Source organism: Flavobacterium sp. LS1P28 (genome assembly GCF_003970335.1).
Lineage (GTDB): Bacteria > Bacteroidota > Bacteroidia > Flavobacteriales > Flavobacteriaceae > Flavobacterium.
This window is the reverse complement of the sequence record NZ_RYDI01000004.1, coordinates 115,344-204,870: the sequence shown is the minus strand read 5'-3', so window position 1 is coordinate 204,870 and position 89,527 is coordinate 115,344. Positions and strand designations below refer to the sequence as shown.

General features: G+C 34.3%; 72 protein-coding genes, 3 tRNA genes and 4 pseudogenes (1 of these 79 running past the window's edge). 39 read left to right on the top strand and 40 right to left on the bottom strand.

What is annotated here, in order from left to right:
* Positions 1 to 139: 139 nt before the first annotated feature.
* The 6 genes from EKL97_RS05715 to EKL97_RS05690 all read right to left on the bottom strand — a co-directional run bounded on the left by EKL97_RS05715 (position 140) and on the right by EKL97_RS05690 (position 6,887).
* Positions 140 to 544: a hypothetical protein gene (locus EKL97_RS05715; protein ID WP_126568426.1), complete on the bottom strand. Its 405-nt coding sequence runs from the start codon at positions 542 to 544 to the stop codon at positions 140 to 142.
* Positions 534 to 905, bottom strand: a complete 372-nt coding sequence (locus EKL97_RS05710; RefSeq protein WP_126568424.1) for a hypothetical protein — start codon at positions 903 to 905, stop codon at positions 534 to 536. Before EKL97_RS05710 ends, EKL97_RS05715 begins: the two co-directional genes overlap by 11 nt.
* The gene (locus EKL97_RS15800) at positions 890 to 1,750 is read right to left on the bottom strand and encodes an RHS repeat-associated core domain-containing protein (protein ID WP_233588553.1); all 861 of its coding nucleotides are present in this window, start codon (positions 1,748 to 1,750) and stop codon (positions 890 to 892) included. The genes EKL97_RS05710 and EKL97_RS15800 overlap by 16 nt, the downstream gene beginning before the upstream one ends.
* A gap of 952 nt (positions 1,751 to 2,702) precedes the next feature.
* Positions 2,703 to 3,530 (bottom strand): tyrosine-type recombinase/integrase, encoded by an 828-nt coding sequence (locus EKL97_RS05700; RefSeq protein ID WP_158614919.1) that lies wholly within the window; start codon positions 3,528 to 3,530, stop codon positions 2,703 to 2,705.
* A 29-nt stretch (positions 3,531 to 3,559) separates the two neighbouring features.
* Positions 3,560 to 4,417 carry a tyrosine-type recombinase/integrase gene (locus EKL97_RS05695; RefSeq protein ID WP_126568419.1) on the bottom strand — a complete coding sequence of 286 codons (858 nt, stop codon included), beginning with the start codon at positions 4,415 to 4,417 and terminating at the stop codon, positions 3,560 to 3,562.
* 88 nt (positions 4,418 to 4,505) lie between these two features.
* Positions 4,506 to 6,887: a CHC2 zinc finger domain-containing protein gene (locus EKL97_RS05690; protein ID WP_158614918.1), complete on the bottom strand. Its 2,382-nt coding sequence runs from the start codon at positions 6,885 to 6,887 to the stop codon at positions 4,506 to 4,508.
* 141 nt (positions 6,888 to 7,028) lie between these two features.
* On the opposite strand from EKL97_RS05690, the gene EKL97_RS05685 reads away from it, so the two are divergent.
* Complete coding sequence (locus tag EKL97_RS05685; RefSeq protein ID WP_199742817.1) at positions 7,029 to 7,391, top strand: helix-turn-helix domain-containing protein; 363 nt, start codon at positions 7,029 to 7,031, stop codon at positions 7,389 to 7,391.
* A gap of 56 nt (positions 7,392 to 7,447) precedes the next feature.
* Here EKL97_RS05685 and EKL97_RS05680 read toward each other — a convergent pair whose 3' ends face one another.
* From EKL97_RS05680 to EKL97_RS05660, 5 genes and pseudogenes are all read right to left on the bottom strand, one after another.
* The gene (locus EKL97_RS05680; RefSeq protein ID WP_126568416.1) at positions 7,448 to 7,828 is read right to left on the bottom strand and encodes a hypothetical protein; all 381 of its coding nucleotides are present in this window, start codon (positions 7,826 to 7,828) and stop codon (positions 7,448 to 7,450) included.
* Positions 7,829 to 7,834: 6 nt separating this feature from the next.
* Positions 7,835 to 8,740 (bottom strand): annotated as a pseudogene (locus tag EKL97_RS05675) (hypothetical protein); the annotation flags it as partial.
* Between the two features lie 916 nt (positions 8,741 to 9,656).
* Positions 9,657 to 10,484, bottom strand: a complete 828-nt coding sequence (locus EKL97_RS05670) for a tyrosine-type recombinase/integrase (protein ID WP_158614919.1) — start codon at positions 10,482 to 10,484, stop codon at positions 9,657 to 9,659.
* Positions 10,485 to 10,513: 29 nt separating this feature from the next.
* Positions 10,514 to 11,371 (bottom strand): tyrosine-type recombinase/integrase, encoded by an 858-nt coding sequence (locus EKL97_RS05665; protein ID WP_126568419.1) that lies wholly within the window; start codon positions 11,369 to 11,371, stop codon positions 10,514 to 10,516.
* 88 nt (positions 11,372 to 11,459) lie between these two features.
* On the bottom strand, positions 11,460 to 13,841 hold the full coding sequence (locus tag EKL97_RS05660; protein ID WP_158614918.1) for a CHC2 zinc finger domain-containing protein: 2,382 nt from the start codon (positions 13,839 to 13,841) through the stop codon (positions 11,460 to 11,462).
* Positions 13,842 to 13,982: 141 nt separating this feature from the next.
* Between EKL97_RS05660 and EKL97_RS05655 the strand changes: the two genes are divergently transcribed.
* Positions 13,983 to 14,345 (top strand): helix-turn-helix domain-containing protein, encoded by a 363-nt coding sequence (locus EKL97_RS05655; RefSeq protein WP_199742817.1) that lies wholly within the window; start codon positions 13,983 to 13,985, stop codon positions 14,343 to 14,345.
* Positions 14,346 to 14,401: 56 nt separating this feature from the next.
* On the opposite strand, the gene EKL97_RS05650 is transcribed toward EKL97_RS05655, so the two are convergent.
* The 3 genes from EKL97_RS05650 to EKL97_RS05640 are packed head-to-tail and all read right to left on the bottom strand — an operon-like array spanning position 14,402 to position 22,749.
* Complete coding sequence (locus tag EKL97_RS05650; RefSeq protein WP_126568416.1) at positions 14,402 to 14,782, bottom strand: hypothetical protein; 381 nt, start codon at positions 14,780 to 14,782, stop codon at positions 14,402 to 14,404.
* Between the two features lie 6 nt (positions 14,783 to 14,788).
* Positions 14,789 to 18,688, bottom strand: a complete 3,900-nt coding sequence (locus EKL97_RS05645) for a DUF6443 domain-containing protein (RefSeq protein ID WP_126568414.1) — start codon at positions 18,686 to 18,688, stop codon at positions 14,789 to 14,791.
* A complete protein-coding gene (locus tag EKL97_RS05640; protein ID WP_126568413.1) occupies positions 18,688 to 22,749 on the bottom strand; it encodes a hypothetical protein in 4,062 nt (1,353 codons plus the stop codon). Before EKL97_RS05640 ends, EKL97_RS05645 begins: the two co-directional genes overlap by 1 nt.
* 277 nt (positions 22,750 to 23,026) lie before the next feature.
* Here EKL97_RS05640 and EKL97_RS05635 point away from each other — a divergent pair, with 277 nt between their 5' ends.
* The 5 genes from EKL97_RS05635 (at position 23,027) to EKL97_RS05610 (ending at position 29,239) form a co-directional block, all read left to right on the top strand.
* Complete coding sequence (locus EKL97_RS05635) at positions 23,027 to 23,437, top strand: type IV pilin protein (RefSeq protein WP_410503677.1); 411 nt, start codon at positions 23,027 to 23,029, stop codon at positions 23,435 to 23,437.
* Positions 23,438 to 23,920: 483 nt separating this feature from the next.
* Positions 23,921 to 25,324: a GspE/PulE family protein gene (locus EKL97_RS05625; protein ID WP_126568410.1), complete on the top strand. Its 1,404-nt coding sequence runs from the start codon at positions 23,921 to 23,923 to the stop codon at positions 25,322 to 25,324.
* A 39-nt stretch (positions 25,325 to 25,363) separates the two neighbouring features.
* On the top strand, positions 25,364 to 27,517 hold the full coding sequence (locus tag EKL97_RS05620) for a type II secretion system protein GspD (RefSeq protein ID WP_126568408.1): 2,154 nt from the start codon (positions 25,364 to 25,366) through the stop codon (positions 27,515 to 27,517).
* Positions 27,517 to 28,713 (top strand): general secretion pathway protein, encoded by a 1,197-nt coding sequence (locus EKL97_RS05615; RefSeq protein WP_126568407.1) that lies wholly within the window; start codon positions 27,517 to 27,519, stop codon positions 28,711 to 28,713. The genes EKL97_RS05620 and EKL97_RS05615 overlap by 1 nt, the downstream gene beginning before the upstream one ends.
* Position 28,714: 1 nt before the next feature.
* A complete protein-coding gene (locus EKL97_RS05610; protein WP_126568405.1) occupies positions 28,715 to 29,239 on the top strand; it encodes a general secretion pathway protein in 525 nt (174 codons plus the stop codon).
* Positions 29,240 to 29,590: 351 nt separating this feature from the next.
* Here EKL97_RS05610 and EKL97_RS16075 read toward each other — a convergent pair.
* Positions 29,591 to 30,091: pseudogene (locus tag EKL97_RS16075) on the bottom strand (hypothetical protein); the annotation flags it as partial.
* Positions 30,092 to 30,102: 11 nt separating this feature from the next.
* Positions 30,103 to 31,506 carry a hypothetical protein gene (locus tag EKL97_RS05605; RefSeq protein ID WP_126568403.1) on the bottom strand — a complete coding sequence of 468 codons (1,404 nt, stop codon included), beginning with the start codon at positions 31,504 to 31,506 and terminating at the stop codon, positions 30,103 to 30,105.
* A gap of 560 nt (positions 31,507 to 32,066) precedes the next feature.
* Between EKL97_RS05605 and EKL97_RS05600 the strand changes: the two genes are divergently transcribed.
* From EKL97_RS05600 to ftsY, 12 genes are all read left to right on the top strand, one after another.
* Positions 32,067 to 32,309, top strand: coding sequence for a hypothetical protein (locus tag EKL97_RS05600; RefSeq protein WP_126455093.1), 243 nt, complete (start codon positions 32,067 to 32,069; stop codon positions 32,307 to 32,309).
* Positions 32,309 to 32,599: a type II toxin-antitoxin system RelE/ParE family toxin gene (locus EKL97_RS05595; RefSeq protein WP_126455091.1), complete on the top strand. Its 291-nt coding sequence runs from the start codon at positions 32,309 to 32,311 to the stop codon at positions 32,597 to 32,599. The genes EKL97_RS05600 and EKL97_RS05595 overlap by 1 nt, the downstream gene beginning before the upstream one ends.
* 3 nt (positions 32,600 to 32,602) lie before the next feature.
* Positions 32,603 to 33,760, top strand: a complete 1,158-nt coding sequence (locus tag EKL97_RS05590; protein WP_126568402.1) for a glycosyltransferase family 2 protein — start codon at positions 32,603 to 32,605, stop codon at positions 33,758 to 33,760.
* A gap of 84 nt (positions 33,761 to 33,844) precedes the next feature.
* On the top strand, positions 33,845 to 35,170 hold the full coding sequence (locus EKL97_RS05585) for a dihydrolipoamide acetyltransferase family protein (protein WP_126568400.1): 1,326 nt from the start codon (positions 33,845 to 33,847) through the stop codon (positions 35,168 to 35,170).
* 145 nt (positions 35,171 to 35,315) lie between these two features.
* Entirely contained in the window at positions 35,316 to 36,092 is a 777-nt protein-coding gene (locus tag EKL97_RS05580; protein WP_126568398.1) for a 3'-5' exonuclease, read from the top strand.
* 42 nt (positions 36,093 to 36,134) lie between these two features.
* The gene (locus tag EKL97_RS05575) at positions 36,135 to 36,746 is read left to right on the top strand and encodes a fumarylacetoacetate hydrolase family protein (RefSeq protein ID WP_126561922.1); all 612 of its coding nucleotides are present in this window, start codon (positions 36,135 to 36,137) and stop codon (positions 36,744 to 36,746) included.
* Positions 36,746 to 37,090 carry an Hpt domain-containing protein gene (locus EKL97_RS05570; protein WP_126455081.1) on the top strand — a complete coding sequence of 115 codons (345 nt, stop codon included), beginning with the start codon at positions 36,746 to 36,748 and terminating at the stop codon, positions 37,088 to 37,090. The genes EKL97_RS05575 and EKL97_RS05570 overlap by 1 nt, the downstream gene beginning before the upstream one ends.
* 222 nt (positions 37,091 to 37,312) lie before the next feature.
* Positions 37,313 to 38,566 (top strand): CinA family nicotinamide mononucleotide deamidase-related protein, encoded by a 1,254-nt coding sequence (locus tag EKL97_RS05565; RefSeq protein WP_126561921.1) that lies wholly within the window; start codon positions 37,313 to 37,315, stop codon positions 38,564 to 38,566.
* Between the two features lie 72 nt (positions 38,567 to 38,638).
* Positions 38,639 to 38,875 carry a 50S ribosomal protein L28 gene (gene rpmB, locus EKL97_RS05560; RefSeq protein ID WP_126455077.1) on the top strand — a complete coding sequence of 79 codons (237 nt, stop codon included), beginning with the start codon at positions 38,639 to 38,641 and terminating at the stop codon, positions 38,873 to 38,875.
* A gap of 27 nt (positions 38,876 to 38,902) precedes the next feature.
* Positions 38,903 to 39,085 carry a 50S ribosomal protein L33 gene (gene rpmG, locus EKL97_RS05555; protein ID WP_017495179.1) on the top strand — a complete coding sequence of 61 codons (183 nt, stop codon included), beginning with the start codon at positions 38,903 to 38,905 and terminating at the stop codon, positions 39,083 to 39,085.
* A 76-nt stretch (positions 39,086 to 39,161) separates the two neighbouring features.
* Positions 39,162 to 39,314 carry a DUF4295 domain-containing protein gene (locus EKL97_RS05550; RefSeq protein WP_091205215.1) on the top strand — a complete coding sequence of 51 codons (153 nt, stop codon included), beginning with the start codon at positions 39,162 to 39,164 and terminating at the stop codon, positions 39,312 to 39,314.
* A 127-nt stretch (positions 39,315 to 39,441) separates the two neighbouring features.
* Complete coding sequence (ftsY, locus tag EKL97_RS05545; protein WP_126568396.1) at positions 39,442 to 40,422, top strand: signal recognition particle-docking protein FtsY; 981 nt, start codon at positions 39,442 to 39,444, stop codon at positions 40,420 to 40,422.
* 188 nt (positions 40,423 to 40,610) lie between these two features.
* On the opposite strand, the gene EKL97_RS05540 is transcribed toward ftsY, so the two are convergent.
* Complete coding sequence (locus tag EKL97_RS05540) at positions 40,611 to 40,817, bottom strand: hypothetical protein (protein ID WP_394343474.1); 207 nt, start codon at positions 40,815 to 40,817, stop codon at positions 40,611 to 40,613.
* Between the two features lie 439 nt (positions 40,818 to 41,256).
* Between EKL97_RS05540 and EKL97_RS05535 the strand changes: the two genes are divergently transcribed.
* Together EKL97_RS05535 and EKL97_RS05530 are read left to right on the top strand one after the other, a co-directional pair.
* The gene (locus tag EKL97_RS05535) at positions 41,257 to 41,700 is read left to right on the top strand and encodes a hypothetical protein (protein WP_126455073.1); all 444 of its coding nucleotides are present in this window, start codon (positions 41,257 to 41,259) and stop codon (positions 41,698 to 41,700) included.
* A complete protein-coding gene (locus tag EKL97_RS05530) occupies positions 41,681 to 41,977 on the top strand; it encodes a DUF721 domain-containing protein (protein WP_126460325.1) in 297 nt (98 codons plus the stop codon). The genes EKL97_RS05535 and EKL97_RS05530 overlap by 20 nt, the downstream gene beginning before the upstream one ends.
* 129 nt (positions 41,978 to 42,106) lie before the next feature.
* Here EKL97_RS05530 and EKL97_RS05525 read toward each other — a convergent pair whose 3' ends face one another.
* Both EKL97_RS05525 and bshC read right to left on the bottom strand, forming a co-directional pair.
* Entirely contained in the window at positions 42,107 to 42,526 is a 420-nt protein-coding gene (locus tag EKL97_RS05525) for a nucleoside-diphosphate kinase (RefSeq protein WP_126460327.1), read from the bottom strand.
* A gap of 85 nt (positions 42,527 to 42,611) precedes the next feature.
* Complete coding sequence (bshC, locus tag EKL97_RS05520; RefSeq protein WP_126568395.1) at positions 42,612 to 44,255, bottom strand: bacillithiol biosynthesis cysteine-adding enzyme BshC; 1,644 nt, start codon at positions 44,253 to 44,255, stop codon at positions 42,612 to 42,614.
* Positions 44,256 to 44,358: 103 nt separating this feature from the next.
* Between bshC and EKL97_RS05515 the strand changes: the two genes are divergently transcribed.
* Positions 44,359 to 45,642 (top strand): MFS transporter, encoded by a 1,284-nt coding sequence (locus tag EKL97_RS05515; RefSeq protein WP_126568393.1) that lies wholly within the window; start codon positions 44,359 to 44,361, stop codon positions 45,640 to 45,642.
* A 7-nt stretch (positions 45,643 to 45,649) separates the two neighbouring features.
* Here the strand turns inward: EKL97_RS05515 and EKL97_RS16070 are convergent, their stop codons facing one another.
* A complete protein-coding gene (locus EKL97_RS16070) occupies positions 45,650 to 45,784 on the bottom strand; it encodes a T9SS type B sorting domain-containing protein (RefSeq protein ID WP_126568430.1) in 135 nt (44 codons plus the stop codon).
* Positions 45,785 to 46,084: 300 nt separating this feature from the next.
* On the opposite strand from EKL97_RS16070, the gene EKL97_RS05505 reads away from it, so the two are divergent.
* The 7 genes and pseudogenes from EKL97_RS05505 (at position 46,085) to EKL97_RS05475 (ending at position 56,620) form a co-directional block, all read left to right on the top strand.
* Positions 46,085 to 48,289: a B12-binding domain-containing radical SAM protein gene (locus EKL97_RS05505; protein ID WP_126568392.1), complete on the top strand. Its 2,205-nt coding sequence runs from the start codon at positions 46,085 to 46,087 to the stop codon at positions 48,287 to 48,289.
* A 101-nt stretch (positions 48,290 to 48,390) separates the two neighbouring features.
* Positions 48,391 to 48,876, top strand: a complete 486-nt coding sequence (locus EKL97_RS05500; protein WP_126455060.1) for an acetyl-CoA carboxylase biotin carboxyl carrier protein subunit — start codon at positions 48,391 to 48,393, stop codon at positions 48,874 to 48,876.
* A gap of 93 nt (positions 48,877 to 48,969) precedes the next feature.
* The gene (gene accC, locus EKL97_RS05495; protein ID WP_126563900.1) at positions 48,970 to 50,412 is read left to right on the top strand and encodes an acetyl-CoA carboxylase biotin carboxylase subunit; all 1,443 of its coding nucleotides are present in this window, start codon (positions 48,970 to 48,972) and stop codon (positions 50,410 to 50,412) included.
* 177 nt (positions 50,413 to 50,589) lie between these two features.
* Positions 50,590 to 52,131, top strand: coding sequence for an acyl-CoA carboxylase subunit beta (locus tag EKL97_RS05490; protein WP_126568390.1), 1,542 nt, complete (start codon positions 50,590 to 50,592; stop codon positions 52,129 to 52,131).
* Positions 52,132 to 52,346: 215 nt separating this feature from the next.
* Positions 52,347 to 52,766 (top strand): annotated as a pseudogene (locus EKL97_RS05485) (aldo/keto reductase); the annotation flags it as partial.
* Positions 52,767 to 52,924: 158 nt separating this feature from the next.
* Entirely contained in the window at positions 52,925 to 55,036 is a 2,112-nt protein-coding gene (locus EKL97_RS05480; RefSeq protein ID WP_126568387.1) for an ATP-binding protein, read from the top strand.
* 231 nt (positions 55,037 to 55,267) lie between these two features.
* Positions 55,268 to 56,620, top strand: coding sequence for an NAD-dependent succinate-semialdehyde dehydrogenase (locus EKL97_RS05475; RefSeq protein ID WP_126568385.1), 1,353 nt, complete (start codon positions 55,268 to 55,270; stop codon positions 56,618 to 56,620).
* A gap of 139 nt (positions 56,621 to 56,759) precedes the next feature.
* Here the strand turns inward: EKL97_RS05475 and EKL97_RS05470 are convergent, their stop codons facing one another.
* Complete coding sequence (locus EKL97_RS05470) at positions 56,760 to 57,239, bottom strand: hypothetical protein (RefSeq protein WP_126561914.1); 480 nt, start codon at positions 57,237 to 57,239, stop codon at positions 56,760 to 56,762.
* Positions 57,240 to 57,435: 196 nt separating this feature from the next.
* Positions 57,436 to 57,744 carry a hypothetical protein gene (locus EKL97_RS05465; RefSeq protein ID WP_126568384.1) on the bottom strand — a complete coding sequence of 103 codons (309 nt, stop codon included), beginning with the start codon at positions 57,742 to 57,744 and terminating at the stop codon, positions 57,436 to 57,438.
* A 605-nt stretch (positions 57,745 to 58,349) separates the two neighbouring features.
* Between EKL97_RS05465 and EKL97_RS05460 the strand changes: the two genes are divergently transcribed.
* The gene (locus EKL97_RS05460; RefSeq protein ID WP_126568382.1) at positions 58,350 to 59,399 is read left to right on the top strand and encodes an outer membrane beta-barrel protein; all 1,050 of its coding nucleotides are present in this window, start codon (positions 58,350 to 58,352) and stop codon (positions 59,397 to 59,399) included.
* Between the two features lie 455 nt (positions 59,400 to 59,854).
* Here the strand turns inward: EKL97_RS05460 and EKL97_RS05455 are convergent, their stop codons facing one another.
* The 5 genes from EKL97_RS05455 to EKL97_RS05435 all read right to left on the bottom strand — a co-directional run bounded on the left by EKL97_RS05455 (position 59,855) and on the right by EKL97_RS05435 (position 65,587).
* Positions 59,855 to 60,757 (bottom strand): N-acetylmuramoyl-L-alanine amidase, encoded by a 903-nt coding sequence (locus tag EKL97_RS05455; protein WP_126554391.1) that lies wholly within the window; start codon positions 60,755 to 60,757, stop codon positions 59,855 to 59,857.
* A gap of 35 nt (positions 60,758 to 60,792) precedes the next feature.
* A complete protein-coding gene (locus tag EKL97_RS05450; protein ID WP_126460371.1) occupies positions 60,793 to 61,272 on the bottom strand; it encodes a hypothetical protein in 480 nt (159 codons plus the stop codon).
* A gap of 38 nt (positions 61,273 to 61,310) precedes the next feature.
* Positions 61,311 to 62,624 carry a 30S ribosomal protein S12 methylthiotransferase RimO gene (gene rimO / locus EKL97_RS05445; RefSeq protein ID WP_126460374.1) on the bottom strand — a complete coding sequence of 438 codons (1,314 nt, stop codon included), beginning with the start codon at positions 62,622 to 62,624 and terminating at the stop codon, positions 61,311 to 61,313.
* 262 nt (positions 62,625 to 62,886) lie between these two features.
* Positions 62,887 to 64,467 carry an OmpP1/FadL family transporter gene (locus tag EKL97_RS05440; RefSeq protein WP_126561912.1) on the bottom strand — a complete coding sequence of 527 codons (1,581 nt, stop codon included), beginning with the start codon at positions 64,465 to 64,467 and terminating at the stop codon, positions 62,887 to 62,889.
* Positions 64,468 to 64,519: 52 nt separating this feature from the next.
* On the bottom strand, positions 64,520 to 65,587 hold the full coding sequence (locus EKL97_RS05435) for a hypothetical protein (protein ID WP_126568381.1): 1,068 nt from the start codon (positions 65,585 to 65,587) through the stop codon (positions 64,520 to 64,522).
* 100 nt (positions 65,588 to 65,687) lie between these two features.
* Between EKL97_RS05435 and proS the strand changes: the two genes are divergently transcribed.
* The 5 genes from proS (at position 65,688) to rpsT (ending at position 67,832) form a co-directional block, all read left to right on the top strand.
* Positions 65,688 to 67,166 (top strand): proline--tRNA ligase, encoded by a 1,479-nt coding sequence (gene proS, locus EKL97_RS05430; RefSeq protein WP_126554393.1) that lies wholly within the window; start codon positions 65,688 to 65,690, stop codon positions 67,164 to 67,166.
* A gap of 78 nt (positions 67,167 to 67,244) precedes the next feature.
* A tRNA-Glu gene (locus EKL97_RS05425) sits at positions 67,245 to 67,316 on the top strand.
* Between the two features lie 46 nt (positions 67,317 to 67,362).
* Positions 67,363 to 67,434, top strand: a tRNA-Glu gene (locus EKL97_RS05420).
* A 41-nt stretch (positions 67,435 to 67,475) separates the two neighbouring features.
* Positions 67,476 to 67,547 (top strand) — tRNA-Glu (locus EKL97_RS05415).
* Between the two features lie 33 nt (positions 67,548 to 67,580).
* On the top strand, positions 67,581 to 67,832 hold the full coding sequence (gene rpsT / locus EKL97_RS05410) for a 30S ribosomal protein S20 (RefSeq protein ID WP_091166799.1): 252 nt from the start codon (positions 67,581 to 67,583) through the stop codon (positions 67,830 to 67,832).
* Between the two features lie 70 nt (positions 67,833 to 67,902).
* Here the strand turns inward: rpsT and EKL97_RS05405 are convergent, their stop codons facing one another.
* Positions 67,903 to 68,307: a response regulator gene (locus EKL97_RS05405; RefSeq protein WP_126460385.1), complete on the bottom strand. Its 405-nt coding sequence runs from the start codon at positions 68,305 to 68,307 to the stop codon at positions 67,903 to 67,905.
* Between the two features lies 1 nt (position 68,308).
* On the bottom strand, positions 68,309 to 70,021 hold the full coding sequence (locus EKL97_RS05400; protein ID WP_126460388.1) for a PAS domain S-box protein: 1,713 nt from the start codon (positions 70,019 to 70,021) through the stop codon (positions 68,309 to 68,311).
* 172 nt (positions 70,022 to 70,193) lie between these two features.
* Between EKL97_RS05400 and typA the strand changes: the two genes are divergently transcribed.
* Positions 70,194 to 71,990, top strand: coding sequence for a translational GTPase TypA (gene typA, locus EKL97_RS05395; RefSeq protein WP_126456299.1), 1,797 nt, complete (start codon positions 70,194 to 70,196; stop codon positions 71,988 to 71,990).
* A 351-nt stretch (positions 71,991 to 72,341) separates the two neighbouring features.
* On the opposite strand, the gene EKL97_RS05390 is transcribed toward typA, so the two are convergent.
* From EKL97_RS05390 to EKL97_RS05375, 4 genes and pseudogenes are all read right to left on the bottom strand, one after another.
* Complete coding sequence (locus tag EKL97_RS05390; protein ID WP_126568379.1) at positions 72,342 to 77,288, bottom strand: T9SS type B sorting domain-containing protein; 4,947 nt, start codon at positions 77,286 to 77,288, stop codon at positions 72,342 to 72,344.
* Positions 77,289 to 77,360: 72 nt separating this feature from the next.
* Positions 77,361 to 77,703: pseudogene (locus EKL97_RS05385) on the bottom strand (ATP-binding cassette domain-containing protein); the annotation flags it as partial.
* A 65-nt stretch (positions 77,704 to 77,768) separates the two neighbouring features.
* The gene (locus EKL97_RS05380; RefSeq protein ID WP_126460394.1) at positions 77,769 to 78,170 is read right to left on the bottom strand and encodes a response regulator; all 402 of its coding nucleotides are present in this window, start codon (positions 78,168 to 78,170) and stop codon (positions 77,769 to 77,771) included.
* Entirely contained in the window at positions 78,160 to 79,989 is a 1,830-nt protein-coding gene (locus EKL97_RS05375; RefSeq protein ID WP_126554397.1) for a PAS domain-containing sensor histidine kinase, read from the bottom strand. Before EKL97_RS05375 ends, EKL97_RS05380 begins: the two co-directional genes overlap by 11 nt.
* Positions 79,990 to 80,217: 228 nt before the next feature.
* On the opposite strand from EKL97_RS05375, the gene EKL97_RS05370 reads away from it, so the two are divergent.
* Positions 80,218 to 81,282 carry a hypothetical protein gene (locus EKL97_RS05370; protein ID WP_126568377.1) on the top strand — a complete coding sequence of 355 codons (1,065 nt, stop codon included), beginning with the start codon at positions 80,218 to 80,220 and terminating at the stop codon, positions 81,280 to 81,282.
* Between the two features lie 58 nt (positions 81,283 to 81,340).
* Here EKL97_RS05370 and EKL97_RS15555 read toward each other — a convergent pair whose 3' ends face one another.
* From EKL97_RS15555 to EKL97_RS05340, 7 genes are all read right to left on the bottom strand, one after another.
* Positions 81,341 to 81,496, bottom strand: coding sequence for a hypothetical protein (locus EKL97_RS15555; protein WP_158614916.1), 156 nt, complete (start codon positions 81,494 to 81,496; stop codon positions 81,341 to 81,343).
* 143 nt (positions 81,497 to 81,639) lie between these two features.
* Positions 81,640 to 82,698 (bottom strand): nucleoid-associated protein, encoded by a 1,059-nt coding sequence (locus EKL97_RS05365; protein ID WP_126568376.1) that lies wholly within the window; start codon positions 82,696 to 82,698, stop codon positions 81,640 to 81,642.
* A 212-nt stretch (positions 82,699 to 82,910) separates the two neighbouring features.
* Positions 82,911 to 83,450, bottom strand: a complete 540-nt coding sequence (locus tag EKL97_RS05360; protein WP_126554398.1) for an IS1096 element passenger TnpR family protein — start codon at positions 83,448 to 83,450, stop codon at positions 82,911 to 82,913.
* A 181-nt stretch (positions 83,451 to 83,631) separates the two neighbouring features.
* A complete protein-coding gene (locus EKL97_RS05355) occupies positions 83,632 to 84,237 on the bottom strand; it encodes an HPP family protein (protein WP_126460409.1) in 606 nt (201 codons plus the stop codon).
* Between the two features lie 6 nt (positions 84,238 to 84,243).
* Positions 84,244 to 85,524 (bottom strand): chloride channel protein, encoded by a 1,281-nt coding sequence (locus EKL97_RS05350; RefSeq protein WP_126568374.1) that lies wholly within the window; start codon positions 85,522 to 85,524, stop codon positions 84,244 to 84,246.
* A 158-nt stretch (positions 85,525 to 85,682) separates the two neighbouring features.
* Complete coding sequence (locus tag EKL97_RS05345; RefSeq protein ID WP_126568372.1) at positions 85,683 to 86,072, bottom strand: VOC family protein; 390 nt, start codon at positions 86,070 to 86,072, stop codon at positions 85,683 to 85,685.
* 1 nt (position 86,073) lies between these two features.
* Positions 86,074 to 86,634, bottom strand: coding sequence for a sugar O-acetyltransferase (locus EKL97_RS05340; protein ID WP_126568428.1), 561 nt, complete (start codon positions 86,632 to 86,634; stop codon positions 86,074 to 86,076).
* Positions 86,635 to 86,915: 281 nt separating this feature from the next.
* Here EKL97_RS05340 and EKL97_RS05335 point away from each other — a divergent pair, with 281 nt between their 5' ends.
* Together EKL97_RS05335 and EKL97_RS05330 are read left to right on the top strand one after the other, a co-directional pair.
* Positions 86,916 to 89,120: a TonB-dependent receptor gene (locus EKL97_RS05335; protein WP_126568371.1), complete on the top strand. Its 2,205-nt coding sequence runs from the start codon at positions 86,916 to 86,918 to the stop codon at positions 89,118 to 89,120.
* Positions 89,121 to 89,340: 220 nt separating this feature from the next.
* Positions 89,341 to 89,527, top strand: the beginning of a protein-coding gene (locus tag EKL97_RS05330) for a hypothetical protein (RefSeq protein WP_126568369.1). It continues 434 nt past the right edge of the window; only the first 187 of its 621 coding nucleotides appear in the window; its start codon is at positions 89,341 to 89,343; its stop codon lies beyond the right edge, outside the window.

Here is an 89,527-nt window from a genome sequence, read left to right as displayed (position 1 = left end):
AATTTTGCGGACTTGTTTCATAGGCTAAAATTAAGATTATTTCTTAACTTAATGTGATGGCTAAGTTAGCATGTCCAAAACACTACCAACTTCGCATAGCACCTATACAGTTAAGAAACAGTTCAGGAATTGGCATACTCTATTTTAAAACATAATTTATTATTTTAAAATCACCATCATTATTTTCCATTATGAATTGTTCAGTCATTTTCTTTTTTTGGTATTCAACTTCATAATTTAATACAATTCTATTATTTGAGCCAGAAATGATAACCACATTATAACTTTCTAGTTTTTTATGTTTAAAACCACCTGTAACCTCCCTTTTAACTTTTAAAAAGTTTACAAATTTTTCATATGGCGTGACCTGATAAAATTGATAACTCATTAATAGGTCAATTGATTTATAATCTTTTGTTTTCTCTAAAACATAAAAATCATCAGCAATCTTTTCAGCTAACTTTACATTATTAGAATTTGCTTCACAAGAAATAACAAGTAAAGAAAAACATATAAAAATAAAACTATAAAATTTATTTTTCATTTTGAATCTTATTATGTACTAAATCATAAGTAATCAGCTCCCCATCTTTTTTATATACTGTTACAAATGAATCTCCCTCTTTTTTTAAAACTGAATCTCCAACTTCCAAAAAAACTGAAAATTTCCAATGTATAGGTTGTTTATTCCCATTTTTAAGAATGATTTTATTTCCAAAATGGTCAGGTTTATCAATAAATTTTTCTACTATGTAACCTTTATACGATTGTTTTTTTATATTATCTGATTCTAAATTTTCAGACTTGCCAAAAGACAAACTAACAATAAAATATATAATTAACAGCACTATGAATGTTGTTAATATAATTCTCATTTTTCTATTAACTTTTAATTCAGACTCCATACATGAACGTTTGATTTTCTATACATTGCTCCAGCTGAAACTTTTGCTGAAGGACTGGTTGCAAAAGAACGACTACCTTCAGTATTACCTCTTCCAGTATCGCTTGTACCATAATTTCCTAAATTAAGCCTTTGGGCAGGAGACAAACTTGAAGAAAAAGTTCCTCCATAATTCAAACCAAGTCCCCCTATTGGAGATTCAATTCCAACACTTGCAGATAGTGATTGTCCTCCAGTATCCTCTAATAAAAATGGACCAGTATGTTGTGATTTTACAGTACCAAAACTAAAACCTGTGTCTGCTCCAAATCCAACATTTGAATTACTACTTAAAAAGAAACCAACATTTCCTCCTGAATCTTTTACAATACCAGCATCAAAGCCCCATCCTCCACCAAGTGCTCCATTTAGCCCATACGAAACTTTAAAACCGCTTTTCCTGTCAGAACCAATAATAGTTGTTCCTGCCTCAGTTTTAGTGTTTTCTTTAGTACTCATTGTTTCTCCATTTTCATTTGAAACTGTACCATTATCATGAAAAGTGTATTGATATTCCGTTTTCCCATCTTTAGTACCCGTTAGAGTTGATCCTTCGTTTAAATGTGTAGCATTTTCACCATATTTTGCAGTTGCCTCAGCTTGGGAAGTTACAGCCGAATCATAAAAAATATCTTTACCTTTTTTAATCCAATCAGTAGCTTCCATCCCATCGGGGTCTACAAAGAAAACGGGATTATTAAGAGCATACGTGTAAGGGCTGAACCTACGTGATTTCTCCGCTAATGGGTCAATGTTCATCCAACGACCAAGTGCAGGGTCGTAATTTCTTGCACCATAGTCGTACATGTTAAGCCCCAGCTCGTCTTGACGCTCTTTGCCGTTGTATTTATACTTGTATGCACCTGCTCAATATTTATCCTCGCGCGACTGCTTCCTTTTTGGTAAGAACATTCATCTTCATTGCCTCCTGCGAGGTAAAAGTAATCGTTTTCAGTTGAAAAAAAAAGCTCGTCTGGATTTGCTGATTTTTTATTTCAATTGAAAAAAAAGTTCCATTATTTTATCGATTATCCATTCCAAAAAAGCGCGAACATTCCGAGTTTGCCAAAATTTCGCTGATTGTCTTCAATCGTGCGCTCTATTTTTTTGGAAGAATGCCAAAACGAAAACGTTGTTTTTTAGATAAACTTCCCTGGCATTCTTCTAAAAAAATGAGCATAGCCTTACGGCGATTGAGTTATTCGGTTCAACTTAACACCCCGAAGCACCGCAGAAAAAAATGGAGTTTTTACGGAATTTTTTTTCGAGGAGCGCCACGCGGTGTTGCGGCAATCGAACAGCCACCGCAGGACGGGAACGAAGCGGAGTTTACGGAGTGAAGAGAAGTCCTGCGAGCGTGTAACGGCGGGGAAAAAATATAAGTCAGCCTTTGGCGTTCCTTATTCAAATGCAAAGTGATAACGGAGCAAACCCCGATGGCTGTGCGAAAGAGCAACCGCTGAAAAAATAAGGGGCGGTGGACGCAAACACTGACCCGCATTTTTCTTGCGGGTTTGTGTTGCGGACGCAGTAGCCCCGACGAACGCAGGAAGCGACCGTGTGGAGACTGGGAACGCAGACAACAAAAAAAGAGCTGCTTTTTTTCAAAGCTGCTCTTTTTTTTGGTGGCAAGTGGTCTGTGGAATGGAAGGAGGAACGACTGACTGGAACAGCCCAGCGGAACAAAGGAAGCGACCGAAGGGAGACCGCTTTATTCCTCTGCTGTTTATTTGCAGATTGTTTCTTTTTAAACCTAAATTTATTTGATTGGATGTAATTTTTCGATAGCCGTTTTTAAAGCATTTAATCCTGTTTGACGATACTTTTCTGTTGTGTCCGGGCTTTTGTGTCCTGCAAAATGTTGTGCTATTCTGAGGTCATTATTTTTGATAAATAAGTTTGCTATTACACTTTGTCTGATGGTTGTTGTAGTTAATTTCTTTTTGGATTGTTTTTGATACGTGCTAATTAAATAATCAACATCTTCTTTTGTAATTGGTGTTCCTAGTTTTCCTAACAATAAAGCATTTTTATCATTTCTAAAGGTTTTAAGCTTGTTTCTGTCCTGATTGATAAATTCATATAACAAAAGGATTTGTTCAGCTTTTAAAGGTAAATTTCTGGCGTTGGTTATTCCTGTTTTATTTATTTGTATCGTTGCTTTTTCTAAATCTATATCAGCTACTTTTAGGTGTTCTATTTCTCCAAGTCTTAAACCTTGATTGACCAATAAACTCATTATGATTTTGTTTCTTTTGGTTAAAAATGGATAGCGTTCTATTCTTGGAACTAACAATATTTGCAGTTCTTTTTCAGTAAATAAATCCTGTAATTGGATTGGGTTTTCTTTGCCGTCTCGTATTCTTATGGCTCTTGCTGGATTGTCTTTTCGTTTGCCTGTTTCAATTAAATAATCATAATACTTTTTGATGGAAGCGATTACTCTTTTTACATTGCTTACACTGTGCTGATTTCGCAAAATTTCTATATGCTGCATTACTTTTTGATAGTCGTATTTGTCTGCATTTTTATTGTTCTTTTTGTATTTATTGATGTCATAAATATAGCTTTTAACAGAACTTTGCATTAAACTTTGTTTTAAAAAATCCTCTATACTCATTGCTGTAATTTGGTTTTTAAAAAATTAATTCGTGTATAAATCTGTGTGGTTCCGAGTTGGTTGTGTCCTAAAAAATCCCGAACCATTTCGATTGACATTTCATTTTCTAAAAGATGTGTTGCAATACTATGACGAAGCGAGTGTAAACAATAGTTTTCGGGTTTTAAGCTTTGGGTTCTTTGAAGTACTTTTTTAAAAGTTTTATAAATAGTATTTCCTTTTATGGGGTTTGATTGGATATTGATTAAAAAGCTTTCTTGGGTTTCTTTTCTAATAGTTTCAATATTAATACAATATTCTTTTAAGTCTTTTACAATAGCTTCTGTGAGTGGGATTACCCTGCGTTTTTTGCCTTTTCCTTTTCTAATAAATAATAGTTTTTGTTCAAAATTTACATCTTTCAAGTTCAATAATTCCACTTCATTTCTTCGTAATCCACAGCCATAACACAAGTGTAATATTGTTTTTTCTTCTAAATTTTGAGTGTTTTTGTAGAGTAGTTGGATTTCTTCTTGAGTAAATATGATTCGTTCTTTTTTGGTGGCTTGTTTTATTCGTAAAGTGTATGGATTTTGTTTGATGTATTTGGTTCTTTCTAAATAGTCAAAGTATAATTTAATGGCTAATAGTTGGCTGTAGATATGGCTTTCGCTTATGGTTTTCTTTGTTGTTCTGCTTGGTTTTGTTTTTAGATATTGGTAGTGGTTTTTTATATGTTGGTCGGTTATTTTTAGAGCAGTTTCTTTGGTATATTCTAATAGTTTTTGAGCATATTTTGGATAATTATCTACTACCGTTTTACTATATCCCAGGTTTAATAATTCTCTTCTAAAGTCATTTATTGTATCATCCATTATTACTTATGATGTTTTTGAGGTTATACTTTTTATTTCGACCGAACGCCAAGATAGTCCAAAGTTTAAAAGTCTAAAGTCCAAAGTCTTATGATAATTCTAGTGTTCGTTTGGTGTTCGTTTGGTGTTCGGTAGTGTTCGGTTTCAGATTTTGGATCTGTTTTATAAAATGATCTTTGAGTTTCTTTCTAACGCTTTGTATATCGTCAAAGTGGAAGATTTTATATTTATAGCCTTTGTTGCCGTGTCCAAATTGTTTGATGTATTCCAGTTGTACTAATTGATTGATGTAATGTTGTAATTGTGTCTTTTTAAATCCTGTGGTTTCCATTGCTTCAAAACGTGTAAAATCATCGGTTTTAAACTTCTTTTTTAGTTTCTCAAAAAACTGTCTTAAACTTCCATCTAGTTCATCTATTTTTAAAATGATACTCTCAAAAAGTATTTCTACTGCGTTTTCTATATCTTCAATCTCGGTTACTAATCTGTTATTTTGAGTTCTTCTTTGGTATTGGTTGATGATGGTAATTTGCTTGATAATGCTTTGGAACATTTCGTTTAATCTTCGTTTTTTGTGTACATTCTCGGGCAGTTGTATTTGTGTAGCATACGGATTTTGTACTTCTTCTGTTTTTAAAGCTCGGAGTATTTTTTGTAATTGTTCTTTGGCTTTCTCTTGCTGGGTTTCGTTGATTTCCCCTGCTATTCGCTTGTTTTGATAGCTTATGATTTTGTCAGTTTGGTCCTGGCTTTCGTCAACGGCTAACAAAAAACTTCGGCTCATATTGTCTTCGTATAAATCGCCTTTGGTTGTGGCACTTAACGAACTAAAAACGCCTTTTACTTCTTTCTTAACACTCTTGATATTTCCCTTTTTATCTTTAATAGATACCGAACTTGATAGCCTTTGATTGCTGATTAATTCCCGCATTGCAAAAAGGGCTTCTTCTTTTAAGCCGTCTAAATCTTCAATGATTAATAGCTTGTTTACCAAGTCATATTCCCCCCAATTGTACAAACTGCTTTCTGTTATTCGTGTAAATCGTAAAACGTCTTCTTGTGGGGTTAAATCGGCAATTTTACTGATTAAATGCGTTTTTCCGCTTCCGCTGCTTCCTTGTACTATGGCGTGTAATGGCTGTTTTGTTTTGTATGAACTTGCAATTATAAATAGTAATAATCGGCTGTTTGCTTCTCCAACTATTCCGCTTTGTTCGATTAGTTTATTGATTTCTTGTAGTAGATTATCTTGTTTTAAAATGTCAATAGTAGTAGGAAGTTGGGAGTTAGAAGTTGGAAGTTTTGGCTCTCTTTTTTCTATTTCAATTTCTTTCTTAACTGTAATTTGCTTCGCCTGTTCGCCTTTTGCAAGGCTCGGGTGTTCTTCAATTGAAAATAAAAAAGGTAGTTCTTTTCTTTGGTCGATTAAATGGATTAAAATGTCTGTTTCGTGTCCAATAATTAAACTATTAATGTCTTCGTCTTTTGGCACTTCGACTGCGCTCAGTGTGACAGTTGGGTGTAACTCTCGTAAAATTTCAGCGTATTTTGTAACGGCTTCGTTTCCTGCTTTATCGCCATCAAAAAAGAAAATGATTTCCTCTAACTGTTTTAAAGGTTTGATTGCGTTTAGGATTTCTTCATTTAGTCCGTTGGTTCCGTAACTTGTAAGTAGTGTATAATTTTCTTTTATTTCGTCTATTTGTAGTAAACTAGCGGTGTCGATTATAGCTTCAGTAAGGATTAGTTTTTTGGTGTCAGGATTTGGATAATTTGGATATAGTCCTTGTCTGTTCTTCAGATAAAAATGTTTTGCATTCTCATTGTTTATCGTACTTCTAAAGTAAAATGATACAATTTGATTTTCTTTGTTTTTGAGTGGGAACAAAATTGATTTATTGCCAAAAGGTTTATACGCTTGTCCGCCTGTTCTTGAGTTGGTTCCTGCCATTGTCAGTAGTCCGCATTGTATTGCATCATTGATTAACTTTTCATCTTTTCTTGCGCCGTGATGGAACTGGCCACTATTAAAACCTACTTCCAGTTTATCAAAATCTAAATTTCTACTCGTGCAATATTCTTTGGCTGGTTCACTACATAACAAGCCTTTTCTAAAACTTAAAAACATTTTTTCAAGGAAGTAAGTGTTTACTATTGTCGTTGATTTTGGTTCTACTATTTGCTTTGGACTTTGGACATTTGACTTTGGACTTATTTCTATCATTGTAGTACACTTTTTTAGTGCTTCGTGTTTGGTTAGCTTTTCATAATCTTGCACAAATTGTATTACGTCGCCTTTTTTATCGCAAGCGTGGCATTTGTATTTATTCTGGCTAAAACTTACTTGTAAACTCGCTGTACTATCTTCGTGGAATGGGCAACGGAGCATATTGTTTTTATCGGGTTTTAGGTTGTAGAATTGTAGAACACTTTCTAATGATAGTTGTTGTTTTATATCAGTTATCTCCATAATAAAAACTTTTGTACTTATTTGTCTATTGTGCAAATATATAAAAATGTACATATAAATACATTTATATTTTTAATAAAATTCTATATAAGTACAATTAGACTGTTTTTCATTACTTTTGTGTAGTTATAAATACTTTTAATGATGAATATAGGAGACAGAATAAAAAAAATAAGAGAAGCTAAAGGATTATCTCAAAAAGAAGTAGCTCTTAATTTGAGTATGAACCCAAGCCAATATTCTAAAATTGAAAACGGAAAAGTAGACCCGCAATGTTCTTCTATTGAAAAAATAGCCAATGCCCTCGGCATAAGTCTTGCCGATATTTTTACTCAAGAAAATAGTTTAGAGAATATAAATTCTATTGATAAATCTATTATCGAAAAAGTACAGCTAATTGAACAGCTTGACGAAAAACAAAAACAATCAATTTTTAGTATTATTGATATGGCTATTTATAATGTAAAACTTAAACAAACGCTTTCTAATGCGTTAGATTTATAACAAAAAACCACTCCGTAAGGAAGTGGTTTTTATGCTTTTTTCTGTTGTTACACTGTTTATTCCAGTAATGTATAGAATGATTTTTTATTCCTATTTAAGTCTTCATAATAATAAATAACATTATTTTCAATTTTATCAAAGAAGATAATGTCCTTAATTTTGCCAAAAGTAATAGTCTCTAAAGTCTGCAAATTTATTCTGCATATCTTAAAACCACGTTTAAAAAAAGCTTTTTCGAATATAGGAATATACAAAAAATCATCCTCACTAATTGCTGGTCCACCAAAAAAAGCAGATGGTATAACTTTATTATCAATAGTTATATTTCCGATTTCTGGTCCTCCTTGGCATATCTCGGTTAAATTAATATATTTCAATTTATGATTTCCAAAATCTTTTTCTACTTGGAAGTCCATTGGGGTATCAAAATTAGTCATATTAGCTTATCTGTTAATTGTTTTAGTTGTTTGCTCGATAACTTCTTTTGATTTTGTGATAAATTGTAATGACCCTCCAGGATAAAATCCTCCGCTTTGTGGACCGATTATTCCAGCTTTAATAGGTGTCCCTTTAGGAATTACACCTTCAGTATATGTCGTTAGAGGATTCCATTCTGTTTTAATAGCACCAAAAGTCCTATTGACAAAAGAATTAGTTCCTATCTTAGCACCCCAAAAATTAGTGCCAGAACTTGACATTTGTCCGCCAAACCTTTGAACTGATATATCAATAGGAGCTTTTATGTTTATTCCTCCTATCAAAAATCCATCTGAAGTTGTAATTGCTGCTGCTCCTGCTTTTAATCCTGCACCAATACCTTTAGCACCGATAACAGCTCCAGCAACTTCTCCAATAACTTCTCCTCTTTCAAGTCCATTTCCATTAACTAACTTATTACCACCATTAACTACCGAATTTAATAGATTGTTACCTGCTCCTGTTGAATTTGTTCCAAGAAAATTATCTACTGCTCCAGAAGCTTGTGATCCAACAGCAAGCCATAAAGCAGTATTACCAACACCTTTTGCTGTTTCTATTGGATGTGTAACTGAATTCCACAAACCTTTGGCTGTATTTCCTAATCCTTCACCTATTCCAATAGTATGAGCACCTACACCATTTGGGTTTACCGCAGCATCAATCGCTAGCCAACTATGAAGCTGTAATTCTTTACCTTCAAGTTCAGTACCCATTCCCATTTTATTCTCTTGGAATGCATAAGTTGAGTTATAGGCGTAGTCCTCACTGACGGGATCAATAGACATAAACCGCCCAATCGCAAAATCGTAATTTCTATATTTAAAGCTATCCCAGTTCAGTCCCAGCTCGTCTTGACGCTCTTTGCCGTTGTATTTATACTTGTATGCACCTGCTCAATATTTATCCTCGCGCGACTGCTTCCTTTTTGGTAAGAACATTCATCTTCATTGCCTCCTGCGAGGTAAAAGTAATCGTTTTCAGTTGAAAAAAAAAGCTCGTCTGGATTTGCTGATTTTTTATTTCAATTGAAAAAAAAGTTCCATTATTTTATCGATTATCCATTCCAAAAAAGCGCGAACATTCCGAGTTTGCCAAAATTTCGCTGATTGTCTTCAATCGTGCGCTCTATTTTTTTGGAAGAATGCCAAAACGAAAACGTTGTTTTTTAGATAAACTTCCCTGGCATTCTTCTAAAAAAATGAGCATAGCCTTACGGCGATTGAGTTATTCGGTTCAACTTAACACCCCGAAGCACCGCAGAAAAAAATGGAGTTTTTACGGAATTTTTTTTCGAGGAGCGCCACGCGGTGTTGCGGCAATCGAACAGCCACCGCAGGACGGGAACGAAGCGGAGTTTACGGAGTGAAGAGAAGTCCTGCGAGCGTGTAACGGCGGGGAAAAAATATAAGTCAGCCTTTGGCGTTCCTTATTCAAATGCAAAGTGATAACGGAGCAAACCCCGATGGCTGTGCGAAAGAGCAACCGCTGAAAAAATAAGGGGCGGTGGACGCAAACACTGACCCGCATTTTTCTTGCGGGTTTGTGTTGCGGACGCAGTAGCCCCGACGAACGCAGGAAGCGACCGTGTGGAGACTGGGAACGCAGACAACAAAAAAAGAGCTGCTTTTTTTCAAAGCTGCTCTTTTTTTTGGTGGCAAGTGGTCTGTGGAATGGAAGGAGGAACGACTGACTGGAACAGCCCAGCGGAACAAAGGAAGCGACCGAAGGGAGACCGCTTTATTCCTCTGCTGTTTATTTGCAGATTGTTTCTTTTTAAACCTAAATTTATTTGATTGGATGTAATTTTTCGATAGCCGTTTTTAAAGCATTTAATCCTGTTTGACGATACTTTTCTGTTGTGTCCGGGCTTTTGTGTCCTGCAAAATGTTGTGCTATTCTGAGGTCATTATTTTTGATAAATAAGTTTGCTATTACACTTTGTCTGATGGTTGTTGTAGTTAATTTCTTTTTGGATTGTTTTTGATACGTGCTAATTAAATAATCAACATCTTCTTTTGTAATTGGTGTTCCTAGTTTTCCTAACAATAAAGCATTTTTATCATTTCTAAAGGTTTTAAGCTTGTTTCTGTCCTGATTGATAAATTCATATAACAAAAGGATTTGTTCAGCTTTTAAAGGTAAATTTCTGGCGTTGGTTATTCCTGTTTTATTTATTTGTATCGTTGCTTTTTCTAAATCTATATCAGCTACTTTTAGGTGTTCTATTTCTCCAAGTCTTAAACCTTGATTGACCAATAAACTCATTATGATTTTGTTTCTTTTGGTTAAAAATGGATAGCGTTCTATTCTTGGAACTAACAATATTTGCAGTTCTTTTTCAGTAAATAAATCCTGTAATTGGATTGGGTTTTCTTTGCCGTCTCGTATTCTTATGGCTCTTGCTGGATTGTCTTTTCGTTTGCCTGTTTCAATTAAATAATCATAATACTTTTTGATGGAAGCGATTACTCTTTTTACATTGCTTACACTGTGCTGATTTCGCAAAATTTCTATATGCTGCATTACTTTTTGATAGTCGTATTTGTCTGCATTTTTATTGTTCTTTTTGTATTTATTGATGTCATAAATATAGCTTTTAACAGAACTTTGCATTAAACTTTGTTTTAAAAAATCCTCTATACTCATTGCTGTAATTTGGTTTTTAAAAAATTAATTCGTGTATAAATCTGTGTGGTTCCGAGTTGGTTGTGTCCTAAAAAATCCCGAACCATTTCGATTGACATTTCATTTTCTAAAAGATGTGTTGCAATACTATGACGAAGCGAGTGTAAACAATAGTTTTCGGGTTTTAAGCTTTGGGTTCTTTGAAGTACTTTTTTAAAAGTTTTATAAATAGTATTTCCTTTTATGGGGTTTGATTGGATATTGATTAAAAAGCTTTCTTGGGTTTCTTTTCTAATAGTTTCAATATTAATACAATATTCTTTTAAGTCTTTTACAATAGCTTCTGTGAGTGGGATTACCCTGCGTTTTTTGCCTTTTCCTTTTCTAATAAATAATAGTTTTTGTTCAAAATTTACATCTTTCAAGTTCAATAATTCCACTTCATTTCTTCGTAATCCACAGCCATAACACAAGTGTAATATTGTTTTTTCTTCTAAATTTTGAGTGTTTTTGTAGAGTAGTTGGATTTCTTCTTGAGTAAATATGATTCGTTCTTTTTTGGTGGCTTGTTTTATTCGTAAAGTGTATGGATTTTGTTTGATGTATTTGGTTCTTTCTAAATAGTCAAAGTATAATTTAATGGCTAATAGTTGGCTGTAGATATGGCTTTCGCTTATGGTTTTCTTTGTTGTTCTGCTTGGTTTTGTTTTTAGATATTGGTAGTGGTTTTTTATATGTTGGTCGGTTATTTTTAGAGCAGTTTCTTTGGTATATTCTAATAGTTTTTGAGCATATTTTGGATAATTATCTACTACCGTTTTACTATATCCCAGGTTTAATAATTCTCTTCTAAAGTCATTTATTGTATCATCCATTATTACTTATGATGTTTTTGAGGTTATACTTTTTATTTCGACCGAACGCCAAGATAGTCCAAAGTTTAAAAGTCTAAAGTCCAAAGTCTTATGATAATTCTAGTGTTCGTTTGGTGTTCGTTTGGTGTTCGGTAGTGTTCGGTTTCAGATTTTGGATCTGTTTTATAAAATGATCTTTGAGTTTCTTTCTAACGCTTTGTATATCGTCAAAGTGGAAGATTTTATATTTATAGCCTTTGTTGCCGTGTCCAAATTGTTTGATGTATTCCAGTTGTACTAATTGATTGATGTAATGTTGTAATTGTGTCTTTTTAAATCCTGTGGTTTCCATTGCTTCAAAACGTGTAAAATCATCGGTTTTAAACTTCTTTTTTAGTTTCTCAAAAAACTGTCTTAAACTTCCATCTAGTTCATCTATTTTTAAAATGATACTCTCAAAAAGTATTTCTACTGCGTTTTCTATATCTTCAATCTCGGTTACTAATCTGTTATTTTGAGTTCTTCTTTGGTATTGGTTGATGATGGTAATTTGCTTGATAATGCTTTGGAACATTTCGTTTAATCTTCGTTTTTTGTGTACATTCTCGGGCAGTTGTATTTGTGTAGCATACGGATTTTGTACTTCTTCTGTTTTTAAAGCTCGGAGTATTTTTTGTAATTGTTCTTTGGCTTTCTCTTGCTGGGTTTCGTTGATTTCCCCTGCTATTCGCTTGTTTTGATAGCTTATGATTTTGTCAGTTTGGTCCTGGCTTTCGTCAACGGCTAACAAAAAACTTCGGCTCATATTGTCTTCGTATAAATCGCCTTTGGTTGTGGCACTTAACGAACTAAAAACGCCTTTTACTTCTTTCTTAACACTCTTGATATTTCCCTTTTTATCTTTAATAGATACCGAACTTGATAGCCTTTGATTGCTGATTAATTCCCGCATTGCAAAAAGGGCTTCTTCTTTTAAGCCGTCTAAATCTTCAATGATTAATAGCTTGTTTACCAAGTCATATTCCCCCCAATTGTACAAACTGCTTTCTGTTATTCGTGTAAATCGTAAAACGTCTTCTTGTGGGGTTAAATCGGCAATTTTACTGATTAAATGCGTTTTTCCGCTTCCGCTGCTTCCTTGTACTATGGCGTGTAATGGCTGTTTTGTTTTGTATGAACTTGCAATTATAAATAGTAATAATCGGCTGTTTGCTTCTCCAACTATTCCGCTTTGTTCGATTAGTTTATTGATTTCTTGTAGTAGATTATCTTGTTTTAAAATGTCAATAGTAGTAGGAAGTTGGGAGTTAGAAGTTGGAAGTTTTGGCTCTCTTTTTTCTATTTCAATTTCTTTCTTAACTGTAATTTGCTTCGCCTGTTCGCCTTTTGCAAGGCTCGGGTGTTCTTCAATTGAAAATAAAAAAGGTAGTTCTTTTCTTTGGTCGATTAAATGGATTAAAATGTCTGTTTCGTGTCCAATAATTAAACTATTAATGTCTTCGTCTTTTGGCACTTCGACTGCGCTCAGTGTGACAGTTGGGTGTAACTCTCGTAAAATTTCAGCGTATTTTGTAACGGCTTCGTTTCCTGCTTTATCGCCATCAAAAAAGAAAATGATTTCCTCTAACTGTTTTAAAGGTTTGATTGCGTTTAGGATTTCTTCATTTAGTCCGTTGGTTCCGTAACTTGTAAGTAGTGTATAATTTTCTTTTATTTCGTCTATTTGTAGTAAACTAGCGGTGTCGATTATAGCTTCAGTAAGGATTAGTTTTTTGGTGTCAGGATTTGGATAATTTGGATATAGTCCTTGTCTGTTCTTCAGATAAAAATGTTTTGCATTCTCATTGTTTATCGTACTTCTAAAGTAAAATGATACAATTTGATTTTCTTTGTTTTTGAGTGGGAACAAAATTGATTTATTGCCAAAAGGTTTATACGCTTGTCCGCCTGTTCTTGAGTTGGTTCCTGCCATTGTCAGTAGTCCGCATTGTATTGCATCATTGATTAACTTTTCATCTTTTCTTGCGCCGTGATGGAACTGGCCACTATTAAAACCTACTTCCAGTTTATCAAAATCTAAATTTCTACTCGTGCAATATTCTTTGGCTGGTTCACTACATAACAAGCCTTTTCTAAAACTTAAAAACATTTTTTCAAGGAAGTAAGTGTTTACTATTGTCGTTGATTTTGGTTCTACTATTTGCTTTGGACTTTGGACATTTGACTTTGGACTTATTTCTATCATTGTAGTACACTTTTTTAGTGCTTCGTGTTTGGTTAGCTTTTCATAATCTTGCACAAATTGTATTACGTCGCCTTTTTTATCGCAAGCGTGGCATTTGTATTTATTCTGGCTAAAACTTACTTGTAAACTCGCTGTACTATCTTCGTGGAATGGGCAACGGAGCATATTGTTTTTATCGGGTTTTAGGTTGTAGAATTGTAGAACACTTTCTAATGATAGTTGTTGTTTTATATCAGTTATCTCCATAATAAAAACTTTTGTACTTATTTGTCTATTGTGCAAATATATAAAAATGTACATATAAATACATTTATATTTTTAATAAAATTCTATATAAGTACAATTAGACTGTTTTTCATTACTTTTGTGTAGTTATAAATACTTTTAATGATGAATATAGGAGACAGAATAAAAAAAATAAGAGAAGCTAAAGGATTATCTCAAAAAGAAGTAGCTCTTAATTTGAGTATGAACCCAAGCCAATATTCTAAAATTGAAAACGGAAAAGTAGACCCGCAATGTTCTTCTATTGAAAAAATAGCCAATGCCCTCGGCATAAGTCTTGCCGATATTTTTACTCAAGAAAATAGTTTAGAGAATATAAATTCTATTGATAAATCTATTATCGAAAAAGTACAGCTAATTGAACAGCTTGACGAAAAACAAAAACAATCAATTTTTAGTATTATTGATATGGCTATTTATAATGTAAAACTTAAACAAACGCTTTCTAATGCGTTAGATTTATAACAAAAAACCACTCCGTAAGGAAGTGGTTTTTATGCTTTTTTCTGTTGTTACACTGTTTATTCCAGTAATGTATAGAATGATTTTTTATTCCTATTTAAGTCTTCATAATAATAAATAACATTATTTTCAATTTTATCAAAGAAGATAATGTCCTTAATTTTGCCAAAAGTAATAGTCTCTAAAGTCTGCAAATTTATTCTGCATATCTTAAAACCACGTTTAAAAAAAGCTTTTTCGAATATAGGAATATACAAAAAATCATCCTCACTAATTGCTGGTCCACCAAAAAAAGCAGATGGTATAACTTTATTATCAATAGTTATATTTCCGATTTCTGGTCCTCCTTGGCATATCTCGGTTAAATTAATATATTTCAATTTATGATTTCCAAAATCTTTTTCTACTTGGAAGTCCATTGGGGTATCAAAATTAGTCATATTAGCTTATCTGTTAATTGTTTTAGTTGTTTGCTCGATAACTTCTTTTGATTTTGTGATAAATTGTAATGACCCTCCAGGATAAAATCCTCCGCTTTGTGGACCGATTATTCCAGCTTTAATAGGTGTCCCTTTAGGAATTACACCTTCAGTATATGTCGTTAGAGGATTCCATTCTGTTTTAATAGCACCAAAAGTCCTATTGACAAAAGAATTAGTTCCTATCTTAGCACCCCAAAAATTAGTGCCAGAACTTGACATTTGTCCGCCAAACCTTTGAACTGATATATCAATAGGAGCTTTTATGTTTATTCCTCCTATCAAAAATCCATCTGAAGTTGTAATTGCTGCTGCTCCTGCTTTTAATCCTGCACCAATACCTTTAGCACCGATAACAGCTCCAGCAACTTCTCCAATAACTTCTCCTCTTTCAAGTCCATTTCCATTAACTAACTTATTACCACCATTAACTACCGAATTTAATAGATTGTTACCTGCTCCTGTTGAATTTGTTCCAAGAAAATTATCTACTGCTCCAGAAGCTTGTGATCCAACAGCAAGCCATAAAGCAGTATTACCAACACCTTTTGCTGTTTCTATTGGATGTGTAACTGAATTCCACAAACCTTTGGCTGTATTTCCTAATCCTTCACCTATTCCAATAGTATGAGCACCTACACCATTTGGGTTTACCGCAGCATCAATCGCTAGCCAACTATGAAGCTGTAATTCTTTACCTTCAAGTTCAGTACCCATTCCCATTTTATTCTCTTGGAATGCATAAGTTGAGTTATAGGCGTAGTCCTCACTGACGGGATCAATAGACATAAACCGCCCAATCGCAAAATCGTAATTTCTATATTTAAAGCTATCCCAGTTCAGTCCCAGCTCGTCTTGACGCTCTTGTCCTTGGAATTTATACTTCTGTGCAGTTGGATTACCTTTACCTATTGCAAAACCACCATTATAACCAAGTTGTCTTAAACCAAAAGGGTAATAATTGTTTTCTTCTACAATTTCGTTAGTAAGAGCTACTCCATCATTGTTACTATCCCCATAACTTAACCGTACATTCCCTAAATGATCTTTATATTGGTAAATGTATGAAAAAGTGCCAGAATTATTTGCTACATATCCTTCGGGTTGGGAGAAAAATTTCATATTTCCGTTTTCATAGATAAAGCCTCCTGCGTAATCCGTAGTAATGCCGTTTACCGTTTTTTGTTGTTTTGTTCCTAGGGCATCGTATTCATAGTTTATGTTTACCCCTGATTTTGTTACTTGAGTGGGTAAATTAAGGTAGTTGTAGGCTACGCCAGTAATGTTTTTGTTGGCATCAGTTTTCATGTTACCATTGAGATCATAAGTATATTCTGTAGGGATATTGCTGCCATTGTTAAATCCTTCTGTACTTCCAGAACTGTCTTCTACTTTTGTGAGTTTGTTTCCTGCATCGTAAGTATAAGCCAGATTGTCCATGGTCCCAAAGGCGGTTGCTGTTGGATTAGTGTTACCCATTCTCAAGATGCCCATTATGTTTCCGTTTTTGTCATAGCTCAAACTCTCATTGTATCTGTTAGGGGTAATACTTGTCTGGTCTATGGCAGCACTTAGACGATTTAATGCATCGTAAGTATAGCTGTACTTCCTTGGGCTATTTCCTTGAGGATCATTGGCAGTTTTCCAAAGTGTTTGGCTGATGTTGCCATTATACAATGGGGTGCCTGTCACTGGATTGTTGTAATTAATCTGGAAAGCAAAAAGATCTGTACCGATAGTGTTTACGTTGTTTATGCCTTTTAGCCAGCCGCGTACGTTGTAGCTAAAGTCTACAGTTTGTAGTCTTCCTTGCGCAATAGTTCCTCCAACAGCTTTTGTGGTCAACTGCCCTAAGTTGTCATAATTGTTTGCAGTTATAACCTCTTGATTTTGATTATTTATTTTCTGCTTTTGGGTTAATAACCTCCCAGCATGGTCATAAGTGAATGCATCAACTAATGTGGTGGTGATTCCGCTCCTGAAATGTGTAGAAGTAGTTTCTAGTATTTTACCAACAAAATCAAGTTGGCTCTTTACGGTACTGGTTGTGGCTAAAAAGTCATTTTTACTGTAGTTGTAAATAGCTCTTCCCTTAGTGTCATAGTAGTTCACCGTAGTAGTCCATGAGGGTGTCCCTAAAACACGAATTTTACTTCCTGTAGGCAGGCCTTTAGTTTTTGTGGATGGCGTTACGCCATAGGAAATCGTTGATGACCCTCCATTTAAATCAAAGCCATAGTCGTCATAATAATTGATGGTGAATAAATCAATATTCTGAGTTGGAAAAGCACTATTAGTATAATATACATTGGTAGTGTTAATTGTTATAGCTGAAGTTTGCTTATTTTCAAATAAAGTGCCAGTGGCTAAGCCTTGTACTAAATTTCTTGTTGTTTGTGAATTATTGAAATATTCCCCAGAATACACTGGTCTGTTGAACATATCATACTTGATAAATAACCATTTGTTCAACGTTCTTAAATTAACATCTTGAGTTAGTATAGGTCTGTCGAGGTTGTCATAAACAATGTATTCCCAATCTTTTCCTGGTATTTTTTTCTCTACTAGGCGGTTGCGGTAATCATAGATGTACCTGTAACATAAATTATTTAGAGTATTGAGGTCAATTAATCCCTCTGCTTTAGGAGGTAAAACATAGGTTAAATTACCGTAGATATCATAAATATAATAAGTGTCGTGGAGCACTTCGGTTGCAGTAATTACACCTAGAGTATTAGTGTAATTAGAAAACGTTCTTTTTAAAATTACGCGACCTTCTTTATCTGTAAATTCTTCTGTAGTATTATTTTTACCACTTGTCCAGTTTTCGTTTTTGGTTATCGTTTTGTACAGTGAATTTGCTAGATAAAACCCACTATTGGCAGGATTTAAAGCTACTGTAGGTGTGTACGTATTGTTAGCCAAAGTGAGACTAACTATATGTGATTTTATCTGATCAGAAGCTATATTGGTAAGATATTCTTGTTTTATAGTATGATTTTGTGCTAATGCCCAGTCATTTCCTGGTGCTGCTTGCTGTTGTACTCGGTTTAAAGGAGAGGCTTCAAACAACTTATCACTAAACGGATTTGCTGTGTATTCGTATTTACTTTGGTTGTAAAACCCTAGAGTAGCAGTCTTAGCGTCTATTTTAAAGTAGTCATTTCCTGGATTAGATGAAGCATACGGAAGATAGCCTTTTACTTGACGGCCTAAGGCATCATATTCTATGTGTGTAATAATGTCTGAAGAATCACCCCCTTGACGACTAGCGATACTTTGTTTGGGTCTCCCCAAACCATCATAGTAAGTGACACTCACCAACGCTTTATCGGGTGTAGGTGAAACAAAAGGAACTAAAGTAGGTTCGTTATAATTTGTAGTTACAATATAGTTTTGGTCTTGGGAAGTTCTAATTGATAAACTATTGCAGTCTGGACTTGTACCCGAAACTAAGGGGCAGTTGTCTGAGTTGTTAAGTACATAATTATCACTTGGTTTAAGACACTGTGTTAGGTAATTAGAGGGGTCTCCAAGACCATCCAGATCATTGTCTGCGTACCATCTTGTATTTGGGTTTATCGCTGAATCGCCATCGTTACAATCCGATTGGTTAGCAACATAACCTACAGGCCTGTAGTCTGCAAATTCAGGAAATTCAGGATCACCAAAGCCATCATTATCTACGTCACGATTCCATTGATAGCAATACGTACAGCCACCTCCACCGCTACCATCATCGATAGCCACTCTGGAAGTGCTTGCTGTTTTCTTTTTAGTAGTAGCGTTAGAATTAGCATTAGGGCTCTGTGCAAATCCAAAAAAAGCAATCATTTGGAAAATTAATATGTAGATGTATTTTTTCATTATTGAATACTTTTGTTATGAACTAATATACCATTAGCAAAAAAGTCATGGTTTTTAGAAACTTTTTGTAAATTATATGTTTTTTGCTCTTTTGAAATTAATTTTAGTTTTTTTATCCTTATTTCATGAGTAGTCTTTTTTGTTTCGTCATAATGAAGTACTATATCTCCTTCCTTATATCTCTTTACATGTAGCCCATAGTTTGACAATGTTAATTCGGGGTCGTATGAGCACCAACCTTTATTTTTTACATAATACGGGTGGTCAAGAGTGTTTGTATTAGTAATGCTATTGTCAAAACTTAATTCAACAAATTCTGAATGAATAGGGGTTACAATCTTTTCGACATTGGCTATTTCAATTTTTTGTCTTTCGATATTATAGGTCAATATGCTGTCTCCTACTTTAACGTTTTCGATAGTTGTAGTATTCCCGTTTGACATTGTAATTTTTGTTCCTGCTACAAAGCAAGAACTTGGTTGAAATTCAGGGTAAATGGTAACTGCTCTAGACCTTTGAACAGTGTAACCTGATTCTAAATCTGTAATAAGTACATATAGCGTTCCAGTAATAGAACTACTACCTGTGTTAGTTAAAAATTTAGGGCAGTGATTTGTTACTGTTGTACTTCCTCCTTGTGTTGTGGTTGTTGAAGTAAACCACCATGTGTATTTAAATTTAAATGACCCTCCTTCAGTGTTTACCCAGAAATCGTACTGGTTATTGCCACCTGAAGTCCCCTCAATTACTCCCGCATAGTAGGGTTCATTGCAATTTGCAGCATTGACTGCTACCGTTTTAATAATAGAATTATTGTAACTATCTGTAACTTTTAATGAATATAGAGCAGAAGTACCACACGGAATACTAATGTTATAATTAGCAGATGTATGTAAAATTGTATTGGAAGGTGACAAAGTCCATTCGTATTTGTAATCGCCCTTGCCGCCCATCGCAATGGCATTGAGGGACTGATTAAAAACACTTGATGAAGTATACGGTAAGTAATCGATGGTTGGTTTTTTTTCAATATCAACGGAGAAAGTTTTTTGAAATATAGGTACAGTGCTTGGGGATTTAGCGTAATTATACTGTTGTTCGTTATTAATATTTTGTGTGTTATCTCTAGCAATCATAAATCTACTTAAGGAGTCGAATTCGAAGTAATTTGTTTGTCCTTTTATATCAGTTATTGATGTTACTCCAACTAACGGCTTGTGTGTATAACTAGTTATTTGAGCATTTGGTAACAATCCTCTTAAATTATTAAAAATAATTATTAGCTCGCTATCTGTCTTATTTTGAAGTGTTTCTAAGTTGCTGATGTTTAAGGCCATTAGTATCTGCTGATATGTTGCGCCTAGTATTTCGGCAATTTTATTTTCATAACCGTAGCCATATAGTACTGTATAGATAGTGCCGTCCGTTCGCTGGTATTCTATTAAATTTGCTTTTTTGTCAAAAACATTATATTGTTCTTTTACTTCTAATGGGTTTTCACCTTTTGATAATTTTAAATCCTTTAAAACTATCACATTGTTACCTAAATTTTGATATGAGTTAAGGCTTGAACTAATCAAAGTGGCATCATTATAATTAGCTTCTTTAATTGGCTTAAGAATATTTAAATTGTTCAAATTCGGAATATATGCTAGACTTGAAACTTCAGAATCAAAGGGATAGTAATATATTTTCTTAATATTTTTCCCTAATGAATTAGTTATGATACTTTCATTAAGAATGGGTTTGTCACTGTAGTAATTATAGTTAATAGTCTCAATTATTTGTCCAGATGGAGAAAATTCATTCTTAGTATTTTTACTTAATAAATTACTTTGAATATCAATTGAAGTTCCGAAACTTGCATATTGCTCACTGTTTAGACGATAACTACCTCTGTTTTTGATAGTGTAATTTTCGGAAATTGGAATTTCACCATATATAGTATATTTATATTCGTTAATTACGCTAGTAATTAATGTGCTATTATTATTGAAAATTTCCTGACTTAATAAATTTCCTCTTTTTGCTGAATAGTCTTTCGACAAAGAAGGGAGTAATCCATTATTTACTTTATACAAATAAGAATTGTATTCCTCTGAGGATAAAGTTGAGGTAAATAATTGAGTTGCATTAGAATTCGGAAAATCATTGATATTTGTATATTTATTTAGTTTATAGCCATTATTTAATTCTGTAATTTTTACTTGCGAATATCCTACATATGAAGAACTGGAATTTAATTCAAGTTTGTTATTATAATTTTGAAAAAGCCAATTCGCTCCGTCACTATACCTTGACGTACTTACGAAATTTGGAAGATTAGCTATTTGCCCAGATGTTAAGCCATTATCCTTATTGAAACTATAATTTAGTTGCTTCTGAAGTATATTGTTACTGTCAAATAGGGATTGTTGAAATATTCTTAAACCCGGAGATAAAACTTCAGAGCCAAATAATTCAAATGAATTTAATTCAAAATTAAATACATTAAAACCACCTGTAGGGAGAGTTATTTTTTCTAAACTTGCAGCTTTTGCGTATGTAAGATTAGGTACCTTACTTCCATTTCCATTTAATGTCAAACTATATCCAGAAAAAGGAAATGGTAAAAAAGAAAATTTCCCCTGGTTTTCTTTTAAATAAATCTTCGGTTTGTAATTTGCAGGAGCAATATAACTTGGGCCATTATAATAACCTAAATAGTCTTGATCAACAGCGTACCTATTTGGGAGTAAAGTACTGTTATAATTAAATGTATAACCGTTTATATTTTTTTCGTTTTTATCAAAAAAGCTGATCCCGTCTAATCGAAGTCGAGTGCAATAAAAACTATCATTGCAACCAGATTGACTTGAATAATAACTTTGCTCGAATGAGATTCCTTTAATTAAAATTCCTTCATTGTTTCTAATCTCAATTTTTTTTAAAATTTTCCCGCCCCTTACGTCTAGCCTATTTGAATCGTAATAAAAATCAATTTTTCCTTCGGGAAAAATTATAGCTTTTATTAGTTTTTCAACGGTTAAGTCATGCTCATATATTATAGTTTTAGTTCCACTGACAAAATCAGGCTGAACCTCAGTGCGCCTATTATTGTCAACAATTTTGTTCTCCTCATAGATAAAATTAACTTCTCTTCTTGAAATTGGATTTCTTATTTTTGATAATCTAATTATTGGAAAAGCATCTGCATTGACTTTTCCAAGATAAGGGTTTATAAAATAGCTTAGGCACTGATTATCAATTGATATAGTCGAATTTATGTCGTACGGATCAGGTGAAAGACTTCCTGTTTGGTTTCCATTTATAATATCGTGGTGAAATGAAATAGTTTTTTCAACATCATAAAAAGAATATTCAAAACCAGTAGAATTTGTAATTTTAAAACCAAATTTAAACCCGTCGCTAGTTTTGAAGTTTACTTTTGAATACATGAAGCCGCTGCCTAAACCAGTCTGTAGAAACGGTTCGAAAAGAAAGTTTGGATCAGTAAATGGGCTTTTAATTACATTGTTTTTTTTAGTTATTTCAATAGGTGATCCATCAGATTTGTGAAGAAACGTCGTCGACAACCCTGGTGAGATAACATGAAATTGGTCGGGTTGCTTATCAATTCCCGCATTAGCAATTGGGTATCCGTCAGAATAATATAGTAAATGCCTTAAAAAACCATAAGATACATATGCAACTCCTGTAGAAGAATATTCTGAATTTATTACAAATTGGCTATCCATATCGTCTATGCCAAAAACTTCTTTGTTTATTAAACCACCTGCACTTAAAGACCAATTAAGACCTACATTAGACGAAGTAGTGTTTACCTTTGCGCCGCCAGTATCATATGATATTGAAATAGGAATTTCTAATCCATCCAAATTAATGGAGTAAAGAGGTATTGTTATATTCGTTTTACCAGAGTACTCATCTAATGGTAGAAAATCTGAATTTACAAATGCTGTAGCTTCTGGTGATTTTATCGGCGATGTTGTAAAAGGCTCAATTTGGGAATAGAAAGTATTCGTAATTATAAGGCATCCAATTATAAAATATTTCTTCATAAGTTTTTTATTTTTACGTCTTTATACATCTGAAAGAAATACGTGTCGTTTTCTTGGAGGGAGTCAGTTGTTGTTGTTGTTGTTGTTGTTGTTGTTGTTGTTGTTGTTGTTGTTGTTGTTGTTGTTGTTGTTGTTGTTTACTTTATTAAAATCTTACATCAGCAATATTAACAAAAACTTTTCTAAATTATAGGAAAATTAATATTTTTTTTATTTTAATAATACCGTGGGTTTTGAATAAATTGTATATATTTGTTAGAACTAAAACATTTTCGTTTTGAAAAAACATCTTTTTAAGAAAATCCGTTCCTTTAATCTCCAAGAAATGTTAATAGTGTTAGCCATCATTGGCATTCTATTATTAATTGCGTTACCTAATTTGATGCCTTTGATTACTAAAGCCAAAAGTGTGGAAGCGCAAATCCAATTGAAGGCAATTTATAATGCCGAAAGACAATATTATTTTACGCACTCTAAGTATAGTCCTGATTTTAGTGAAATAGACTTTGAGGCTCCAAAAACTGTAAAAGAGAATGGCAGTGCCAATTATTCTTATGAAATAACGCATTCTTCCGATACTGAATTTAAGGTAAAAGCAACCGCATTGACTGATTTTAACGGTAATGGGATTTTTAATGTTTGGGAAATTGATCAGAATGGGCTTCCAAAACAAATAATCAATGACTGATGTGGATTTTGAAATTATTGCTTGTAGGTGTTTTTTTATTCATCTTTATACAAGATTATAAAGAGCGCGAAGTGTTTTGGTTTCTTTACCCCAGTGTAGGGATTTTAGCTTTTTTTTTGCAAATGGAATATGTACATATTTTAACCGCATTACTAAATATTAGTTTAAATTTATTGTTTGTATCGTTCTTACTTATTGTATGCTATACTTATACTAGATTTAAATTACAGCGCTCTTTTTTAAAAGAAGTTTTTGGATTGGGAGATGTACTTTTTTTTATATTTATTGCTTTTTCCTTTTCGATAATTTCCTTCCAGATTCTTTTTGTTTTTGCATTGGTATTCTCTCTCCTATTGCATTTGATTTTGCAATTTAAGAAGACCGAAAAAACAGTTCCGCTTGCGGGTTATATGTCATTATTTTTTGGAGTGGTCTACAGTATAAGTTTTTTTTGTGACAGTAATTTTTTATATGCTTATTAAAATGAACATTTTTAACATTCCAATCGAAATTCAACAACTTGTAAAAGCAGCACAGGCCTATCACTACAGGATAATTCCAGTGGAGAAAATTGGCAAGGAACTTATTTTGAAAACCGATGTGGCAAACCTGGAACTCTTACAGTCGGAATTATCCATATTATTGGGTTTTCCTACTCAATTGAAAGCTGAAACTACAGCAAATATCAATCGGTATCTCAGCACTAATTATCGAAAATCAGTATCCAATACTGTTTCTAATATTCATTATTCAGTTGATTTTCTGGAGAAAATAGTGCTCAATGCTAAGGAAATAGGCAGTAGTGATATCCATTTTGAACCTTATGAAAAAAATGCACGCGTACGTTTTCGTTTGGATGGAAAGTTGAAAGAGCAATTTCATATTGCTCCTGATGAATATCCGATTCTAATCAATAAAATAAAAATACGAGCACAACTTGATATTTCCGAAAAACGACTGCCTCAAGACGGGCGTATTACCATAGTAACCGATACGGTGGATTTTGATATTCGGGTTTCTATATTACCGACATTACATGGAGAAAAGGTAGTTCTACGTATTTTGAGTAAAGACACCAGTCATATTGATATTAGTACACTCGGTTTTACCGAAAAGGAATTGGTCACTTATTTGGAAAACATCAAAAAACCCAATGGTATCGTTCTTATTTCGGGGCCAACGGGTTCCGGTAAAACAACCACCTTATATGCCACCTTAAAAAAACTGAATCTTCCCAATACGAATATTTTAACCGTTGAAGACCCTATAGAGTATACTCTTGAAGGGATTAATCAGGTACAGTTACGTGAAAATATAGGACTTGACTTCGCTACAACGCTACGGACTTTTTTACGGCAAGATCCTGATATTATTATGGTGGGGGAAATTCGTGATGTGAATACGGCCAATATGGCCATTCGAGCCGCCTTGACAGGGCATCTTGTATTGTCGACTATACATACCAATTCAGCTTGGGCAACGGTGTCCCGATTGATTGACATGGGAATTCCATCTTTTTTGATAGCCAGCACACTTAACCTAAGTGTTGCTCAGCGTTTGATCCGAAAACTTTGTAATCGTTGCAAAACTGAGCAACCCATTTCAACGGCATTATTACCTACTGGATTTGAAATGCCCGAAAATTTACTCAGCCATTATGAAGCCGTAGGCTGTGAAGATTGTTATCATACCGGATATTCTGGAAGAAAAGCCATTTATGAAATTCTTCCCATTGATAATGAACTTTCGACTTTGATTAAAAACAATCAATTGACTATTGATCGTTATATTGAAGAAAAAGAAATTTTTACTTTGAAAAAAAATGCTTTATCATTGGTACAAAAAGGAACTACATCGATAGATGAAGTCTTTTCTTTACTCTTGTAATATATAACCTATATTTGAATATTCAATTTTGCCCAATTCATGAAAAAAATAATCATTATTCTAATTCTATTTGTATATCAAATTAATTTTTCTCAGGAAAACAGAATTCAACAGCTTAAAAATAATATTGAAGCCATTAATGCTGATGCACCTGGACTTTCTGAAAAAGTGAACATCAACATCAAAGAGGCTTCGCTTTCCAGTTTTTTATTAGCCGTATCGGAACTTCATAAATTAAACATCAGCGTTGCTCCAAATTTGAGTCAAATAAATATTGTCAATAATTTTACGGACGTGAGTGTTGGCGATTTGTTGGTCTTTTTGTGTAAAGAGTATAATCTTACGATTGAATTTACGGGGAACATACTTTCGGTTAAATCGTATGAAAAGCCAATGAAGATGCCTGTTGAAAAATTAATTGATGTAACATATGATGCTTCTGATAATTTGCTTTCTCTTGATTTAAAAGAAGATAAATTATATGATGTTTTCAAAAAAATCATGGATGTAAGTGGGAAAAATTTAGTTTTTGCCCCAGGCTTGGAAAAACAAATGTTGACTATTTATATCAAAAATATGCCATTTGATGCCGCATTAAATAAATTAGCTTATGCCAATAATCTTAGTACTTCAAAATCCAGAGATAACTTCTATGTATTTGATCAATTAGAGGGGATTTATTCCCCTGAGAATAATGCAGATAAAAGCATTACAAATATTCGACAATTTAAACCACTGCGTTCCAGAAAATCAAACTTTTTTTTTACAGTGGTTGATGCCGATAAAAAAATATTGAACGTCGATTTCGAGAACACACCCATTTCTAGTATTATTTATGATATTGGCCATGAATTAGATATCGATATGTTTATATCAAGCCCCTTGGAAAGTATTGGTAATGCTACTGTTAAGGCCAAAAATATTTCCTTTGATGCCTTATTGAACAAATTGTTTGAAACTAAAATGGAGGGTGCTTTACTCTCAAATAGTTCATCACCTGCCCAATTTAATAGCAGTACTAACTCTAGTGTAGCTTCAACGGGTGATACGTATACTTATATGAAAAATGACGGAATTTATTATTTTGGCACCAAAAACCAGTTAGTTGTCAGAAATATAAAGTCAATTCCGTTGATGCATCGCTCCATAGAGCTATTGAGTGATCCTTTAAAAGAGGGGAGGAGCGCCGGAAGATTGAATAACAATATTAATTATTCTAATTATAACACTAATTTTTCTGATCCTAAAAATGGATCAAACAATCAATTTCAAAGCAATAGTTCTGCTGCCAGCAGTAATACTTCAGAATCTATATTGTCTATTATTCCCGATGAAATAAAAAAAGATTTAGATATTAAGATTGACAAAGAATTAAATGGTTTTCTGGTGAATGGTCCAGCGGCAAATATAGCTCGTTTTGAATCTTTTATTAAATATATTGACAAAGCTGTTCCAGTTATACTTATTGAGGTGATGTTATTGGAAGTTAATAAGAGTGCGATTATAGAAACAGGAATAAGTGCGGGAATTGGAAATAAACCAGTAACAACCAGTGGAGCTGTATTTCCTAGCGTCGACATTAATCTTGGTGCTCAAACCATTAACAAAATCATTAATGGTTTTAGTGGATTTGGATCTTTAAATGTTGGTAGTGTAGTCCCGAATTTTTATTTGAGTCTTAAAGCAATGGAAAGCAATGGAAATTTAAAAATACGGTCCTCTCCAAGATTGTCAACATTGAATGGACATAAAGCGTATTTATCTATTGGTGAGACCACCTATTATGTTGTCACGAACCAGAATTTTTATGGTTCCCAAATCCCACAAGCTTCGGAAGTTAAAAACTACCAACCTATTGATGCTGAACTTTCTTTAACGATTATGCCTTTAGTTTCAGGTGATGGACAAATAACAATGGATATTAAAGTAATTCAATCTAGTTTTAACGGTCAAAAAGTAGATGCAAATGCTCCTCCTGGAATCAACTCTAGAGAATTTACTTCGATTATTCGAGTGAAAGATCAAGACATAATAGTTCTGGGAGGACTTGAGGAATCGGTTAAAGATGATTCGGGTTCGGGTGTTCCAATATTAGCGCGGATACCAGTAATAAAGTGGTTGTTTAGTTCTAGAAGGCGTGAAGATTCCAAGAAAAAATTAACTGTATTAATTAAACCTACCGTTATTTACTAATGAAGCTACCTTATTTAAATGATATATTACTTGGAAAACGATACATTGGTATCGAGCATTTTTCTTTAAATAATAAGGAAATGATTTCTGTTTTGTTGATTGAAAAGGAAAAAGCAGCTTTAGTAATTAGTAAAAAAGATAAAGTCTCCTATTGTGAAACGCTACCTGATAAATGGGACAAAACCCTTCCTTTTATTCTTATTATTAATACCAATCAGGTTATCCAAAAAGAAGTGTTGGGAATAGAATCTCAAGATGAAAAACTGCTTCAAAAAGGATTTCCTAATACCAATTGGGATGAATTCTATATTGAAATTTGGAGACTGAAGACAAAATCCATTGTTGTTATTAGCAGAAAAATCTATGTGGACGAATTGCTTTCCAATTATCACAAGCAAGGTATTGGAATTGCCGGAATCAGCCTAGGTGCCTGTTCCATTGTTGAATTAATGAACTATTCAGAGCGAAATGAATTGCTAACGAATCATCAGACTATTTCTTGGAGTGAAGAGACCTCAATTATTACCTCAAGTACAATAGATTTAGAATCAACTTATGACATAAATGGACTGCTTGTTAAAAACTGTCATATATTAGCTTTTGCAGGCATCTTGCGTTTATTGCTTAATCGCACTGAAAATACAGGAAATCTGATCGCTCATAGTAACTATCTTCTTGGAAGTTATAAGCAGCAAAGTTTCTTTTCAAAAGGATTAAAGATAATGCTCGGGATATTAGTCACTATTTTGTTAATCAACTTTTTCGTCTTTACGCATTATTTTAAACTAGCCGAAGAAACTTCTGAAAGTCTTTTGTTGAGTAAATCCTCAGTCGAAGATGTGATTAAAACGAAAGAACATATTCAAGCGAAAGAACAAAAAATAAAAAATGTGATGGCGATAACCGCTTCGCAAAGTTCACTTGTCATTAATGAAATCACGAAGACCATTCCACATTCTATTTTGCTGACGGAATTGGTGTACCATCCCTTAGAAAAAAAGATAAAAATAGAGGAGCCTATTGTAACCCAAGAAAAAACAGTAATAATTTCCGGGACAACTATTGATAATACTGCTTTTACCCGTTGGGTTGAAACAATTGATCTATTAAAAGAGGTTAATCTAGTTGTAATTACTCATTTTGGAAAAAATGAGCAGAATGAAACGGAATTTTCTATTAAATTAAAATTAAAATAAAATGAGACTCAACAGAAAAAATAAATTTTTACTTCTAGGTTTTCTCGTGGCACTCTACCTCTGTTATTCTTTCGCTATTTCTAATACGATAACTTATTTTAAAGAGTACCATTCTAAAAATGAAATGTTAAATAATAACAATAGTAGTCCAATATTAGCACATCAACTTCACCAAAAGGAAAAACAATTAGACTCACTGTTAGCTCATTATAACATAACCGCTTCGGAATCTTTTCAAAATGATTTATTAAAACAACTTAGTATCTACTGCGAGTCCTCTCATTTGAAAATTATAGACTTTAAAGAACCTCATATTACAACCGAAAAAGGGTTTACTGCCACAAGCTATATTTTTTCGTTAGAAGGTTCTTTTAATGGCTGCGTGGCATTGCTAAACAAAATGGAGAACAATCCTGCTCTTGGTAGTATAAAGCATTTAAATTTCAGAAAAAAAAGGAATTATAAAACCAATGTGGACCAATTGTTTGTTGAGGTGATTATGCAGAAGAATAAGGGAGGTAATTGAAACCGGACCATTTTGTATCTGTATTGTACAAGGTAATGAAGCTAGTTTAGAATAACAGAAGTGACTTCCTTTTTTTGCTTAGCAGATTTTTTTATGTCATTGAATACATCCTTTTATGGTTTTATTAATGTTTGTTGTTAGTTAAATATGCGAATAAAGGGTTGAAATAGTATTTGCATACATAACAAAAACAGAAAAAAATACCTTTTAGGAAATTTATTTAAAGTCTGATAATCATTATGTTTAAATTACATTCGAAGCGCTTTTGGACATATAATTATCCAGACTAAAAGACTGAAAATTAGGACAGATTTATTCAACAATTCGTAAAGAATTTATTGAGGTCGGTATCTAACCGTGTATTATTTCTCTATGACAAATATTATTGGACATACCATCCTTTTGATTAAATTGTTAAACATTCTGTCTTTGCTCTGATTACGGTTAATTCGGTAACGAAGCTAGGAAAAACATCTATTAATACTATTTTCACTTACCCAAGAATAGGTCGTTCTCATCCAAGATTCAACCTGATAAATCATCATAAAAAGCTCTGAATTGCTCGCCTTCATCGATTAATATTTGTATCAAATCAATCTTTAGCAATTGGATTATGTCCTTTCCATTTGTTGATAATGATTTTTTTTCTTTATCAATGTGTGGATCGAATATTTTACACAATGATTAACTACTTTTACCATTTTTTATTGAACTCCAAATCGAACAGCCATTCGAGATGCGTAAAGAATTTTTAAGATTGTAGCCGTTTTAAAGCAAATGAAAGTGCTTTTCTTAATCCAAATTTAACTTTATGGATAGTGTATTAGACTTAGCTGATTGTTTACCAATACAATGTATGGTATTTAATCAAAAGTATAAAGTTGTGAAGATTTAATTTTGTTAACCCAATTGACTTCTTCAACAAACATTTTGGCTTTGTCTAGCATATCTCTCCTGTCATAAATGTGTACGCTTGAAGAACTACTTTTTTTTGCAGGATGCGTGACATAGCTTATTACTTTCTCGGAGAGTCTTAGTAAAGATAGATTACTAACAAAAGAACTTCGCAAGTTGTGAGTGCTAAACAAATGGCTGTTTTCAATTTCAACTGATTTTAATATTTTTCTGATGTTAATATTGAGATTGGTTAATGTGATATTGGTAAAATCCGGAAAAGCATCATCATTTTTTTTGATAATTTTTAATGCTGTAACGAATAAAGGTGTATAACATTCTGTTCGGGTTTTAGCTTGAATTGTGTGTATATAGTAAAAAATATTTTTTTTCTCATCGCATATTTGAATTGTTCGTCCTTTTGCTTCTTGCATCGACTGGAGACGCATGCCAGTTTGGCTAGCTATGAGAATGTATTTTTTTGCTAATTCTAAATATTTTGAAGTAGGTACATATTCTATTATTTTAAGAATATCTTTTTCTTTGAGAAATGCTTCCGTTTTTTCAGACTTATTTTTTTCTGCTACATTAATTAAATTTTTGTCTGTAAGGTCTAATGGGATTTTGATTTCTTGTTTTTTAGCAACTTTGCAAAGTAGTATAAAATATGTTTGATATGCTTTTAAGGTGTTTGTTGAAAATGCTTTTTTTTGTTTTTGTTGGAAACTATCTATTTTGATTTTGCCAGTCCTAATATCATTTACTACTTCCCAGATTTCTCGATAAAGTTCTTCATTAAGTTTTTCAAATGTTAATTTAATTTTTTTTGCTTCTTGATAGCGTTTTATTATGGGAGCAAGATTTCTATATGAGTTGATAGTAGTCTCTTTAACTTCATCTTTACGACCGCTACCAATAAGATTTTCTAGATGACTAATATGATTATTAAGAAAATTTATGACTGCAAAAGTTTCCTCTGGTTTTCTTTTTTCTCTACCGCTAATAGAAAGTAAATAATTTTTAACTTCTTCAGCGATTGGTTCTTGATTTTTAAAGTGGGTTGCAGCTGTTTCTATATTCGATTCAAAATCGGTTATTTTATTTCTAAATAATTTATTATACTTTTCATTTGCTTTAACTGTGGCTGGATCATAAACAAAATTAAACACACCTCTTTTTTCGCGTACAATTCCGAAGTATTTTGGTAAAACTGATACCTCTAAAGAGTATTGAAATTTTTTGTATTTGACTATTCCATCTACTTTATTAGCAAATGCTCCGCTGATTTCTGCCAATACCAATTCAGGGCTAGTGCGCACATCCAAAGATTTACTTTTAGCTTTGAGTCTATATCTGTAGGTCAGTGCTTTCATAATAGCAAAGTTACAAATTTAAATTCAATGGGTCTCTAATTAGGTCTCTAATTTTATGATAAAAGATGAAATATACTGATAAATAATGATTGATTTATTTTTTTATTTTTAAGCTTACGCCTTGTTTTTCAGTGGTTAAGGCTGTTTTTAGTGAGTTTGCAGAATATGATAGATATTTTCGACTGATAAGTAATTCACTTTGTAGGGTATGAGTTATAAATTATAAGAGATGCATGCATTACTAAACATAACTTTTTTGCAAAAGTAATTCATTTATATTAGGTTTCAAGTTTTATCGTTTAAGTAATGTTAAAACTAAACATGATAACCTGTTTTTTAGGAGCGAATGACTTGGTTTTAGTTGGAACTAAAGGTCCAGCTTTCATTCTAAATGAAATTCACTGAACACCGATGAAAATATTAACTTGGTGAAGTACTCTTTTAGTCCTTAAAGAAAGAACAAAAAAAATTTTTCCCTTCCTTCGGGGCTAGTGGAGAAACATGTTTTTTTTTAATTTTCAATAAAATGACGTAAATTTGAGTGGTTAAAAATTTGTATCATGAAAACGGAGACTTTAAAAATCAGCATCACGCAAAGAATCTTAAGTATTAACGACAATAAGATTCTTAGTAAAATAGCAAAACTTCTTGATGAAGAAAATATAGTTGGTTATGACGCAGATGGAAACCCAATTTCTGAAAAAGAATATACTAAAGACATTCATGAGGCTTTACATCAATTGAATGAAGGAAAGTTAGAAACCTATTCTAGTGAAGATGTCAGAAAAAAAATTCTAGGTTAATGAGGGTGCTTTGGAGTAAAAAAGCATCAAATGAACTAGAAGCTATTTATAAGTACATAAAAAAAGAAAGTCCTCAAAATGCTATTTTAGTATTTAATGAAATTTATGATTTGGCAAATTCTCTGCCGAATTTTCCTTATAAATTTCCGGTTGAGCCAATAATTAATATCCAAAAAGTTAGATTTGTGGCCATTTGGAGTTTTAAAATTATCTATTCCGTAGAGAAAGAAAGTGTTGTAGTTTTGAGAATTTTCAACACGAAACAAAATCCCAAAAAACTAAAACAATAAGCTTTGCAACTATCCGTCATTATTCTCAATTACAACGTTCGCTATTTTCTGGAGCTCTGTGTTTTAAGCGTTCAAAACGCATTAGAAACCATTGACGGCGAAATTATTGTAATTGATAACAATTCTTCGGATGACAGTTGTGCAATGATGCAAAAGCTTTTTCCTAACGTAAAACTCATTCAAAACAAAGAAAATATTGGCTTTCCCAAAGGCAATAACATTGGGGTAGCCCAAGCGCAAGGCGAATACATTTGCGTTCTGAATCCCGATACTGTTGTTGCCGAAGATACGTTTATGAAAGTATTGGCTTTCGCCCAAAAACAATCGGATTTAGGAATTGTGGGTTGTAAACTCATCGATGGAACCGGAAGATTTCTGCCCGAAAGTAAACGTGGCGTTCCGACACCTTGGGTCGCTTTTACCAAAATCACAGGTTTATACAAATTATTTCCTGGAACATTCGGGAAATATTATGCGCAACATTTAAGTGAAAACCAAACCGGAAAAGTAGCCATTCTTGTGGGTGCTTTTATGGTTATGAAAAGAGATTTGTATCTTGAAGTAGCCGGATTTGATGAAGATTGTTTCATGTATTCTGACGATATTGATTTGTCGTATCGAGTCCTGAAAGAAGGAAGATTCAATTATTATTTCCATGAAACGACCGCAATTCACTACAAAGGAGAAAGCACGGTTAAGGATGAAACGTATATGAAACGGTTTCAGGAAGCGATGAATTTCTTCTACAAAAAGCATTTTAAAAGTGTTTTATTTTTCTCCCTTTTTATGAAAATTGGGATTGTCTTTTTTTCTTTGGCGAAAATGTTTCAAGGGAAACCAGGAATAAAAATCATTCCAAAATCATATCTTTTGTATTCAGCTAACCAAAAATTAGCAGGTAAGCTCCATTTGGTTTTGCAAAAAAAAGTCCTGTTTCACGATTTGAAAACAGAAAAAATAGTAATTTCGTCTTCTGTTAAAAGTAAAATAGGTGCAGAAATTATTTTAGATAACGAATTCATTTCTTTCAAAAAATGTATCGCAATTCTTGAATCTTCAAGGAATAAAGGATTTACCTTTAAAATTATACCAAAAAACGCTAATTTTTTAATAGGAAGTAATAATAGTAATGAGAGAGGTGAGATTATAGAAATAGAGTAAAAAATTACATTTAATGTAATTTATGTTTGAAATATTTAGTAATTTCGCAAACTGAAAATCAATATCACCTTTTAGGTTAACAATATGGCAAGATTTGAATTAAAACTTCCAAAAATGGGAGAAAGCGTTGCAGAAGCAACCATTACAAACTGGTTAAAAGAAGTTGGCGACAAAATTGAAGCGGATGAAGCAGTACTTGAAATTGCTACTGATAAAGTAGACAGTGAAGTGCCAAGCGAAGTTTCGGGAATTTTAGTAGAACAACTGTTTGGTAAAGATGATTTAGTTCAGGTAGGGCAAACTATTGCTATTATTGAGACTGAAGATGGAGTGCTTGTGCCAATTGTTAAAGAAGCTGTAGCTCCTGAGGTTATTGCTGAAGTAACAAAAATGGTTAATCCCGAAGCTTCAGGATCCAACGAAAGTGTTGCGACTCCGGTAGATTTGTCTTCCGATTACTCGGAATCTGAAAAATTCTTATCGCCTTTGGTAAAAAATATTGCTAAAGAAGAAGGAGTTTCTGTGGCTGAATTAGCAGCAATTTCGGGAACAGGAAAAGAGGGAAGAGTGACTAAAAATGATATTTTAGAGTATGTAAAAAACAGAACTAGTCAGCCTGCTATTGCAGTTCCGGTGGCAGCAGTTCAAAAATCGGTTGCAGTGCCAGCAGCTCAAAAAGCAGCTCCGGTATCCGTAAGCGGTGGTGATGAAATTATAGAAATGGACAGAATGCGCAAGCTAATTGCGGGATACATGGTCGCTTCGGTACAAACTTCGGCTCACGTACAATCGTTTATCGAAGTCGATGTGACGAATATTGTGAAATGGAGAGAGAAAAATAAAGTTGCTTTCGAAAAAAGAGAAGGGGAGAAGTTGACGTATACGCCAATTTTCATGGAAGCGGTAGCTAAAGCGATAAAAGATTTTCCAGGAATGAATATTTCTGTGGATGGCGATTATATTATCAAGAAGAAAAACATCAACTTAGGAATGGCTGCTTCGTTACCAAACGGAAATTTAATTGTTCCCGTTATTAAAAATGCGGATCAGTTGAATTTAGTTGGAATGGCTAAAGCGGTCAATGATTTAGGAGGTCGTGCAAAAGCTGGAAAACTAAAACCGGACGATACTCAAGGCGGAACCTATACAGTTACTAATGTGGGAACTTTTGGAAGTGTTTTTGGCACGCCAATTTTAAATCAGCCTCAAGTGGGTATTTTAGCCCTTGGAGCAATCCGTAAAATGCCCGCTGTAATTGAAACCCCTGAAGGAGATTTTATCGGGATTCGTCAAAAAATGTTCTTATCACACAGCTATGATCATAGAGTGGTAGATGGAGCTTTAGGCGGTAGTTTTGTAAAAAGAGTCGCTGAATACTTAGAAGCATTTGATGTAAACAGAGATGTTTAAAAGCTAATATTTAGAATAAAAACCCGATTGATTTTTAAAAATCAATCGGGTTTTCTTTTTTTAAGATTTTATGAAACTTTAAACGGTGAACTTTAAATGAAATTAAACCCAAATTTCTATATTTGTAACCACACAAAAATTAAAAATGGAACTCAAACTCAATAAACCAATTTGTTTTTTCGATCTAGAAACCACAGGGATTGATATCGGAAAAGATAGAATTGTAGAAATCTCAGTTTTAAAAGTTTTTCCGAACGGAAATAAAGAAAGTAAAACGTGGTTGGTCAATCCAACAATCCCAATTCCACCTCAAACAACCGCTGTTCATGGCATTACTGATGAAAAAGTGGCCAATGAACCTACTTTTAACGAACTGGCGACTCAAGTGTATAATATGATTAAAGACAGTGATTTGGCTGGATTTAATTCGGATCGTTTTGATATTCCGTTATTGGCTGAAGAAATGCTACGTGCCGGAGTAGATTTTGATATGAAAGGAAGGGTTTCTGTTGATGTGCAAACCGTTTTTCATAAAATGGAAGAGCGTACATTGAGCGCAGCTCACAAATTTTATTGTGGAAAAACACTTGAAAATGCACACTCTGCAGAAGCAGATACCATGGCAACTTACGAGATTCTGAAAGCGCAACTGGATCGCTATCCGGAACTTGAAAACGATATGAAATTATTGTCCGAGTTTACAACAAGAAAGAAAATTGCTGATTTCGCAGGAATGATAGCTTTTGATAAGGATGAGGAGGAGATTTTTACTTTTGGAAAACACAAAGGAGTCAAAGTGGGTAAAATTCTGGAAACAGAGCCCGGTTATTTCAGTTGGATTCAAAATGCCGATTTTCCGTTGTACACCAAGAAAGTTTTAACGGCAATTAAACTACGAAAACTGAATAATAAATTAAGTTAATTTTTGAATTTTTCAATCATTAAATTTTTTAATTAATAAAAAATGAAAATAATCTGTATCGGTAGGAATTATACCAATCACATAGAGGAATTACAAAACGAGCGGCCCACGGAACCTGTGGTTTTCATGAAACCGGATTCAGCCGTTTTATTAAAACAACATCCGTTTGTAATCCCGGAATTTTCGGAAGAGGTGCACCACGAAATCGAAATTATAGTCAAGATAAGCAAAGTAGGGAAATACATCGAGCCTAAGTTTGCTCATAAATATTATGACGAAATTAGTGTGGGAATCGATTTTACCGCTCGGGATTTACAAGACAAATTAAAAGCAAAAGGGCTGCCTTGGGAAAAAGCCAAAGCATTTGATGGCTCGGCAGTTATAGGTGAATTTGTATTAAAAAATCAATTTAGTTCCGTAGAAAATATTACTTTTGAATTAAAGAAAAATAATGAAACGGTTCAAATGAGTAATTCGAGTTTGATGCTCTGGAAAATTGATGAGCTGATTTCATACGTTTCTCAGTTTTTCACATTAAAAATTGGCGATATCATTTTTACAGGAACCCCGGAAGGAGTGGCAGCGGTAAAGCCGGAGGACGTTTTAGAAGGATTTTTAGAAGGGCAACAACTATTTAGAATACAAGTAAAATAATGGCAATAAACTACAACCTGTCAAAAGTGTACGCACTGTCGGACAACGACCCTGAATTTGTAAATGAAATTCTGACTTTGTTTGTGACTGAAGTTCCGGCAGATCTAGAGCAAATTAAAGAAGGAATAAAAAAGAAAGACCACAAGCATGCCTATGCTTATGCACACAAAATAAAGCCAACCCTGGATTTGATGGGACTTAATGTTGCTTTTGAAGAAATTCTTCAAGTTGAAGCCTGGACAAAGACTGAAGGTAAAAAGAAAGAAATCAAAGAAACGTTTAAGAGTGTAAAAAATCAGGTGAAAGAAGCCATTAAAGAAATTAAAAAAGACTTTGATTTGTAAAATTTGGGCGTGACCACGCTTTCACTTACGTTAAAGCGTGGTCGGGCTATCCGTTGCAAACGAAGTTCACTGAACCCCTATTAAAATAATTGTTTAGGTGAAGTAATCTTCCGAAAAAACGGAAGGATTTTCACTGTTATCCCTCACGCAAAAAAAGGAATCTGCCAATTTACACTTTCCTTTTTTAAATACAGTTTTATAAAATAAGCAGCACCAAAAAAAATGAAAGCAACCATAGTTACCATAGGTGACGAAATTTTAATAGGCCAAATTGTCGATACAAATTCTGGTTTTATAGCCAAATCGTTAGATAAAATTGGTGTTGAAATCAACGAAATGATTTCGATTAGTGATGATAAAAAACACATTTTTGATACGTTTACAGCACTTCAAAACAAAGTCGATTTGGTTATTATAACTGGAGGTCTAGGGCCAACAAAAGATGATATTACCAAGAAAACATTTTGTGATTACTTTGAAGATGAATTAGTTGTTGATCAAAAAGTGTTAGCTCATGTCACGCAACTTATAGAAGGTTTTTATAAGCGAACCATTACGCAAATCAATAAAGATCAGGCGCTGGTTCCTTCGAAATGTACGGTACTTCACAATCAGGTAGGTACGGCACCAGGAATGTGGATGAAAAAGGAAAACACTGTTTTTATTTCGCTTCCTGGAGTTCCTTATGAAATGAAGTATTTAATGGAGCATGAAATCATCCCGAAAGTAGTTCGGGAATATGAGCGCCCTTATATAATTCATAAAACAATTCTGACCTATGGTCAGGGCGAGAGTCTGGTGGCGGAACGAATAGAGGATTGGGAAAATAACCTTCCTGTATTTATTAAGCTGGCTTATTTGCCTGCTCCGGGACGCGTACGATTGCGTCTTTCGGCACGTGGTACAGATAAAAATAAATTAGAGACTGCGCTACTTGAAAATGTAAACTTGCTGGACGCAATTATTCATGATATCATCGTTGGTTATGATGAAGACGAAACGATTGAAGTTGCAGTAGGGAAACTTTTGACCCAACAAAACAAAACCATAGCCACAGCCGAGAGTTGTACAGGGGGTAAAATAGCAACGCTTTTAAGTGCTGTTGCCGGTGCTTCCAATTATTTTGCAGGAAGTGTAGTTTCGTACTCAACCCAAGCTAAAATAGATGTTTTGGGTATTCCGGAAAGTCTGATAAAGGAATATTCCGCAGTCAGTAAGGAGGTAGCTTCTGCAATGGCTTTGAGCATAAAAAAGAGAATGAATACGGATTATGCAATTGCGACAACAGGAAATGCCGGACCAACAAAAGGCGACTCAGATGCAGAAATTGGCACTGTTTTTATTGCAATAGCAACACCAAAGGAAGTAATTGTTGAAGAATTCAATTTTGGTCAACCCCGTGAAAAAGTGATAGATAGAGCGGTAATAAAAAGTTTAGAACTAGTACAGAAAGAAATTTTAAAAAATGTGCAGTAAATATGTTGCTTAATAGGTTTATTTTTCTTTTCTTTGCACCCTGATTTTGAATAACGATAAAAGATAAGTATAATGTCAAGAGTTTGTGACCTTACAGGTAAAAGAGCGATGGTAGGAAATAACGTTTCTCACGCTATGAACAAAACTAAGAGAAAATTTTCTGTAAACTTAGTTAAAAAGCGTTTTTATCTTCCAGAAGAAGATAGATGGATTACTCTACGAGTAGCTGCATCTACGGTAAAAACAATTAATAAAAATGGAATCGCTGCAGTTTTGAAAAAAGCAAAAGCAGAAGGATTTATTAAATAATCCCTTCCAAAATAAAAAAATAGCAAGATGGCAAAGAAAGGTAATAGAATCCAGGTAATTTTAGAATGTACTGAACACAAAACATCAGGTGTTGCAGGGACTTCAAGATACATAACAACAAAGAACAAAAAAAATACTCCAGACAGATTAGAGATTAAAAAATTTAATCCAATCTTGAAAAGAGTAACTGTTCACAAAGAAATTAAATAATAATTAGAGATTTTAATAGAAATCTAGAAATGGTCACATTTAGAGATTTTATTTAAATTTAAATAACATTTGAATCATGGCAAAGAAAACCGTAGCATCGTTACAGACATCTTCTAAGAGATTATCAAAAGCCATCAAAATGGTGAAATCTCCAAAAACAGGTGCATATACATTCGTAGAATCTATTATGACTCCAGAATCAGTTGATGAATTCTTGAAAAAGAAATAATTTACAACAGCAGTATATAGAAAAGCTACTTTCATTCGGAAGTAGCTTTTTTATTTTCTATATTTACCATTAGAAATTGTATTTGTTCTTTGGACTTAAATACTTCATTCTTAATACTATTTACACAATGAGTTTTTTCAAAAGAATATTTTCAGCAGACAAAAAAGACCCGAGCCTAACCGAACAGGCGAAGCAAACATTAGATAAAGGTCTTGAAAAATCAAAAACAAATTTCTTTTCTAAGTTAACCAAAGCGGTTGCCGGAAAGTCAAAAGTGGATGAGGAAGTCCTGGATAATTTAGAAGAAATTCTGGTTGCTTCCGATGTTGGTGTCAATACGACTTTGAAAATCATTGAAAGAATAGAAAGTCGGGTAGCAGCAGATAAATATCTGGGAATTGAAGAACTCAATCTGATCCTTAGAGAAGAAATTGCGGCTTTATTATCAGAGACTAACTCCGGTGAAGCCACTGAGTTTGTAATTCCAACTCAGACTAAGCCGTATGTTTTGATGGTAGTGGGTGTAAATGGAGTTGGTAAAACTACTACTATTGGTAAATTAGCCTTTCAGTTTAAAAAACAAGGATACAACGTTGTGCTGGGCGCAGCTGATACTTTTCGAGCCGCTGCCATTGACCAGTTGCAAATTTGGGCAGATCGAGTAGGAGTTCCTATTGTTCGTCAGGATATGGGAAGTGATCCGGCTTCGGTGGCTTTTGATACCTTGCAATCCGCGGTGGCGCAAGATGCGGATATCGTTATCATTGATACCGCAGGTCGTTTGCATAATAAAATTAATTTAATGAACGAATTGACCAAAGTAAAACGAGTGATGCAAAAAATTGTTGAAGATGCGCCACATGATGTTCTGCTAGTTTTGGATGGTTCAACGGGTCAGAATGCTTTTGAACAAGCCAAACAATTCACTGCCGCTACTGAGGTTACTTGTTTAGCGGTTACAAAACTTGACGGCACTGCTAAAGGCGGTGTGGTGATAGGAATTTCAGATCAGTTTAAAATTCCTGTAAAATATATTGGTGTTGGAGAAGGAATTGAGGATCTTCAGGTTTTTAATAAATATGAATTTGTAGATTCATTCTTTAAATAAAAGACAATTATGGATTTTTCTTCTTTAAAAAATGTACCACCACTATACCTTTATTTTGGGAGTATAGTTTCTTTTATAACGGCTAATCTTATTCGAGATATAAGTATCAGTCTGTATTATTTTTTGATACTTATGGGATTGGTTTTCTTTGTTTTAGGTTTTCTTAAACGTTTGAAAGTCAAGTAGATTTACTGATGTAAAACGCTAGGTTTCTGCTGTAATATTTCATCAAAATCAGGTAAAGCTAAAGTTGGATTATCAAGGTTTACCACCTCTCCCATTCTGATAACGACCATTTTCTTGCTCGGAATGACATAAATTTTTTGATCGTTTTTGCCTAAGGCCATAAACATGTCGGCAGGAGCTGTTGGTATTAAACTACCGTTGAATTCCAATTGGCGTGATGACCATTGAAATGATTTTCCATAACAATTCGGCCGTTGACAAGAATGATACTAGATTTTGTTACCCAAGTGGCGCCGGTTAGTGGAAGGAAATAGAGTGTATCTGTTGGAGTAGGCGTTGGTTCTGAAGTTTCAGAACTGTAGCTTATGCAAAATATTGTAAGGACGATACGGTAGATTATTTTTTACATTTTGCTTTGATTTAGTTCTAATTACCTTATGGTTAGTAATATATAAAATAGTTTAATGTGTTCTACTTTTTTTGTTTTCTGTGAATTTAATAAGAGTAACTTTGTTGTATGCAATTTAAGTATGGTTACTTCAAAATACCTAGCCCTGATTGAAGCGGAAATCCTTTTTTAGCCGCTTTTTAGGCGGATAAAAAGATTGAAGTGAAAAGCAGGAAATAGCTCCTAAAAATATTAATTATATGAAAAATACATTTAGCTTTCTTTTTATTGCATTCCTTTTTGTGGGATGCCAGCAAGAAATTATACCTGCTGATATTGCCAACATAAACGGCTATTGGGAAATTAAAAAGGTTGTTTTTGATAAGGGGGAAAACAAGGAGTATAAGATGAATGAAGTGTATGATTATTTTGAAGTTGACAAAAAGAATAAAGGGTTTCGAAAGAAAGTCATGCCACAACTAGACGGTACTTTTATGGTGAATGATGCGTATGAAAAGGTTTCAATTCGATTTGCAGATGACAAGGCATTTGTGGATTATTCAACACCTTATATGAAATGGAGTGAGGAAATAATTGCAGTGTCAGCGGAAGAATTAGTATTACTGAACAAAGAAAAAACAGCATATCATTACAAGAAAGCAACACCAATAAATTTACTGGGCGATGGCAAAGAGACTAAATAATCAAAGTACGATAGGGGATGTTTTGAAACAAATTATCCAAGTAAATAAGCTGCAGCCTGGAATGGATCAAATGGACGTAAAATACGCTTGGAAAAACTTGATGGGTAACGGTGTGAACAGTTATACCAATAATGTAGTTTTGAAAGGAAGTACGTTGTATGTAGAGTTGACCTCGTCCGTTTTACGGGAGGAATTAAGTCATGGCAAATCAAAAATTGTGGCTATGATTAATGAGGAACTAAGACGAGATGTGGTGAAGGATGTGGTTTTAAGGTAATGATTTTAGATTGTTGATTAACGAATTTAGATTTCAGATTTTTGATATAAAAAAATCCCGTTTCAATTTTGAAACGGGATTTCTATTTTATTATAATTCGTAACTGTCAATTGCGACTGAAAACCGATACTAGAACTGCTCTCTTCCGGCAAAATGGAACGCACCTTCGATAGCTGCATTTTCATCGCTATCAGAACCGTGAACTGCATTTTCTCCAATAGAGGTTGCGTATGCTTTACGGATAGTTCCTTCAGCAGCGTCAGCTGGGTTTGTAGCTCCAATTAGAGTTCTGAAATCTTCAACAGCGTTGTCTTTTTCTAAAATAGCAGCAACAATTGGTCCTCTTGACATAAACTCTACTAATTCACCATAGAAAGGTCTTGCAGCGTGCACTTCGTAAAAAGCTTGTGCATCAGCAACAGTTAATTGTGTCAATTTTAAAGAAACGATTTTGAAACCTGCCGTAGTAATCATTGCAAGTATGTTTCCGATGTGTCCGTTAGCAACAGCATCCGGCTTGATCATGGTAAAAGTTCTATTAGTAGCCATTTTTATTTTTTTTAATTTTATGCAAAATTAGCATTTTTTTATTGAATATTTTTACAATTAAGACATTCAAATAATCGTAATCTGATTAAAGTACAATAATTTCAAATTTATTATCCAGCGGTTGGAGTTGTTTGACTAATGTAGGAATCAGATTGTCTCCGTATTCCAAATAAAATTCGGAAAAATTAGTTTGTCGTTCCTGTAAACTTTGGTTGGGAAACAGCTCATTTTGCAAGTAGGTGATGCGTTGTAAAACGTCACTTAGTTTTCTTTTTTGTGCTTTTAGCAATCGTTTTTCCAGATTTTCTAATCCTTTGTTTTGTTTTGTTTCCTGGGCTTTTACCGCTCCAATAAAAGATTTATCGGTTTTGGTCGCAACATCATAAAGCTCCTGAAATTGTTTTTCCAATTGGATTTTGAGATGCGTTAAATCAACTGGGAAATCTGATAATTCTTTGGTTTTAGTAGGTATTAAATTTGCCTGTTTCGAAAATAAATTTCCCCAATTCAATTCTAATTTGTCTGCTTTTTTAGCTTGCTTTTCGGTTGCTAATAGTACGGAATTTCTAAGCAAAAGTATTGGAAAAGTTACTTTTGCAGCGGCAAAAAACGATTGTAGTTCTAGCCAATAGGCAATCTCTCCTCCTCCGCCAATGTAGCATAAGTTGGGGAGAATCACTTCTTGATATAACGGACGCATAATCACGTTAGGACTGAATTTCTCTGGATGATTTTCTAAAAGGGATAGAATTTCTGTTTCAGAAAACTCAATTTTAGTATGGTTTACTTTGTATCGATCATTTTCAAAGATGATGCGTTCTCTGATACTATCTTCAATATAAAACAAATTGATTTCACGAGGATTTACTTGAATCGTATACTCTTTTAATTTTTCGGCAGTTTCTAGTACTAATTTATGCGAGGATTGGTGTAGTAATTCTTCTTTTGCAAAAGGAATAAAAGCTCTTTTTAAGTCTGAATTATCCGCATCTAAAATGACTAAACCATTTGCACCAAATAATGCATTTGCTAAAAATCGTGTGGCATCGGCTAAATTATCGTGATTCAGATAAGAGTCTTTGAATAATTTTTTTAGAGTATCTGCATTCGTACCGGAACCTAATTCCAGCGCATATACTTCTAGAAAATCGGATAAACCTTTAGTAGACAATCGTCCAACAGGACCTGTACTTTCTTTGTTCCAACGGAATTTTTTGCCTTTAAAATTAAAATAATTGATTTCTTCAAAATCATGGTCTTCGGTAGCCATCCAGTAAATGGGGACAAAATTATAGGTGGGATATTTCGCTTTTAATTCGGTTGTCAAATTAATTGTCGAAATAATCTTGTATAAAAAATATAAAGGTCCACTGAATAAATTTAGCTGATGGCCAGTGGTTACAGTAAATGTATTTGGAAGGGCTAAAGTTTCAATATTTTGTTTTGTTAAAACAGAAGTTGAAATAGCCGAATATTGTTTTTTTAATACTGAAACTAAAATATTTCTTTTATTGTCATTGACATTTTTTTTATCCATTTCGACTCCCTCTCCTTCGGGGAGGGCTGGGGAGGGGAAGTTATTTTGCTTTTCAAGGATTTGCTTTTCAAAGTTTTCCAGCGTTGGAAATCTATTGTATAGAGAATGTAAATTATTTTTTTGATCTAAATAATCGTTCATCAAAGAAGAGAAATATCCTGAATTTTGATAGCTGATACAGTCGGTTGGCATATGGAATTTTATTTGAGGCTAAATTACCGAAAAATATTGGAACTATAATATTTGTTACTTTCGAAAAATAGTATCAATTTTATCAAAAAAAATTAACAATTTTATGAAAGATAATTTAAAGCTTACGAATAAAAATTCTTTAAAACATGTTCTTTTTGGCAGTTTAATTGGTACAACTATAGAGTTTTTTGATTTTTATATATATGCTAATGCAGCAGTTTTAGTTTTTCCTCAATTGTTTTTTCCTTCAACAGATAATACTAATTCTGTTTTATTATCTCTTGCAACTTTTTCGATTGCTTTTCTTTCCCGACCTTTAGGTTCCGCAGTCTTTGGCCATTATGGTGATAAAATTGGACGTAAAACCACCTTAGTAATTGCATTATTAACAATGGGGATTTCAACTGTTTGTATTGGTTTTTTACCAAGTTATGCCAGTATTGGAATTACAGCTCCTTTATTACTTATGTTGTGTCGCTTTGGTCAAGGAGTTGGTTTAGGTGGCGAATGGGGTGGAGCGGTTTTATTGGCAATCGAAAATGCTCCGCCTAATAAGCGTGCTTGGTATGGTATGTTCCCGCAATTGGGAGCTCCAATAGGCTTGTTGCTTTCAGGTGGTACTTTCTTGATTTTGACAGACACAATGAGTGCCGAAGCTTTTCTGGACTACGGGTGGAGAATTCCGTTTATAGGGAGTTCGTTATTGGTTGTTGTAGGTTTCTATATCCGATTAAAAATTGATGAAACTCCTGCTTTCAAAAACTCTAAAAAAGAACAACAAGAGGTTAAAATTCCCTTTTTTACTTTATTAAAATTTTATAAAAACCAATTGATTTTTGGCACATTTGCGTCGATTACAACTTTCTTGGTTTTTTATCTCATGACGGTGTTCACGCTTAGCTGGGCAACGTCAGATTTAGGTTATTCCAAAAGGGATTTTCTATTGATGCAATTGTTTTCGGTATTGTTTTTTGCGCTTTTTATTCCTGTTTCTGCTTTAATTGCGGATTGTATTGGGTGTAGAAAAATGCTTATTTATGCAACGATAGCAATAGCTGTTTTTGGTTTTGCATTTTCATTTTTTTTAAATTCTGCCAGTTCGGTTCTTGTGACTTTGTTTTTATGTGTTGGAATGGCGCTGATGGGATTCACATATGGCCCATTGGGGACTTTTTTATCGGAACTGTTTCCTACAACGGTGCGTTATTCAGGGACCTCTTTGGCATTTAACATGGCAGGAATTATCGGAGCCGCTTTTGCCCCTATGATTGCGATTTGGTTAGCTACACAGTATAGCCTGACCTACGTTGGGTTTTACTTAAGTACGGCAGCCTGTGTCTCTTTATTTTCATTGTTGATGGTCAGCAAAAAAGAGCATAAGTTTTGATGATTTGCTATCGCTTCAAACTAAAATGACCTTTGTATTCATTTTCATCAGTTCTGGTTGCTGTATACCAATAATCACCTGATGGAAGTTGATGACCATTAAGACTTCCGTCACATGAACTATTTTGAGTTAATTGTTTTATTCTTTGCTAGGTATATACCATCGCTTGCTTTCTTTAAATCGGCAGTAGCATCATCATTGCAACCACGTAGGTTTTTGGCACAATCAAAACATTGACTTTGCATTGTAAATGAAAAAGGAAAAATTCGCTTCAGAAGTAAGATTTACAGCAAGATAAATATAATTAAATACCTATATATTACGTTGAAACTAAAAATAGCTTTGTTTTATATTTGAATCCAAAGAATAAATAATAATATGGACTTTTACTTTGTTGATAAGAACAGAATTATCCCTTATTTTTGCACAAAACTTATTTCTTTTGAAAACCAAATTATTCATCATCACGCCTCCGTTTACCCAACTCAACACACCGTATCCGGCGACCGCTTATATTAAAGGGTTTCTGAATACCAAAAACATTGAGTCTGTTCAGGCGGATTTGGGTATTGAGGTGATTTTGGAATTGTTTTCTAAAGAAGGTTTGCAAAATGTGTTTGCTATTGCCACAGCTAGGACCCAAAAGCTAACACCCAACTCCCAAAGAATTCAAGCTTTGCAAGATGAATATCTAAAAACGATTGATCCCGTGATTGCTTTTCTGCAAGGAAAAAATCCAACATTGGCGCTTCAAATTTGTCAGGAAGATTTCTTGCCGGAAGCGTCCCGTTTTGCACAATTGGAAGAACTTGATTGGGCTTTCGGAACGATGGGAACACAGGACAAAGCCAAGCATTTAGCGACTTTGTATCTCGAAGATATTTCAGATTTTATTGTCGAATGTGTAGATGCTAATTTTGGTTTCAGCCGCTATGCAGAACGTTTGGGACGAAGTGCGAATTCTTTTGACGAATTGTATGAAGCCTTGCAACAGGAACCAACTTATATTGATACCGTTCTTCTTTCTATTTTAAAAGAAAAAATAGAAACTATAAAACCTACATTATTCTTGATTTCAGTTCCGTTTCCAGGAAATTTGTACGCGGCTTTTCGTTCGGCACAATGGGTTAAAAAGCATTATCCCAATATCAAGATTTCGATGGGTGGTGGTTTTCCAAATACAGAATTGCGTTCGCTTTCAGATGCTCGTGTGTTTGAGTTTTTCGATTTTATTACTTTGGACGATGGGGAAATGCCAATAGAAGAATTAATCTCTAATATTGAATCCCGAAATTTCGGGACAGATTACAATTCTTATAAACGAACCTTTCTGTTGGAAGACGGAAAGGTAGTTTATAAAAATAATTCCCTGAAACACGATTACAAACAATCACAAGTAGGAACTCCGGATTATTCGGATTTATTTTTGGATAAATACATTTCGGTTATCGAAATTGTGAATCCCATGCACCGCATGTGGAGTGATGGGAGATGGAATAAACTTACCATGGCACATGGTTGTTATTGGGGGAAATGTACGTTTTGCGATATTTCTTTGGATTACATCAAAATTTACGAACCCGTGGCGGCCAATTTATTGTGCGACCGAATGGAGGAAATGATTGCCCAAACAGGTGAGAACGGATTTCATTTTGTAGATGAAGCGGCGCCACCGGCTTTGATGCGGGCTCTAGCTCTCGAAATTCTTCGTAGGAAAATAGCCGTGACGTGGTGGACGAACATTCGATTCGAAAAAAGTTTTACCAAAGACTTGTGTTTGCTACTTAAAGCTTCCGGTTGCATTGCGGTTTCTGGTGGTCTCGAAGTAGCTTCTGATCGATTATTAAAATTGATTGACAAAGGCGTTACGGTGGAGCAAGTGGCTAAAGTCACCAGAAATTTTACCGAAGCAGGAGTCATGGTTCATTCCTATTTGATGTACGGCTATCCTACGCAAACCATTCAGGAAACGATAGATAGTCTCGAAATGGTGCGTCAGTTATTTGAAGTTGGGGTATTACAATCGGGATTTTGGCATCAATTTGCTATGACGGCGCACAGTCCAGTAGGCTTGTATCCAGAGAAATTTGGTGTGACAAAAGAAACCGAAATCATTGGAACTTTTGCCAATAACGATATTAATTATACCGATGCAACAGGAATCGACCATGATAAATTCAGTTTTGGACTTAAGAAATCGTTGTTCAATTTCATGCACGGAATCTGTTTTGATTACGAATTGCAGGATTGGTTTGAATTTAAAATTCCAAAAACTAAAATTTCACCTGATTTTATTTTTGATGCTCTACAAGAAGACAATGATTTTAGCGTCAAACCCACTGCTAAAATCGTTTGGTTAGGCGGCAAACCATTTGTGGAACATTTTACCAAATCTAAAAAAGGAAATTCTTGGGAACTAATGACTTTGATATTTCATGATAAAAAAGAAAGTTTCAGTATTCAAACGAATAAAAGGGAGGGAGAATGGCTGGTAGAAATGCTACAGAAAATCGCTGTTTCGAATTCTAAAACTCACAGCTTTCAAGAAATAAAAATAGATTTCGAATCATATCTGGAGGACTTTGAATTGTTTTGGTACTCCAAACCAATTAAAACGCTGCGGGAATATGGGTTATTAGTATTATAATTTTATTTTTGATACCTATACTAAATTAGCATAAAACTTTCTTCATTGGTTTACGAAAACGTTTTCTTTTGCCTATTTTTACGACCATAAAATAAAAGCAAATGAGTATTGGTTATAAAGTTAATGTAAATGACACTTTTCATTTTGATTTAGAAAAGAAAAGTATTTCACAACTGGATGCAGTGCGTGTGGAAACGAATAAGTTTCATGTTTTGCACTCAAACACTCCTTATCAAGCGGAAATCATCACTTCTGATTTTCTTCAAAAAAGCTACACCGTAAAGGTAAACAATAACACCTACATAGTTGCCATTTCAAATCCTTTGGATGTTCTGATCAAGGAAATGGGATTCGAAGTAGGGCTTACCAAACAAGTCAATTTTATCAAAGCACCCATGCCAGGTTTAATTCTCGAAATAAGTGTGGTAGTAGGACAAACCGTCAAAGAGAATGACAATCTTATTATTTTAGGGGCCATGAAAATGGAAAATAGCTTTCTTTCTCCGCGTGATGGCGTTATCAAAACCATATCAGTAATGATGGGTGATGCCGTAGATAAAGGACAGTTGTTAATTGAATTTGAATAAAACACCACTAATTTAAAAGAGAATTTTAAATTATACAACGCAATTGATTGTGAGAGAATTAAAATTAACGAGTCTGCGGTTAAAAAATATAAAATGAAAAAATTATTAGTTGCCAATAGAGGTGAAATCGCCATAAGAGTGATGAAAACCGCAAAAAAAATGGGCATTAAAACTGTAGCAGTATATTCTACTGCCGACAGAAATGCACCGCACGTAAAATTTGCTGATGAAGCCGTTTGGATTGGCGAAGCTCCTTCTAATCAATCCTATTTATTGGGAAGTAAAATCATAGAGGTTGCGAAATCATTAAACGTAGATGCAATTCATCCCGGGTACGGATTCCTGAGTGAAAATGCTGATTTTGCCGAAGAAGCAGAGAAAAATAATATCATTTTTATTGGTCCAAAGTCGAAAGCGATCAAAATCATGGGAAGTAAATTAGCGGCGAAAGAGGCTGTTAAGCAATACAACATTCCAATGGTTCCGGGCTTTGACGAAGCCATAACGGATGTCGAAAAAGCGAAAGTGGTTGCCAAAAAAATTGGTTTTCCAATTCTGATTAAAGCCTCTGCAGGTGGTGGCGGAAAAGGAATGCGTGTGGTAGAGAGTGAAGCTGATTTCGAATCTCAAATGGATCGCGCCATCAGTGAAGCGATTTCCGCTTTTGGTGATGGTTCTGTTTTTATCGAAAAATATGTGGGTTCGCCAAGGCATATCGAAATTCAAGTTATGGCAGACAGCCACGGGAATGTGTTGTATTTATTCGAAAGAGAGTGCAGTATCCAGCGTCGTCACCAAAAAGTAATAGAAGAAGCGCCTTCTTCGGTTTTAACACCTGAATTGCGTAAAAAAATGGGTGAAGCCGCTGTTTTGGTAGCTAAATCATGTGATTATTTAGGAGCAGGAACTGTCGAATTTTTATTGGATGAAAATAATAATTTCTACTTTCTTGAAATGAATACTCGTTTGCAGGTAGAACATCCTGTTACGGAATGGATTACAGGAACTGATTTGGTTGAACTTCAAATCAGAGTGGCCAGGGGAGAAGCATTAGCATTAAAACAAGAAGATTTGAAAATAAAAGGGCATGCAATGGAATTACGTGTGTATGCCGAAGATCCGATGAATGATTTCTTGCCAAGTGTGGGAAATTTGGAGGTGTATCAATTGCCAGTTGGCCAGGGTATTCGTGTGGACAATGGTTTTGAACAAGGCATGGACATTCCTATTTATTACGATCCTATGTTAGCCAAATTAATTACGTACGGCGAAACCCGTGAAGAGGCCATTCAAATTATGCTCAAAGCCATTGAAGATTATCATGTGGAAGGCGTACAAACAACGTTGCCTTTTGGGAAATTTGTTTTTGAACACGAGGCATTTCGTTCCGGGAAATTTGACACGCATTTTGTAAAGAACTATTACAATATGGATGTATTGAAAAATCAAATGGAGCAAGAAGCCGAAATCGCTGCTTTGGTAGCGTTGAAACAGTATTTTGAAGATCAAAAAATCGTACGCTTACTAAACTCTTAAAACGTCAGTTCGAGTTGAGCAAAGGTTTTAAACAAAAAACCTTTGGGAAGTATCGAGAACTTTACATTTAACAAGGCTTCTCGATACAATTTTAAACATTAAAGCTATCGCATTACTGTTCAAAACCACTCGAAGTGACGAAATTTTAAAAAACAATAGTATCCAATTAAATAAAGTATGGAATCTAAAATAAAAACATTAAACGATAAAATTGCTGAAGCTCATTTGGGCGGCGGTAAAAAACGTATCGAAAAACAACATTCCAATAAAAAACTATCGGCAAGAGAGCGCGTCAATTATTTGATGGATGAAGGCTCTTTTGAAGAAATCGGGATGTTAGTTACCCATCGAACGTCTGATTTTGGAATGCAAAAAGAACTGTTTTTTGGAGATGGTGTCATTACCGGATACGGAACTATAAACGGTCGATTGGTCTATATTTTTGCGCAGGATTTTACCGTTTTTGGGGGATCATTATCTGAAACTCATGCCGAAAAAATTTGTAAAATTATGGATATGGCAGTCAAAATGGGCGCACCCATGATTGGCCTGAATGATTCTGGTGGGGCACGTATTCAGGAAGGTGTTCGTTCGTTGGGTGGTTATGCTGATATTTTTTATAGAAACGTACAAGCCAGTGGCGTAATTCCGCAAATCTCTGCAATTATGGGTCCCTGCGCTGGTGGAGCGGTATATTCACCAGCCATGACTGATTTTACGATGATGGTTGAAGATACCAGTTATATGTTTGTAACAGGCCCGAATGTCGTGAAAACAGTAACCAATGAAACGGTGACTTCAGAGGAATTGGGAGGGGCAAGCACGCATTCTACGAAATCCGGTGTGGCGCACATTACTTCTGCTAATGATGTGGAATGTCTGGAAGATTTGAAACGCTTGTTGAGTTATTTACCACAAAGCAACAAAGAAAAAGCACACAATTTACGGTATGAACTCAATGATGAGGTTCGTCCCAAATTAGCGACTATTATTCCGGATAATCCCAATAAACCGTACGATATGCACGAGGTAATTAGCGGCATTATTGACGAAGATTCGTTTTATGAAATTCATAAAAACTATGCCGAAAATATCTTGGTGGGTTTTGCTCGATTGGGAGGAAAAAGCATTGGGATTATAGCCAACCAACCGATGATTTTAGCGGGTTGTCTGGATGTGAACAGCTCGAAAAAAGCAGCTCGATTTACTCGTTTTTGTGATTGTTTTAATATTCCGTTATTGGTTGTAGTGGATGTGCCGGGGTTTTTGCCGGGAACGGACCAAGAATGGAATGGAATTATCGTTCACGGAGCGAAATTATTGTACGCTTTAAGCGAAGCGACCGTGCCACGAGTTACGGTAATTACACGTAAAGCCTACGGTGGTGCGTATGATGTGATGAACTCGAAACACATTGGTGCCGACATGAATTTTGCTTGGCCCAGTGCCGAGATAGCTGTGATGGGAGCCAAAGGAGCCTCTGAAATTATTTTCAAGAAAGAAATCAATGAGGCCGAAGATCCTGCCGCTAAACTTTTGGAAAAAGAAGCTGAATATGCGAATTTGTTTGCGAATCCGTATACCGCAGCACAACGTGGTTTTGTGGATGAGGTAATCTTACCGGAAGACACCAGACGCAAACTGATAAAAGCCTTTAGCATGCTAGAAAATAAAGTTAGTGTTACTCCAGATAGAAAACACGGGAATATTCCGTTGTAGTATTTTTTTAAGAAATGAAAAAACCACCTGATTATTTTAGGTGGTTTTTTAGTTTTACATTTAATATCAAAAACTAGTTGGTGTTTTGGGGGATCATTTGACGTTTTAGTATCTTTCAATCGGACTATAAAAATTAAATTAGAATTTGGCTAAAAAAAACAACTAGATGAAATAGGACAGATGTGGAAAAAGTGATTTGTTACTGCCACAAATTTCTTTTTTATTCGAATCGTTTTGATCCGGAAACGCTATTGGAGAAAACCATGATGGCGCTGGATTACGCCGTACGAAGCGGAAAAGCATTGTATGTGGAAATTTCTAATTATACAGCAGCGCAAACTAAGGAAACTACTGAAATACTGAAACAATTGGAGACACCCTGCTTTATTCATCAAGTGAAATATTCCATGTTTGCGTGGCAACCAGAAGCGGGATTATTAGATGTTCTCGAAGACAAAGGAGAGGGTTGTGTTGCTTTTTCTCCTTTAGCACAAATGACATTGGCTTGGTTGCTAAAAGAGAACCGAATCAATTCTGTTTTGACAAGGAAAAAAAATAATCTTTTTTTAATTCTGAAAAAAAATGAAAAGTTGCCATTTAAAAGGGATTTAAGAAAGATTAGAATGCTTTTTTAAAAGTATACCGCTGATAAATAAGGTTTTATTATAAAAAAAATACTTAGTTTGAAGTGGCTTATTTTTTTTACTGATAAAAATGGTTAACTTGCGGCATAGAAAAAAACTGATATGTCTTACAAAAGTAGGCTGTGTTTTAGTTTTATTCGAGTGATTCCATGAAAAGATTGATTAGATTAAATACGTACTATAAACTACTGATGTTGATACTTTCGGCAAGTATTTTCTTTTTTGTAATTTACATCACCTTATATCTTTATACTATTCAGGAAGAACGGAATTTTTATAAAACCACTTACAATCAATACGATAAAGAAGTGAGATCTTTGTTTAGACTCAATTCTAAAACCACTACCGCCACCATTATTGATGTTACCCATTGGGATAATTTGGTTAGTTATACTATAACAAAAGATGCAAAATGGTATGATAAATATATTCTAAGCGAATTTGAATTTTATAATGCGGATTATGTTGGGGTGTATGGCCTTGACAAAAAAATAATAAATAAAACAGCTTCCTCTAAGATTAAAAGCCTTGACTTTATCCCAAAAGAGATGATGACAGTGCTTTATAAATCGAAACTAAAAAAATTCTATATTAAAATTCCAGAAGGAATTGTCGAGGTTTTTGGTGCAACGATTCATCCTTCAATAGATCCTAAAAAGAATAAAACAGCTCCGTCCGGTTACTTTTTTATAGCTAGACTTTTAGATAAGCCTTTTTTGAATTCTTTAGGAAATATAAGCAGTTCAAAAGTTAATTTAGTTCCGGCGCATCGTACGGTTCTTGAAGAAAGTGATTTTGTAATTGTAAGTTTAGATCTGAAAGACTGGAAAGATGACGTTGTGGCTACATTGCTTTTCAAAAGGCCGTTCAATTTGAATTATAAAAATTCAAAAGAAATTCTTTTTATTGTGGTGCTGGTTTCTTTATTGAACATTTTTATTTTTGTGTATTATACAAAACGATGGGTTTATAATCCACTAAAATTAGTCAAAAGTATTCTAGAAACAGGTAATGTTAAAGCGATAGCTTCGTTAAGAAAATTCAAAGGAGAGTTTGGGTATATAGGAAATCTTTTTGAAGAGAACAGCAATCAAAGGAGACAATTAGAGATATCCAAACAAAAGGCGGAGGAAAGCGATACCTTAAAATCTTCTTTTTTGGCTAATTTATCGCATGAAATCAGAACTCCTATGAATGCCATAATGGGATTTAGTGATTTGCTAACGGATGCAAATTTGACAGAAAGTGAGAAATTGGAATATTTAAAAATAATAAAAAACAGTGGGAACAACCTGGTTTCAATAATTGAAGATCTTATTGAAATGTCTAAAATTGACGCCAAGCAAATTACACCTAATTATAAAGGATTAGACATTGAAAAATGTATGACAGAGTTGTATGATTCCATCAAAGTTACGATTCCTAAAGATAAAAATATTCAATTTTATATTCTTGAAAATTCAGCTAAAATTACAGAAAATATTCTTACTGATGAAACGAAACTGAAACAGATTATTGTGAATTTAATTACAAATGCGGTAAAATTTACCGATAATGGATTTGTTGCTTTTGGATACACAGTCCACAAAGAAAAAGGAATTTTAGCGTTTACTATTGAAGATTCAGGGATCGGTATGAGTACAAATCATCTGAAAGTAATATTTGATCGTTTCCGAAGAATTGAAGGGGACGGCACTACTGAATTAACGGGATTAGGTCTTGGTTTGTCCATCTCGAAGGCGTATGTAGAGATGCTGGGTGGGGAAATAACAGTGACATCTACAATTGGAGTAGGATCTGTTTTTACATTTTCGTTTCCATTAAAATTTGATCAGACTGAAAAAGACATTGTGTCAAGTAAGACGATATCTTTTTCAGGAAACCAGGAGAATGAAATAATTTTAATTGCTGAAGATGATACTATCAATTTCTTGTTGTTAAAGAAAATTATTGAGTCAAAAAACCATACAGTTTTGCGTGCTTTTAATGGTCAGGAAGCAGTTACTATTTGTACCGAAAATCCGGATATCAGTTTGGTTTTTATGGATATAAAAATGCCTATTTTGAGTGGTTATGAGGCTTTTGAAAAAATAAAGTTAATTAAACCGGGACTTCCAGTCATAGCCCAGACAGCGTATTCATCCGCAGAAGAGAGAGAAAAAATAGTTCAGTGCGGCTTTAATGACTACATTACAAAACCTTTGGACAAGGAAAAAGTCTTTGCGCTATTGGATGTTATTTTTATGGAAATTAATTCCTAGAAATATCTGAGGAGTTCCTCTTGTAACACTTTTTGGTTTTTTATTCTCAACCTCTAATGAAAGGCATAAGCCAAATTCTTTTGTCGGCTTTTTTTGGATTTTTACTAAAGTTTTAAGGAGTGTCTTTGGTTATATACAATTTTCAAGAAGAAATAGTGTCGCTTTTTATACAGTAAGACGATAAATTTCCTGTTTCAAAACTACATTTTCAAAAAAATTAAAACATAAAAAATGATATTTAAATCGATAAATCCATTCTCGCAAGAAATTATCGCTGAACATGAAGTGCTTACGAATGGGGAATTAAATCAAAAACTGCAACTGTCTGAGCGGGCCTTTAAAAAGTGGAGGAATACCACTTTTCAGGAAAGGGCGGATAAAATGAAAAAATTAGCTCACGTTTTAAGAGCAAATAAAGAAAAATTAGGATTGCTTATTACCAATGAAATGGGTAAAATTGTGTCCGAAAGTATTTCTGAAGTCGAAAAATCAGCAGCAAACTGCGATTTTTATGCGGAGCATGCGGAACAAATATTGAAAGATGAATATTATGATACGTCTTTCAAGAGCCTTTCCGTTTACGATCCTTTGGGAGCTGTTTTTGCCATTATGCCTTGGAACTATCCTTTTTGGCAGGTATTACGCTATGCTGCGCCGGCAATTATGGCGGGGAATGTGACGCTTTTGAAACATGCTCCTAATGTTATAGGTTGTGCCAAAGCTATTGAAAATGCCTTTTTGGAATCGGGTTTTCCTGAAGGTGTTTTTCTGCAAATTACTATTGATATTCCCCAGGTTGAAAGTGTTATTGCTTCAAATATTGTGCAGGGAGTGACTTTGACCGGAAGCGAAAAGGCTGGCTCCTCAGTGGCTTCCTTGGCTGGAAAGCACATCAAGAAATCAGTGATGGAATTGGGTGGTTCAGATGCATTTATCGTTTTGAATGATGCTAATCTAGAGAGAGCCGCCAGTATTGCAACACAATCCAGAATGCTCAATGCAGGTCAGGCTTGTATTTGTGCCAAACGTTTTATCGTTACTGAGAAAGTGGCGGATGAATTCTCTGCCCTTTTTGCTCAAAAAATACAGTTGTTGCAGCAAGGGAATCCGCTCCAGCAAGGGATTGATATGGGGCCTTTGGCTCGATTGGACTTAGCGAAGCAATTGTCCCGCCAATTGCATAAAGCATTGGAACAGGGTGCCAAGTTAATTGTGGGCGGGGAGCGGGAAAATTGTAATTTTCAACCCACATTGATTGATTTTGTAACTGTAGATAGTATTGCTTTTCAGGAAGAAACTTTTGGTCCGTTAGCAACAATTATACGGGCTAAAGATGAAAATGATGCCATTGCCATTGCCAATAATCATCATTATGGCTTGGCTTCTGCCCTGTGGACTGAAGACCGTGAAAAGGCATACACCTTGGCGAGGAGAATAGAAGCAGGAAATGTATTTGTAAATTCATTAGTGCGTTCTGATTCCAGAGTCCCTTTTGGAGGCATAAAAAAATCAGGCTATGGCAGGGAATTAGGAGCCGTAGGGATCAAAGAATTTATGAATATGAAATCATTGGTTATAGAATAGTTTTGTTCAGCTACTAGTATTCAGTTGGTGTGGATAAAAAAAGGAAAACGAGAACCGGAATTGTAAGTACAAAACCAGTTCTCGTTTTTTTTATTTAGTTTTTTTGTTTCGTAAAACCTTTTTGTCCTAGTTTTTTGGACTAGTAGGTATAGACTGCTGCTTTTATATCGTTAGGTGTATTGGATAGAATAACAATAAATGGATATCCTTTGCGAGCAGCATTCTCTTTTAATCGCTTTTCTCCTCCATGTATAAAGGAGGTATTAGTTTCTCCTTTTGCTTTTCCATAAAAACTAGTGATGACCCCGGATTTTTTTAGACCAATTGTCTGAAAGTCTTTTAAGACGATTACTTTTTTATAATCTGATTTTGCAAGGACATTGATTTTTTCCGAAACTAGTTTTGAATCGGCAGCTGATTTTTCATTTAATTGAGCAACGGCATATTGGCTTATTTTTTTTTCTTCACTACTGCCTGGTACTGCAAAATAAACCAGATTATTCTCCATTTTGATGAAGTTTACATCCATTTTTTTGTTGTCATGCGTAATGATTTCGTGAGTTTGTGCAACTAATGCAACATTGAATAAAATTGTGAATAATATAAATAGATTTTTCATGTGTTCAGATATTAAGGGATTGTTTGCTTTTGCTGTTTTGCCAACTTCTTTAATTTAATTACAGCGCTTTACTTTCAGCTAATAAAAAAATACTAGAGTACAGTTCATTGCTATCGATAGTAAATCATATCTCAAGTGTGTAATGGCTTTATATGGGTATAGCTCCTTTTGGTGTATTAGGAAACATATAATAAAATCAAGCGATGCCCTCCGGAGGTGGAGTTGAATTTTTTAAATGCGACTCTTTTGCTTTGAATAAATCCAAAGCGTTTATTCTGTTTGGAACAATGGAATCGTATGCTAATGCATTTGGGAGGGCTACGGTACCTATGAAAAGCGTTTTTAGTTTATTCTCGAAATTGCTTTCTTCCGTATTATTTTCAAACACTTCGTACACTTCGTATTTCCTATCATTGACAAGAACAGCAACTGCCTCACTAATCCATGTAACGGAAAAAGCAACAAAAAGGACTTGAAGATTTAATTTAATTAGGCTACGAATCATGGTATAAATTTAATACAATTGAATGGGAGTTACCATTAAAATTTTCATAAAAGAAAAAATAGAAAAAACGGTTTTTGTTACTGTTTAATTCTCATTAGAACTCGTTTCTTAGACTTAAAAAAAAAGGATAATTTTTTGTGTTACACAACGCAGAACTATAAAAAACAAAATTATTTAAATTTTGTATAAAATATTTAATTTTTTTTAACTGTCTTTTTTATAGGGGTTGTTGTTATTTACAGTGTTTATTTATTGATAATATTATATTTTTTGCACTTTAAATTTATTTTAATCAAAAAAAAGTGGGGTGTGTTGTAAAATTTAATTATTGAATTTTTAAAATACTTTCGTAAAAATATGGAATAATGATTTTTTTTTATTGATTTTTCGTTATTGATAATTCTTTTCTAAACAAGATAAAAAAGTGGGAAATAGTAATTTAAGTGGAGTAAAAGTTAATAAATTCGCTTTAGGATTAGGGAAAAATTCACACCAAAAGCAGCATAAAATAATGTTTTTAGCAATTATTTTAGTTCTGATTTTTTTAAATAGTAACCAAAACCAAATAATTACCAAGCTGTATTATTAATTAAAACACCTTAAAGATGAAAAAAACAGTAACTATCTTAGCAGTATTGCTAACCACAACTTTTATATTTGCACAAGAAAGCTCTGCGGTTCCAGCAACAACTTTTGCAGGATCTGCAGATGCATATTACAAATATGATTTTTCCGGAATAGACAACAGTTTGACAAGTTTTACTAATTCTCATAACTCGTTTGAACTAGGAATGGTTTCTATCGAAGCGTCACATAAAAGGGGTAAAGGTTCTGTTTTTGTAGATTTAGGTTTTGGTAACAGAGCCGCTCAGTTTACTTATAATGATACCAATGCAACTTTTATGATTAAGCAATTAAATTTCACATATGAATTTTCAGATAAGTTCAAAGTTACTGCTGGTAGTTTTGGAACTCATCTGGGATATGAATTATTGGATGCTGTCGATAATAAAAACTACAGTATGTCCTATGCCTTTACTTACGGACCCTTTTTTAATACAGGGGTAAAAGCACAATATACTACTGGAAAATTCAGTTTTATGGCGGGAGTTACTAATCCTACAGATTTTAAATCTACTATTGATGCAGGCTCAACTCAAAAAACGTTTATAGGGCAACTTGCGTTTCTGGGCGATACAGGTAGCGCCTTTTTTAATGTAACATCTGGTAGTAGTAATCCAGCTTCTGATGAAAATAAGACGCAGTTTGATTTCGTTGGAACAAAGAAACTTAGTGACGCATTTTTCTTAGGGTTTAATGGTACGTATGCAATGACTGATAACGACTTTGACAGTTCATTGGATGGAGAGTGGTTTGCATTAGTAGGCTATGCAAATGTTGCTATAAAAGAATCCCTAAGTCTTACATACAGATTGGAATATTTAGATGCAAAAGAGGCAACTCCTGCGCTGGGATTGCTTGCTGGAACTAGTGTCATAGGGAATACATTGTCATTAAACTACAAGGTTGGTAACTTGACTATCATTCCGGAATTCAGACTTGACTCCGCCTCCGAAGCTATTTTTTCAAATAATGATGCTGCTCCAAAAGTCTTGACCGCATTTGCACTGCTCGCTACAACCTATTCATTCTAGTATTTAAAACAATATTTTTTTTGCTGCCAGGATACTCTTTTGTATTTTGGCAGTTTTTTTTGTTTAAAATTTCCTAAAGTACCCGTTGGGTGTAATTAGTTTTTGATGGAAATTTTCGTCAGTTCGAATGATCCCGCTTTTGGGCGGGATTATATCAAGAACTAGAAAATTAGTATTAAAAACGGTTCTCGATACACGTCACTTCAAGTGCGAAGCGTATCGAGAAGCTTTGTTCCGTTTTACTCCACAAAAAACACTCGGACTGACGTTTTGAACAATTGCACCCAACGAGTGCCAATGTATGACTAAAAACTAATGCCGATTTTGGTTTTACTTCAGTACTCATTAATAATTTCGGCAGTGGTTTGGAGAAATATTAATTATTCAATTTTGGACACAAAAAACGGCTCTTTGAAAATTCAAAAAACCGTTTAGGATTGTTTTAGGGGCTTTTGCTATTGTTGTTTGTAAATAGAATAAATGGTATTTCTTGTTTTCTCATCTAAAACATCAGTAACTTCATCTTGAATATAATGAAGTTTAAAAGCAATAATAGCAGCAGATATGTTTTTAGTGTCATACCCAATAATTCGTAATCCCTGATCGACATTAAAATCAAAAGGAGCTGTTTGTAGAAATTCATCAGGCCAAATTCCAAAACCTTTTTCGGCTAAAATTTTCCAGGGAAATAAGGCGCTGGGATCTTTTTTTCTGGTTGGGGCAATATCCGCATGACCTAAAATGTTTTGAGCAGGAATGTTATAATCTTTTTTTAACTTAGTTAGAAGGGCTAATAAGCTATTGATTTGTGATTCTGAAAACACTTCGGATCCGTTATTGTCGAGTTCAATTCCTATAGAAGCTGAATTAATATCCGTATTTTTTCCCCAAGAGCCATTTCCGGCATGCCAGGCTCTTAGGTAGTCATTCAGCATTTGTACGACTTTACCATCATCTGAAATTACATAATGGGAACTTACCTGAGTTTCTGTTTTTGTAAATGTATTTATGGTTTGTTGCAATGAATCTTGCGCTGTATGATGAATAATGATAAAATTAGGCTTGCGTAAATTAAAATTGACGGTACCAATCCATTTTGTATTGATTCCATTCTCCAAAAACGTAGATCCCATTTTGAAAATAGTATCCTTATAGGTATGTAATTGCTGCGTGTATAATGTATCTCTGTTTAATTCAACCGGAGGAACAACCGGAAGGGGTTTAGGATCCTTATTAGAAATCGTTTTTTTTAATGTTTTGAGTTTGGTGTCATATACCTTTTCAGTTTTCTTGTATGGATTTGTGGAGCAAGCAGCAATAGCAAGGGCGAAAAATAGGGTATAAAAAATATTTCTCATTAGGATTTGAGTTTTATAATGAAATAAAAAAACGATTATTTCGATTTCTTTTTAGACTTTGATTTTTTTGGATTTTTCTGCTCTTTTTTTAAAATAATGAATTTTTCCTTCTGATCTTCATTTAATAATGCCATTAATTTTCTATCGGTAACTTCAGATAGTGCCTCGATGTTTTTAATTTTATCTTCCTGACTGGTTTCTGCCTTTAGAAGCATTCCTTGAGTTCTGAAGCTTTCAATGAAGATATTAGACATTGCTACCACTTGGAGTTCATCCAGATTAAGTTCCGGTTTTATAGTTTCCATTATTTTAGCAACTGAAACTTCAACAGGAATTTCTTTAGGTTTTTCAGGAGTTCTGGTTTGATCCATTCCGCTATTCATCCTACGATTTCCTCCGTAACCGTTCCCGTTTCCATATCCATTATTATAACCGCCGTTTCCGTATTGTGCTGAAATGGTGTGGACTGATAATAATACAAATGTGATCACTAGTACTGATTGAATTGTTTTCATGTGTAGCATTTTAAAATATTAAAAAATCGTTTAAAAAATTATACCGGTTCTCCGTACAAATCAAATTCCGTTGCTTCGATAATTTTGATCATCACAAACTCTCCTGTTTTTACATAATGTTTTGATGCATCTATTAAAACCTCATTGTCTACGTCTGGACTGTCAAACTCAGTTCGGCCTACAAAATGGCCACCTTCTTTTCTGTCGATGATGCATCGGAACGTTTGACCTACTTTTTCCTGATTTAAATCCCATGAAATTTGTGATTGTAACTCCATAATCTCATTGGCGCGCTCTTGTTTTACAGTATCTGGAACATCATCTTCCAGTAAATAGGCATGTGTGTTTTCTTCATGAGAATAAGCAAAACAGCCCATTCTATCAAATTTCATTTCCTGAACCCAGTCTTTCAATATATTGAAATCTTCTTGTGTTTCTCCGGGATATCCTACGATCAAAGTGGTGCGTATTGCAATTCCAGGTACTGCTTCGCGAAACTCTTTTAATAATTTTGTTGTTTTTGCTTGCGTTGTTCCGCGACGCATGGATTTCAAAATTGAATCTGAAATGTGTTGCAACGGAATATCAATGTAATTACAAATCTTAGGTTCGCGTTTCATGATTTCCAGTACATCCATAGGAAAACCGGTTGGAAAAGCATAATGCAAACGAATCCACTCAATTCCTTCTACTTTAACTAAAGCTTCCAGTAGTTCTCCAAGCGCTCTTTTTTTGTAGATATCTAATCCGTAATACGTCAAATCCTGAGCAATCAAGATCAATTCTTTAACGCCATTTTTTGCTAGACCTTCGGATTCTTTTACCAGTTTTTCAATTGTTTGTGAAACGTTTTTTCCTCGCATTAAGGGTATTGCACAAAAACTGCATGGTCTGTCACAACCTTCGGAAATTTTTAGATAGGCATAATTTTTTGGAGTTGTAGTCAGTCGTTCTCCAAGCAACTCGTGCTTGTAGTCCGCTCCCAAGGCTTTTAATAATTGTGGTAGCTCTGTAGTTCCAAAAAATTGATCCACATTTGGAATCTCTTTTTCTAAATCAGGTCGGTAACGCTCGGACAGACATCCAGTAACAAATACTTTATCAACTAATCCTCTTTCTTTTTTGTCCGCATATTCCAGAATCATGTTGACAGATTCGGCCTTGGCATTATCAATAAATCCGCAGGTATTTATTACAATGATATTTCCCTCTTCGGCTTCCGGAGCTTCATGCGTAACGTCTTTGCCGCTTGCGCGTAGCTGACCCATAAGCACTTCACTATCATATACATTTTTTGAACACCCAAGAGTGATCACGTTTATTTTATTCTTTTTTAAAGACTTCGTTCTCATAACATTAGAATCCCGATAATTTGGGAATTTTGCAAAATTACACTTTTTTATTCAAACGGAACTTGTTTCTGTTTCTTTTACACTTTTTAAGGAGCTATTCCTGCTGTACGCTACAAACAAAGTTCACTGAACTCCTATAAAAATGACTACTAGAGGAAGTAATCTCCCGAAAATAATCGGGAGGATTTTCACTGCCATCAGGGCTAAAAAAAATCCGTTTCACAATCACGAAACGGATTTTTCTAATTCATTTTTCAGGACGTTACAACTCAAACAATAGTGTCAAAGAAACATTGTTGTTAATAGCATCTATACTTGCTCCATCAGTGAATCCTTGGTTAAAAAAACCTTGTTGGGAATTTCTTTTGGCATAGGAATAGGCTAAATCCAGTTTGGTAGATCCAAAATTATATCCTAAACCTGCGGAATACCCAGTTAAATCACCCACGGTTACGGCATTTTTATACGGACTTTGTTCGTACCGGTATCCTGCTCTTAGACTTAATGCCTTAATTTTATATTCGGCACCTATTCTTAACTCTCCGGTAACGTTGAGCAATTCATTCATGTCATTATTTAAGGTTCTGAATAAGGGATCGTTTTCAGGTTTAAATTTGGTGTCGCTGTAATCTTTAAAAGCGTAATCGATACTGATTAATCCAGATTTTCCAAATACGTAGGCAAAACTCCCGGTCAACTTACTTGGCGTTTGCAATTTATAGGGCTCGTAAACATTAACCACTTGCGGGTCTACCACATCTTGCGGTAATTCACCGGTTGAATTGCCGCTTACCGTAATTAACTTTTGTGAAAGCTCGTCGTTCAAAGTATACCATGTAGAAGATTCATAGGCCATACCTACTCGAATTTCGTTAGTAATTTTTGCAATAGCACCTACTTGAAATGAAAATCCCGATCCGTAAGTATAAAGATCATTGTCAAATTGTACTCTTGTGATTTGATCATTAGTGCCTAATGGGTTGCTATTGTCTTCGTAAAAGCTAGACGATTTATTGAAATCAGTAAAGTGAGAATTTAAATTTAGTCCAAAATAGAATTGGTCATTATAAGAGGTTGCTGCATTAAAGGATAATTTTCCGTTGTATCCCGTACTGTAAACGGAATTTTCTTGATAATAATTTCCTCCAGCAGGAACGTTGGATAAAAAAGTAGAGTTGTTATTGGACTCGTCTGCGGCATTTAAAACATAACCTTGATACCCCAAAAAAGCTTGCTGAGCTGCGAAGCCACTTAAATTAGGATATTGACCATTTGGAAGATTGCTACCCAAGAAAGAATACAATTGGGATATAGATTCTCCCGGATTTGTGTTTACAAAATCTTGAGGAACTGGAGCACCACCGTTCCCATTATTGGCATAACTCAAAAAATAATTAGCTATAGAATTGTTTGGATTGGTTCCTGCGGAAAACAGCCCATTATCAAAATTATTGGCGTTTTCATAATTTATGGCTAAGGAAATTTTTCTCCACTTGCTGTTTGGGTTTCTGGTATTAAAAACAAATACAATTCCTGCTTGATTCAAATCAAAGGAGTTTTCTTTCTCTGTTGCTGTCCCGCCAAAGTAATTTGAATTATTTTTAGTATCGAAGTTAGTCAATGTAACAGCCATTTGATTATTGGTAAACACCGCTGAACCAGCAGGGTTTACATTGATAGATGACAGGTCGCCCCCAAGCGCTCCAAAAGCACCGCTCATGGCTCTGAAACGGGCTGTTCCATTTAAATTGTCCTGTGAATACCGAAGTGCATCAGAAATTTCTTGTGATTGGGCTACGGTAAACGATAAGCCAGCGAGTAATAAATATAGGTGTTTTTTCATTTTTTGTTGGGATATTTAATTTTTATCAAAAAGGATGGTTCCGCACTATTTTTTATCCTCTTCCACCTCTTCCACCACCGCCAGATGATCTACCACCACCACTACCACTAGATCTTCCGCCACCTGAATTATTAGATCTGGACATGTTTGAACTAGGGCTATAAGACGACGGGCTGTTGTTGTCATTTCTTGTTGGTGTGAAAGATCGTGAAGGCGCATTGTTTTGATTGCGCACATTGTTTATATCGGATCTTCTTCTGGGAGTATTGTACGAACTGTTTTGTGGTTGACCTTGATTCCTAGAGAATGTAGGACTTGTTCGGTTGATGCTATTCGTTGCGTTTCGTCGCAAATCAGTGGTGTTGTTTCTAAAGTTGGCGTTATTAGTTCGTCTGCCAATAGTGGTATTGGTTTGGTTTCGGGAATATTCTCTGCTTGTTTGATTGGTGTTGTTTATCGTATTTGAATTGGAATACGAAGACCCTCTTCGGCCTGCATTAGAAGAATAATTGACATTGTTTTGACCATCTCCATAGTTTCCCCAGCCGTTACCGTACCAATTGTTCCATCCCCAATTGTTTCCATACCAGTTGTTCCATCCCCAATTGTTGCCATACCAGTTGTTCCATCCCCAATTGTTGCCATACCAGTTATTCCACCCAAATCCCATGTTCATTCCCCATCCAAAACCACCGTTAAATCCCCAGTTGTTTCCGTACCAGTTATTCATGCCCCAGTTGTTTCCGTACCAGTTATTCATACCCCATCCGTTGTCATAGACATTTACGGATTGCGCATTACCTCCCCATCCAGGATAAGTAGTGTAGTTTTCCTGAAGAGTGTCATTTTCTAAATCATAATCACTGTAAGTATCTACATCTGTAAAAATTTCATTGGATTGGTAGTTGTTTTGAAGTGAATTGAAATACGCAGTATATTGGTTATTTGGATCATTTTGTGGTTCTCGTTCAGTAATTTTGTAGGAAGTGTTACCATATATTCCGTCAGAATCATAGTACGAACTGTTTTGATAAGAGCTGCAAGAGGCCAACAATAGTGTTAAAAAACTGATCGTATAATATATTGATGTGTTCGGGGCGGAAAAAGGGGTAGTTTTCATATATGTGGAGTTTTTATTGTTGGACAATACAAAAATAGTTAGTTTTGCGTAATTATTAGTTAAATAAATATTAAACAAAATTTGTGCCAAAATATAAAACATGGGTAAGAACTTAACTACAAGAGCGGAAGATTATTCAAAATGGTATAACGAGTTGGTTGTCAAAGCCGATTTAGCCGAAAATTCAGGGGTGAGGGGGTGTATGGTTATCAAGCCTTACGGATATGCAATTTGGGAAAAAATGCAAGCGGAGTTGGATCGAATGTTTAAAGAAACCGGACATCAAAATGCATATTTCCCTCTATTTGTTCCTAAAAGCATGTTTGAAGCCGAAGAAAAAAATGCAGAAGGTTTTGCTAAGGAATGTGCTATTGTTACCCATTATCGATTAAAAAACGATCCTGACAGACCTGGTAAACTAATGGTGGATCCCAATGCAAAATTAGAAGAAGAATTAATTGTACGTCCTACAAGTGAAGCTATTATTTGGTCTACTTATAAAGGATGGGTACAATCGTATAGAGATTTGCCATTACTGATTAACCAATGGGCAAATGTGGTGCGCTGGGAAATGAGAACGAGATTGTTTTTGCGTACCGCAGAATTTTTATGGCAAGAAGGGCATACCGCTCATGCTACTAAAACAGAAGCGGTAGAAGAATCAGAAAAAATGATGCATGTGTATGCTGATTTTGCCGAGAATTTTATGGCAATTCCAGTTATAAAAGGAATAAAAACTGAAACCGAGCGTTTTGCTGGAGCAGAAGAAACCTATTGTATCGAAGCGTTGATGCAGGATGGTAAAGCATTACAAGCGGGGACTTCACATTTTTTAGGGCAAAACTTTGCTAAAGCATTTGATGTCAAATTTGCTACAGCCGAAGGAAAGCAAGAGTATGTTTGGGGAACTTCGTGGGGTGTTTCTACTCGTTTGATGGGGGCATTAGTGATGACGCATTCAGACGACCAAGGCCTGGTATTGCCTCCTAGTTTAGCGCCTATTCAGGTCGTGATTGTTCCTATTTATAAAACAGAGGAACAATTAGCGGCAATAACTGAAGCAGTAACTGTTTTGACTGTGGCTTTGCGAAAATTACAAATCGCTGTCAAATATGATAACAGAACCACTCAAAAGCCTGGTTTTAAATTTGCAGAATGGGAATTAAAAGGGGTGCCGGTTAGGATTGCTGTAGGTCCTAAAGATTTAGAAAATGGAACTTTTGAGGTTGCAAGAAGAGATACATTGACTAAAGAAGTCGTTTCTAAAGATGGAATTGAAACGTATATCAACGATTTACTAGCGCAAATTCAAAAAGAATTATTTGAAAAAGCATTGCAATATAGAAATACACATGTTACTGAGGTAAACAGTTTTGAAGAGTTCAAAGCGGTTTTAGATGCGAAAGGAGGTTTTGTATCAGCACATTGGGATGGAACTGCAGCAACTGAGGAAAAGATTAAAGACTTAACGAAAGCAACCATCAGATGCATCCCTTTAGACCGAATAGAAGAAGCGGGAAGCTGCGTTTTTACTGGTGAAAACTCAGTAGGCCGAGTACTGTTTGCGAAGGCATATTAAAAAAAAATAATTTTTTTTGCATGTACTATTGTACGTTTCAAAAATAGTTGTATTTTTGCATCCGCATTAGAGAAGCAGGGCCCGTTCGTCTATCGGTTAGGACGCATGGTTTTCATCCATGTAAGAGCGGTTCGATTCCGCTACGGGCTACTATTTTTTTTGCAGGTTAAAGTGATCCCGAACTCAGAGGGAAAATGGCCCGTTCGTCTATCGGTTAGGACGCATGGTTTTCATCCATGTAAGAGCGGTTCGATTCCGCTACGGGCTACAAATTCAATTTTGATTAATTGATAAAACTTAGGGGATAATGGTCCGTTCGTCTAGGGGTTAGGACGCCAAGATTTCGTCTTGGTAACAGGGGTTCGATTCCCTTACGGACTACAAAAATATAGTAAAAGATAAAAACATAATAAAATGGCAAATCATAAATCAGCTCTAAAAAGAATTAGAAGTAACGAAAAGAGAAGAGTATTAAATAGATACCAACATAAAACTACTCGTAATGCTATAAAAGCATTAAGAATAGCGACTGATAAAGTAGATGCTACTTCTAAATTATCAAACGTGATTTCTATGATTGATAAATTAGCTAAAAAGAATATCATTCATGATAACAAAGCGTCTAATTTAAAATCTAAATTAACGAAGCTTGTTGCTAAATTGTAATTAAAACAATTTATTTTATATAAATAAAAAGCTCTCATTCTTAGGATGGGAGTTTTTTTTATGGGTAATATTAGCTAATCTTATTCTTTAAATATTCAAGCATAGATAGGGTTATTGGTTTTGATAAAAAGTCAATTACCATGGGGTATTTTTTTGCTTTTTCTAAGTCTTCCGGATCAATTGTAGAAGAAAGTACAATTACCTTAATAGCACTAAAATCTGAAAACTCCGGGCTGTTAAAATAATCCAGAAATTCCCATCCTCCCATTACGGGCATATTTAGATCCAAAAAAATTAATTGCGGATGGTGGTGTTTGTCATCATTATTTTGTCTGATAGTATTAAAGTATTTCAGCGCTTCTTCGCCATTTTGAGAAGTAATTATTTCGTTAGAAAAGGATGATTTGTTGATTACTTTTTTGCATAGCATAAGTGTTATTGGGTCATCATCAACACATAAAATTGTATCTAACATATTATTTATTTTTAAAAGTTAATGTAAATATAGTTCCTTTATTGACTTCACTTTCAATATTAATTGTTCCTCCCATAGTTTCAACTTGAGATTTTACTAAATAGAGCCCTAATCCTTTGCTGTCCGGATAATTATGAAATCTCTGGTAAAGGCCAAAAACTTTATCTCTGTTTCTTTCCAGATCGATGCCTATTCCGTTGTCTTTGAAAATTAATACAATTGTGTCGTCAATTTCGCTGGTTGTGATTGTTATTTTTAGTTTTCTATTTTCGGATTTGTATTTTATAGCGTTGGTTAATAGGTTTAGTAAAATGCTTTCTATATACGCTTTATTGATGTTGATAATTGAAACTTTTTCAAAATTAATTTTTATAATGGGTTTGTATAATTCAATTTGAAAGTTGAGTTGATTGAACACATTTTCAAAAATATCTTGAAGAAGTACTGCTTCTTTTTTGATTGATGGATTGTCTTTGATGATGATTACTTTGACTAAGTCATTAATGGTTTCGTTTAATAAATGCGTAGATTTATTGAAGCCATATAAAATTTCTTTTAACTCTGGATTATCAATAGGAATGTCTTCGATTAAGTTCAAAAGTCCTGTCAAATTTGATAATGGAGCCCTAAGGTTGTGTGAAGTAATGTACGAAAACTGTTTTAGATCTTTGTTATTTTGTGTTAGCTCTCGAATAAGCTGTTCTTTTTCCTTTTCTTGTTTTTTTTCATCAGTGATGTCTCTCTGGATGGAGATCCAATGTGAAAGTTCGTTATCAGTATTGTATATTGGTATCATGGAGAAGCGTACCCAGTATTCTTTTTTGTTTTTTGTATAGCTGATGGTTTCAATAATGCACTCTTCTTTATTTTGTATAGCGGCTATCAGTTTTTTTAATTCCTCGTAATCTGAATTGGGACTATTAAAAAGTTCTGGAGATTTTCCTATACTTTCTTCGGAATTGTATCCTGACATGATTGAAAAAGCCGGGTTTACGTAGGTGATATTTGGGATATTTCCGTCGATCGAATTGGCTTCGGTGATGATGATGGAATCTTTTGATTGAATAATAACAGTCTCTAGCAATTTTAGTCTTTGTTCTTCTTCTTTTTGTTTTGTGATGTCTTGAATGGCTCCAATCATTCTAACGGCTTTCCCATTTTCATCTTTCAAGAGAAAACCTCTGTCAAGAACATACTTATAGGAATCGTTAGCGCATTTAAAACGGTATTGATCTTGCCAGTTTTCGGTTTTTTGTTCGATAAAAGAGTAGAGTTTGACAGACATTTTAATACTGTCCTCGGGGTGAATTTTATCAAACCACCATTTTGAACTATTACCAACTTCGTATTCTTTATAGCCAAAAACAGTTTCAATACCTTTGTTCCAAGAAAAGCTGTCTTCTTGTATTTTCCAATCCCAAATAGTATCACTTGTCGCTTTTGCTACAATATGGTATTGTTCATTCGATTCCTTTATTTCATCATTTGTGTTTTTCAGCTTTTCAAAAATGGATATGTTTCGAGTGTCATTTTTTGATAAAATGAGTTTGAAAATTATTCCGGTTAAAAATATGTATAAGATGTCTTTTGTGAAAGTGTAAAATTGGTGGTTTGAATCAGAAATAAAAGGTTGTAATAATTTATGACTAATGGTTGCTACAAACATTGAAATTACAATGTAAATGATAATTATTTGATTGGTTTTACTTTTCATTACTCAAATATAAATAATTATTTGTGAATTATTAAAGAACATAATAACTTATTTTTCGTGATTTTTTTAAAGACCTATTTCTGTGTCTAATGCGTTAAGAATATGTAAACTATTACATAAATATTTTTTATATCAAAATAAAGTGTACCTTTGCACCCATTAAAAATCACAGATGGAATCTATTAGAAACATTGCAATTATTGCCCACGTCGATCACGGTAAAACAACTTTGGTTGATAAAATTATGTATCACTGTCAGTTATTTCGCGATAACGAAAATACAGGTGACTTAATCCTTGACAACAACGACTTAGAGCGTGAAAGAGGTATTACCATTACTTCAAAGAATGTTTCTGTAGTATACAAAGGAACAAAAATCAACATTATTGATACTCCTGGTCACGCCGATTTTGGTGGAGAGGTAGAGCGTGTATTGAATATGGCTGATGGTGTTTGTCTACTAGTAGATGCATTTGAAGGGCCTATGCCACAAACTCGTTTTGTATTACAGAAAGCACTAGACCTTGGTTTGAAACCATGCGTTGTTATTAATAAAGTAGATAAAGAAAACTGTACTCCTGAAGAAGTGCATGAAAAAGTTTTTGACTTAATGTTCGAATTAGGAGCAGAAGAGTGGCAGTTGGATTTTCCAACAGTTTACGGATCAGCTAAGAACAATTGGATGTCTGATCATTGGGAAAACGTAACTGATAATGTGGAAGCATTATTAGATATGGTTATTGCTAATGTACCGGCTCCTAAAGTATCAGAAGGAACTCCTCAAATGTTGATTACTTCATTAGACTTCTCTGCTTTTACAGGTCGTATCGCTATTGGTCGTTTAGAAAGAGGTGTTTTGAAAGAAGGAATGCAGATTTCTTTGTGCAAAAGAGATGGTGTAATCATGAAATCACGTATTAAAGAATTACATACTTTTGAAGGATTAGGTCGTAAAAAAGTGCAAGAAGTAATTGCTGGAGATATTTGTGCAATTATTGGAGTTGAAGGTTTTGAAATTGGGGATACTATCGCTGATTTTGAAAATCCGGAAGCCTTACAAACAATTACTATTGATGAGCCAACGATGAGTATGTTATTTACCATCAATGACTCTCCTTTTTTTGGGAAAGAAGGTAAGTTTGTAACTTCTCGTCATATCAGAGACAGGTTGAATAAAGAATTGGAAAAAAACTTAGCGATGAAATTGGGTGAAACTGATTCAGCGGATAAGTTCATGGTTTTTGGTCGTGGAGTACTTCACTTGTCTGTTCTTATTGAAACAATGAGAAGAGAAGGGTATGAGTTACAAATTGGGCAACCACAAGTTATCATCAAAGAAATTGACGGTAAAAAATGTGAGCCAATTGAGGAATTGACAATCGACTTACCAGAGAATTTGTCTGGAAGAGCGGTAGAGTTTGTTTCTTTCCGTAAAGGAGAAATGTTGAGTATGGAAACTAAAGGGGAGCGTATGATCATAAAATTCAATATCCCGTCTCGTGGAATCATTGGATTGCGTAACCTATTGCTTACTGCTACAGCTGGTGAGGCTATTATGGCACACCGTTTTATAGGATATGAGCCTTACAAAGGAGAAATTTCTGGACGTAACAAAGGGTCATTGATTTCTATGGAAAAAGGAAAAGCGATTCCTTACTCTATCGATAAATTGCAAGATCGTGGTAGATTCTTCGTCAATCCTAATGATGAAATTTACGAAGGTCAAGTAATTGGAGAAAACTCCCGTAGCGATGATATGTGTGTCAACGTAACTAAAGAGAAAAAACAATCTAACGTTCGTTCATCAGGAAATGATGATAAGGCTAGAATTATTCCTCCAGTTATTTTCTCTCTTGAAGAAGCTTTAGAGTACATTCAAAAAGATGAATATGTTGAGGTAACTCCAAAATCGATTCGTTTGAGAAAAATATATTTGACAGAAACGGATAGAAAAAGATTTAAAATCTAATTTTATTTTTATAAAACTGAAAAGCCATTCGTTGATTCGAATGGCTTTTTTTTTGGTGTTTAGATCCCTTTTATTGGTTTTAATTCGCTGTTTGCTACACAATTTTAATGGCCTCTTGTGAGGTGTAAATATCAGTTATTTTTTTGCGACACATTTTAACTATGACGGTATTGTACCATAAAATTTAGATTAATTGATATTCATAAATAATATTATCCGGGATTTGCATGATGGATAGCAGCAAGCTACCGAAGTAGCGCGGATAGCCCGACAGCATAAATAGAAAGGGCTAATTCCGCATAATGATAAGTAGGCCTTTTCTATTTATGGTGGCATGCCCTATTAATTGTTTTATCGTTTCAAACTAAAATGACCTTTAGCTTCTCTTCCATCAGCTAATTTTATGGTATACCAATAATCATCAGAGGGTAATGGCTGCCCTGTAAAAGTACCGTCCCAGCCTTGACTGGAAGCTGTAATTTGTTTTAGTAATTTGCCGTATCTATCATAAATATAGATGGTAGAATTTGCATTAAAATCAGCATTTACTCCTTTTACATTCCAATAATCATTTTGGCCGTCTCCATTTGGAGTGAAAAATTTAGGTACGCCAATTAAGGCTATTTTTTGGCTCACTGTTCCACAACCATTTTTGTCATTGATGTATACTTCATGAATTCCAGCTGGTACATAATCAAAGAAATTTGAATCTTGAAAAGGTCCAAATGGTTCGTCAAGACTGTATTCATAAATTCCTTTTCCGGATACATTAACGGTTACCGTATTTGTATCTGCTAAATCAATTACATCAATGCTGGTAATACTAGCAATATCAGAAGCTGTAACTTTTATAGTTCGAATTCTAGAACATCCTGAAACTATTCTTACTTCTACAGTGTAGTTTCCTTCTTGATTTACATCTAGCGTGTAGTTGTTCTCATTTGGTAGAAGAACGTTATCTTTAAACCATTTATAGGTGTAGTCAGTAGTTGGGGATCCATCTTGAATCCCTGCATTTAGTGTTACAAAAAAAGTAGGAAGGTTCGAACAGACCAATTCGTTTTCTGATCCATCAGAATTTAAGTTTATAGGTGGTAAACTATTTACAATGAAAGGTAAAATAATTGAAGCTTTACAGGTTGAGTTAGCAGTATTCTCCACAACGGCTGTAATGTTTTGGGTGCTGCTAATGAAAGGATTTGGCAACGGACTAGATAATGAAGCTCCATTTGCATCAAAATATTTGACAACCATTCCTGTTTGATTTCCTAAAATCGTATTCTGAAAAGTACTCGTATCAAAACCAAACTTACCATCTTGTAACAAAGGATCTATTTCATCATCACATACGGTTGTTAAATTTACAGTTACTTGGAAAGCTTCTGGAAGATCATCCACTGTGAATGTTATCAACGTTTCGTCAAAACACTTTAAAGTTGAATTATTAGTAATAATTGCTTTTATCGTTTGTGTGCCTGTAGTATAGGTTGAAGGAAATGGGCTTGATATCGAATTGTTATTTTGATCAAAATAAGTAACAGTAACATTAGTTTGTCCTTGTTTTAAATCAGATTCTAATGTAGCTGTATTAAAAGTATATTTTCCATCTTGGTTGTCATCACATTGTCTTGGGATAGACACAGCGTAAGCAAACGGAAGTTTTTCAACTGTAAGTGTTACGTAATGTCCCAAGCCATAACAAGCATTATCTGTATCACTGTCTACGCGGCCCCAAATTTCTTGAGTGTTTACGTAACCAATATTTCTGTAATTAGATATATTGGTGATTGCATTTATTTCTGCTAACGCATCGGCTTGATTGCGATAAAATGTTATTGTGTAATTTTCCGCGGGTAATAAACTCTTTATATCTGTTTTTGCACTGCTAAAGTCAAAAGTACTTACACCATCTCTTTTATCATTGTTTGCATTGTTATTGCCGTTTATGTCTAATAAATCATCACATTGCACGAACTTTCTATTGAATGTACTTGGAATTTGTGTTGCTAAAACTTTTAGGGTCAATTCAGCTACACTAAAACAACCATTAGAATTAAGTACTCTTGCATATACTTTCATAATTCTAGGTGTTGTATTCGTAAAAGCCTTAGGCGTACTAATTAACTCTGAAGCGTTTGCCGTTGTAGCACCTAAAAATGAAGTGTAGTAAGAAAAGGTTTCATTTGCAAAATTGCTTGAAATCTCATCATTTTTAACCGTTAGATTAAATGTGGTTACCTCATTTAAATCTTCGTCACATTGAATAATGGTTGTATTATTCACGGTTGGTAACGTATATACGATTAAAGTAGTGTCATTTGAAATTAAGCCACAACTGTTTCCAATTTTATCTAATTTTACACGATATTTATATCCATTCATTGTGGTTTTTACATTGGTAACAGTCAATGAATTTGTAGTTACTCCAGAATATGTTGCGTCATCAGTAATATTAGTCCAAATGGTTCCATTAGTGGATACTTGCCATTGATAGGTGTTTCCGCCATTATCAGCTAGAGTAATTACTGCATTTTGTAGTTCACAAGTTGGCGAAACTGTTGGTTGTGTTGTTATAGTTATAGGAGCAGCGGTAGTGTAATTACTATTTGGTGTAGTATATCCTACGCCGCTTATTACTTGACCATTTGTATTTACTGAAACTGGATTATTGCCCAATACTCCGTCATTGTTTGGGTCTAAGAATCCGGCTTCGATGACATCATTGCATAAATCACCATCAGCATCTAAATCACGATAATTTCTGATTCCATCAGAATCAAGGTCATTTCCCGTTTCTATTGAATCTAAAATCCCATCGTTATCACTATCTAAATCCAAATAATCAGGGACACCATCGCTATCAGTATCCATCGGTATAAGTCCTGGATCGTAAGCGTTGTCGATACCGTTTTTATTTGTATCGCTATTTGTTACAGCTACTGCAGTGTTTGGTTGTGCTTCAATATTGTCAGCAATTCCGTCATTATCGCTATCGTTGTCTAACTGATCTGCAATCCCATCATTGTCGCTGTCTTTAGGAACGCACACTGCACTGATCGCTAATGTTGATTTATTAGCGTTGACATCTGATAAGTTTTTGTGTGAAAAAGTAATAGATTTCGATAAATTGGTTAGAAACTGAAATGTTGCTGTTCCTGCAGCCAATGGAGTGATACTTTTTAATCTAAATCTGATTTCAAATGAGGAAAATTGTTTTACTCCACTTTCGTAAATACCATCATAGTTAGTATCAATTAATAGTTGGTCACTTGGATTTAGTACCGTGATGGTTTTATTAACATCTGAATTCATTATGTATTCAGCATCTGCATTCAATAAATCAGTTGCACTAGCTATATTTACATATTTCATTTCCAAACTGATTGGATTAGAAAAAGTCATTTTATAACTAACAAAGTTTCCTTTTCCTGCTGGTACATTGGAAATAAAACTTCCGTCACTGCTTCCAATAAATGGCGTTGTACTTGCAGTTGTTGACGTGGTAATTGTTCCAGTAAATGAATTGGAGTAAAGACCAACTGCTACAGTTCCATTTGAAGGATTTGAAAGATCCAAGACTTGATTTCCATAGGATTCTGTGCAATTTGTAATACCGTCTTTGTCATTATCAAGATCAATATTGTCATTTACGGTGTCAAGATCTGTATCTGTTTCGCAAGTACTAACAGGAATTAAATCAGACAATACAGGTGGAGAATTACATCCTGAAATACTGCCTCGTACTTGATAGTAACCTGGCTGCGTTGGGGTATAAGAATTGCTGTTTGTATTAGGTATTACTGCGTTATTGAAATACCATTCAAAACTATCATATGATGAAAGTGAACTTACTTTTAGAATAACATTTGGGATGCAATTTGAATTAGATACTGTAATTTTATCAGTTACAATTTCTGGTTTTGTGTCAAAACCGGAATAATAACCGCCATAAGTAGCCGCGCCATTTGTCCCAAAGTAAGAAACATAGACTTGTCTGGTGGATTTTACTGATATATTGCCGAATAAACCATTACTTGTATATCTCACAAAACCTGAATTTCCTGTTACAGGAATAGCAGTGTTATTATTGAGCGTATTGTTGTTTACAGTCACGGTAGCTCCTGTTTCAGTAACGATATTCAATCCGCCATTATAAATTGTGCTTCCTATCAATTCAATAGAAGGTATATTATCAACAATGCTTGGCGTTGCACAATTTAAGGGCGGGACAAAAAATAAATTTTGATTGGCAGGAGAATTACCTCCCCCAATACTTTGATACGCAAATACGTTTTCAGATGTAGTTACGTATAAGTTTCCATTAGTAAATTTACTTCCATCAATATCAGCATATTCACCTTTATTTAATGTTTTAAAAAGAGTAACGCCGTCTAAAAATATTTTGGTATTATCTTCATTTGCTATCAATAACACACGTTCTAATTCATCGGTACCAAGACCTTTGACAAAAATATATTCTTTCCCAGTTTTTTCTGCTGAAACGATTTGGTCAAAACCAAGATCTCTCCCTGTTGGTTGCCCATTATTGAGAAATGTGCTATTACTACCGCCAAACGAACCTGAATTTACAACAACTGGTTTGTCGCTTACTACTAGCGCACCAATCATTTTTGAACTGTTTGAAGGTGTTGTGTTTGGGGAGTTATCCATAGCCAGCACGTAACTTTCATTTTTATCAAGAGTAACTACGATATCACCAGAAATAATAATTCCATTAGACAATACTGTTCCATTAAGTATATTAGAGATGGTTACTTTGGTACCATTTTCAGTGGATAAAATGGAGGCAAAATTTAGTAAGCTGCTGTCTAAAAGAGGGTTTAACATGGCGCCTAGCCTAAAAGTTTTACCTAATGCACTATTTCCTTTAGACACTAATCCTCCTGCATGTGCATACGATACTATTCCATTTTGTATATTTCTACCGGCATTGACTCTAACGCTTACATAAATTAAATCTTGAGCTTCAACAATGAAACCTTTATTAGCAATAACTCCTATTTGAGTTTTAGAAGTAAATAACTGTGTGTCGATTCCTTGTCCAATATCATGTCTGTAAGGATTACTGTTATTGACTGTTGCTGAAATAGTCGCTCCGCCAATTGCTGTAATTTCAAGTTTTACATTGGTAATACTAGGAGTAGAAATATATAAATAATGATCACCAGGTAAATTATTACTTGCCGCCGTAAGAGGCGGAATATAATGTGTTTTACTAAACTGCGAAAAACAACTTATGGAAAAAAGAATGATGAGTATAAGTAAAGTTTTTTTCATGTGTTAAAAATAACAAAATTTATATTATCTTCTTACTGAAAAATCGCCTTTTATTACTTTGCCAGTATCAAATTCCAGCTTTTCACTGACTTTTGCAGATTGGATTCCTTTGATTTTGCAAACCAACTTTAAGTTTTCCTTAGCCGTCATGTAGGGATAAAAGTTAGGTCTTTCAATAATGGTACCCACTTTTTTCAAGGCTTCATGAGTTTCCATTGTCCCGCCAAAAGCGGTATACACTGGAGGTTTTATTGACCACATTCAGCGCAATTCCTAAAGTAGTTGATTTCCCGCTGCCGTTAGGACCTAGAATCCCGTATACAGTACCTTTTTGTATTTCGAAAGAAACGTTTTTTAAAGCTTGAAGTGTGCCATAACGTTTGTGGAGATTTTTAATAAAGAGTATCGTTTCCAAAGGGTTCATCTTTATAATTTTATATAGGACGAATAAGGTATGATTTTGGTACTCTAAAATTAATATTAGTTTATTTCTTCGATTAATTTACGTAATAAATCTAATTTTTGTGCCGTAATAGGTTTGTCGATATAGTCTTTTACTACACGGTATTTTTTTGTCTTTTCAATATCATTAGGGTCAATTGAGGATGTCATGATGAAAATTATAATTTTTTTTTCTAAGGCTATCAGCAAAAATTCATCTAAAAATTGCCAACCATCCATGACCGGCATATTTAAATCTAATAAAATAGTGTCCGGCAGGTTTTCATTAGTATCAAAACAATGTTTTAATTTATCTAAGGCTAATTGGGGATTATGAAAAGATTCAATTTCGTCACAAAACTTATTTTTAGAAATGAGAATGCTCATCAATTTTACATTTAATTTATCATCGTCAATGATGTATGTTAATTTATTCTTCATATAAATAAATTTTAAAATTAGAACCTTGCCCCACTTCACTTTCTACTTCAATTTTTCCACCCATGGCTTCCAGCTGGTTTTTGGTTAAGAATAATCCAATTCCTTTCGCGTCTTCATTGCCGTGAAACGTTTTGTACATACCAAAAAGCTTGTGACCATTTTTTTCTAAATCTAATCCCAAACCATTATCTTTGAAATTGATAATGCTGTAATTGTCTTTAGCTTCGTAGCTAATTTCTAAAGTTGCAGTTCTATGGGGGGATTTATATTTAATTGCATTGGTAAATAAGTTAAGTAATATGCTGTCTAAATAAGCGGGGATAGCATTTACAATCAAATGGTCAGGAATGGTGTGAGTAATTACTATTTGACTCTCTTTGATGGCCTGACTCAAAGCCATTCTTGTTTTTTCAATTTCTTGCCTTAAGCGAATTCCTTTCTTTTCAATATTTATTTTTTGCTGAATGGTTATAATCTCATTCAAATATTCAATTGTTTCAGAGAGTTTTTGGGTGCCTTCTTTGAATAAATCAAAATAAGATAGTTTTTCAGTAATATCATCGGTATGATCTATCACATCAATTACCATAGATAGATTGCTGGTGTGGGAGCGGATGTTGTGGGAAACAATATGCGTGAAATTGTATAATTTATTATTTTGAATGTTGGTAATATCCAATAATTTTTTTAACTCTATTTCTTTTTCAATTCTTGAGGTTACATTTCGGCCTACGCCTATGAAATGAATAAAGGTATTATGGCTGTCAAATACCGTTGTTATATTAAGTTCAAACCAATATTTTTCTTTGTTTTTAGTGTAATTAAGAATGGTGATTTTTATACTTTCCTGATTCTGAATTGCCTTTCGCAGGAATTCGCTGGCTTGTTCATCCGTTTCTGGACCTTTAGAGGCATAGCCGGGTTTTTGGCCTATTACTTCTTCCATTTTCAACCCTGTAAGGTCTAAATAAGCCTGATTTGCCCATACTGCTTCACCGTTAGGATTTGCAATTACAATGGTGTCTGTAGTTTCGGAGGCTGCTAGGGAAAGCAAACTCATTTTTGCTTCAACATTTTTTCTTTCGCTGATATCTCTGACAAAACAGACTAAATAGGTAATGTTGTCCACCATGAATTTTTTGCCTGAAGCAATTTCAACAGCAATTGATTTTCCAGATTTGGTCCTTAAGGATGTTTCGTTGACAGTATATTCATTCTTTGTTAAATTGTATTTCAAGAAAAAACGAAGCTCTTTTCTAAATGTCATAGGAAACAGTTTCGAATGGTGTATTCCTTTGATTTCCGAATCATAATATCCGGTAAGTTCGGTGGATCTGGAATTACAGTCTGTAATAATACCATTAGAGGTATCTATAATTAGGATGGCATCATTGGCACTGGAAAAAACAGAAGAGAATTTTTCAACACTGAGCTGAAGTTCATTGATTAGATTTTGCTCCTTTGTAATGTCTTGAAAAGTACCTAGTAGAGATACTGCTTTTCCATCAATCACATCGACTTGACAAATGCATTCTACATATTTGATATTGTTTTTTGCGGTCGTAATCTCAAATTTATCACTAAATGGAATCCCGTGATTTATTGCACTATTAATAAGAACTTTGATTCGGTCTCTATTCTCACCCATGGTGTAAAAATTAATTCCATTCCCAATTATGGGTTCATAATTTTCAGGAACTTCCAGAATACATTTTGTAACCGCATCCCAAAAAATGTGATTCGTTTGCAGGTCCATTTTCCATATTCCAATCTTAGCTGATTGAGCCGCCCTGAAATAAAGTTCTAGTTTGTTCTTCATCAGTAGGTTTTAAATAGTTAAAGAGTCTTGGAGACTACCAAATATAAAGGTTATTTTTTTTTGTATCAAATATTTTTAACATAAAATGATGGTTTTGCTATTTATATCTTATTGTCTAGTCAGTATTTATTTTATGAAAAAAAATGAGAATTTATTAAAATATCTTTTAGAAACTAATCGCAAGCAACGCCTTAATTTATCGTAATTTTGTATTAAATTTTTTTTTCAATGAGTGAGCCAGTAATGCTTTTTAAAAAACCATCCTATCCTGTAAATAAATCACTTTTAGAATACTTGGGACGGTTTGATCGCTTGTCAAAAGTTTCTATTTTTTACGATGACTTATTGCGTTTTTCCGGATCAATAACGGTCTATGATAAAAATGACCAGGATACGTTATGGATACGGGTATACTACAATGATTTTGAGCGAGAAGAAATTGATTTGAATCTAAAAAAAATCTATTCACTACTCCATTCTGACGGTAATCTGGGGATTATCAAATTCTTGAATGTGGATTCCATTGATTACTGCACTTTTGGAAATTCAAAACCTTTTCGAATAAAAGTCAGGAACATACTAAATGATAATTACACCCATTTTTATATTAAAAAAGCAGATGCTTCTCGTATTTACGGACTGGAGTTAGAGCATATTCTTTCTCCGGACAAAATAAATTTTTTAGTATATGAAGACACTTTAATAGAAGAGCATATTATGGGGATTCCTGGTGATGTGTTTATGAAAACACTGCTCATTAATTGCACCGAAACAGAAAAAGCGCAAATAGCCAAAGAATTTGTCAAGTTCAATGAACGCTGTATGATTCGATTATTAGGGGATATGCGTTCCTATAATTATGTAATTGTGCCCACCCATGATTTTGATCAAGTGGTCTATAAAATACGTGCTATTGATTTTGATCAGCAATGCTACGAAGGAAACTTCAAAGTGTACCGCCCTCAGTTTTTTAAAGAAAATTACCCCATGGTAAAATTAGTTAAAGAAAAGCTTCAAAACAGTTCCATAGAGCAATATAAGGATGAAGAAAGAGCCGTTTTAGCCAAAAGAATCCTTTCTGCCGAAAACAGGATCAAGCGGTTGTTGAAAATTATGCGCGAGGACGTAATTGCTCCCGAGGCACATATTGAACAATTGCGATTAGAGCTTTATCGGTACACCAATGATTTGAATTTTAAAAGTGCAAAATCAATGGGCGGTATCATGAGTGCAGCTTTTCATTTTATTACCAGAAATTTCAAAACCAGTACTTTATTCAAAACAAAAGTATAAATTTCCTTGTTTTTCAGTTGAATCACGGTATTGCTGTGTTTTAAAAAAATTACCTAGTTTAAACTGGAAAACGCTCGATTTTTAGGAGTAATGCTTTGGCATAATTTACGTGACAATCTACATTGGCACCCGCAATTTCTTCTAAGGCTTCGATAAGCTTATGAAATGAAATCAAGGTTTTAAACGGACTTTCTTTGAAAAATGGATGCGCCATTTTTGGTAGTTTTTAAGAACCGTAAATTTACAAGGTTGGTTTTTGTATTTATTTCTAAAAAAAATCTCCAATTACACTTTCGTAATTGGAGATTGATATCATTATTGGTACTTTAAACGGCAATAGAACACTGTAAACTTAAACTAGCTCTTCTCTTCTTTGTTGAAATAAACGAGATAGTAATACATTTGTTTTTCCTCGTCCCATCCTTTTTCAACATATTTTTCAGCACTTTCAGGATTGATAAAATCCATTTTAATTTGGATATGTGTGTCTAAATTAATGATGTTTTTGATTGATTTTCTAGCATCAGAAACTGCTGCATTTGCAATAGGAAAAGAAGTAACATCTTCAATACTGTATTTTTCTCCTTTGTCCATTTTGTAGTTCTTGAATTCAGGAATAAGGTCTGGATTGTCTAAAACTTCGTTCAGGAAATTAGTTTCTTCAAACTGATCATTTTTGGCAAAATAGTTCACGGAACGGTTCATGAACATTACTTCTTCTTTCTTGTCCTCGGCTGGGAAAACAACATCCTTAGCAAAGTTCTGACAAAATTTTAAATACTTTTTAGTGATAAAGTTTTCATCCTCAAAAGCATCTACTGATAAGAAATGCTCTAGCCAGTATCTGGCATCGTAGCGGTTGCTGTCAACAGTCAGGATTTTGTATCCTTCCTCTTTTTTATAATTAAAAATGATGCAGCCTTTATCTAACTTGTTTAAACTCACACCTTGTTGCAAAATCATCTCTAAATGGGTTGCTTTTTCTTCAAACTGCAAGAAATCTGCTTGTATTTCACTTTTGAAAATCCCTATCGCATCCACGACATTATTATCAATACTTACGTTAGATAAATATGTAACGTACACTTCGCCATTCTTGATATGCGGATGATTGGATTGCTCAAATAAGTGGGTTGTGATTTTTTTAGAAATCTCATGAACGCTGCTTGGATTGTCAAAAACTTCTGTTGCAAACTTGAACATATCATTGTAATCCAAATCAATTTCATGGGCAAACTGAAAATAGTTTTCTTCTTTTTCTCTAAAGGGTTTAAAGAAAAATTCTTTCATCAAGGGAACAATTTCATCATTTAAATTAAAAGGCTGCTCTGATAAAAAAATGGCTTCGTTTCTGCTTTTATTACCCACTCTATGAATGGATAAGTTCTCGATGTGTGTGTTATTTAAGTTGATCATGTTTTTTATAAGATTTCCTCCCCTCAGTCCCTTCCTAAGGAGGGGTAGATGAGACGTAATTTTGTATTTGTTGATTTTTTTTATAATTGTCTGGAATCATACCTAACAAAGAAAGCCACGTAAAAAAATGTTCATTGGGTATCAATACGGACATTCATTTTATTTTTATATGGTTAGTCTCCCCTCACCTTTGGAGCAGGTTGGGGAGAGGGCTAATTCCAATTCTCCTCAAATCCATAGTCTTCAAAACTATCATCGCCTTCAAACATGTCCAGATCATCTTCGTCCAAGCCATCTTCAAATTCATCATTATAGTTATCGGCATTGTCAGATTCAAAGTTTTTCTCCATCGCTTCATCCGGCATTTCCCCATGAGAAAAAATAGTTTCCGGATATAAATTACCCAGCACTTGGTCTTCTACAGCAGCAAGTTCTACAAGGAATGTCCACATATTGATAAAGTCATAGACATAAAGAATTTTGGTATTTTGTTTGTCTAAAATATCAGATAATTGATAGTCACTCATGATTTTTTGCTCACCGGGAACATCACCGGTATCAAAAAGTGAAATTTCCTCTTCTTGGTTCCAAGTCTCATCACAAGTATAAAAAGAAGCTACTTCCATCCCGTCAAAACCAAAAGAATTGAAAATAGCATTGTGTAAATCTTCTAAAGTATCGTCTTCAAGTATTGCAATGTCTCTAAAAACATCTTCTTCCGCGTCTAGAATCACTCTAAATTTATAAACCATAATCTTTATTTATATTAAAAGTCCAAAGGTAAAATATAATTTTAGATTTAGATTTCAGATTTCAGATTTGTTAATAAGATTTTTGCGTATGCACGAGAAAGGAATACATCAATGTCAAAGTCTTTTTGAAGAAAAGAAGGAAAGTGTATTTTGTTTTCAAATCACTTATTTGAATAAAAAGTTACAGTTTTTTTATTTTAAATACACGGGCTACTCTTTTTCGGTACTGGTGGTATTTTTTATGATTTGGGTATTGTCTTTTTGATGTCATGTTATTTACAATCAATGCAATAACAAGGAGTATGAGTGAGCCAGTTAGCACAGGATACAGCACATACCAGTATCCCAGTTCTTTAATTTTTGGGGAGCCAATTATGGCTATCAATGCTGTGGCACCTCCCGGCGGGTGAAGCGTCTTTGTCATTTGCATCAAAACTATAGACAAGGAAACTGCAAGCGGTGCGGATAACCATAGAATATCAGGGACAAATTTAGCAATTGTTACACCTATAATAGCTGAAACCAGGTGGCCGCCAATAAGGTTTCTAGGCTGTGCTAATGGACTTTGAATCACACCATATACCAATACACTCGATGCGCCAAAGGATCCAATTAAATATATAACATCAGATTCTGGTAAAGCTTTTGATTGCAAATAGGCTATTATTCCAATGCCAATAAAAGAACCCAAAAAAGCCCAGGAATGTTCTTTGAAATCAACCAAAGTCTCCTTGTAGAGGATGTATTTGGTTTTGCGATAACTCCTTTTTATTTTTTGAACGTGCATAGGAGATTATTTTATTAAACTTGGCGAATAGGAATAAACGGTAAAAGGGTAAATCATTTTTGCCGTATATTTTGATATTAAGCAAACCAACAAAATAGGAATAAACAAAGTGTAATCATTCGTTAGCCCACAAACTAAGAAAATAGAAGTAAAAGGGGCATGAATACTGGCGCTTAAAACGGCAGCCATCCCCATGATAATAAAGTTTATCGGAATTACATGAGCATTAAAATAAGTGTTTGTAATTAAAGCAAGAAGCAATCCTAAAAAAGCACCCATGAAAAGACTGGGTGCAAAAACGCCTCCATCTCCTCCTGAAGCAAGTGTGGCTGATGTTACAATGGGTTTCAGGATGATGATGCCAATGATTGTTAGTGCCAGAGGGAAAGTCAATGACATTTCATTCGAACTAACAAAAATAGTTTTAATAGCATGATAGCCTTCGCCATAAAGCTGTGGAAACAGGAATAAAGAGGAACTTAAAATCAGCGATCCTATTATAATTTTGAAATATGGAATTTTTATTCTCGTAAATTGGGCTTTGAAAAACAATACACTGCGCGTTAGATACACAGAATTCAATCCTGACAAAATGCCTAAAAGAATAAAATAGGGAATGGCTTTAAGATGCCAAGTTGTAATATTTACTGCAAACAGTGGTTTTTCGTCCAATAAAAATACCAGCCCAAAAGCAATGGCTACCGCAATCAAGTTACTAAGTAAGAATGCTCGAGTGACTTTTCTAGAAATAACCTCTATCGCAAAAAGAATTCCAGCGATCGGGCTGCTGAATATAGCTGTAATTCCAGCGGCAATTCCGGCACATATCAATTCAGTTTTGTATTGTCTAAACACATTTTGCTTTCTTTGAGCAACGGAGCCAATGGTTGCCGAAGCCACAACAGTTGAGACTTCTATCCCGGTGGAACCGCCAAAAACGACGGTCAATAATCCGTTAATGAAATGAGAAGGGATTTTATAACTGGGTAAATTTTTAGATTTAGAATTGGTGCTTTCAAAGATTTCTTTTATGCCTTTGTTTTCCTTTTTCTTAAATAAATATTCCCTAAGAAAATAAATAATCGACAATCCAAATACGGGGAAAATAACTAAGAATAGTGGATTGATAGTCGCTTGATGAAAAAATATTTCCTCATAATATTCTGTAGCATTTTTTAAAATAACACCTAAAAAAGCAGAAAGAAAACCAATCAAAACAGAGACAATAACTAATTTTCGGAATTTAATGAAGCGATAATTTTTTTTTATTCTTGCAGTAGTGTTCATTTAAAAGGGGGATGGAATCTTTATTAGTGTAATAAAAAGAATTTAACTCAATGTTGCAAAGATAAAGAAACAAAGCCAGATTAGAATTAAAAAAAGAAAGGCATGGTTTTCTTTTGCGATTCTGGTATTATTTTATTCTTTTAAATTTAGGAAGTATCTTATTTTTCATAAAATTCTAAAGGTAATTCATCCGGATCGGCAATAAAGAAGAACTTTTTTTTGGTAAATTCATCGATGCGTATTTCTTCGGAAGGGATGTTTTGATTCACAAAATACTCGCGTGTTTTCTGAATATCATCTACTTCAAAAGCTAAATGACGCATTCCTGCCGCTTCAGGAGCGGAAGAACGTTTTGGCGGATTTGGAAAAGAAAATAATTCTATTACATATTCTCCGTTAAGTGCCAAATCAAGTTTATACGATCGTCTTTCCTCACGGTAAATTTCCTGAATAATGGTAAGTCCTAAAACAGTTGTATAGAACGTTTTAGATTTTTGATAATTGGCACAAATAATGGCAATATGATGAATTTTGTTAAGTTGGATCATATTATTGTTGATTTAATTTCCGGATCACTTTTGCCGGATTTCCTACCGCCAAAGAATTGTCAGGAATGTCTTTAGTAACCACTGAACCTGCACCAATAACACAGCCATTTCCAATAGTGATTCCAGGACAAATAACGGAATTTCCTCCAATCCAGCAATCATCACCAATGGTTATTGGTAAGGCATTTTCCAGCGTTTTTCTCAGTTCAGCATCCAGCGGATGTGTGGCGGTGTACAATTGAACTCCTGGTGCAAAAAACACATTGGAACCAATAGTGACCTTGGCACAGTCTAAAACAACACAGTTTACATTAAAATACACATTTTTCCCACAACTGATATTGTAGCCGTAATCGCAAAAGAATGGAGGTTCAATGTAAAGATTTGCTCCTGCATTAGGAATTAGTTCTTTTAGAATTTCCCGTGCTTTTTTAGTTATTCTGTATTCCACAACATTTAATCGGTGGAGCAAATTTTTAGATTTTCGCCTGTCTTTTACTAAAACAGGATCGCCTGCTAAATAATATTCTCCGGCAATCATTTTCTCTTTTTCGGTTTTTATTTCCATACTTAGTTTTTTTGTTTTTGGGCATGCCCTGCGCAAAAGCTCCGGTCGGGCTATTCGTTACAATCTTTTTTGTCTCGCTTTGACATCGAGCCAAGAAAGGATTTTCACTACTATCCCTCATGCTGATCCTGCTTTTGAAGCGCAATAGTACGTTGTAAATATAATCTAAAATTAAAATTATTACAACTCATCCTCGTATTTCAACAGTTCAGTATTGTATTGTTTTTCGACCTTCTTTTCTAAAATATATTTGATTCATAAAAAAATTAAATACGATGAAACTAACATGTATTAAACAGCCAAATCATTCCAAGAAAAGTCTTAATTCGATTTTTTTATTTGCCTTTTTATTATTCAGCTTGACTATTTTTTCACAAAATACAGTTTCCGGGAAAGTGGTAGATGAAAAAGGAAAACCGGTTTCTGGAGCTAATATTTTTATCGAAGGAACGTATGATGGTACTTCCAGCAGCGAAAAAGGCGATTTTAGTTTTACGACTACAACAACTGGAAATCAGAGTTTGGTGGTGAGTTTCCTGATTTATGAAACTTTAAAAACCATAATTGATGTCGCTAATTTTAAAAATAAAATCATCAAATTACGAGAAAGCGTTACGTCTCTAGATGCAGTTGTGATTACGGCTGGAACTTTAGAAGCGGGCGATAAAGCTAGAGTTTCGGTTTTGAAACCATTAGACATCGTAACTACAGCGGGTTCTGCGGGAAATATTATTGCGGCTTTGCAAACGTTGCCAGGAACACAAACGGTAGGTGAGGATGGGCGATTGTTTGTTCGTGGCGGCGAGGCTAATGAAACACAAACTTTCGTTGATGGGATTCGGGTGGCGCAACCTTATGGCGCAACCACGAATAATCTGCCTACACGAGGAAGGTTTTCTCCTTTTCTGTTCAGCGGAATTTCATTTTCTACAGGCGGCTATTCAGCGGAATATGGCGAAGCGTTATCCAGTGTTTTACTTTTGAATACACAAGATGACCCAGACCAAAATAAAACTGAAATAGCATTGATGACTGTGGGTTTAGGAATTGGAAACACCCAAAAACGGAAAAAAAGTTCGTTGAGCGTAAATGCGAATTACATCAATTTAGCGCCGTATCAGGCTTTGATTCCACAAAATGTGGATTGGAACAGTCCTTTTCAATCGTTGTCTGGAGAAACGGTGTACCGTTATAATTTTAATAATGGGATTTTTAAAGTATACGCTGCTTTTGACTCTTCAAAATTTGATATTAATCAGGAAAATATCAATTCGCCGGAGAAAATCAGAGTTGATTTAAATAACAATAATTTCTATTTAAATTCGTCTTACAAAGGCGTTTTTGGGAACAATTGGCAAATTACTACTGGATTGAGTTATGGCTACAGCAACAACAAAATAAATTTAGATTCAGATAAAGTGGCGAATGATGAAAATGCGGCTCATTTGAAATTAAAATTGAAAAAAAGTTTTTCTGAAAGAGTAAAAATTTCCTTTGGAGCAGATTATTTTATTACCCAGTTCAATGAAGATTTCAACGAAAATTCAGGGTCGGTTTTTACCAATGGCTACAATGCAAACATTGTGGCTGTTTATACGGAAGCTGATATTTTCTTCTCTAAAAAATGGGCTGCAAAAGTAGGCTTAAGAGCTTCGAATAACGATTTGCTAAATGAAAATGCTATTTCCCCCCGGATTTCATTTGCCTATAAAATGGCAAAGAACAGTCAGTTTTCATTTGCTTATGGCGATTTTACTCAAACTCCAAGTGCTGAATACATTAAATATTCCAACAACAATCAGTTTGAAAGCGAAAAAGCCTCGCATTACATTTTGAATTTTCAATACCATAAAAACGGGAAAACATTTCGTGCCGAAACCTATTATAAAGACTACAGTAATTTAGTAAAATTCGACACCCAAATGGCCGCATATAATTCGGTTTACAATAATACCGGTTCTGGTTATGCTAAAGGTTTGGATTTGTTTTGGAGAGATGGAAAATCAATCAAAAATTTAGAATATTGGGTTTCTTATTCCTACATTGATACCGAAAGAGATTATAAAAATTTCAGTTCTCAAGTTACACCAAGTTTTGTTGCGGATCACAGTTTATCAATCGTTACTAAATACTGGATAAACGATTGGAAATCGCAAATAGGTTTCACGAATTCATACAGTTCCGGACGACCCTACAACAATCCAAATGAAACGAAATTTATGAATGGAAAAACCAAATCGTACAACAGTTTGAGCTTCAATTGGGCGTATTTGCTCTCACAACAAAAGATTTTATACTTCTCGGTCTCTAATGTTTTAGGAAGTCAAAATGTTTTTGGCTACGAATATGCGAACAATCCGGATAATGCGGGCTTTTATAACAGAAAAGCAATTATTCCTACGGCCGATCGTTTTTTCTTCGTAGGATTCTTTTGGACGATTAGCAACGATAAAAAAGACAATCAGTTGAAAAATCTTTAAAACGAGTCATAATGTCAAAGGTATAAAATCCTAATAAACGTAAATTCATTCCACTTTATGACTTTCGGCTTTAAGACCTTTGACTGAATCACAATTCATCCATCAAAATTGACAGTTCAGTATTTATAAATTTTAATCCAATGAAAACCGAGATACTTTTGAAGTATAAATAACACAATGTTTCAATCATCAAAAAAACAACCATTAAAAACAAGAAATCATGACCAAAATTATCACCACAATCGTATTTTTTATCTGTAGTTTATTATCGGCTCAAGGGCAATTTGAACAAGGTATGGGAAAAGCATTCCAATTATGGGGCGAAGGAAAAAACACGGAAGCTTCTGATTTGTTCGAAAGAATTTCCGGTGCTGAAAAAACAAGCTGGTTGCCAAATTATTATGTTG

What these genes read in the sequence shown, in the direction of transcription:
- EKL97_RS05715 (WP_126568426.1), bottom strand. Translation starts at nt 544, where the DNA reads ATGAAAAATAAATTTTATAGTTTTATTTTTATATGTTTTTCTTTACTT.
- EKL97_RS05710 (WP_126568424.1), bottom strand. Translation starts at nt 905, where the DNA reads ATGGAGTCTGAATTAAAAGTTAATAGAAAAATGAGAATTATATTAACA.
- EKL97_RS15800 (WP_233588553.1), bottom strand. Translation starts at nt 1,750, where the DNA reads ATGTACGACTATGGTGCAAGAAATTACGACCCTGCACTTGGTCGTTGG.
- EKL97_RS05700 (WP_158614919.1), bottom strand. Translation starts at nt 3,530, where the DNA reads ATGCAAAGTTCTGTTAAAAGCTATATTTATGACATCAATAAATACAAA.
- EKL97_RS05695 (WP_126568419.1), bottom strand. Translation starts at nt 4,417, where the DNA reads ATGGATGATACAATAAATGACTTTAGAAGAGAATTATTAAACCTGGGA.
- EKL97_RS05690 (WP_158614918.1), bottom strand. Translation starts at nt 6,887, where the DNA reads ATGGAGATAACTGATATAAAACAACAACTATCATTAGAAAGTGTTCTA.
- EKL97_RS05685 (WP_199742817.1), top strand. Translation starts at nt 7,029, where the DNA reads ATGATGAATATAGGAGACAGAATAAAAAAAATAAGAGAAGCTAAAGGA.
- EKL97_RS05680 (WP_126568416.1), bottom strand. Translation starts at nt 7,828, where the DNA reads ATGACTAATTTTGATACCCCAATGGACTTCCAAGTAGAAAAAGATTTT.
- EKL97_RS05670 (WP_158614919.1), bottom strand. Translation starts at nt 10,484, where the DNA reads ATGCAAAGTTCTGTTAAAAGCTATATTTATGACATCAATAAATACAAA.
- EKL97_RS05665 (WP_126568419.1), bottom strand. Translation starts at nt 11,371, where the DNA reads ATGGATGATACAATAAATGACTTTAGAAGAGAATTATTAAACCTGGGA.
- EKL97_RS05660 (WP_158614918.1), bottom strand. Translation starts at nt 13,841, where the DNA reads ATGGAGATAACTGATATAAAACAACAACTATCATTAGAAAGTGTTCTA.
- EKL97_RS05655 (WP_199742817.1), top strand. Translation starts at nt 13,983, where the DNA reads ATGATGAATATAGGAGACAGAATAAAAAAAATAAGAGAAGCTAAAGGA.
- EKL97_RS05650 (WP_126568416.1), bottom strand. Translation starts at nt 14,782, where the DNA reads ATGACTAATTTTGATACCCCAATGGACTTCCAAGTAGAAAAAGATTTT.
- EKL97_RS05645 (WP_126568414.1), bottom strand. Translation starts at nt 18,688, where the DNA reads ATGAAAAAATACATCTACATATTAATTTTCCAAATGATTGCTTTTTTT.
- EKL97_RS05640 (WP_126568413.1), bottom strand. Translation starts at nt 22,749, where the DNA reads ATGAAGAAATATTTTATAATTGGATGCCTTATAATTACGAATACTTTC.
- EKL97_RS05625 (WP_126568410.1), top strand. Translation starts at nt 23,921, where the DNA reads ATGAACATTTTTAACATTCCAATCGAAATTCAACAACTTGTAAAAGCA.
- EKL97_RS05620 (WP_126568408.1), top strand. Translation starts at nt 25,364, where the DNA reads ATGAAAAAAATAATCATTATTCTAATTCTATTTGTATATCAAATTAAT.
- EKL97_RS05615 (WP_126568407.1), top strand. Translation starts at nt 27,517, where the DNA reads ATGAAGCTACCTTATTTAAATGATATATTACTTGGAAAACGATACATT.
- EKL97_RS05610 (WP_126568405.1), top strand. Translation starts at nt 28,715, where the DNA reads ATGAGACTCAACAGAAAAAATAAATTTTTACTTCTAGGTTTTCTCGTG.
- EKL97_RS05605 (WP_126568403.1), bottom strand. Translation starts at nt 31,506, where the DNA reads ATGAAAGCACTGACCTACAGATATAGACTCAAAGCTAAAAGTAAATCT.
- EKL97_RS05600 (WP_126455093.1), top strand. Translation starts at nt 32,067, where the DNA reads ATGAAAACGGAGACTTTAAAAATCAGCATCACGCAAAGAATCTTAAGT.
- EKL97_RS05595 (WP_126455091.1), top strand. Translation starts at nt 32,309, where the DNA reads ATGAGGGTGCTTTGGAGTAAAAAAGCATCAAATGAACTAGAAGCTATT.
- EKL97_RS05585 (WP_126568400.1), top strand. Translation starts at nt 33,845, where the DNA reads ATGGCAAGATTTGAATTAAAACTTCCAAAAATGGGAGAAAGCGTTGCA.
- EKL97_RS05580 (WP_126568398.1), top strand. Translation starts at nt 35,316, where the DNA reads ATGGAACTCAAACTCAATAAACCAATTTGTTTTTTCGATCTAGAAACC.
- EKL97_RS05575 (WP_126561922.1), top strand. Translation starts at nt 36,135, where the DNA reads ATGAAAATAATCTGTATCGGTAGGAATTATACCAATCACATAGAGGAA.
- EKL97_RS05570 (WP_126455081.1), top strand. Translation starts at nt 36,746, where the DNA reads ATGGCAATAAACTACAACCTGTCAAAAGTGTACGCACTGTCGGACAAC.
- EKL97_RS05565 (WP_126561921.1), top strand. Translation starts at nt 37,313, where the DNA reads ATGAAAGCAACCATAGTTACCATAGGTGACGAAATTTTAATAGGCCAA.
- rpmB (WP_126455077.1), top strand. Translation starts at nt 38,639, where the DNA reads ATGTCAAGAGTTTGTGACCTTACAGGTAAAAGAGCGATGGTAGGAAAT.
- rpmG (WP_017495179.1), top strand. Translation starts at nt 38,903, where the DNA reads ATGGCAAAGAAAGGTAATAGAATCCAGGTAATTTTAGAATGTACTGAA.
- EKL97_RS05550 (WP_091205215.1), top strand. Translation starts at nt 39,162, where the DNA reads ATGGCAAAGAAAACCGTAGCATCGTTACAGACATCTTCTAAGAGATTA.
- ftsY (WP_126568396.1), top strand. Translation starts at nt 39,442, where the DNA reads ATGAGTTTTTTCAAAAGAATATTTTCAGCAGACAAAAAAGACCCGAGC.
- EKL97_RS05535 (WP_126455073.1), top strand. Translation starts at nt 41,257, where the DNA reads ATGAAAAATACATTTAGCTTTCTTTTTATTGCATTCCTTTTTGTGGGA.
- EKL97_RS05530 (WP_126460325.1), top strand. Translation starts at nt 41,681, where the DNA reads ATGGCAAAGAGACTAAATAATCAAAGTACGATAGGGGATGTTTTGAAA.
- EKL97_RS05525 (WP_126460327.1), bottom strand. Translation starts at nt 42,526, where the DNA reads ATGGCTACTAATAGAACTTTTACCATGATCAAGCCGGATGCTGTTGCT.
- bshC (WP_126568395.1), bottom strand. Translation starts at nt 44,255, where the DNA reads ATGCCAACCGACTGTATCAGCTATCAAAATTCAGGATATTTCTCTTCT.
- EKL97_RS05515 (WP_126568393.1), top strand. Translation starts at nt 44,359, where the DNA reads ATGAAAGATAATTTAAAGCTTACGAATAAAAATTCTTTAAAACATGTT.
- EKL97_RS05500 (WP_126455060.1), top strand. Translation starts at nt 48,391, where the DNA reads ATGAGTATTGGTTATAAAGTTAATGTAAATGACACTTTTCATTTTGAT.
- accC (WP_126563900.1), top strand. Translation starts at nt 48,970, where the DNA reads ATGAAAAAATTATTAGTTGCCAATAGAGGTGAAATCGCCATAAGAGTG.
- EKL97_RS05490 (WP_126568390.1), top strand. Translation starts at nt 50,590, where the DNA reads ATGGAATCTAAAATAAAAACATTAAACGATAAAATTGCTGAAGCTCAT.
- EKL97_RS05480 (WP_126568387.1), top strand. Translation starts at nt 52,925, where the DNA reads ATGAAAAGATTGATTAGATTAAATACGTACTATAAACTACTGATGTTG.
- EKL97_RS05475 (WP_126568385.1), top strand. Translation starts at nt 55,268, where the DNA reads ATGATATTTAAATCGATAAATCCATTCTCGCAAGAAATTATCGCTGAA.
- EKL97_RS05470 (WP_126561914.1), bottom strand. Translation starts at nt 57,239, where the DNA reads ATGAAAAATCTATTTATATTATTCACAATTTTATTCAATGTTGCATTA.
- EKL97_RS05465 (WP_126568384.1), bottom strand. Translation starts at nt 57,744, where the DNA reads ATGATTCGTAGCCTAATTAAATTAAATCTTCAAGTCCTTTTTGTTGCT.
- EKL97_RS05460 (WP_126568382.1), top strand. Translation starts at nt 58,350, where the DNA reads ATGAAAAAAACAGTAACTATCTTAGCAGTATTGCTAACCACAACTTTT.
- EKL97_RS05455 (WP_126554391.1), bottom strand. Translation starts at nt 60,757, where the DNA reads ATGAGAAATATTTTTTATACCCTATTTTTCGCCCTTGCTATTGCTGCT.
- EKL97_RS05450 (WP_126460371.1), bottom strand. Translation starts at nt 61,272, where the DNA reads ATGAAAACAATTCAATCAGTACTAGTGATCACATTTGTATTATTATCA.
- rimO (WP_126460374.1), bottom strand. Translation starts at nt 62,624, where the DNA reads ATGAGAACGAAGTCTTTAAAAAAGAATAAAATAAACGTGATCACTCTT.
- EKL97_RS05440 (WP_126561912.1), bottom strand. Translation starts at nt 64,467, where the DNA reads ATGAAAAAACACCTATATTTATTACTCGCTGGCTTATCGTTTACCGTA.
- EKL97_RS05435 (WP_126568381.1), bottom strand. Translation starts at nt 65,587, where the DNA reads ATGAAAACTACCCCTTTTTCCGCCCCGAACACATCAATATATTATACG.
- proS (WP_126554393.1), top strand. Translation starts at nt 65,688, where the DNA reads ATGGGTAAGAACTTAACTACAAGAGCGGAAGATTATTCAAAATGGTAT.
- rpsT (WP_091166799.1), top strand. Translation starts at nt 67,581, where the DNA reads ATGGCAAATCATAAATCAGCTCTAAAAAGAATTAGAAGTAACGAAAAG.
- EKL97_RS05405 (WP_126460385.1), bottom strand. Translation starts at nt 68,307, where the DNA reads ATGTTAGATACAATTTTATGTGTTGATGATGACCCAATAACACTTATG.
- EKL97_RS05400 (WP_126460388.1), bottom strand. Translation starts at nt 70,021, where the DNA reads ATGAAAAGTAAAACCAATCAAATAATTATCATTTACATTGTAATTTCA.
- typA (WP_126456299.1), top strand. Translation starts at nt 70,194, where the DNA reads ATGGAATCTATTAGAAACATTGCAATTATTGCCCACGTCGATCACGGT.
- EKL97_RS05390 (WP_126568379.1), bottom strand. Translation starts at nt 77,288, where the DNA reads ATGAAAAAAACTTTACTTATACTCATCATTCTTTTTTCCATAAGTTGT.
- EKL97_RS05380 (WP_126460394.1), bottom strand. Translation starts at nt 78,170, where the DNA reads ATGAAGAATAAATTAACATACATCATTGACGATGATAAATTAAATGTA.
- EKL97_RS05375 (WP_126554397.1), bottom strand. Translation starts at nt 79,989, where the DNA reads ATGAAGAACAAACTAGAACTTTATTTCAGGGCGGCTCAATCAGCTAAG.
- EKL97_RS05370 (WP_126568377.1), top strand. Translation starts at nt 80,218, where the DNA reads ATGAGTGAGCCAGTAATGCTTTTTAAAAAACCATCCTATCCTGTAAAT.
- EKL97_RS15555 (WP_158614916.1), bottom strand. Translation starts at nt 81,496, where the DNA reads ATGGCGCATCCATTTTTCAAAGAAAGTCCGTTTAAAACCTTGATTTCA.
- EKL97_RS05365 (WP_126568376.1), bottom strand. Translation starts at nt 82,698, where the DNA reads ATGATCAACTTAAATAACACACACATCGAGAACTTATCCATTCATAGA.
- EKL97_RS05360 (WP_126554398.1), bottom strand. Translation starts at nt 83,450, where the DNA reads ATGGTTTATAAATTTAGAGTGATTCTAGACGCGGAAGAAGATGTTTTT.
- EKL97_RS05355 (WP_126460409.1), bottom strand. Translation starts at nt 84,237, where the DNA reads ATGCACGTTCAAAAAATAAAAAGGAGTTATCGCAAAACCAAATACATC.
- EKL97_RS05350 (WP_126568374.1), bottom strand. Translation starts at nt 85,524, where the DNA reads ATGAACACTACTGCAAGAATAAAAAAAAATTATCGCTTCATTAAATTC.
- EKL97_RS05345 (WP_126568372.1), bottom strand. Translation starts at nt 86,072, where the DNA reads ATGATCCAACTTAACAAAATTCATCATATTGCCATTATTTGTGCCAAT.
- EKL97_RS05335 (WP_126568371.1), top strand. Translation starts at nt 86,916, where the DNA reads ATGAAACTAACATGTATTAAACAGCCAAATCATTCCAAGAAAAGTCTT.